99 protein-coding genes, 3 tRNA genes, 4 rRNA genes and 4 pseudogenes (2 of these 110 cut by a window edge) are annotated in these 114,092 nt (G+C 59.9%); 52 read left to right on the top strand and 58 right to left on the bottom strand.

Going from position 1 to position 114,092, the window contains the following annotated elements; genetic code table 11:
* Positions 1 to 773, top strand: the 3' portion of a protein-coding gene (locus J9870_RS00810; protein WP_210642273.1) for an AraC family transcriptional regulator. It extends 232 nt beyond the left edge of the window; the window shows 773 of its 1,005 coding nt (coding positions 233–1,005); its start codon lies beyond the left edge, outside the window; its stop codon occupies positions 771 to 773.
* Between the two features lie 65 nt (positions 774 to 838).
* Here J9870_RS00810 and J9870_RS00805 read toward each other — a convergent pair whose 3' ends face one another.
* Positions 839 to 1,525 carry a Crp/Fnr family transcriptional regulator gene (locus J9870_RS00805; RefSeq protein WP_210642272.1) on the bottom strand — a complete coding sequence of 229 codons (687 nt, stop codon included), beginning with the start codon at positions 1,523 to 1,525 and terminating at the stop codon, positions 839 to 841.
* Positions 1,526 to 1,611: 86 nt separating this feature from the next.
* Here J9870_RS00805 and J9870_RS00800 point away from each other — a divergent pair, with 86 nt between their 5' ends.
* Positions 1,612 to 2,136: an Mpo1-like protein gene (locus tag J9870_RS00800; protein WP_210642271.1), complete on the top strand. Its 525-nt coding sequence runs from the start codon at positions 1,612 to 1,614 to the stop codon at positions 2,134 to 2,136.
* 140 nt (positions 2,137 to 2,276) lie between these two features.
* Here the strand turns inward: J9870_RS00800 and J9870_RS00795 are convergent, their stop codons facing one another.
* The 8 genes from J9870_RS00795 to oscA form a co-directional block, all read right to left on the bottom strand.
* Positions 2,277 to 4,499, bottom strand: a complete 2,223-nt coding sequence (locus J9870_RS00795) for a GMC family oxidoreductase (protein ID WP_210642270.1) — start codon at positions 4,497 to 4,499, stop codon at positions 2,277 to 2,279.
* Positions 4,496 to 5,008, bottom strand: coding sequence for a sorbitol dehydrogenase (locus J9870_RS00790; RefSeq protein ID WP_210642269.1), 513 nt, complete (start codon positions 5,006 to 5,008; stop codon positions 4,496 to 4,498). The genes J9870_RS00795 and J9870_RS00790 overlap by 4 nt, the downstream gene beginning before the upstream one ends.
* Complete coding sequence (locus J9870_RS00785; protein ID WP_246883130.1) at positions 4,998 to 6,359, bottom strand: cytochrome C; 1,362 nt, start codon at positions 6,357 to 6,359, stop codon at positions 4,998 to 5,000. The genes J9870_RS00790 and J9870_RS00785 overlap by 11 nt, the downstream gene beginning before the upstream one ends.
* Positions 6,360 to 6,652: 293 nt before the next feature.
* Complete coding sequence (locus J9870_RS00780; RefSeq protein ID WP_135843096.1) at positions 6,653 to 7,642, bottom strand: sulfate ABC transporter ATP-binding protein; 990 nt, start codon at positions 7,640 to 7,642, stop codon at positions 6,653 to 6,655.
* Positions 7,643 to 7,645: 3 nt separating this feature from the next.
* On the bottom strand, positions 7,646 to 8,515 hold the full coding sequence (cysW, locus tag J9870_RS00775; RefSeq protein WP_210642267.1) for a sulfate ABC transporter permease subunit CysW: 870 nt from the start codon (positions 8,513 to 8,515) through the stop codon (positions 7,646 to 7,648).
* Between the two features lie 12 nt (positions 8,516 to 8,527).
* Positions 8,528 to 9,346, bottom strand: a complete 819-nt coding sequence (gene cysT / locus J9870_RS00770; protein WP_013692011.1) for a sulfate ABC transporter permease subunit CysT — start codon at positions 9,344 to 9,346, stop codon at positions 8,528 to 8,530.
* 148 nt (positions 9,347 to 9,494) lie between these two features.
* Positions 9,495 to 10,508 (bottom strand): sulfate ABC transporter substrate-binding protein, encoded by a 1,014-nt coding sequence (locus J9870_RS00765; RefSeq protein WP_210642266.1) that lies wholly within the window; start codon positions 10,506 to 10,508, stop codon positions 9,495 to 9,497.
* Between the two features lie 136 nt (positions 10,509 to 10,644).
* Positions 10,645 to 10,827, bottom strand: coding sequence for a sulfur starvation response protein OscA (gene oscA, locus J9870_RS00760; RefSeq protein WP_003186967.1), 183 nt, complete (start codon positions 10,825 to 10,827; stop codon positions 10,645 to 10,647).
* A 139-nt stretch (positions 10,828 to 10,966) separates the two neighbouring features.
* Between oscA and J9870_RS00755 the strand changes: the two are divergent.
* A pseudogene (locus tag J9870_RS00755) lies at positions 10,967 to 11,320 on the top strand (DUF6124 family protein); the annotation flags it as partial.
* Between the two features lie 239 nt (positions 11,321 to 11,559).
* Here the strand turns inward: J9870_RS00755 and dibA are convergent.
* Positions 11,560 to 13,466: pseudogene (gene dibA / locus J9870_RS00750) on the bottom strand (phosphodiesterase DibA).
* A gap of 146 nt (positions 13,467 to 13,612) precedes the next feature.
* Here dibA and desA point away from each other — a divergent pair.
* Together desA and J9870_RS00740 are read left to right on the top strand one after the other, a co-directional pair.
* Complete coding sequence (gene desA / locus J9870_RS00745; protein WP_210642265.1) at positions 13,613 to 14,797, top strand: delta-9 fatty acid desaturase DesA; 1,185 nt, start codon at positions 13,613 to 13,615, stop codon at positions 14,795 to 14,797.
* A 177-nt stretch (positions 14,798 to 14,974) separates the two neighbouring features.
* Positions 14,975 to 15,964: a sensor domain-containing diguanylate cyclase gene (locus J9870_RS00740; RefSeq protein ID WP_210642264.1), complete on the top strand. Its 990-nt coding sequence runs from the start codon at positions 14,975 to 14,977 to the stop codon at positions 15,962 to 15,964.
* A gap of 149 nt (positions 15,965 to 16,113) precedes the next feature.
* Here the strand turns inward: J9870_RS00740 and J9870_RS00735 are convergent, their stop codons facing one another.
* The 3 genes from J9870_RS00735 to gabD form a co-directional block, all read right to left on the bottom strand.
* Positions 16,114 to 17,331, bottom strand: coding sequence for an HDOD domain-containing protein (locus J9870_RS00735; protein ID WP_210642263.1), 1,218 nt, complete (start codon positions 17,329 to 17,331; stop codon positions 16,114 to 16,116).
* 147 nt (positions 17,332 to 17,478) lie between these two features.
* The gene (gene gabT, locus J9870_RS00730; protein WP_210642262.1) at positions 17,479 to 18,756 is read right to left on the bottom strand and encodes a 4-aminobutyrate--2-oxoglutarate transaminase; all 1,278 of its coding nucleotides are present in this window, start codon (positions 18,754 to 18,756) and stop codon (positions 17,479 to 17,481) included.
* Between the two features lie 171 nt (positions 18,757 to 18,927).
* On the bottom strand, positions 18,928 to 20,370 hold the full coding sequence (gene gabD / locus J9870_RS00725; RefSeq protein ID WP_210642261.1) for an NADP-dependent succinate-semialdehyde dehydrogenase: 1,443 nt from the start codon (positions 20,368 to 20,370) through the stop codon (positions 18,928 to 18,930).
* A 349-nt stretch (positions 20,371 to 20,719) separates the two neighbouring features.
* On the opposite strand from gabD, the gene J9870_RS00720 reads away from it, so the two are divergent.
* A tRNA-Arg gene (locus J9870_RS00720) sits at positions 20,720 to 20,796 on the top strand.
* A gap of 63 nt (positions 20,797 to 20,859) precedes the next feature.
* Here J9870_RS00720 and J9870_RS00715 read toward each other — a convergent pair.
* The 5 genes and pseudogenes from J9870_RS00715 to J9870_RS00695 all read right to left on the bottom strand — a co-directional run.
* Positions 20,860 to 21,480, bottom strand: a complete 621-nt coding sequence (locus tag J9870_RS00715; protein WP_210642260.1) for a hypothetical protein — start codon at positions 21,478 to 21,480, stop codon at positions 20,860 to 20,862.
* Complete coding sequence (locus tag J9870_RS00710; protein WP_210645063.1) at positions 21,477 to 22,049, bottom strand: RNA polymerase sigma factor; 573 nt, start codon at positions 22,047 to 22,049, stop codon at positions 21,477 to 21,479. The genes J9870_RS00715 and J9870_RS00710 overlap by 4 nt, the downstream gene beginning before the upstream one ends.
* A gap of 174 nt (positions 22,050 to 22,223) precedes the next feature.
* A complete protein-coding gene (locus tag J9870_RS00705) occupies positions 22,224 to 23,897 on the bottom strand; it encodes a VWA domain-containing protein (RefSeq protein WP_210642259.1) in 1,674 nt (557 codons plus the stop codon).
* A 156-nt stretch (positions 23,898 to 24,053) separates the two neighbouring features.
* Positions 24,054 to 24,635, bottom strand: a complete 582-nt coding sequence (locus J9870_RS00700; RefSeq protein WP_210642258.1) for a hypothetical protein — start codon at positions 24,633 to 24,635, stop codon at positions 24,054 to 24,056.
* Positions 24,636 to 24,737: 102 nt separating this feature from the next.
* Positions 24,738 to 25,481: pseudogene (locus tag J9870_RS00695) on the bottom strand (zinc-binding dehydrogenase); the annotation flags it as partial.
* Here J9870_RS00695 and J9870_RS29725 point away from each other — a divergent pair.
* Positions 25,471 to 26,048, top strand: a pseudogene (locus tag J9870_RS29725) (substrate binding domain-containing protein); the annotation flags it as partial. The pseudogenes J9870_RS00695 and J9870_RS29725 overlap by 11 nt on opposite strands.
* Positions 26,049 to 26,057: 9 nt before the next feature.
* Here the strand turns inward: J9870_RS29725 and J9870_RS00685 are convergent.
* From J9870_RS00685 to J9870_RS00605, 17 genes are all read right to left on the bottom strand, one after another.
* Complete coding sequence (locus J9870_RS00685) at positions 26,058 to 27,371, bottom strand: MFS transporter (protein ID WP_210642257.1); 1,314 nt, start codon at positions 27,369 to 27,371, stop codon at positions 26,058 to 26,060.
* A gap of 39 nt (positions 27,372 to 27,410) precedes the next feature.
* On the bottom strand, positions 27,411 to 27,584 hold the full coding sequence (locus J9870_RS00680; RefSeq protein WP_210642256.1) for a hypothetical protein: 174 nt from the start codon (positions 27,582 to 27,584) through the stop codon (positions 27,411 to 27,413).
* A gap of 167 nt (positions 27,585 to 27,751) precedes the next feature.
* A complete protein-coding gene (locus J9870_RS00675) occupies positions 27,752 to 28,312 on the bottom strand; it encodes a YbhB/YbcL family Raf kinase inhibitor-like protein (protein ID WP_210642255.1) in 561 nt (186 codons plus the stop codon).
* Positions 28,313 to 28,498: 186 nt separating this feature from the next.
* Positions 28,499 to 29,047: a poly-beta-1,6-N-acetyl-D-glucosamine biosynthesis protein PgaD gene (gene pgaD, locus J9870_RS00670; RefSeq protein ID WP_210642254.1), complete on the bottom strand. Its 549-nt coding sequence runs from the start codon at positions 29,045 to 29,047 to the stop codon at positions 28,499 to 28,501.
* The gene (gene pgaC / locus J9870_RS00665; protein WP_210642253.1) at positions 29,044 to 30,399 is read right to left on the bottom strand and encodes a poly-beta-1,6-N-acetyl-D-glucosamine synthase; all 1,356 of its coding nucleotides are present in this window, start codon (positions 30,397 to 30,399) and stop codon (positions 29,044 to 29,046) included. The genes pgaD and pgaC overlap by 4 nt, the downstream gene beginning before the upstream one ends.
* 1 nt (position 30,400) lies before the next feature.
* Positions 30,401 to 32,398 (bottom strand): poly-beta-1,6-N-acetyl-D-glucosamine N-deacetylase PgaB, encoded by a 1,998-nt coding sequence (gene pgaB, locus J9870_RS00660; protein ID WP_210642252.1) that lies wholly within the window; start codon positions 32,396 to 32,398, stop codon positions 30,401 to 30,403.
* Positions 32,399 to 32,410: 12 nt separating this feature from the next.
* Positions 32,411 to 34,891, bottom strand: a complete 2,481-nt coding sequence (pgaA, locus tag J9870_RS00655; protein ID WP_210642251.1) for a poly-beta-1,6 N-acetyl-D-glucosamine export porin PgaA — start codon at positions 34,889 to 34,891, stop codon at positions 32,411 to 32,413.
* A 244-nt stretch (positions 34,892 to 35,135) separates the two neighbouring features.
* Positions 35,136 to 36,641 (bottom strand): YdgA family protein, encoded by a 1,506-nt coding sequence (locus J9870_RS00650; protein WP_210642250.1) that lies wholly within the window; start codon positions 36,639 to 36,641, stop codon positions 35,136 to 35,138.
* A gap of 153 nt (positions 36,642 to 36,794) precedes the next feature.
* Positions 36,795 to 37,430, bottom strand: coding sequence for an NADH:ubiquinone oxidoreductase subunit N (locus J9870_RS00645; protein WP_210642249.1), 636 nt, complete (start codon positions 37,428 to 37,430; stop codon positions 36,795 to 36,797).
* A gap of 182 nt (positions 37,431 to 37,612) precedes the next feature.
* Positions 37,613 to 37,728 (bottom strand): 5S ribosomal RNA (gene rrf, locus J9870_RS00640).
* Positions 37,729 to 37,836: 108 nt separating this feature from the next.
* Positions 37,837 to 37,952, bottom strand: a 5S ribosomal RNA gene (rrf, locus tag J9870_RS00635).
* Between the two features lie 149 nt (positions 37,953 to 38,101).
* Positions 38,102 to 40,993 (bottom strand): 23S ribosomal RNA (locus J9870_RS00630).
* A 247-nt stretch (positions 40,994 to 41,240) separates the two neighbouring features.
* Positions 41,241 to 41,316 (bottom strand) — tRNA-Ala (locus J9870_RS00625).
* 30 nt (positions 41,317 to 41,346) lie between these two features.
* Positions 41,347 to 41,423, bottom strand: a tRNA-Ile gene (locus J9870_RS00620).
* A gap of 81 nt (positions 41,424 to 41,504) precedes the next feature.
* Positions 41,505 to 43,041: ribosomal RNA gene (locus J9870_RS00615) — 16S ribosomal RNA — on the bottom strand.
* Together the 16S, 23S and 5S rRNA genes with 2 tRNA genes alongside form the textbook arrangement of a ribosomal RNA operon.
* 642 nt (positions 43,042 to 43,683) lie before the next feature.
* Positions 43,684 to 44,904, bottom strand: a complete 1,221-nt coding sequence (locus J9870_RS00610; protein ID WP_210642248.1) for a CaiB/BaiF CoA-transferase family protein — start codon at positions 44,902 to 44,904, stop codon at positions 43,684 to 43,686.
* Positions 44,905 to 44,916: 12 nt separating this feature from the next.
* Positions 44,917 to 46,098, bottom strand: coding sequence for an acyl-CoA dehydrogenase (locus J9870_RS00605; RefSeq protein WP_014335919.1), 1,182 nt, complete (start codon positions 46,096 to 46,098; stop codon positions 44,917 to 44,919).
* 158 nt (positions 46,099 to 46,256) lie between these two features.
* On the opposite strand from J9870_RS00605, the gene J9870_RS00600 reads away from it, so the two are divergent.
* The 10 genes from J9870_RS00600 (at position 46,257) to J9870_RS00555 (ending at position 56,076) form a co-directional block, all read left to right on the top strand.
* A complete protein-coding gene (locus tag J9870_RS00600; RefSeq protein WP_210642247.1) occupies positions 46,257 to 47,153 on the top strand; it encodes a LysR family transcriptional regulator in 897 nt (298 codons plus the stop codon).
* A gap of 434 nt (positions 47,154 to 47,587) precedes the next feature.
* Entirely contained in the window at positions 47,588 to 48,709 is a 1,122-nt protein-coding gene (locus J9870_RS00595; protein WP_210642246.1) for a Re/Si-specific NAD(P)(+) transhydrogenase subunit alpha, read from the top strand.
* Positions 48,710 to 48,724: 15 nt separating this feature from the next.
* Positions 48,725 to 49,048 (top strand): NAD(P) transhydrogenase subunit alpha, encoded by a 324-nt coding sequence (locus J9870_RS00590; RefSeq protein WP_003187010.1) that lies wholly within the window; start codon positions 48,725 to 48,727, stop codon positions 49,046 to 49,048.
* Complete coding sequence (locus J9870_RS00585) at positions 49,048 to 50,484, top strand: NAD(P)(+) transhydrogenase (Re/Si-specific) subunit beta (RefSeq protein ID WP_186644832.1); 1,437 nt, start codon at positions 49,048 to 49,050, stop codon at positions 50,482 to 50,484. The genes J9870_RS00590 and J9870_RS00585 overlap by 1 nt, the downstream gene beginning before the upstream one ends.
* 198 nt (positions 50,485 to 50,682) lie before the next feature.
* A complete protein-coding gene (locus tag J9870_RS00580) occupies positions 50,683 to 52,176 on the top strand; it encodes an acetyl-CoA hydrolase/transferase family protein (protein WP_210642245.1) in 1,494 nt (497 codons plus the stop codon).
* 318 nt (positions 52,177 to 52,494) lie between these two features.
* Positions 52,495 to 52,710 (top strand): DUF1127 domain-containing protein, encoded by a 216-nt coding sequence (locus J9870_RS00575; RefSeq protein ID WP_003187014.1) that lies wholly within the window; start codon positions 52,495 to 52,497, stop codon positions 52,708 to 52,710.
* Positions 52,711 to 53,037: 327 nt separating this feature from the next.
* On the top strand, positions 53,038 to 53,355 hold the full coding sequence (locus J9870_RS00570) for a DUF2388 domain-containing protein (protein WP_210642244.1): 318 nt from the start codon (positions 53,038 to 53,040) through the stop codon (positions 53,353 to 53,355).
* 107 nt (positions 53,356 to 53,462) lie between these two features.
* Positions 53,463 to 53,771 (top strand): DUF2388 domain-containing protein, encoded by a 309-nt coding sequence (locus tag J9870_RS00565; protein ID WP_210642243.1) that lies wholly within the window; start codon positions 53,463 to 53,465, stop codon positions 53,769 to 53,771.
* A 26-nt stretch (positions 53,772 to 53,797) separates the two neighbouring features.
* Entirely contained in the window at positions 53,798 to 54,118 is a 321-nt protein-coding gene (locus tag J9870_RS00560; RefSeq protein WP_025216193.1) for a DUF2388 domain-containing protein, read from the top strand.
* Positions 54,115 to 56,076: a DUF4105 domain-containing protein gene (locus J9870_RS00555; protein ID WP_210642242.1), complete on the top strand. Its 1,962-nt coding sequence runs from the start codon at positions 54,115 to 54,117 to the stop codon at positions 56,074 to 56,076. Before J9870_RS00560 ends, J9870_RS00555 begins: the two co-directional genes overlap by 4 nt.
* Before the next feature lie 111 nt (positions 56,077 to 56,187).
* On the opposite strand, the gene trpA is transcribed toward J9870_RS00555, so the two are convergent.
* Both trpA and trpB read right to left on the bottom strand, forming a co-directional pair.
* The gene (gene trpA / locus J9870_RS00550) at positions 56,188 to 57,000 is read right to left on the bottom strand and encodes a tryptophan synthase subunit alpha (protein ID WP_210642241.1); all 813 of its coding nucleotides are present in this window, start codon (positions 56,998 to 57,000) and stop codon (positions 56,188 to 56,190) included.
* On the bottom strand, positions 57,000 to 58,232 hold the full coding sequence (trpB, locus tag J9870_RS00545; protein WP_210642240.1) for a tryptophan synthase subunit beta: 1,233 nt from the start codon (positions 58,230 to 58,232) through the stop codon (positions 57,000 to 57,002). The genes trpA and trpB overlap by 1 nt, the downstream gene beginning before the upstream one ends.
* Before the next feature lie 112 nt (positions 58,233 to 58,344).
* Between trpB and J9870_RS00540 the strand changes: the two genes are divergently transcribed.
* Entirely contained in the window at positions 58,345 to 59,262 is a 918-nt protein-coding gene (locus J9870_RS00540; RefSeq protein ID WP_210642239.1) for a LysR family transcriptional regulator, read from the top strand.
* On the opposite strand, the gene J9870_RS00535 is transcribed toward J9870_RS00540, so the two are convergent.
* Positions 59,235 to 59,561, bottom strand: a complete 327-nt coding sequence (locus J9870_RS00535; protein ID WP_003196426.1) for a DUF883 family protein — start codon at positions 59,559 to 59,561, stop codon at positions 59,235 to 59,237. The two genes, J9870_RS00540 and J9870_RS00535, sit on opposite strands and share 28 nt — an antisense overlap.
* A gap of 155 nt (positions 59,562 to 59,716) precedes the next feature.
* Here J9870_RS00535 and J9870_RS00530 point away from each other — a divergent pair, with 155 nt between their 5' ends.
* The gene (locus J9870_RS00530) at positions 59,717 to 59,932 is read left to right on the top strand and encodes a dodecin (RefSeq protein WP_003196424.1); all 216 of its coding nucleotides are present in this window, start codon (positions 59,717 to 59,719) and stop codon (positions 59,930 to 59,932) included.
* A 115-nt stretch (positions 59,933 to 60,047) separates the two neighbouring features.
* On the top strand, positions 60,048 to 60,272 hold the full coding sequence (locus tag J9870_RS00525; protein WP_210642238.1) for a DUF1161 domain-containing protein: 225 nt from the start codon (positions 60,048 to 60,050) through the stop codon (positions 60,270 to 60,272).
* A 53-nt stretch (positions 60,273 to 60,325) separates the two neighbouring features.
* Here J9870_RS00525 and J9870_RS00520 read toward each other — a convergent pair whose 3' ends face one another.
* Complete coding sequence (locus J9870_RS00520; RefSeq protein WP_210642237.1) at positions 60,326 to 61,327, bottom strand: LLM class flavin-dependent oxidoreductase; 1,002 nt, start codon at positions 61,325 to 61,327, stop codon at positions 60,326 to 60,328.
* A gap of 237 nt (positions 61,328 to 61,564) precedes the next feature.
* Here J9870_RS00520 and J9870_RS00515 point away from each other — a divergent pair, with 237 nt between their 5' ends.
* On the top strand, positions 61,565 to 61,996 hold the full coding sequence (locus tag J9870_RS00515) for an OsmC family protein (RefSeq protein ID WP_210642236.1): 432 nt from the start codon (positions 61,565 to 61,567) through the stop codon (positions 61,994 to 61,996).
* Positions 61,997 to 62,148: 152 nt separating this feature from the next.
* On the top strand, positions 62,149 to 62,382 hold the full coding sequence (locus tag J9870_RS00510; protein ID WP_210642235.1) for a DUF1161 domain-containing protein: 234 nt from the start codon (positions 62,149 to 62,151) through the stop codon (positions 62,380 to 62,382).
* A 6-nt stretch (positions 62,383 to 62,388) separates the two neighbouring features.
* Here J9870_RS00510 and J9870_RS00505 read toward each other — a convergent pair whose 3' ends face one another.
* Positions 62,389 to 62,814, bottom strand: a complete 426-nt coding sequence (locus J9870_RS00505; RefSeq protein ID WP_210642234.1) for a hypothetical protein — start codon at positions 62,812 to 62,814, stop codon at positions 62,389 to 62,391.
* Between the two features lie 40 nt (positions 62,815 to 62,854).
* Positions 62,855 to 63,268, bottom strand: a complete 414-nt coding sequence (locus tag J9870_RS00500) for a hypothetical protein (protein ID WP_210642233.1) — start codon at positions 63,266 to 63,268, stop codon at positions 62,855 to 62,857.
* A 59-nt stretch (positions 63,269 to 63,327) separates the two neighbouring features.
* Between J9870_RS00500 and J9870_RS00495 the strand changes: the two genes are divergently transcribed.
* A complete protein-coding gene (locus J9870_RS00495; protein WP_210642232.1) occupies positions 63,328 to 64,419 on the top strand; it encodes an aminopeptidase in 1,092 nt (363 codons plus the stop codon).
* A gap of 92 nt (positions 64,420 to 64,511) precedes the next feature.
* Here the strand turns inward: J9870_RS00495 and J9870_RS00490 are convergent, their stop codons facing one another.
* Together J9870_RS00490 and J9870_RS00485 are read right to left on the bottom strand one after the other, a co-directional pair.
* The gene (locus J9870_RS00490) at positions 64,512 to 65,162 is read right to left on the bottom strand and encodes an HAD family hydrolase (RefSeq protein ID WP_210642231.1); all 651 of its coding nucleotides are present in this window, start codon (positions 65,160 to 65,162) and stop codon (positions 64,512 to 64,514) included.
* A 123-nt stretch (positions 65,163 to 65,285) separates the two neighbouring features.
* Positions 65,286 to 65,831, bottom strand: coding sequence for a gamma carbonic anhydrase family protein (locus tag J9870_RS00485; RefSeq protein ID WP_210642230.1), 546 nt, complete (start codon positions 65,829 to 65,831; stop codon positions 65,286 to 65,288).
* Between the two features lie 99 nt (positions 65,832 to 65,930).
* On the opposite strand from J9870_RS00485, the gene prlC reads away from it, so the two are divergent.
* The 3 genes from prlC to J9870_RS00470 all read left to right on the top strand — a co-directional run bounded on the left by prlC (position 65,931) and on the right by J9870_RS00470 (position 70,424).
* The gene (gene prlC, locus J9870_RS00480; RefSeq protein WP_246883067.1) at positions 65,931 to 67,982 is read left to right on the top strand and encodes an oligopeptidase A; all 2,052 of its coding nucleotides are present in this window, start codon (positions 65,931 to 65,933) and stop codon (positions 67,980 to 67,982) included.
* A complete protein-coding gene (locus J9870_RS00475; RefSeq protein WP_210642228.1) occupies positions 67,979 to 68,257 on the top strand; it encodes a YheV family putative zinc ribbon protein in 279 nt (92 codons plus the stop codon). The genes prlC and J9870_RS00475 overlap by 4 nt, the downstream gene beginning before the upstream one ends.
* Before the next feature lie 115 nt (positions 68,258 to 68,372).
* Positions 68,373 to 70,424, top strand: a complete 2,052-nt coding sequence (locus J9870_RS00470; protein WP_210642227.1) for a M3 family metallopeptidase — start codon at positions 68,373 to 68,375, stop codon at positions 70,422 to 70,424.
* On the opposite strand, the gene J9870_RS00465 is transcribed toward J9870_RS00470, so the two are convergent.
* A complete protein-coding gene (locus J9870_RS00465) occupies positions 70,366 to 71,046 on the bottom strand; it encodes a tyrosine-protein phosphatase (RefSeq protein ID WP_210642226.1) in 681 nt (226 codons plus the stop codon). The genes J9870_RS00470 and J9870_RS00465 overlap by 59 nt on opposite strands.
* Positions 71,047 to 71,240: 194 nt before the next feature.
* Here J9870_RS00465 and J9870_RS00460 point away from each other — a divergent pair, with 194 nt between their 5' ends.
* The 3 genes from J9870_RS00460 (at position 71,241) to J9870_RS00450 (ending at position 74,861) form a co-directional block, all read left to right on the top strand.
* Positions 71,241 to 72,299, top strand: coding sequence for a PA0069 family radical SAM protein (locus tag J9870_RS00460; RefSeq protein WP_210642225.1), 1,059 nt, complete (start codon positions 71,241 to 71,243; stop codon positions 72,297 to 72,299).
* Positions 72,300 to 72,507: 208 nt separating this feature from the next.
* Positions 72,508 to 73,239, top strand: a complete 732-nt coding sequence (locus J9870_RS00455) for a carbonic anhydrase (RefSeq protein WP_063323564.1) — start codon at positions 72,508 to 72,510, stop codon at positions 73,237 to 73,239.
* A 92-nt stretch (positions 73,240 to 73,331) separates the two neighbouring features.
* Complete coding sequence (locus tag J9870_RS00450) at positions 73,332 to 74,861, top strand: SulP family inorganic anion transporter (protein ID WP_210642224.1); 1,530 nt, start codon at positions 73,332 to 73,334, stop codon at positions 74,859 to 74,861.
* Between the two features lie 162 nt (positions 74,862 to 75,023).
* Here the strand turns inward: J9870_RS00450 and J9870_RS00445 are convergent, their stop codons facing one another.
* Positions 75,024 to 75,674 (bottom strand): hypothetical protein, encoded by a 651-nt coding sequence (locus J9870_RS00445; protein ID WP_210642223.1) that lies wholly within the window; start codon positions 75,672 to 75,674, stop codon positions 75,024 to 75,026.
* Positions 75,675 to 76,048: 374 nt separating this feature from the next.
* Between J9870_RS00445 and coxB the strand changes: the two genes are divergently transcribed.
* From coxB to J9870_RS00425, 4 genes are all read left to right on the top strand, one after another.
* Positions 76,049 to 77,176, top strand: a complete 1,128-nt coding sequence (gene coxB / locus J9870_RS00440; RefSeq protein ID WP_134922248.1) for a cytochrome c oxidase subunit II — start codon at positions 76,049 to 76,051, stop codon at positions 77,174 to 77,176.
* 82 nt (positions 77,177 to 77,258) lie between these two features.
* On the top strand, positions 77,259 to 78,851 hold the full coding sequence (gene ctaD, locus J9870_RS00435; protein WP_210642222.1) for a cytochrome c oxidase subunit I: 1,593 nt from the start codon (positions 77,259 to 77,261) through the stop codon (positions 78,849 to 78,851).
* Between the two features lie 121 nt (positions 78,852 to 78,972).
* Positions 78,973 to 79,524 (top strand): cytochrome c oxidase assembly protein, encoded by a 552-nt coding sequence (locus J9870_RS00430; RefSeq protein ID WP_210642221.1) that lies wholly within the window; start codon positions 78,973 to 78,975, stop codon positions 79,522 to 79,524.
* A 24-nt stretch (positions 79,525 to 79,548) separates the two neighbouring features.
* Complete coding sequence (locus tag J9870_RS00425) at positions 79,549 to 80,436, top strand: cytochrome c oxidase subunit 3 (protein ID WP_210642220.1); 888 nt, start codon at positions 79,549 to 79,551, stop codon at positions 80,434 to 80,436.
* A gap of 8 nt (positions 80,437 to 80,444) precedes the next feature.
* Here the strand turns inward: J9870_RS00425 and J9870_RS00420 are convergent, their stop codons facing one another.
* Positions 80,445 to 80,648, bottom strand: coding sequence for a twin transmembrane helix small protein (locus tag J9870_RS00420; RefSeq protein ID WP_014335867.1), 204 nt, complete (start codon positions 80,646 to 80,648; stop codon positions 80,445 to 80,447).
* Positions 80,649 to 80,718: 70 nt separating this feature from the next.
* On the opposite strand from J9870_RS00420, the gene J9870_RS00415 reads away from it, so the two are divergent.
* The 6 genes from J9870_RS00415 to J9870_RS00390 all read left to right on the top strand — a co-directional run bounded on the left by J9870_RS00415 (position 80,719) and on the right by J9870_RS00390 (position 85,439).
* Complete coding sequence (locus J9870_RS00415; RefSeq protein WP_210642219.1) at positions 80,719 to 81,456, top strand: SURF1 family protein; 738 nt, start codon at positions 80,719 to 80,721, stop codon at positions 81,454 to 81,456.
* Positions 81,422 to 82,015, top strand: coding sequence for a hypothetical protein (locus J9870_RS00410; RefSeq protein WP_210642218.1), 594 nt, complete (start codon positions 81,422 to 81,424; stop codon positions 82,013 to 82,015). Before J9870_RS00415 ends, J9870_RS00410 begins: the two co-directional genes overlap by 35 nt.
* Positions 82,016 to 82,025: 10 nt before the next feature.
* Positions 82,026 to 83,105, top strand: a complete 1,080-nt coding sequence (locus tag J9870_RS00405) for a COX15/CtaA family protein (protein WP_210642217.1) — start codon at positions 82,026 to 82,028, stop codon at positions 83,103 to 83,105.
* A complete protein-coding gene (gene cyoE, locus J9870_RS00400) occupies positions 83,093 to 83,992 on the top strand; it encodes a heme o synthase (protein WP_210642216.1) in 900 nt (299 codons plus the stop codon). The genes J9870_RS00405 and cyoE overlap by 13 nt, the downstream gene beginning before the upstream one ends.
* Positions 83,989 to 84,624: an SCO family protein gene (locus J9870_RS00395; RefSeq protein WP_210642215.1), complete on the top strand. Its 636-nt coding sequence runs from the start codon at positions 83,989 to 83,991 to the stop codon at positions 84,622 to 84,624. The genes cyoE and J9870_RS00395 overlap by 4 nt, the downstream gene beginning before the upstream one ends.
* 449 nt (positions 84,625 to 85,073) lie before the next feature.
* A complete protein-coding gene (locus tag J9870_RS00390) occupies positions 85,074 to 85,439 on the top strand; it encodes a DUF6124 family protein (protein ID WP_210642214.1) in 366 nt (121 codons plus the stop codon).
* A gap of 59 nt (positions 85,440 to 85,498) precedes the next feature.
* Here the strand turns inward: J9870_RS00390 and J9870_RS00385 are convergent, their stop codons facing one another.
* Positions 85,499 to 86,350, bottom strand: coding sequence for a DUF5677 domain-containing protein (locus tag J9870_RS00385; protein ID WP_210642213.1), 852 nt, complete (start codon positions 86,348 to 86,350; stop codon positions 85,499 to 85,501).
* Positions 86,351 to 86,530: 180 nt separating this feature from the next.
* A complete protein-coding gene (locus J9870_RS00380) occupies positions 86,531 to 88,786 on the bottom strand; it encodes a KAP family NTPase (RefSeq protein WP_210642212.1) in 2,256 nt (751 codons plus the stop codon).
* Positions 88,787 to 89,343: 557 nt separating this feature from the next.
* Here J9870_RS00380 and J9870_RS00375 point away from each other — a divergent pair.
* Complete coding sequence (locus J9870_RS00375) at positions 89,344 to 90,039, top strand: DUF1963 domain-containing protein (protein ID WP_210642211.1); 696 nt, start codon at positions 89,344 to 89,346, stop codon at positions 90,037 to 90,039.
* A gap of 388 nt (positions 90,040 to 90,427) precedes the next feature.
* Here J9870_RS00375 and J9870_RS00370 read toward each other — a convergent pair whose 3' ends face one another.
* From J9870_RS00370 to def, 5 genes are all read right to left on the bottom strand, one after another.
* Positions 90,428 to 90,739 (bottom strand): tetratricopeptide repeat protein, encoded by a 312-nt coding sequence (locus J9870_RS00370; RefSeq protein WP_116833843.1) that lies wholly within the window; start codon positions 90,737 to 90,739, stop codon positions 90,428 to 90,430.
* 176 nt (positions 90,740 to 90,915) lie between these two features.
* Positions 90,916 to 92,289 (bottom strand): Trk system potassium transporter TrkA, encoded by a 1,374-nt coding sequence (trkA, locus tag J9870_RS00365; RefSeq protein WP_210642210.1) that lies wholly within the window; start codon positions 92,287 to 92,289, stop codon positions 90,916 to 90,918.
* Positions 92,290 to 92,314: 25 nt separating this feature from the next.
* Positions 92,315 to 93,625 (bottom strand): 16S rRNA (cytosine(967)-C(5))-methyltransferase RsmB, encoded by a 1,311-nt coding sequence (gene rsmB / locus J9870_RS00360; protein WP_210642209.1) that lies wholly within the window; start codon positions 93,623 to 93,625, stop codon positions 92,315 to 92,317.
* Positions 93,622 to 94,581 (bottom strand): methionyl-tRNA formyltransferase, encoded by a 960-nt coding sequence (fmt, locus tag J9870_RS00355; RefSeq protein ID WP_210642208.1) that lies wholly within the window; start codon positions 94,579 to 94,581, stop codon positions 93,622 to 93,624. The genes rsmB and fmt overlap by 4 nt, the downstream gene beginning before the upstream one ends.
* A gap of 71 nt (positions 94,582 to 94,652) precedes the next feature.
* Positions 94,653 to 95,159, bottom strand: coding sequence for a peptide deformylase (gene def, locus J9870_RS00350; RefSeq protein WP_003196300.1), 507 nt, complete (start codon positions 95,157 to 95,159; stop codon positions 94,653 to 94,655).
* A 157-nt stretch (positions 95,160 to 95,316) separates the two neighbouring features.
* Between def and J9870_RS00345 the strand changes: the two genes are divergently transcribed.
* The 3 genes from J9870_RS00345 to J9870_RS00335 all read left to right on the top strand — a co-directional run bounded on the left by J9870_RS00345 (position 95,317) and on the right by J9870_RS00335 (position 98,135).
* Positions 95,317 to 96,342 carry a LysM domain-containing protein gene (locus J9870_RS00345; protein ID WP_210642207.1) on the top strand — a complete coding sequence of 342 codons (1,026 nt, stop codon included), beginning with the start codon at positions 95,317 to 95,319 and terminating at the stop codon, positions 96,340 to 96,342.
* Positions 96,343 to 96,422: 80 nt separating this feature from the next.
* A complete protein-coding gene (gene dprA, locus J9870_RS00340) occupies positions 96,423 to 97,517 on the top strand; it encodes a DNA-processing protein DprA (protein ID WP_210642206.1) in 1,095 nt (364 codons plus the stop codon).
* A gap of 60 nt (positions 97,518 to 97,577) precedes the next feature.
* Positions 97,578 to 98,135 (top strand): L-threonylcarbamoyladenylate synthase, encoded by a 558-nt coding sequence (locus J9870_RS00335; protein WP_210642205.1) that lies wholly within the window; start codon positions 97,578 to 97,580, stop codon positions 98,133 to 98,135.
* Between the two features lie 146 nt (positions 98,136 to 98,281).
* Here the strand turns inward: J9870_RS00335 and J9870_RS00330 are convergent, their stop codons facing one another.
* Complete coding sequence (locus J9870_RS00330; protein WP_210642204.1) at positions 98,282 to 99,259, bottom strand: NADPH:quinone reductase; 978 nt, start codon at positions 99,257 to 99,259, stop codon at positions 98,282 to 98,284.
* Between the two features lie 164 nt (positions 99,260 to 99,423).
* Here J9870_RS00330 and hemF point away from each other — a divergent pair, with 164 nt between their 5' ends.
* Positions 99,424 to 100,338: an oxygen-dependent coproporphyrinogen oxidase gene (gene hemF, locus J9870_RS00325; protein ID WP_210642203.1), complete on the top strand. Its 915-nt coding sequence runs from the start codon at positions 99,424 to 99,426 to the stop codon at positions 100,336 to 100,338.
* A gap of 13 nt (positions 100,339 to 100,351) precedes the next feature.
* On the top strand, positions 100,352 to 101,173 hold the full coding sequence (aroE, locus tag J9870_RS00320; RefSeq protein ID WP_210642202.1) for a shikimate dehydrogenase: 822 nt from the start codon (positions 100,352 to 100,354) through the stop codon (positions 101,171 to 101,173).
* Between the two features lie 33 nt (positions 101,174 to 101,206).
* Here aroE and J9870_RS00315 read toward each other — a convergent pair whose 3' ends face one another.
* The 3 genes from J9870_RS00315 to betC form a co-directional block, all read right to left on the bottom strand.
* A complete protein-coding gene (locus J9870_RS00315; RefSeq protein WP_210642201.1) occupies positions 101,207 to 102,775 on the bottom strand; it encodes a SulP family inorganic anion transporter in 1,569 nt (522 codons plus the stop codon).
* A gap of 96 nt (positions 102,776 to 102,871) precedes the next feature.
* Positions 102,872 to 103,792, bottom strand: a complete 921-nt coding sequence (gene choX / locus J9870_RS00310; protein WP_210642200.1) for a choline ABC transporter substrate-binding protein — start codon at positions 103,790 to 103,792, stop codon at positions 102,872 to 102,874.
* Between the two features lie 15 nt (positions 103,793 to 103,807).
* Positions 103,808 to 105,322 carry a choline-sulfatase gene (gene betC, locus J9870_RS00305; RefSeq protein WP_210642199.1) on the bottom strand — a complete coding sequence of 505 codons (1,515 nt, stop codon included), beginning with the start codon at positions 105,320 to 105,322 and terminating at the stop codon, positions 103,808 to 103,810.
* Positions 105,323 to 105,436: 114 nt separating this feature from the next.
* Here betC and J9870_RS00300 point away from each other — a divergent pair, with 114 nt between their 5' ends.
* Positions 105,437 to 106,387: a LysR family transcriptional regulator gene (locus J9870_RS00300; RefSeq protein ID WP_210642198.1), complete on the top strand. Its 951-nt coding sequence runs from the start codon at positions 105,437 to 105,439 to the stop codon at positions 106,385 to 106,387.
* Between the two features lie 97 nt (positions 106,388 to 106,484).
* On the opposite strand, the gene J9870_RS00295 is transcribed toward J9870_RS00300, so the two are convergent.
* The gene (locus J9870_RS00295; protein WP_210642197.1) at positions 106,485 to 107,144 is read right to left on the bottom strand and encodes an NAD(P)H-binding protein; all 660 of its coding nucleotides are present in this window, start codon (positions 107,142 to 107,144) and stop codon (positions 106,485 to 106,487) included.
* A gap of 85 nt (positions 107,145 to 107,229) precedes the next feature.
* Between J9870_RS00295 and J9870_RS00290 the strand changes: the two genes are divergently transcribed.
* The 6 genes from J9870_RS00290 to J9870_RS00265 form a co-directional block, all read left to right on the top strand.
* Entirely contained in the window at positions 107,230 to 107,568 is a 339-nt protein-coding gene (locus J9870_RS00290) for a DOPA 4,5-dioxygenase family protein (protein WP_210642196.1), read from the top strand.
* Between the two features lie 311 nt (positions 107,569 to 107,879).
* Positions 107,880 to 109,187, top strand: coding sequence for a CitMHS family transporter (locus tag J9870_RS00285; RefSeq protein WP_210642195.1), 1,308 nt, complete (start codon positions 107,880 to 107,882; stop codon positions 109,185 to 109,187).
* 61 nt (positions 109,188 to 109,248) lie between these two features.
* Positions 109,249 to 110,016, top strand: a complete 768-nt coding sequence (locus J9870_RS00280; RefSeq protein ID WP_210642194.1) for a TerC family protein — start codon at positions 109,249 to 109,251, stop codon at positions 110,014 to 110,016.
* A gap of 338 nt (positions 110,017 to 110,354) precedes the next feature.
* The gene (locus J9870_RS00275; RefSeq protein WP_210642193.1) at positions 110,355 to 112,013 is read left to right on the top strand and encodes a Na/Pi cotransporter family protein; all 1,659 of its coding nucleotides are present in this window, start codon (positions 110,355 to 110,357) and stop codon (positions 112,011 to 112,013) included.
* A gap of 185 nt (positions 112,014 to 112,198) precedes the next feature.
* Positions 112,199 to 113,590, top strand: a complete 1,392-nt coding sequence (locus J9870_RS00270) for an insulinase family protein (protein ID WP_210642192.1) — start codon at positions 112,199 to 112,201, stop codon at positions 113,588 to 113,590.
* Between the two features lie 213 nt (positions 113,591 to 113,803).
* On the top strand, positions 113,804 to 114,092 hold the start of the coding sequence (locus tag J9870_RS00265) for a DUF5924 family protein (protein ID WP_210642191.1). 737 nt of this gene lie beyond the right edge of the window; the window shows 289 of its 1,026 coding nt (coding positions 1–289); the start codon lies at positions 113,804 to 113,806; the stop codon falls past the right edge of the window.

The following is a 114,092-nucleotide window of genomic DNA, read 5'->3' as shown; positions in this document are numbered from 1 at the left end:
CCACGTTTCACGCACTGGGCTATGCCCTGGTGGCCAGCGGCAGTCTGCGGGAAGTGTTCGAGCGGATCGTGCGCTATCACCCGGTGGTCAGCGATGCGCTGACGCTGCAACTGAGCCGCGGCGAAGACCGCTACCGCTTCAGTCTCGATGTGCCCCAGGGCCGTCCGGCGCCGGCCTTTGAAGCCATCGATGCGTTCGCCGCGATTTACGTGCGCACCTGTCGCAACCGCCTCGGCCGCGATTACGCGCCGCTGGCGGTGTACCTGCGGCGTCCGGAACCGGCGGACCCCGGCCCCTGGCACAAAGTGTTCCGCTCGCCGGTGTATTTCGGCGCGGCCCAGGATTGCCTGGAGTTCAACCTCACGGATTTCGACAGCCACTTGGACGACGCCAATCCGGAGCTGGCCGAACACAACGAAACGGTGCTCGAGCGCACCCTCGCCCAGCTCAAACCGTTGACCTGGGAGCGCAAGGTGCGTGCCGCCATCGAGGCCCAATTGCCCGAAGGCGAACCCAGTGCCGAGCGCATCGCCCAGGCCATGCACCTGAGCCTGCGCAGCCTGCAACGGCACCTGGCCGACGAAGGCTGCCGCTTCGACGCCCTGCTCAACGAGTGCCGGGAAAACCTCGCGCTGCTGCACCTGCGGGATCCACATTGCTCGCTGAGCGAGGTCAGTTATCTGTTGGGGTTTGCCGACACCAGCAGCTTCAGCCGCGCATTCAAGCGCTGGACCGGGATGACGCCGGGGCAGTTTCGGGATGGGTTGCGCTAGGGATTTGCGTTGGTTCGGCCGGCCTTATCGCGAGCAGGCTCGCTCCCACATAGTTCAGGTCGGCTTCAGATCGCAGTCAACGCCCGCAACCGCTCGATGTCGAGGATTTCGATCTCGCCATAACCCAGGTGGAGAATGCCTTGGGCCTGCAGGTCCTTGAGGATCTGGTTGGTGGTCTGGCGCGACAGCGAGAGCATCAACGCCAGTTGTTCCTGGGGCAGTTGCAAGAGCCGGCGCGCCGGTTCGATTTCGCCGTAGCCTTCGGCGATCAGCAACAGGCGGTGGGCCAGGCGCGCCGGGGCGGGCATCAGGCTCAGGTGTTCGAGGTTGATGAAGGTCAGGCGCAGTTTGTGGCTCATCAGCAACGCCAGATGCCGCCAGTAGATCGGTTGTTCTTGCAGGAATGCCAGCAATGGCGCCTGGGGCACGTGCAGCAGCGTACATTGGCCTGCCACGACCGCGTCATGGGTCCGCGGCTGGCCATCGAACAGGCAGATTTCGCCGAACCAGTGGGGGGCTTCCACCACGCTCAACAGCGCTTCCTTGCCCTGCTCGTTCACCGCGCCGATCCGCACCGCACCCTCCAGCACGGCGTACATCCCGCAAGGCGGATCACCGCGCTGAAACAGCCGATGCCCCGGCGGCAGGCGGCGCACCCGCGACAGCCCCAGCAGACTATTCTGTAACTCAACAGGCAAATGGCTGTACCAGTGCCCAGCCATCAGGTGCGCGTGCCAGGGATGCGAACTCATGAAAACTCCGGACAAGTGTCGGCTAACTGACAGAGCGCCTTATAGATCCTGGGCATCATGCAGGCATCACCTCAGGAGGAACAACAATGAAAAGCCTCGTCGATCATCTCAGTCAATACGCCGCCTATCACCGTGATCCACGCAACATCGCCAGCCACTTCATTGGCATTCCGTTGATTTTCGTCGCCGTCGCCGTGTTGTTGTCACGGCCAGGCTGGCAGGTGGGTGCGCTCCTGGTGTCGCCGGCGCTGCTGGTAGCGGTGGCCAGTGCCTGGTTCTATCTGCGCCTGGAGTTGCGCCTGGGGGTGTTGATGACGGTGCTACTGGGCCTGGCAGTATGGCTGGGCCAGATGCTCGCCGCGCAAAGCACCTCGGTGTGGCTGGGCTGTGGCCTGGGGATGTTCGTGGTGGGTTGGGTGATCCAGTTTGTCGGTCACTATTACGAAGGCCGCAAACCGGCGTTTGTCGATGACCTCACCGGGCTGATTGTCGGGCCGTTGTTCGTGGTGGTTGAAGCGGGTTTCCTGCTGGGGCTTCGCGGCGAACTGAAGCGAGCCATTGAAGAACGTGTCGGGCCAGTGGCGTTGCGCAACCAGCGTTCGGCCGCCTGAACACAACGCAATACCCCGCCGCCCCTGTGGGAGCGAGCGTGCTCGCGATGGCGGTGGCTCAGTCAACACACTGGTGACTGACAGAGCGCAATCGCGAGCAAGCTCGCTCCCACAGGAGTTGCATCGTTACCGCTCAAGCGTTACAGCGCACCAAACTCGACCCGTATCGTCAGCGCGCCGGTGTTATCTTTCAAGCCAGACCCGTATTGCCCGGTCAGGTCATCGTTGATGCACAGTTGCAACTCCCCTTGCTCGCTGGCAGGAACCTGCGCCAGATCGCCAACCAGGAACGGCGTCCCACTGTCGCCCACACGACCGATCAAAGCGCCTTCGGCCGCACCGGGCAACGCATAGCTGGCGTAGTCGATGTGCCGCGAACCGCCGTTTCCATCGACGTTGCCGCCTTGCGGACTGGCACACCATAACCCGCTGACGTAGCGCACCAGGCGCGGCACCAGCCCGTTGACCTGCACACCGGTGCCTTGCCAGGCTTTATTGGCCTGGACCTGCATTGTCACCGCCTTCAGGTCATTGGCCACAGTGTCGCCGGCCTGGAACGACAGCGCCGCAATCGTCAGGCTCGGGTTCGAGGTGCCGGTGCTGGGGAAGACGCCATCGCCCACCAGGAACAGGTTCTTGTGGTCCCAACTGCGCTGGTATTTGTCCACCACCGATTTGGTGGGGTCGTCGCCCATGCGATAGGTCCCCATCAGGTGCCCGGCGCCCTGGAAGCTGTAATCGTCGCCTTTGTAGTTGAACGTCCCTTTGCCAATGGGGGCCGTCAGCTCCACGGCACCGAGCAGGTCCTTGATGATGTGGCTCGCCAATATCTTCGCCTGTCTGAAACCTTCCTTGGTGTAATCGGAAAGGTTGTAGTGGATTTCCGGCCGAAGAATGCCGAGCCCGTCCGTGTAGTTATCCGTCGAGGGCACGATGTAGCTGTCGGACTGGTCGGGATGGTCCTCCACCTGTTCCACCAGGAAGCCGATCCGAAACTGGCGAATGAACAGCTCGTTGAGTTTTTTGATCAGTGCCGTGCCGTAAAGCGCTTGAGTGGGTGGCGGCGGAGTCTCTTTCGATGGCAATGGGTTGGTGCGGCTTGTGTTCGCCCCGTCGATAAAATCGGCTACGGTGACGTAAGGATCGCCAACCGGCCAGTTCCAGCCCTCGTTGCCGATTTCAATGCGCCATGCCGCTCGCTGGCTGCGAAAGGCACCGTCACGCAGGCTCTCGATACCGGCGGTGGACACCGGGCCACGGTACGGGAAAACTGTCTTGCCTTCCGGCATCAGCCCCCACGCCAGGTAGATCGGATGGTCGGACAGACTGCGGCCCACCTGCCCGCTACTGTTGGCCACACCTTTGGGCCAGGCCGGGCTCTTGGAGTTGAGTAATAATTTAGGGGTTTCGATGGCATGGGCGGCGATCACATAACGCTGCCCGATGGCCACGCCGTTTCCTGTCTTGGGCCCCTCGCCAAGCTGATATTGAATGAATTCGATGCCATTGATGTTCTTGTCCGGGCCCACAGTCACTTTGCTGGCCACGGTCCGGTACATGACCCGGACCTTACCGGTGGCCAAAGCCTTGTTCATGGTCACGGTCGCGTCGTACTTGGCCTGGATCGGGCAGATCGGCGTGCAGTTGGTATTGCCGGCACACACCCGCCGCCCGGCGTAGGGCTGGGAATTGCGCCCCGCCGGGGTCGGGCTGACCACCAGCGGCAAACCGTCGAACGTCTGCCCGGTCACAGCGCTGACAAAACTGCCGTCAACCAGCGACAGTGGAATGCTGTGCATCGGGAAGGAATAACCTTCGGGAAAGGTCATGCCCAGATAAGCCTGGTCGGCGACATTGGCCGACACACCGATTTCCGCCTCGGCCCGGCAATAGGCACTTTGCAGATCGTCGTAGCCGATCGGCCAGTCCACCCCAACGCCGTACTTGCTCTTCAGGCGAAAATCGTTCGGCACCATGCGCAGGCACGTCCCGACCCAATGCCAGGTCGTCCCGCCGCCCACCCGTTCATAGGTGCTGTTGAAGGGCAACGGGCCTTTCTGCACCAAGTAACTGACCTCTGGTTTGTTCCAACCCAGGATCAGATCGGCGATGGTTGCCCGCGGGGCGTTTTCCCTGGTCGGATCACGCGGCGTATCCAGGGTCGATACCGGAGGATAAGGCGATTCCGGGGTTTTCAGGGTGGCGGTGTAGAAGCGCTCCAGATATTGCGTACGATTGGCCGGGATCTCCGGGCCCGATTCGAGCACCAGTACATCCACGCCGGCCATGCCCAACTGATAAGCGATGATGCTGCCGGCCAGTCCTGCACCAACGATGACCACCTCTGCTTGTTCGGTACTCATGACGAAGCTCCTTGCTGCGCGTTGGCGGGTACCCCGGTGTAATCCTCAAGGCTGGGCGGCGTCGTGTTCCAGTAGCCAAAGAACATCTCGCTGTAGCCCATGGGATGAGCCTGGGCGGCTTTCCAGGCCCAGCCATTGATATAGGCCTGGTCGGACACCACGGTCTGCTCATCCTTTTTGAAACTCGCCGCGTCATAGGGTTGGTACCAAACGCCCAACAACCACAGCTTCATGATCGAACGCGCGGCCTTGGCGGTCTGTGTGCCGGCCGGCAGCGCTCCGTCCATCAACACCGCTTGGGCGATCTGATCCGGGGATTGATTATCCCCCGCCAGGTTGGCGTATTGGGTCAGCAATGCACTGAGCACATCAGGCGTGATTCTTGGCGTGATGAATTCAAGAAACAGCGGCGGCAAACCCACCTGGTCGATCTCCGGCGCCAGTCGCTCAGTGGAAATACCGGTCAGGACCGATGAAAGACCTACGAAATTTTCCAGATCACTGCTCATGCTTGACTCCTTGTCCAGCCGTGGACTGCGCGCGTTCGAGCAAATAGGTGAAATCCGCGAAGCTGGTGCGCGGGGATTCGGTGACATGGGTGGCCGCATTGCCATGACACGCCATGCAACTGGAAGACGCCTGGGGCACGGTGCCCTGGATGTAGGTTTCCAGCGTGGCGTTGGCCAGGAACAACGGGGCGGGACTGCCCAGCGGGTTGGCGGCTGATATCTGGCAGTTCGGCTGTGGTGCCGACGGCCACTGGGTACTGATCAATTGATAGTTCGCCCAGACGCTCTGCGGGTTGACCGTGCGCAACAGGGCTTGATAGGTCGCGTTCAGGGTTTTAGTGGCTTCGGTCAGCGGCACTTCGCGCACGATTTGCGAGGGGGTAGCCTTGACCGCCGGGTTCCATGGCCGTGGCGGAGGCTGGTTGATGTCGCTTTTGCTGGCCGCGTTGTAGAACAGATACGGGCCCGTACGCTGGGCAACGGGCGTGGTTTTTTCTGGCACGTTTTTCACATGCTCAAAGGTTGACCAGACCCACTGTGCCGCGCTGGTTGTCTTATGGACCATGTGCAACCCCACCAACCCGACCGGCTCGGACACGCACGACTCCTCGACGATCGGTCCATGGCTCGGATCGCTGTTTCCTGGGGTATAGACCAGCGCATCGACGGTGTGAAAATCCTGCCGATTGTCGTTGGGGCCCAGCACTTTCCACGACGCCTTCACCATCAGCGCACCGACCTGTTTTGTCTCGTTGGCGCCGCAGCTGAACGCCACGGTGTTGGTCGGGTTCGCCGCAAAAAACTTCTGCTGGCCTTCGATGCTGTACAGGCCGTTGTCGACGATCCCGTTGAACATCGATTGATTGACCACGATTTCGTTGCGCGTGTAGGTGCCGTTCTGATCCACCAACGGGCCGCTCTCGAAGGGCTGGATAAACTCATCCAGGACATCGGGAACCTTGCCCATCTGCTGCAAGAGGCGACCGGGCTTGAGCGACTTGCAAGCCTCGGGCAGGGTCGCCGGGGCATTCCAGGGCAGCGGTGCCTGGCCCTTGGCCCGGAAGATCTGGTAACTCTCTTTCCAGCTTTCCCACACCGTAGCGCCATCCTGCTTGCCGATGGAGGTGCCGGTATTGGGATCGCCGTTGTCCAGCGCCGGCCAGTTCAAGGCAATGAACGTCTGCCATGACAGGTCATCGAAATTGGCTTGCAGGCTGGGCAGGGAAACCGGTTTGGTAACCGTGACATCGAAGGGTATCTGCGGTGACAACGAGGGGGCGGCGCTGGCAGAGGAGCCCAGCAAGACACTTAACAATGCACAGCCAAACGGGCCATGCCGACTGACTTCCATTCTCATGCTCATCTCCTTGGCATCAGGGCGCCAGGAGATAACACCGGTCCGTCATTGGACTCTCACTTGCCTCCTGGCAAGTCAGAGTCTAGGTAGGGTTTGATTCAAGAACAGGTGCAAAAGTAGAACAGATCGAAGCAAAGCCAAGCGGGGTTATTCAGATTCGGGCCGGGGTGCTGGCGAGGACGCCGTCGCGAGCAAGCTCGCTCCCACAAGGATTTTGGGGTGCCCACAAACTTTCAGGTCAACCCCTATCCCCTGTGGGAGCGAGCTTGCTCGCGACGCTTCTGATCTTAGAGGTTGGCGACTTTCTGCCAGACCTTCGGCTTGAAGAACAGCGTCTCGCCCTTCGCCAGGCCCACCAGGCTGTCGTGATCCTTCACCACTTCAGCTTCGATCAGCTCGCTCTGGCCTTCCACCTTCAAGGTCACTCGGGTCGTCGCACCCAATGGGCGGATGTCGCGCACTTCGGCGGCGTGGTGATCTTCCAGCTCAGAACGCGACAGCGAGACTTCATGGGGGCGGAACAGCACATGCCGATCCTCGCCCAAGTGCAGGCGGTTCGAGTCGCCGAGGAAGTGATAGACAAAGTCGCTGGCCGGGTTTTCGTAGACGTCGCCCGGTGAGCCGATCTGCTCGATCACTCCCTTGTTCATCACCACGATCCGGTCGGCGACTTCCATGGCTTCTTCCTGGTCGTGGGTCACGAACACGGAAGTCAGGTTGATGTCCTCGTGCAACCGCGCCAACCAGCGGCGCAATTCCTTGCGGACCTTGGCGTCGAGGGCACCGAAGGGTTCGTCCAGCAACAATACCTTGGGCTCCACCGCCAATGCGCGGGCCAGGGCAATGCGCTGGCGCTGGCCGCCGGAAAGCTGCTCGGGGTAACGGTCGGCGAGCCAGTCCAGTTGCACCATGTTCAACAACTCGTGGACCTTGGTCGCGATCTGGCTTTCGTTCGGGCGCTGGTTCTTGGGCTTCATGCGCAAGCCGAAGGCGACGTTGTCGAACACCGTCATGTGGCGGAACAGGGCGTAGTGCTGGAACACAAAGCCGACGTTGCGATCACGCACGTCGTGGCCGGAAACGTCCTCGCCGTGGAACACGATGTTGCCCTGGTCCGGGGTTTCGAGGCCGGCGATGATCCGCAGCAGAGTGGTCTTGCCGCAGCCCGACGGGCCCAGCAACGCCACCAGCTCGCCGCTCTGGATGTCCAGGCTGATGTTGTCCAGGGCCTTGAAGGCGTGGAAATTCTTGCTGACGTTACGGACTTCGATCGACATGACTTATTCCTCCGCGGCGCTGGCGCGCAGGCGGTTGATTCGGTTTTCGCTCCACTGCTTGAGCAGCAGGATCAAGAGCGCCAGGATCAGCAACAGGCTCGCCACAGCGAACGCGGCCACGTGGTTGTATTCGTTGTAGAGGATCTCGACGTGCAGCGGCAAGGTGTTGGTCACCCCGCGAATGTGCCCGGACACCACCGACACCGCCCCGAATTCACCCATGGCCCGAGCGGTACACAGCACCACGCCATAGATCAGCCCCCACTTGATGTTCGGCACGGTGATATGCCAGAACATCTGCCAGCCATTGGCCCCCAACAGGCGCGCGGCCTCTTCTTCCTGAGTGCCCTGCTCCTGCATCAGCGGGATCAGCTCCCGGGCCACGAACGGCACGGTGACGAAAATCGTTGCCAGCACGATGCCCGGCAGCGCGAAGACGATCTGGATGTCGTGATCCGACAGCCACGGCCCGAACAGGCCCTGGGCGCCGAACATCAGCACATAGACCAGGCCGGCGATCACTGGCGACACCGAGAACGGCAGGTCGATCAGGGTCACCAGCATGCTCTTGCCACGGAATGAATATTTGCTCACGCACCACGCGGCGCTGACACCGAACACCAGATTCAACGGCACCGAGATCAGCACGGCTATCACCGTGAGCTTCAACGCCGACAGCGCGTCGGGCTCGAAGATTGCGGTAAAGAACGCCCCCAGGCCGAGTTTCAGGCCCTGGGACACCACGATGAACAGCGGTAGCAGCAGGAACAGCGCAAAAATCAGCCAGCCGAGGCCGATCAGGACGCCCCGCGAAGTTGCACTGCCACGGCGAGCGGCGTTGGTGGAGGCCGCGGAAATAGACGATTGGGACATGTTCGCGCCTCCTTATGGGGTTTCGATGCGCCGTTGCAACAGGTTGATCAGCAGCAACAGGACGAAGGACACCACCAGCATCAGCACGCCAATGGAGGTGGCGCCGGTGTAGTCGTATTGGTCGAGCTTGACCATGATCAGCAGCGGCAGGATCTCGGTTTTCATCGGCATGTTGCCGGCGATGAAAATCACCGAGCCGTACTCGCCCACACCACGGGCAAACGCCAGGGCGAAGCCGGTCAACCAGGCCGGCAACAGCGCCGGCACAAGGATGTGGCGGAACACCTGCCACGGCTTGGCGCCGAGGCAAGCGGCGGCCTCTTCGACTTCACGGGGAATATCGGCCAGCACCGGCTGCACCGTGCGCACCACGAAGGGTAGCGTCACGAAGGTCAACGCCAAGGTAATACCCAGCGGTGTATAGGCGATCTTGAATCCCAGGTCGGTGGCGAACTGGCCGACCAGGCCGGTCGGCGCATACAACGCCGTCAGCGCAATACCGGCCACGGCGGTGGGCAGGGCAAACGGCAGGTCGATCATCGCGTCGATGATCTTGCGACCGGGGAAGGTGTAGCGCACCAGCACCCAGGCCAACAGCGTACCGATCACGCCATTGATGATCGCGGCGTACAGCGCGGTGCCGAAACTGAGCTTCAAGGCAGCCAGCACCCGCGGCGCCGAGATGATCGCCCAGAACTGTTCCCAGGTGAGTTGAGCGGCATGCACGAACATCGCCGCCAGCGGTATGAGCACAATCAGACTGAGGTACACCAGGGTGTAGCCCAGCGTCAGCCCGAAGCCGGGTATGACGGGGGATATGCGACGCGACATAAAGGTCCTTGGTTGACTGTGGGAGCGAGCTTGCTCGCGATAGCGGTGCTTCAGTCAACATCAATGCAAACTGAACCGACGCCATCGCGAGCAAGCTCGCTCCCACAGGTTTGTGGCTTAACTGACTGGCCCGAAGACAAATCCCAGCTTACTGCGCCTGGTAGATCTGGTCGAACACGCCGCCATCATTGAAGAATTTCGGCTGGGCCGTTTTCCAGCCATCGAAGTCCTTGTCGATGGTTACCAGGTCCAGTTTCGGGAACTGCCGGGAGTACTTGGCGGCCACGTCTTTGTCACGTGGACGATAGAAGTTCTTCGCGGCGATTTCCTGGCCGGCCGGGCTGTACAGGTGCTTGAGGTAGGCTTGGGCGATCTCAAGGTTGCCCTTTTTCTCGGCATTCTTGTCCACCACCGCCACTGGCGGTTCGGCGAGGATCGACAGCGACGGCACGACAATGTCGAACTTGTCCGCGCCGCCGTCTTCTTTCAACGCCAGGAACGCTTCGTTTTCCCAGGCCAGCAACACATCACCCTGACCATTGTTGACGAAGGTAATGGTCGAACCACGGGCGCCGGTGTCGAGGACCGGCACATGCTTGAACAGCGCTTGCACATATTCCTTGGCCTTGGCTTCGTCACCACCGTTGGCCTTGAGGCCATAGGCCCACGCCGCGAGGAAGTTCCAGCGAGCACCGCCGGAGGTCTTCGGGTTCGGGGTGATGACCGACACGTCATTCTTGATCAGATCGCCCCAGTCCTTGATGCCCTTGGGATTGCCCTTACGCACCAGGAACACGATGGTCGAGGTGTACGGTGTGCTGGCGTCCGGCAGGCGTGTTTGCCAGTCCACCGGCAGGGACTTGCCCAGCTTGGCGATTTCGTCGATGTCACCGGCCAGGGCCAGGGTCACTACGTCGGCCCGCAGACCATCGATCACCGCCCGACCTTGTTTGCCCGAGCCGCCATGGGACTGTTGGATCTTCACGTTATCGTCCGGGTGCGCCTTCTTCCAGAAACTGGCGAATTCGGCGTTGTAATCCTGATACAGCTCGCGGGTCGGGTCGTAGGACACGTTGAGCAACTCGTAATCCTTGGCAACCGCGGAACCTGCAAAAACAGCACTGGCCAGGGCGGCCAAGGCATAACGGCGAATTGACGACATGGTGAAAGCTCCTGGAATTCTGGTTTTCTTATGGTTTCTGGAAATCGGGTGGCCGGTAAAAAGATCACAGCCTTCGGCAGCTCCTACGCCAAGCCCCCCTGTAGGAGCTGCCGAAGGCTGCGATCTTTCAGGTTTTTCAAGACGGCTTATGGCTCGGCTGCTGCAACCGGAATTTTTCCTTGCGTTCGATCTGGACCACTTGCGCGTTGTGCACAGTGATTTCCACCGCGCCAAAACGCAGATCGCGCAATGCGCTCTGGATCTCGCGCAAGATGGTTGCTTCGTCCTGGCCGTCAACGCTACGTAGGGATGCGCTCATGCTGCTGCTCCTTGAATGAATGCCTGGCAGTGGGCGGCACTGCTTGCGGCGTGGGAGCAATATTAGATAAGCGCAGATATTCTTAAAAAGACTATTTAAGAATTTTTATATAACCAAAACAACATAAAGTAGCAAACGCCCTCAAAGCGACCACAAATCCCGCGTTCAAGCGCAGGAAGAAAAAAGCTCGATGACGCCGCCACCCGCGCCCTCGACTACTACCTCAACCCCAAGCCCGCCTCACCACCCGAACCCGACAAAAACCAACTCTTCATCGTCTCACCCCACATCGACACCGAAACCCTGCTCGCCAACGCCTCCGAAGACCTCCATCAGCACCATCGCCGCCGACCTGGCTGACGACGTGGACGACTCACGCCGCTGCGTCGCTCTGGCGATCAGTCGCATGGCCGATGGGGTGCAGTTGTTGGTTGAGCGGGCGTTGGATCATTTGGAAACCAAGGAGATGGCGGCCCACAGCGCCAAGGGATAGCGGTTACATTGAGGCAAGCTGAGCCGACGCTATCGCGAGCAAGCTCGCTCCCACAGTTGGATTGAGGCACGGCCGGAGAGACAGGTCGGCTGTCAGGCCGCCTCGCGGTGGACGTTGGTCTCGGGGCCCCATTAACCACGATGGCCGAACGCAGGCATTGTGGAGTGGGCATCCCGGCATGAATGCCGGGATAGCCGCGCTGGGCCATGGAGGGCCCTTCGCGGCGGGCCCACGGACGATCAAGCAATGAGCGGCGCCCGATCCCAATCCAACTGCGCCGCCGCGACGGGCCGGCCAAACCAGTAGCCCTGCCCCAGCTCACACGCCTGTCCAAGCAGGAAGGCCGCTTGCTCGCGCTGCTCGATGCCCTCGGCCTGCACCTGCATACCCATGCTATGGGCCAGGGCGACGATCACCCGGACGATCGCCGCGTCATCCTCATCCCACGGCAGCCCCGCGACAAAACCCTGATCGATCTTGAGCTTCTGCACCGGCAAGCGCTTGAGCCGCAGCAAGGACGAATAACCCGTGCCGAAATCGTCGATCGCCAGCCGCACGCCCAACTCCCGCAGGCGATGCATCTGTTCCAGCGCCACCTCCGGGTCTTCCATCACCGCGCTTTCGGTCACTTCCAGCTCCAGGCAAGCCGGGTCCAGGCCTGTGTCGTGCAGCACTCGGGCGACTTGCTCATACAACTCGCGATGGGCGAACAGCCGGCTGGAGACGTTGACCGCGACAAACGACAGCATCACGCCGGCCTGCTGCCACTGGCACATCTGCCGACAGGCCTGGTCCATGACCCAGGCATCGATCTGGGCAATCAGCCCGGTGCGCTCGGCAATAGGAATGAACTCGGCTGGCGAAACCAACCCGCGCTTGGGATGCTCCCAACGCACCAACGCCTCCACACCAATCAGCCGGCTGGTCGCCAGGTCGTGCACCGGCTGGTAATGAACCCGCAGTTCCTGATGCTGAAGGGCCCGGCGCAGTTCGGAGGCAATCTCGACCCGTTGCTGAGCGTGGGCGGTGAGTTCTTCGGTGTACAAGGCATAGCCGTCGCGCCCGGCGCTCTTGGCCTTGAACAGCGCCGAATCAGCATTGCGCAGCAATTGTCCGGCGCTGAGGGCATCGCCGGGAAACAGACTGATGCCAATGCTGGCGTTGATGAACAGGGTCTGGTGGTCAAGCCGCAATGGCTCCTTGAGGGCGTCGAGGATGCGCCGCGCCAACACAGCTGCCTGCCCGGGCTGCGAACAGTTTTCCACCAGCACGGCAAATTCGTCCCCCCCAAACGGGCCAGGGTCACACCCGGCGCGAAGAGGCCACGAAACCGCTCGGCCACGCCTTTGAGCAGTTCATCGCCGACGTTGTGCCCCAGGCTGTCGTTGATGTTTTTAAAGTGATCCAGGTCCACCAGCAGCAGAGCGCAGCCACGCTTGTGAAGCTGCGCCGACGCCAGGGCCTGTTCCGTGCGATCGGAAAACAGCAAGCGGTTGGGCAGGCCGGTCAACGGATCGTGGTGGGCCAGGTGCGCCAGCTCGTGCTCGGAATCCTTGATTGCGCTGATATCCGAAAACACCGCGACGTAATGGCTGATCTGGTCGTTGTCGTCGCGAATGACACGAATCGTCTGCCACTGAGGGTAGATCTCGCCGCTTTTACGCCGGTTCCAGATCTCGCCGCTCCACTCGCCCAGGCTGTCCAGGGCGGCAAACATGTCACGATAGAAATCCGGCCCATGACGACCGGACTTGAACAGATTGGGTCGCTGGCCCAGCACTTCGTCCCGTCCGTAACCGGTAATTGCAATGAAGGCACGGTTAACGTGCACGATCAGGCCGTTGCGGTCCGTCACCAGCACTCCTTCGCGGGTGCAATCGAAGACGGCGGCGGCCTGGCGCAGGCGCTCACGATCGGCGCTGTGCTCGCCCGGCCCGAAAAACCGGGACATCCGTACTCGGACCAGGAAGATCAACGCGGCGCTGACCAGCACCCAGGCATAACCGTTGATCAGCAACCAGCGAAGTCGATCGGCGGATTGATCGAAGAAACTGCTCAATAAATAACCAACCAGTTGCAGCCAGACGACTGACAGCAAGAGATAAACCAGCGCTGTGCGCAGAGCGATGCGGCGGTAGACAGTCATTCGGCCATCCATGTCCCTATAAAGAGGCGGGAATTATAGAGGAAGAAACATCCTGCCACTCTTATCTGAAAGGCCGACTGGTTTTATCTGTCGGGCCGGTGATAATGCAACGGCAGTTTCTATCTTTATCGAGGGCCCTACAGCCTATGTGGTACGAAGGTTTTCTTGGCTTGTCGCCTTGGTCACTGGTGGCAGTCACCCTGCTGATGACCCATGTCACGATCATCGGCGTCACGGTGTACTTGCACCGTTATTCGGCCCATCGCTCCCTTGAGCTCAATGCCGGCCTCAAACACTTCTTCCGCTTCTGGCTGTGGCTGACCACGGCACAGAACACCCGTGAGTGGACTGCCATCCACCGCAAGCACCACGCCAAATGCGAAACCATTGACGACCCCCACAGCCCGGTCATCAAGGGCTTGTCCACTGTGCTGCGCAAAGGCGCCGAGTTGTATCGCGCCGAGGCGGAAAATCCGGAAACCTTGCGCATCTACGGCAAGAACTGCCCTGAGGATTGGATCGAGCGCAACCTCTACAGCCGCTTCCCACTGTTGGGCGTGGCGATCATGGGGGGCATCGACCTGCTGCTGTTCGGCACCATCGGCATCACCATCTGGGCCATCCAGATGATGTGGATTCCAGTCTGGGCCGCCGGCGTGGTCAATGGCCTGGGCCATGCCGTGGGCTACCGCAACTTCGAATGCCGCGACGCGGCGACCAACCTGGTGCCCTGGGGCATCCTGATCGGTGGCGAAGAACTGCACAATAACCACCACACCTACCCCAACTCGGCCAAGCTGTCGGTACGCAAATGGGAGTTTGACCTGGGCTGGGCCTGGATCAAGGTGTTCAGTTTCCTGCGCCTGGCCAAGGTCCAGCGGGTCGCGCCAATCGCACACCGAGTCGAAGGCAAGGGTCACCTGGACATGGACACCGCCATGGCGATCCTCAATAACCGTTTCCAGATCATGGCCCAGTACCGCCGGCTGGTCATCGCGCCGCTGGTCAAACAGGAACTGGAGAAGGTCGATCACTCGGTGCGCCATCAGTTCCACCGAGCCAAACGCCTGCTGTCGCGGGAGACCAGCCTGCTGGATGACCGTCACCACGTTCGCATCCAGAACATGCTGGAACACAGCCAGGCGCTGAAGGTGATCTACGAAAAACGCCTGGCGTTGCAGCAGATCTGGGTCAAGACCAGCAGCAACGGCCATGACATGCTCGCCGCCATCAAGGAATGGGTCCACGAAGCCGAGGCCAGTGGCATCCAGTCCCTGCGGGACTTCGCCGACCAGCTCAAGACCTACTCGCTGCGACCGGCTACAGCCTGATAATCAAAACCCCGCCTCCGGCGGGGTTTTTCTTTGCTGCGCGGCCCCGCCCTTCGTCGCCTGAAAAGGAACTTCGCCTCAAATCCCCTATCTCAATGAGCACTTCGCCATCCAGGCGGGCTTTGGAGTGAGCGCGTGCAAATCCACAGCAGTGCACGTTCTTTGAGATTTGTGCCGATGGTCGACAAGAACCTACAGGATTCATCCCAACCTCATTGGCCCGAAGCGGCCCAGACCCTCATGGCGCTGATGCACGCCCAGGGCGAAGTAGCGCGCCTGAGCGAGCGTGAGCAACTGTTCAGCTCATTGCTGGTCAGCGTCAATGCGGTGCTTTGGGCATTCAACTGGGAAACCCGGCAAGTGCTGTACGTCAGCCCCGCCTACGAACGGATCTTCGGCCGTCCTGCCGGCCTGGTCATGGCCGATTTCAACGAATGGCGCGACGCAATCTACCCCGATGACCAGGACTACGCCGAACGCAGTCTGGCTGAAGTGCTGGTCAAAGGTGCCGTCGAAGATCGCGAATACCGCATCATCGCCGCCGATGGCCAGATCCGCTGGCTGAGCGACAAATGCTTCATCAACCGCAAGGCTGAGCCAGGGCAACCGGTGATTGTGGTGGGCATTGCCGAAGACATCACCGAAAAGAAGCTGCTGGAAAGCGAACTGCAGCGGCTGGCAACCACCGATGTGCTGACCCAGAGCAGCAATCGTCGACACTTCTTCGAGTGCGCCCACCGTGAATTCGAGCAGGCACGGCTACAAGGGATGCCCATGGCGTTCCTGTTGCTGGACATCGATGACTTCAAGGTAATCAACGACACTTACGGCCATCAGGAAGGCGATACCGTGCTGCAGAAAATCGCCGAAAGCGGACGTTCCGTGCTCAGGCGCGGTGATCTGTTTGGGCGGATCGGCGGCGAAGAGTTCGCCGCCGTGTTCCCCGGTTGTGCCCCGGACATGGCGCTGCAAGTGGCCGAGCGCCTGCAACGGGAGATCCAGCGCTTGAATTTTCGCTGTGGCGAGCAGAACTTCGGCATTACCGTGAGCCAGGGCCTGACCAGCATCACCGCCGAAGACCAGTCCCTCGACAACCTGTTCGCCCGGGCCGACGCGGCCATGTACGAAGCCAAGCGCCAGGGGAAGAATCGCATCATTGCGGCTTGAGCAATCTCGTCGCCAAGGAGTCAGCAAAACTCCAGTCATACCCAAATTCCTGTGGGAGCGAGCCTGCTCGCGATAGCGGCCTGACAGTCACCACGCAATTGGATGTCAGGCCCTCATCGCGAGCAGGCTCGCTCCCACAAAGAGTCGCTTTATTTTCTGCGCAATCGCATCAACTCCGGCAATCCGATCTTCAGCAAACGCGCTGTACGCCCCCGGGCCAGCTCTTCAAGCCCTTCATGCTCGGTCAGGTGGGCCATCTGCGCCGCCATGTTCATCACCAGTGCCTCGCGGGAATAAACCCCACCACCCAGGCTATAGGCTGCCGCGATCAGCTCACGCAGCTCCAGCGGCAGGCGCCAACGGGTGCGCAGCGCCGAGCCGAAACTGGCGCCGTATTGATCGAGGGAATTCCCTACTTCCTCCCACTCATCCAGCTCGCCCCCCGCCTGCGTCCATTCCTCCAGGCAACGCAGCAGCGCCAGGTCGCCCAGGCGGTGTAACAGCCCGGCGCAATAACAGCGTTCCGGTTCCAGATCCAACAGCCGCGCCAGGATCCGAGCGTACTCGGCGGTGTGCAGCGACAATTCCCAATAGCGCTTGGCATAGTCGGCCAGGCACGGGACGCTGAGCCGGGCGCAGCGCTTGAGGGTCAGGCCGAGGATCAGGTTCATGCTCTGCCCCGTGCCGAGCTGGTGCAGCGCCTGGGCCACGGTCTGCACCGGCGCGCCGCCCTGATGCTGGGCAGCACTGTTGGCCGCCGCAATCAGCACCCCGGTGATTTGCGGGTCGGTTCGGATCTCTTCTTCCAGCAGCTTCAGATCCAGGCCCGTGGGGTTGAGGCAGCGCTTGACCGCCACCTGCACATCGGTCATCAGCGGCGCGCCTTCGGACAGCTCGCGCCGACGCTCCAGAAAAGCTATCAGGGTCAGCCCCGGCCCCGGGACCGGTACGTCGCTGGAGGTCTCTTCAGCGCCACTCAACAGCAACCCCTGCAAACGCTGGGTCAGGCTTTCGCGGTTCAAGGGTTTGGTCAAATACGCCATCGGCGCCAGTGGCACGACCTCCCGCACACTGGCGCTGTCGTTACGCCGACTCATCAGAATGAACGGCAACGGCACAGTTCGATGCTGTTGGCGAAGGCCGCGCAGGATAGTCAGGCCATCGACACCCGGCAGCTCCCAGTCGGCGATGACCAGGTCGTACGAGTTATGCGCCAGCAAATCCAGGGCCTGGTGTCCCTCGCCGCAGGTGTCCACTCGGGCATCGCAGCGCACGCCCGACAATACTTGCTCAAGCAGCTCCCGGGACGCCGGGTCGGCCTCGGCGATCAGCACACGGGGTACAGCGGGTAAAACCACAGCAGTCATGCAGCATCGCTCCCTTGCCATACATGCACCTTAGTCAATGAAGGCCGATGCAGACAGTTCAAAACCTGAGGGATGTGTTCCCGAATATGAAAAAACCCGCCGAAGCGGGTTTTTTTGTGAATCAGTGCACAGTCAGGGCTCGTAACATCAGAGCTCGGAGAAGCACTCTTCGAGAATTGCCAAGCCTTTGTCCAACTGCTCGTCTGGCGCAGTCAGCGGTACCAGCACACGCAGAACGTTACCGTAGGTGCCGCAGGACAGCAGGATCAAGCCCTTGTCACGCGCCTTGGCCACGATCTGAGCCACGGCTGCGGCGTTCGGCTTGTGGGAGTCGCCATTTTCGAACAGCTCCACCGCAATCATCGCACCCAGAGCGCGGACTTCGCCGATTACCGGGTACTTCTTCTGAATGGCCTTGAGGCCAGTGACCAAGCGCTCGCCCACGGCCTTGCAGCGGTCCAGCAGGTGCTCTTCCTCGAAGACTTCCATCACCGCCAGCGCAGCCGCGCAAGCGATCGGGCTACCGGCGTAGGTGCCGCCCAGGCCACCCGGAGCGATGGCATCCATGTACTCGGCCTTGCCGCAAACACCGGCCAACGGAAAACCGCCAGCGATGGATTTGGCGAAGGTGGTCAGGTCGGCGGCAACGCCCATCTGCTCCATGGCAAAGAAGGTGCCGGTACGGCCGGCGCCAGTCTGTACTTCGTCAGCGATCAGCAGGATACCGTGCTGGTCGCACAGGGCGCGCAGACGCTTCATGAACTCCTTCGGCGCCACATAGAAACCACCCTCGCCCTGCACTGGCTCGATGATGATTGCCGCGATGTCACGGGGCTCTGCGTCGTTCTTGAAAATGCGCTCGATGCTGGCGATGGAATCGTCGATGCTCACGCCGTGCAGTTCGTTCGGGTACAGCGCGCGGAAGATGCCACCGGGCATCAGCCCCATGCCGGCCGAGTACGGCACGACTTTACCGGTCAGGCCCAGGGTCATCATGGTGCGACCGTGGTAAGCGCCGGTGAAGGCGATTACACCGGCACGGCCCGTGGCGGCACGGGCGATTTTCACGGCGTTTTCCACCGCTTCGGAACCGGTGGTCACCAGCAGGGTTTTCTTGGCGAAGTCACCTGGGACCTTGGCGTTGATTTTTTCGCACAGCTCCACGTAGGGCTCGTAGGCCAGGACCTGGAAGCAGGTGTGGGTCAGTTTGTTCAACTGCTCGGTCACGGCGGCGATGATTTTCGGGTGCACATGGCCGGTGTTCAGCACGGCGATACCGCCGGCGAAGTCGATGAATTCACGGCCTTCGACGTCGGTTACCGTGGCGTTCTTCGCCGATTCAGCGAAGATCGGGTGAATCTGGCCGACACCACGTGGAACAGCAGCGGTACGGCGGGCCATCAAGTCAGCGTTAGTCTTGCTCATTACAGTCCTCATTCGCCGCTCATCGGTCGGCGTGGTTCAAGGAATACATGGCCGGGAGGCAACTGCGACAGCATGCGATGATCGACTGCCACAGCGTTCCGGCCACAAGAAACAGAACAGGTGAAACACGCAAAGGGACAGCGCTCTCGTGCCCTTTGCGCTTGAAGCGGATCAGATACCCAGGCAGAGGTATTTGATTTCCAGGTAGTCCTCGATGCCGTACTTGGAGCCTTCACGGCCCAGGCCCGAGGCCTTGATGCCGCCAAACGGCGCGACTTCGTTGGAGATCAAACCGGTGTTGACGCCGACCATGCCGTATTCCAGGGCTTCGGCCACACGGAACACACGGCCCAGGTCGCGGGCATAGAAGTACGAGGCCAGGCCGAACTCGGTGTCGTTGGACATCGCGATCACTTCGGCTTCGTCTTTGAAGCGGAACAGCGGCGCCAGCGGACCGAAGGTTTCTTCCTTCGCCACGGCGGCATTCTTCGGTACGTTGGTCAGGATGGTGGGTTCGAAGAAGTTGCCTTCCATCGCCTTGCCACCCGCCAGTACGGTCGCGCCTTTGCTGACTGCATCGGCAATGTGCTCTTGCACCTTGGCAACCGCTTTGCCGTCGATCAACGGACCGGTGGTGGTGCCGTCTTCCAGACCGTTGCCAATCTTGAGCTTGGCTACCGCCACTTTCAGTTTCTCAGCGAAAGCGTCGTACACCGAGTCCTGAATGTACAGGCGGTTGGCGCAGACGCAGGTCTGGCCGTTGTTGCGGTACTTGGAAATGATCGCGCCTTCGACAGCTTTATCCAGGTCGGCGTCGTCGAACACGATGAACGGCGCGTTGCCGCCCAGTTCCAGGGAGACTTTCTTGATGTCCTTGGCACATTCGGCCATCAACTGACGACCGATCTCGGTCGAGCCGGTGAACGACAGCTTGCGCACGATTGGGTTGCTGGTCAGCTCGCCGCCGATGTCGCCGGCACTGCCAGTGACCACGCTCAGCACGCCTTGCGGGATGCCGGCACGGTGAGCCAGCTCAACCAGGGCCAGGGCCGAGAACGGCGTCTGCGAAGCCGGTTTGATGACCATGGTGCAACCAGCGGCCAGGGCAGGGCCGGCCTTGCGGGTGATCATCGCGGCCGGGAAGTTCCACGGGGTAATGGCAGCGGTCACGCCGATTGGCTGCTTGATCACGATCAGGCGTTTGTCCGGTTGGTGGCCGGGAATCACATCACCGTAGATACGCTTGGCTTCTTCGGCGAACCATTCGATGAAGGAGGCTGCGTAGACGATTTCGCCCTTGGCCTCAGCCAGCGGCTTGCCTTGTTCCAGGGTCATCAGGCGACCGAGGTCGTCCTGGTTTTCGATCAGTAATTCGTACCAGCGGCGCAGCTTGTTGGCGCGCTCCTTGGCCGTCAGCGCACGCCAGGCCGGCAGCGCCTTGTCGGCGGCTTCAATCGCCCGACGGGTTTCGGCGGCACCCATTTTCGGCACAGTGCCCAGCACTTCGCCCGTTGCCGGGTTGGTGACCTTGATTGTCTGACCATTGTCCGCATCGACCCAAGCGCCATCGATAAAGGCTTGTTGGCGGAACAACTGGGTGTCTTTAAGCTGCATGTCGGCTTTCCTTAACAGCACCGCGCGCACGCGGAGCGAATTAGATTTGTAGAAAGGCGCCTCAGGGGCTGCCGTCAGGGAAATCATCCACCGGGCTGAAGCACAGAAATAACGCACATAAGCACAGACGTGCGGTTCAGCACCCAGACAAGAGCGTTTGAAATCTCAAACGAATCCTAGGGCCGATGGGGGTGAAGGACAATAGGCTGTTCGAAAAAAAGAACGAAAAATCCGGATTTGCCCGCTTTTTCTGATCAGCGTAGCCGATGCCCGCCCAGGCTTATGAAAACACCGGCAAATCAGCAGCATGGACGCCCGCGATGCATATGAGTATCATGGCGCCCGCGTCGCACCAGTAGCTCAGCTGGATAGAGTACTGCCCTCCGAAGGCAGGGGTCGTGGGTTCGAATCCCGCCTGGTGCACCATTTACAGAATCAAAAGCCCCTGGTCGCAAGACCTGGGGCTTTTTTTGTGGGCGCGGAGCTCAGTCAACGCTTTTGCAGCGCCTCCAACCGCGCCGGCAAGTCTTCCTTGGGAAAGCGCTTGTGCAGCGCCAGCAGCTTCTCATCGGCAGCCTTGGCATCACCGGCCTGGCGCAAACGCAGGATTTCCAGCAGTTCCTGCTCCAACGATGGCAGGGCAACGGGCGCGCTTTTGCTCATTTTCGCCGCAGGCTTTTCCGCGAAGGCCTGATCAGCGCTTGCCGGGGCCTGGGCGAGTTCGCCCTGGGGGGCTGCCATCCGGGCTATAGGGGCGGGAGCGGGCATGGCCGGCGGCGGTGCAGCGGCAACGGCGGGTTCTTGCCGATCGGCGGAAAACTCCATCGAGGCGGGCGAGGCCCGTTCGTCGTGGGGCACGGGCGAACGCACTACCAGACCAATCATCAGCGCCACACCGGCGACCGTGGCGAATGCCATTTGCCAACGCGGCCGTTGGCAGGCTTGCAGCCAGCGCGTCCACAAGCTTGGGGCGGGCGTTGGCGCTTCGCGATGGGCGGCAGCCAGGATGAAAGCGTCCAGGGACGCGGGCGGTTCGCCGCTGGCGTGTTGGCGGAAATGCTTGATGAGCATTTCGTCGTCGGGATCCGGGGTGTGTTTGCTATCAATCATGCGGGTACCTCCTCGGCCAGCAGGCGATGCAACTTCTGCTGGGCGTAACGCAAGCGGCTTTTGACCGTTTCCAACGGGACGCCGGTCAAGGCAGCGATCTGCGGCAGCTCCAGGTCGCCGTGCAGGCGCAGCAGGAAGACCTCCCGCTGATCCTCGGGCAAGGCCTGCAACGCGGCGTCGAGACGAGCCTGGTCGCGGCTAAGGCTCAACTGTTGCTCAGGGCTGCCGGTGTCGTCGGGCTGGACGTGAAGCTGCTCGTCGTAACTGTCGTGCAACGGGTTGTGGACCCCGTGTTTGCGCCAGTGATCGATCAAGCGGTTGCGGGCGATCTGGAACAGCCAGGTACGAAAACTCGCCCGGCCTTGTGGCTGGGTAGCGCTGCGAATCAGGCTGAGCCAGGTCTCCTGGAAGACTTCCTCGGCCAGTTCGGCTTTGTTGCTCAAGGACACGAGGAAACGGTAAAGCCCTAGCCGATGGCGGGCGTAGAGGACTTCAAAAGAAGCCTTGTCGCCGTTGCGGTAGCGGGCCAGCAGCGATTCGTCGCTGGGAGGATCAAGCGCAGCGGGCATGTGGGTGGCGAACTCCTTTCCGGTCATTGCAACACAGTCCTGGCAGATAACAAGGGAACACTGTGGGAGCGAGCTTGCTCGCGATGGCGTCGGATCAGTCAATGATGAGAATGATCGGTCCACCGCTATCGCGAGCAAGCTCGCTCCCACAGTTGATCCTCGTTGTGGTCAGGATCAATGCTTGGCCGCAGGCTCGAGGCTCTGCGCCAGCTCGACCAATTGCACAAATTCGGCGCGCAAACCAAACGGGTCATCACCTCGAGCGGAGCGTGCCAGTTGCGCGGTGTCCTTCAAGCTCATGTTCCCAGTGTAACGTCCATCGCCCTTGAGCTGTTGGGCGAAGGCCGCCACGGCGGCCGAGAAACGCAAGTCATCGCTGGCCTTGGCATCGTTTGGCGCGCTGTCGATAGGATGCTCGATCAATCGGCTACTGCCACCCTCGGCGGGTTTGTAGCGTACGCGCAACATCGCCAGCTCTCCTGACTTGCCGTCCAGCTTGGGCGTGTTGGCATAACGCAGCGGCTCCAACCAGCCTTGCTCGCCTTTCGGGACAATTTCATACAACGCCGTCACCGTATGCCCGGCACCAATCTCACCCGCATCGACCTTATCGTTGTTGAAATCCTCACGCTTGAGCGCGCGGTTCTCATAACCCAGCAGGCGATATTCGCTGACCTGGGCAGGGTTGAACTCCACCTGCAGCTTCACATCCCGCGCCACCACCGCCAGGGTTGAGCTGAGCTGGTCCACCAGCACCTTGCGCGCTTCGAGCAGGTTGTCGATGTAGGCGTAGTTGCCGTCGCCGGCGTCAGCCAGTTGCTCCATCAGGTGTTCATTGTAGTTATCCACACCGAAGCCCAGCGTCGTCAGGGAGACGCCGCTTTTGCGTTGGTCCACCGCCATTTGCTTGAGGCTGTCGAAATCACTGACACCGACGTTGAAGTCGCCATCGGTGGCCAGCAGGATGCGATTGATGCCCTTGTCGATAAAGCTCTCCCGAGCCATTTGATAAGCCAGCTCGATACCCGACGCCCCTGCGGTAGAACCTCCGGCATCGAGTTGATCAATGGCGTTGCGGATCTTCACCTTGTCGCGGCCCGAAGTGGGCTTGAGCACCACCCGGGATTCGCCGGCATACACCACCAGGGATACCCGGTCCTGGTCACGCAATTGATCCACCAGCAGTTTCAGGGTGCTCTTGACCAGCGGCAGGCCTTCGCGGCGGTCCATGGAGCCGGACACGTCCACCAGGAATACCAGGTTGGCCGGCGCCAGGTCCGCCACGGCGCGGTCGCTGGCCTTGATGCCGACGCGCAGCAAGCGAGTGTGGGGGTTCCACGGCGTTGGGGCCACCTCGGTGGTCACGCCAAAGGGCGAACCATCGGTAGGCAGCGCGTAGTGGTAAGGGAAGTAGTTGACCATTTCCTCCAGTCGCACGGCACCTTCGGGCGGCAGGCTGCCTTGGTTGAGGAAACGTCGCACATTGGCATAGCTGCCGGTATCGACATCCACGCTGAAGGTCGAGACCGGCGTTTCGGCCACGCTATGGATGGGGTTGTCCGGCAGTTTTTCGTACTGTTCGCGCGGTTCGGAGCGGTAGTCCCCGGCAATGGCATCGTTCGCCACACTTGGGGCGGGCATCGATGCCGGGGCGGCCATGCGCTTGCTCATGGGCTCGCGCACGTAGGCGATCTCGCCTAGCGGTACAACGCTGGGCGCCACGGCTACCGGTTCGGTCGGCTTGGCAGCCTCGCGGGACGAAGACAACCCACAACCGGCCAACGCCACCAGCAAAGTCACGGCGAAGCCCTGGGCAGCAGGACGTATAAAGGGGAGTGGACGGGACATGGGCTGAACCTCGTGAATGAATGATCCGTTCACAGGGTCAGACGCAAGGCACATGCGGTTCGGGTTAACGACCAAGAAGTTTTTTTGCTGCGCTGAAAAGACAGACCTGGCCACCCCAAAGTGGCCAGGCTATTACCGCCGTTGCAGCAGGCATTGCTAACGAGACGGAATGCCCTGCAGGTCATCGGCGATGAAGCGGCTCAACTGGCCGGTGTAATAGTCTTCGACATCGGAGTTGCCTCTGTTCGTCAGGGCGCCCGCCATGCCTCTCATGACCTCGAGTTGCCCGATCGCCCCACCCGGCATCAGCCCCTGGCGGGCCTGGGCGAAGTGCAATACCTCGTCACCGGCCTTCTTCACCTTGACCTGATAACTGAAATCGACACTGGCCAGGTACGTACCGTCGGCGACAATCTTGTTCATGAAGCCACCTTGGGTGTCTTGAATCCGGCGCGCATAAACGGCGTTGACGTCCAGCAGATAGTCAGCGGTTTCCTTGCTGGAGGCATAGCGATTGCCGTCGAGCAGGCGGACGATCAGGTCGGTGTGCAGCCGGTCACGGACTTTTTCGTCGGGCAGAAAGCGTTCGTTTTTGCCTACGACTTCGACGTTGAACGTGTCGATCCAATAGGTGGCGGTCTCGGGGATCGCCACCGGTGCAGGGGAAATGTAGTAATCGGGCTTGGAAGCGCAACCGGCCATGAGGCAGAGGGTAAGCAAGAGGGTAAAAACTCGCATGTTTGAATTCGTCCTTGAGATGCAGCGGCATAATGGCGGCTGCATTCTACGGGGTTTGAACGCGCGCTCAAGTTGTTTGGCCTTACACAGAGCGGTCCCGTCTTACTCAACCCCAATGTCCACCACCGTTTTCCCCGCCCCGCGTCCCTCGGCTACCTGGGCAAACGCCTCATTGACTTTCCCAAGGCCGTACCGGCGCTGATCCACGTTGATCCGCAGTTGCCCTGACTCAACCAGAGCGGCGCCCTCCCGCAAGATCTGGCCATGATGCTCGCGCCCCTTGCCGGTCAGCAGCGGCATCAAGGTGAATACCCCGGAATAACTCGCTCCGCGAAACGACAATGGCGCCAAACTGTGTTGCCCCCAGCCGAGGCAACTGAGGACATGGCCGGTGTAGGTTTTCACCGCATTGAACGACGCATCCAGCGTGGGGCCGCCTACGGTGTCGTAGACGATATCGAAGCCCTCGCCGTCGGTGTGCAGGCGCACGTAGCTGTCGGCATCCTGCCTCTGGTAGTCGATCGGTGTCGCGCCCAGGCTGCGGATGAAATCCAGGCGAGTGGCCGAGCCGGTGGCATAGACCTCGGCACCTCGGGCCTTGGCAATTTGCACGGCCATTTGGCCGACACCGCCTGCACCACCGTGGATCAGCACCTGCTGGCCGGCCCGGACGTTAGCGCGGTCAACCAACCCTTCCCACGCGGTAATGAACACCAGCGGCAACGCGGCGGCTTCACGCATGCTCAATGAGCGAGGCTTGAGCGCAACCAAGCGGGCATCGACGGCGATGTATTCGGCCAGGGCACCCTGGGCACCGCCGATCCCGCCGGCCATGCCTGTGAGTTTCGGTCGGTTGTGCATTGCGCCGTTGGTGGGCGAGTTTTTGGCACGCCATCCACAGGTTCGGATCGACCTGCGGCTGAGCGATCAAAACGAAGATGTGCTGAAGGAAAACATCGACGTCGCCATTCGCATTGGCGTGGTGAAAAACGAGGGGCTGGTAGCGGTCTCCCTCGGCGCCAGCCCCCGCCGGGTGTACGCCTCCCCGGCGTACAGCACGGCACGCCGCTCGAGCCCGCGGACTTAGCCGGCCATAACTGCCTGGGTTTCACACTGCTGGAACACTACGACGTCTGGCGATTCGACCAGGAGGGCAAGCAACACTGCGTGACGATAAAGGGCAACGTCACCAGCAACAGCAGCGAAGCGATCCGGGAGATGGTGCTGTCCGGGCTGGGCGTTTCGCTTTCCCCGCAATGGTTGTTTGCGGAGGATGTTCGCCAGGGAACCGTGTCGGCCCTGCTCGACGATTACCAACCGACGGCGCTGCCCATCAGCGCCGTGTTCAGCCAAGACCGGCGCCGCTCGGCAAGGACTCGTGCCTTTGTGGAGTTTTTTCGTGAACGTCTTTGAAGGGCCGGATCAGGATTCACACGCCAACGAAGGCTGCGAGGCCTTCGTATGCCGTCCTGGAAAATAAACCGCCGCCCCCACACCCACCGCCCCCATCACCACGCAATACCCCACGCACACCCACGGGCTCCACGGCACCAGCGCAATCAGCATCAACGGCGTCATGCTCGCCCACAACGCATAGGCGATGTTGTAGGTGAACGAGATGCCGGACACGCGGATTTTCGGCGGGAACAGGCTGACCATTACCGAAGGCACGGCGCCGACCACCCCGCACCCCAGGCCGGCCACCACGTAGGCCAGCCCCAGCCAGGCGCCGCCACTGATCAGGCTGGCGTAGAGCACGGCGATGCCCACGGGCAACAGCAGGCTGTAGAGCATGACGGTGCGCCAGGCACCGATGCGGTCGACGATGAGGCCGGCCAGGACGCAGCCGATATTCAGGAAGACGATACCCAGGCTGCTCAGGGCGAAGGTGTGGCTGGGGGTCATGCCGAAGCTTTTTTGCATCACGGTCGGGGTGATGACGACGAACACCACCACCGCGGAGGTCAGCACGCAGGTGAGGATGGCGGCGGGCAGCAAGGCGTGCCGATGCTCGCGTAGGACCGTGCGCAGCGGCAGTTCCGTGGCCTCTTCGCGGTTGGCTTGCAGGGCCATGAAGATCGGCGTTTCGCTCAGCCAACGGCGCAGCCAGACACCAATCACACCGAAGACTCCGCCCAGCAGGAATGGCAAGCGCCAGGCGTAATCGAGAATCTCCGTCGGCGTGTAGATCCGCGCCAACGCCGTGGCGGTCAAGGCGCCCAGCAAGTAGCCGAAGGTCAGGCCGGCCTGCAGGAAGCCGAGGGCGTAGCCGCGATGATGCAGCGGCGCATGCTCGGCCACGAACACCCAGGCGCTGGGCACCTCCCCGCCCACCGCCGCGCCCTGCAGGATGCGCAATGCCAGCAACAGCAACGGTGCGAAATAGCCGATTTGCGCGTAGGTCGGCATCACACCAATGAGCAGGCAAGGCAAGGCCATCATCAGGATGCTCAGGCTGAACACCCGCTTGCGTCCCAGGCGATCGGCAAAATGCGCCATGAGAATGCCGCCCAAGGGCCGAGCCAGGTAGCCGGTGGCGAAGATCCCGAAGCTTTGCAGCAAGCGCAGCCAATCGGGCATTTCCGGCGGGAAGAACAACTGGCTGAGGGTCAGGGCGAAGAAGACGAAGATGATGAAATCGTAAATCTCCAGCGCGCCTCCCAAGGCCGCGAGGCCCAGGGTTTTGTAATCGGAGCGACTGAATCGGTCGCCTGGCAGATGGGTTGTGGCAGTCATAGGCAGATTTGAAAAGTGGGATTGAGAGAGGGCGACAGCTCAGTCGTCGCGACCGTTGTCCACGGGCTCAGCCGGTGGTTGGCCTGGCTCGGCGTCTTCGGCCTCGTCAGCAGGCAGGAAATCCTTGCGGCTCTGGGCGATAGCCCGGCGCATCTCATCGCCCTTGGTGGGGCAGTTCAGCAAGCGGGCGATGCCGTCGGGTTTCTGCGTCATCGCCATCCTCCGGCATGAGTGAACAGGGGCTCGATAGTGCTCGCTTTTGGCGCGTGATGCCAATTTTGTGGTTGGAGGGTTGCTGCGCAACCCAACGGGAGCAAGCTCCCTCGCCACAGGGTGTAGACCATATCCCCAAGTCCAAACAGGTGTTTTTGGTGCCTGGGCTAGCGGTGGTAGCGCCGCACGACGCTGCTGTTGCGCAGCACGTGGCCGTTGATTTTTTCCATCAATTGGGCGCGCGTAAGGCCAGCGGGCAGGGCTTCCGGGGGCAGGTCCAGGGCGAAGAGCTGAATCAGGTAATGATGCGCGCTGTCGCCAATGGGCGGGCAAGGGCCGATATAGCCACGCGTGTTCTTGCTGTTGATACCGCTCATGCCTTCCAGCGCCGGCTTGGTACCCGCGCCCGCCGGAATCTGCCGTGTGGTGGCCTTGATACCGTAGTGGACCCAGTGGTCGACACCCTGCCCTCTTTGGCCGTCCGGGTCCAACATGACTATGGCATAGCTCAGGGTGCCGGGTGGGCCGGCGTTCCAGCTCAGCGCCGGGGAAATGTTCTTGCCACCACACGTGTTGGCGTCACTGGCCGCCGCAGCGGTGAAGAGGCGGTCGTCCGACACGCCGGGAATGCTGAGGGTGAAACGCTCCTCGGCCTGGACAGCCCCTTGCGCGCACAGCACCAGGGCGACGGCCGCCAGCCAAGGGGAGAGAGAGTTCAATCGGGTCATACCGGGCACCTTATGCGTATCAGGCCATGGACGGCCTGCGAACTATAGCCGCAGCGCCCATCCGGTTGCAGTGACAATTATGATGAACTTCGCCGCACTTTCCCCGACAGCCCCACATGTGCCCCCCCAATTTGTCCAACAACCCCAATCCACTGTAGGAGCGAGCTTACTCGCGATGGCGTCGGTTCAACCGGCATCTATGCTGGCTGACACTCCGCCATCGCGAGCAAGCTCGCTCCCACGATCGGCCGGCAGGTGAATCACCCGGGGGCGCTCCAGTGGAGCGAGAGGCAGCGGTTGCAACTCCGGGCTCAGCAGATGGAAATGCGCCACGACGTGGCTGATGTCGCCATCCTGGTTGTTGTGGATGATCTTCGAGCCAGGCTGGCGCAACGTGTCCAGGCGTTCGTCGGTCAATTTGAAACTGTCGCTCAAACCTTGATCGTCCACCACCGGCGCCGGCAGCCGCCGCTGGGCGAAACTGCGGCTTTTACGCTGCTGATAACGCGCCCAAGTAATCAAGAGCACCGCGTTGACCAATGCGATCCAACCGTAGACCTGCAAGGTCCCCAGGGTGTCGAACAGCGATCCACCCAGGCGCGGGCCTGCCTGGCTGTCGAACAGCGGCCAGAGCCCATTGACCAGCAGATACACCAACCCGACCCACGCCAGCACAGTGAAGAGAACGTCAATGACCATCAGAAAAGGTCTTTGCCGGGTCCTGATAATTTTCATCGGATCACTTCCTCTTCTTCATCATCGAACGGTTTGATACCGCGATCCGGGCTGACCCAGCGCGCACGCTGCTGATGCTGTCCGAACAACACTTTTGGAAAGCTCACCAGGGTGGTGAACAGGCTGATCAACCAGAACACCAACGGGTACCAGACCACCCAGAACATGATGTGCCACAGGCCTTTTTCGTAGCGGCGATCGATCAGGATGCTCACCGCGAACTGCAACAGGCACACCACTGCCAGCAACAACCCGGTGAAGGCCGGCGGCATGAGGTGGTCGACGGCGATGGCCGGCGGCATTTCCACGAATTTGCCGGCGCCCCAGAAAATCACCGACAGCAGGAACGTGAATGCCCAACCGGTGGACAGGCAATATTCGAACAGCAGCGGCCACAGGTAACGATGGCGGTATTGCCAGATGCCACGGATGTTCTTGAACAACACCTCGGCGCCGCCTTGGGCCCAGCGCAGACGTTGCCGCCACAGGCCGCGCAGGGTTTCGGGCATGAGGATCCAGCACAGTGCGCGGGGTTCGTAAAAGATGCTCCAGTGGTCCAGTTGCAGCTTCCAACTGATGTCGATGTCTTCGGTGATCATGTCCGGGCTCCAGTAGCCGACCCGGTGCAGGGCGGTACGACGGAACGCGACGATCACCCCGGAAACGGTGAAGATCCGTCCGAAGACCCGCTGGGTACGCTTGATCAGGCCGATGATCGAGGAGAACTCGCCGACCTGGACTCGGCCCACCAGGGTAGAACGGGTACGAATACGCGGGTTGCCGGTTACCGCGCCGAGGCGGGCGTTATCGAGCATCGGCGCTACCAGGTAGGCGCAGGTGTTGGGCGCCAGCAGCGCGTCACCGTCGATACACACCAGGTATTCACTGCGCGCCGCGATGGCGCCCATGCGCAAGGCCACGGCCTTGCCCTGGTTTTCCGCCAGGTGCAGCACGCGCAGGCGTGGGTCTTCAGCCGCCAATTGGTCGAGCATCTGGGCGGTGTTGTCTTTGGAGCCGTCGTTGATGGCGATGACTTCGATGTTCGGATAATGCTGGCCCAGCGCCGCGTGAATGGTGTCGGCGACGTTGTCGCCCTCGTTGAAGCACGGAATCAGGATGCTGATCAGCGGCTCGCCAGCCAAGGGCGGCGGCAACGTATCGTCCTTCCACGGCCAGTGGCGCTCCCAATGCAGCCAGAAATACAGGCCGCCGGCGATCCACAGCCCAGACATGAACAACGGGTAAAAGAACACGAAGTCCATCAGGAATTGCCCAGTGACCAGGAAGATCAGGCCCAGGGGCACGCCAAGGACAATCGCCAGCACCAGCAGGGCGAGCAGTCTGTCGAACATGTCAAGGATTCCACTTGTTGGAGAGCGCCGGCCGCACGGTTTTCACGGAGGGCTGGTCTTCGATGAAGTTGTCCGGGTAGTAGCCGAAACTGGTCACGCCCTGGCGCTTGAGACGCCCCATCCAGTCAGCCAATTGTTTGCCGTCGATGTCACGGGCCGGTTGGCTGTGCCAATCACGGGCCTGCAATTCGAACACCGTGCGCTTGAGGGCACCGGGGCGAGCCTTGACCGTGGCGACCAGGCGCTCAAGCCAGGGACCGGATTGCTCGAGGGTCTGGTTTTCCATCAACGGCATGGCCATCGGTGCCGTCCAATCGTAGGCGCCGAGGAAGTCATCGAGATTCTGGGCGAACCAGGCTTCGCTTTCAGGATTGAGCATCGGCTCGGCAAAGATATTGCGCGCCGTTTGCACTTGCGGACCGCGAATCGCCCGGACCTTGGCGGTGAGCTCACGAGTGAAGTCGATCAGGTAGCGGCTCTTGAAGCGAGTCCAGCGTTGCATTACTGCCGGATCGTCGCGCAAGGCGGCGGTGGACGTCGGCAAGCCGTTGGCGGCATAGACTTTCAACGCGGCGGGGCCGGCATCTTCGAAGTCGGAGAACACCGCATCGTCATGGTACAGGACGCCGTCAATCGAACTCATCCGCGCCAGGTCTTCATAAACTTCACCGACAATCCGCCGCACGTTCGGGTCGAAGGGCGACAGGCGCACATATTGATCAGGGGCGACACCAGTCTTGCCGGTTTCCGGATCCCAGCGCTGTACGCGTGGCAGCTTCGAATCGAGGGCAAAACTGAGCACGGGCATCCAGGCGAAAACCTTGGCGTTGGCCCGGGTTTTCAACTGCCACGCGACCCGGTCGAACAGATCGGCCCGTACCGGCAGGTGACGGTTGGGGAAGTACAGCGAGCGTACCAGGCCGTCGCCTTTCGGGTCGGCGAACGCCTGCAGGAACACGGTGTTGGCGCCCAGGTCGTAGATGCGCTGGACCAGCTTGCCGACGTTGGCTTCTTGTTGCACTGGGTCCGGGTCGTAGACGTAATCCAGGTCGACATGCACCACGCGCATCGGCTCAAGCGCCTGCACGGAGACCACGCTTTCGGCGAAGTGAGCACCGTCCGGATCGGAGGCCACCAGAAAGCGTGGGCCGCTCATCAAGTTATCGAGGCTGTCGAGGCCGTCCTCCAGGGTCAGGGCCATTTGATAGCCTTCACTGCCGATCACCTGCAGCGCTGTGCCATCGGCTTCCCCGTAAGGCCAGACCCACACGCGCGGGCTGTAACCGGCGACCTTGCGGATTTTCTCGGAAATAGCCGCCACGTCCTTGCGCAGGCGCGCCTGGAAATCCGCCTCGGTTTCATAGCGCCCGGTAGCGGGATCGTAGCGTCGGGTGGTCGCCGCCGGTTGCTGGTTGCCTTGCGGGTTGGCGAGGATGCCTTTGTGATTGGCGTCGGTGTGGGCGGCAATTTCCACCAGACCCGATTTGGCAACCTCGCGAATCTGCTCCCAGGTCAAGAACTCGGAACGCTTGCGTGGCACCCCGGCGAAATCCACCGTTTGGTTCAACGGCGTATCGACCCAGCTGCCCACCGGAGCCAATATCGCCGGCCAGTTATAGGCGCGCAGAATCGGCATGACGCGGGTGTAGAAGCTTGAGTAACCGTCGTCGAAACTCAGCAATACCGCACGCGGCGGCAGTTCCGGGCCGCCGTTGCGAGCGCTGATGATCTGGTCCACGGTGACCGGCTGGTAATTGTTTTCCCGCAGCCACGCCAGTTGCTCGATCAAACGCTCGGTACGCACGGCCACCAGCGCCTGGTCCGGGTCACGGTCCTCGACGTCGTGGTAGGCAATGCCAAGCACATGGTTCTTCGGCCAAGGGGCGTCGTTGGCCGCCAGCGGTCTTTGCGAAGGCGGTGTGAACGCCGGGGCTTGCTGGGCACAAGCGCTGATCAGCAAGACCCCCAGCAGGAGGATGAATCGCGAAATGACAGGCATCTTCAAACTCTTCTAGAAGCGGTAGGTGAGGTCGACAAGCAGGCGCAGATCGCTTTCGCGGTCGCCGTCGTAAGGGCGGTTGAGCCAGCTCAGTGCGGCGCCTGCCTCCAGCACGTCGTTCCAGATGAAACGCTGGCCGTAGCCGAGCAACCCCATGGCGCCGGTACTGTGATCGCGCTGGCTGTAAGTACCGGCGCCCACTTGGAACTGCTGGCTCCAGGTGGTTTCGTAGCGGCGGTACAGCACGTGGTTGGCGCTCACGGTCGGCATGAAGGTGAAGTCGGCTTTGGGGTTGAAGTACGGCACTTCATTCGAACCACTGTTGCGACTGGCCGCGACCTCCAGGCCCATTTCCACTTGCAGCCGCGGTGCGCTGTAGAGGCCTTCACGACCGGTAAGCACAGTCTCGAGGCGGTTATTGCCATCGCTGAAATGGGACGGGCTGACAGCCAGTCGCCACTCTCGACTTTCATTGGCGCGCCAGCGAACAAAGCCGCTGCCGCCATTGGCACGGATGCCGCTGTTGAGCGCCCGCAACGGGGTTTCGGCTGAGAGGTAATCCAGGCTACCGCCGTATTGCCAGTGGTCATTGATGTCTCGGGCCACGGCCAGGCGCGCGCCCTGTTTGTCACCGGAACCATACGAGTGGTTGGAGACCTCGGCTTCCAGAGTCATGTCTCGGGTACGGCGCTCTACGCCAAGGCGCTGCCAGCGGTGATGGCCAGTGCCTTCCTCGAAATCACCGGTGGCGTAACCGGCACCGCCGAACAGCCGCCAGTCTTCGTCGATGGGTGGGCTGTAGAGCAGCGTTTCGATACCAAAATCCCGACTGCCGGTGACCGCACCAGCGTCGCCGCTGCCGCCGCCATAGCTCTTGCCGGTGTAGGCCTCGATGCGCAACTCCGCCATGTCATGCACTTCACGCTGGCGTTGCAGGCGTTTGACATGGGCGTTTTCCGGGTAGCGGGCGACCACGTCATCGACCAGCGCATCCATCTGCCGCCACTCCTGCAAATCCATGGCGGCACGGGCCTGGGCGACTTCCAGTCCACGGTCGCGCGGCGTCGTCGTCTCGACCTCCTTGAGCAGGCTTTCCGAACGACGCGGCCAGTCACGGGCCTGGTACAGATCGGCCTGGGCCAAGCGCAGGCCGATGTTACCGGGGCCTTGATTGACCAGGGTTTCCAGACGCGCTTCGGCAGAGGGCAGGTCGGCGCCGTATGTGCCGGCCTGGGCGGCCAGTTGCTGAGCGTCCATCCAGTCGTCATTGGGGTTGCCGATCGGCAAGCCCTTGAGCTCGACACGCGAAGGCTCGGATTTCGCCAAGTCCTCGGCCAGCATACGGGCGTCTTCGGACTTTTCACTTTCCAGCAGCGCGTAATAGAGCGCGGTACTGTCCTCGAAACGGTCCGCAGGGTCGGCATCAGGCGCGCTCAATACCCGGCGGTACAGATCGACGGCGATCTCCGGCTCGCGCTGCTCCAGATAGGAAGAAGCCACCCAGCGCAGGGCATAAGTCGGAATGCTCACGCCCTCGGCGATCAGCTTTTGGTATTCGGCTATCACTTCAGCCCGACGGGCGCGAGCGTTGAGGGCACCCAAGCGATCGATGCGCCAACGGAGCACGTCGTCATGGGCCTCGGCCACCGGGCTCCAGGTCGCCAGTAGTTTGTCGTAATCGGCCAAGGCGCGGTCTGCAATGATGAAGCGTTCCGTTTCGCTGCGACTCGCCATATCCGTCAGGCGTACCCGTTCGGCCGCCACATCACCTTCGAGCCGCCGTTGCATGCCACGGTCGATCAGACCTGGCTGTAGACGGGCCAGGCGCAGGGCCGGCTCCGGCAGTTGAGCGCGTTGCAGGGCGTTGATGTATTCCCGGGCGACCTCCGGCTTGTTGCCGGCGCGGGTAAAGGCTTGGTCGTACTCGAACAGTGCTTCATGGGGATTGTTCGCACGGGTCAGGGCATAGCCCAGGGCCAGTCGGCGCATTGGATCTTCAGGTTTGGCAGCGACCAAGGCCCTGGCACGGCTGACCGCTTCGTCGGGCTTGCCGGCATCGGCTTGGGTCAAGGCCAGGCCGAGTTGCAGGTCGGGGTTGCGCGGGTCGATTGCCAACGCCTGGCGATACAGCTCGGCAGCCGCATCCCAGCGCTTGAGGTTGCGATAAGCGCGAGCCGTTGCGGTCAGCGCCTGAACCGGCAAGTCACGATAGCGGCCCTGGCTTTCATAGACCTGCACCACCTCGGCGTCGAAACCGGCCCAACTGGCGATCTGCAGATGGTCGCTGATCTGCGCGGCACTGGCCTGACTGGCCGGCACTTGGCGCAAGGCGGTCAAAGCGGGCGTGTAATGGCCGGCACGAGCGTCGAGCACCATTTGGTCATAGGCAGTGTCGGCAAACGCCAACATCGGCCAGCACAATTGGCTGCACAGTGCGACGCGAAACAACGGGCGCAAACCACGTTGAATAAAAGGACCCACAGTACGCGGCATTCGTCAGCATCCTTACATGGCCAGCCGGGTCGCAGTGCCCCCTTGCCCATCAAACAGGAAGCCGGATCAAAGGAATCCAGCCAAGCTCTAATGGGCCTAGTTTTGCACTCCCGAACGGGTCATTTTTCAGAACGCCACAATTCTTCAGAATCGATGAATATTTCGGTGGTGGATTGTCGATAGGCAAAAAAAAGCCCGGCCCGTGCGCAATGCACGGGTCGGGCTTCAGCTGGTACTTGAGCGGTTACTGGATGGCGACGCCGCCGCCCAGCTTACTCATGACGAAGGCGGTGAATTGCTCAACGGTCATTTTCTTGCCGTTGAAATCGACCTGATTGTTGGCGTAGTGCAGCTTAGTGACCACATCACTGCCTTCAAGCGTCGCCAGTTCTGTACCGACGGCCATGGCGCTGAACATATCGCTGGTGGCGGTGGCTTGGTCGGCGATCAGTTTGGCGTCAGTTTGACCTTCCATCTGCGCCTGCACGGTCATCAGATCCACCAGCATCGGCTTGGATACTTTCAGGTTGAATTCCAACAGCGCGAGCAACTGACGGCCCAACTCATCGGGTGGCAGGTCCATCGATTGCGGCTTGGCCAGATCGACGACCAGGCTCGCACGGCTTTCCCCGTTGGCGGTATTGAACGACAGGTTTTCCAGCGCCACTTGTGGGCCGCCAGCCAGGAGTTTTTCCAGATCGGCTTTGACCTGCGCTTCTTCAGCCTCGGTCAGGTTCAACTCTGGAGCCGGTTCGCCAGCTGCAGCGGCCTCGGCAGCAGCTTTTTCGTAGGGCTGCAATTTGGTCTGATAGACCTGCATCAGCGACATCGTGGCGGGAATGTCCAGGTTCTTCAGGCTGACCGCCATTTGTGCCGAGCCGATGGTCTTATCGTTGAACGACAATTCTCCGATCTTGTAATCCGCACGCCCCGATGCACTGGTCCCGCTCTCGGTGCTGTTGTTCTTCATCTCGAAGTTCTTCAGGCCAAACACCGATTTCGGCTCACCAAAAGTGCTCCTGACGCTGCTCAGCAGCAGGGTGTTATCACCCATGTAGTAGCCGTAGGAGCTTTTGCTCAGGTTACTGGCCAACGTAAGACCGTTCACCTCGACCTGCACTGGAGTCTGGTCCTCTGCGACGGTGGTCAGCTTGAAGCTATCCATGTAACCGTCGGCCTTGATCTTCTGTGCCTGGGCGCTGGCGGCCAAATCGATCTTCAGACCGGAGAAGGTGAGCTGCGATTGCTCATCCAGCTTGGTATCCAATGGCAGCAACTCGTAGCTGCCATTGATGGACTTGTCATAGCCCAGGTTGAGCACACCTTTGAGCGGTGACTGGTCCTTGGCGGCGGCGAACCACTTTTCAGTCAATGGATTACGCTCAAGCTCGCTGTGGCTGGTCGCCATGACCGGCAGCCACTTGAGCGTCACCAGACGCGAGAATGGCAGGGGGCCGTGTTCGATCTTGTCGACGAAGAGCAGCTCGATCGGCTCTGCGCCAAATATCTCGCCTTCGCCCTTGAGACGATAGTGGGCGGTGCTGCTGAACGTCCCACGGTCGAGGGAAACCAACTCGATCGAAGAGGTGCTATTGGACCCGGCCAAAGCCGTTTGCATTTGTTTATTACTATCGGCAATAGCGGTTTGCAGCACTCCTTCAAGCTTCGTACCGGTGTACCAGGCGCCACCTGCACTGACAGCCCCGATAACCACAACGATTCCAAGAAGTACGCTTGCTGATTTATTCATGTGTGACCTGATCGATATCCATAGTTGAAGAAAGTCGTCTTCCCTGACCCGTAAGGGGTGTGGCTCGACGCCGTAAAGTGGAGGGAGATTACCATCAGGCACCCCAGCGGGCCCAATGTTTAAAGGGGGAAAAGAATATTCTTGCGAGGTGGTCTACGAATATTGGACTTCAATCTCATCGAGTTGATGGTCGAAAGTCTTCAACCGTGCCGTCCAGGTGTACACCAGCACTTCAAAATCGCGGTTGATCACCGCCGCGCCTGATGACTCTGCCCGCGAATCGCAGAAGTCCAGTTGGTAGCGTTCTCGAGCCATGGCGTTAGCGACGTCGCACAGCTCACGGGCGTTATTGAGCCAATGCCAACCGTCCTGGGTAACTTGCTTGTCCAAGGCAGCGCATTGGGCCTTGAGGGCTTCTAGGCTTTTTTCCAACGGCGTACCGGTGAGCTCCCCCATGACTTCCTGGAACGTGCGACCAGGCTGCCAGTAACTGCCCCAGAAATAACGATCAAACACCGTTTCGACACGCCGCAGCGCCACCTTGGTGTCCCAGATCAGCACCAGTGTCTTGCCTTGCTCAAGGTGTTTTTTCTTGATGCGTTGGCCCTGAAGCGAAGCCCAAGCCACGATTGCGATAGAGATCACGCCGATCAACGCAGCCGCGCTATCCAGGAACAGCAGCGCCTTGTCGATCTGGTGAGTGAGCATGACGCCGTAGAAATAAGTGGCCGACAGCAGCGTCAACGCCGCAATAGCGCACCAGAAGCCGGGAGCATAAGGGTTTTTCATTATTGGAATCCCCATGACCAGTGACGTCGCGGGCCCTTTTCGCCAGTGCCCGACTATCACAGCATAGCAACGGCCTCGGGGTTTGCCGGGCGTCGACAGCAATCAGAGGCGCCGATCCGATTACCGGCCCAAAACGACAAAACCCCTGTCTGCAGCAGCAGACAGGGGTTTTGGGAATTCAATCTTGACGATGACCTACTCTCACATGGGGAAACCCCACACTACCATCGGCGATGCATCGTTTCACTGCTGAGTTCGGGATGGGATCAGGTGGTTCCAATGCTCTATGGTCGTCAAGAAATTCTGTGACCAGCCCGTTCAACGACAACGAGCCAGTGAAAATCTATAACTTCTACTTAAAACAAAACCCCTACCCGCATCAGCAGATAGGGGTTTCGGAATTTAATCTTGACGATGACCTACTCTCACATGGGGAAACCCCACACTACCATCGGCGATGCATCGTTTCACTGCTGAGTTCGGGATGGGATCAGGTGGTTCCAATGCTCTATGGTCGTCAAGAAATTCGGTAGCCAGCGCGTGCCTTGCGGTCACGTTCCAGCGAATGGGCATGCGATAGTTTGTGTGTTTGCTGCGAACCTTCGGTTCATGTCGTCTTCACACACCGCAATCTGGTGCCCTTTCGGGTCAGCAAATTGCTTGGGTGTTATATGGTCAAGCCTCACGGGCAATTAGTACAGGTTAGCTCAACGCCTCACAGCGCTTACACACCCTGCCTATCAACGTCGTAGTCTTCGACGGCCCTTCAGGGGACTCAAGGTCCCAGTGAGATCTCATCTTGAGGCAAGTTTCCCGCTTAGATGCTTTCAGCGGTTATCTTTCCCGAACATAGCTACCCGGCAATGCCACTGGCGTGACAACCGGAACACCAGAGGTTCGTCCACTCCGGTCCTCTCGTACTAGGAGCAGCCCCTCTCAAATCTCAAACGTCCACGGCAGATAGGGACCGAACTGTCTCACGACGTTCTAAACCCAGCTCGCGTACCACTTTAAATGGCGAACAGCCATACCCTTGGGACCGGCTTCAGCCCCAGGATGTGATGAGCCGACATCGAGGTGCCAAACACCGCCGTCGATATGAACTCTTGGGCGGTATCAGCCTGTTATCCCCGGAGTACCTTTTATCCGTTGAGCGATGGCCCTTCCATACAGAACCACCGGATCACTAAGACCTACTTTCGTACCTGCTCGACGTGTCTGTCTCGCAGTCAAGCGCGCTTTTGCCTTTATACTCTACGACCGATTTCCGACCGGTCTGAGCGCACCTTCGTACTCCTCCGTTACTCTTTAGGAGGAGACCGCCCCAGTCAAACTACCCACCATACACTGTCCTCGATCCGGATAACGGACCTGAGTTAGAACCTCAAAGTTGCCAGGGTGGTATTTCAAGGATGGCTCCACGCGAACTGGCGTCCACGCTTCAAAGCCTCCCACCTATCCTACACAAGCAAATTCAAAGTCCAGTGCAAAGCTATAGTAAAGGTTCACGGGGTCTTTCCGTCTAGCCGCGGATACACTGCATCTTCACAGCGATTTCAATTTCACTGAGTCTCGGGTGGAGACAGCGCCGCCATCGTTACGCCATTCGTGCAGGTCGGAACTTACCCGACAAGGAATTTCGCTACCTTAGGACCGTTATAGTTACGGCCGCCGTTTACCGGGGCTTCGATCAAGAGCTTCGCGTTAGCTAACCCCATCAATTAACCTTCCGGCACCGGGCAGGCGTCACACCCTATACGTCCACTTTCGTGTTTGCAGAGTGCTGTGTTTTTAATAAACAGTCGCAGCGGCCTGGTATCTTCGACCGGCGTGGGCTTACGCAGTAAATGCTTCACCCTCACCGGCGCACCTTCTCCCGAAGTTACGGTGCCATTTTGCCTAGTTCCTTCACCCGAGTTCTCTCAAGCGCCTTGGTATTCTCTACCCAACCACCTGTGTCGGTTTGGGGTACGGTTCCTGGTTACCTGAAGCTTAGAAGCTTTTCTTGGAAGCATGGCATCAACCACTTCGTCACCCAAAGGGTAACTCGTCATCAGCTCTCGGCCTTAAGATCCCGGATTTACCTAAGATCTCAGCCTACCACCTTAAACTTGGACAACCAACGCCAAGCTGGCCTAGCCTTCTCCGTCCCTCCATCGCAATAACCAGAAGTACAGGAATATTAACCTGTTTTCCATCGACTACGCTTTTCAGCCTCGCCTTAGGGACCGACTAACCCTGCGTCGATTAACGTTGCGCAGGAAACCTTGGTCTTTCGGCGTGGGTGTTTTTCACACCCATTGTCGTTACTCATGTCAGCATTCGCACTTCTGATACCTCCAGCAAGCTTCTCAACTCACCTTCACAGGCTTACAGAACGCTCCTCTACCGCATCACTTGCGTGATACCCGTAGCTTCGGTGTATGGTTTGAGCCCCGTTACATCTTCCGCGCAGGCCGACTCGACTAGTGAGCTATTACGCTTTCTTTAAAGGGTGGCTGCTTCTAAGCCAACCTCCTAGCTGTCTAAGCCTTCCCACATCGTTTCCCACTTAACCATAACTTTGGGACCTTAGCTGACGGTCTGGGTTGTTTCCCTTTTCACGACGGACGTTAGCACCCGCCGTGTGTCTCCCATGCTCGGCACTTGTAGGTATTCGGAGTTTGCATCGGTTTGGTAAGTCGGGATGACCCCCTAGCCGAAACAGTGCTCTACCCCCTACAGTGATACATGAGGCGCTACCTAAATAGCTTTCGAGGAGAACCAGCTATCTCCGAGCTTGATTAGCCTTTCACTCCGATCCACAGGTCATCCGCTAACTTTTCAACGGTAGTCGGTTCGGTCCTCCAGTTAGTGTTACCCAACCTTCAACCTGCCCATGGATAGATCGCCCGGTTTCGGGTCTATTCCCAGCGACTAGACGCCCTATTAAGACTCGCTTTCGCTACGCCTCCCCTATTCGGTTAAGCTCGCCACTGAAAATAAGTCGCTGACCCATTATACAAAAGGTACGCAGTCACCCAACAAAGTGGGCTCCCACTGCTTGTACGCATACGGTTTCAGGATCTATTTCACTCCCCTCTCCGGGGTTCTTTTCGCCTTTCCCTCACGGTACTAGTTCACTATCGGTCAGTCAGTAGTATTTAGCCTTGGAGGATGGTCCCCCCATATTCAGACAAAGTTTCTCGTGCTCCGTCCTACTCGATTTCACTTCTAAGATCCTTTCGCGTACAGGGCTATCACCCACTATGGCCGCACTTTCCAGAGCGTTCCGCTAAAATCAAAGAAGCTTAAGGGCTAGTCCCCGTTCGCTCGCCACTACTAAGGGAATCTCGGTTGATTTCTTTTCCTCAGGGTACTTAGATGTTTCAGTTCCCCTGGTTCGCCTCTTGCACCTATGTATTCAGTACAAGATAACCATCTTATGATGGCTGGGTTCCCCCATTCAGACATCTCCGGATCAAAGTCTGTTTGCCGACTCCCCGAAGCTTTTCGCAGGCTACCACGTCTTTCATCGCCTCTGACTGCCAAGGCATCCACCGTATGCGCTTCTTCACTTGACCATATAACCCCAAGCAATCTGGTTATACTGTGAAGACGACATTCGCCGAAAATTCGCATGCATGCTCAAAGAGCAACTCACAAATTTTACCTTAGCCTGATCCGTTACCAGTGAAAGTAACGTTCAGTCTATCTTTCTATCACATACCCAAATTTTTAAAGAACGAACTAGTCAAAGACTAGAAATCAACATTCACCATCACCTTGATGGAATGCTCATTTCTAAGCTTTACACAATCGAAGCAGTAGTGGTGGAGCCAAGCGGGATCGAACCGCTGACCTCCTGCGTGCAAGGCAGGCGCTCTCCCAGCTGAGCTATGGCCCCGTATTTCTACAGGCGTTTCCCACACAAAATTGGTGGGTCTGGGCAGATTCGAACTGCCGACCTCACCCTTATCAGGGGTGCGCTCTAACCAACTGAGCTACAGACCCAATTTCGGGCTGCTTCTTTCGTCTTCTTCAATGAATCAAGCAATTCGTGTGGGAGCTCATGAAGCAGCTGCGGTCGTCGATTAAGGAGGTGATCCAGCCGCAGGTTCCCCTACGGCTACCTTGTTACGACTTCACCCCAGTCATGAATCACACCGTGGTAACCGTCCCCCCGAAGGTTAGACTAGCTACTTCTGGTGCAACCCACTCCCATGGTGTGACGGGCGGTGTGTACAAGGCCCGGGAACGTATTCACCGCGACATTCTGATTCGCGATTACTAGCGATTCCGACTTCACGCAGTCGAGTTGCAGACTGCGATCCGGACTACGATCGGTTTTGTGGGATTAGCTCCACCTCGCGGCTTGGCAACCCTCTGTACCGACCATTGTAGCACGTGTGTAGCCCAGGCCGTAAGGGCCATGATGACTTGACGTCATCCCCACCTTCCTCCGGTTTGTCACCGGCAGTCTCCTTAGAGTGCCCACCATAACGTGCTGGTAACTAAGGACAAGGGTTGCGCTCGTTACGGGACTTAACCCAACATCTCACGACACGAGCTGACGACAGCCATGCAGCACCTGTCTCAATGTTCCCGAAGGCACCAATCCATCTCTGGAAAGTTCATTGGATGTCAAGGCCTGGTAAGGTTCTTCGCGTTGCTTCGAATTAAACCACATGCTCCACCGCTTGTGCGGGCCCCCGTCAATTCATTTGAGTTTTAACCTTGCGGCCGTACTCCCCAGGCGGTCAACTTAATGCGTTAGCTGCGCCACTAAGAGCTCAAGGCTCCCAACGGCTAGTTGACATCGTTTACGGCGTGGACTACCAGGGTATCTAATCCTGTTTGCTCCCCACGCTTTCGCACCTCAGTGTCAGTATCAGTCCAGGTGGTCGCCTTCGCCACTGGTGTTCCTTCCTATATCTACGCATTTCACCGCTACACAGGAAATTCCACCACCCTCTACCATACTCTAGCTCGACAGTTTTGAATGCAGTTCCCAGGTTGAGCCCGGGGATTTCACATCCAACTTAACGAACCACCTACGCGCGCTTTACGCCCAGTAATTCCGATTAACGCTTGCACCCTCTGTATTACCGCGGCTGCTGGCACAGAGTTAGCCGGTGCTTATTCTGTCGGTAACGTCAAGACAATCACGTATTAAGTAACTGCCCTTCCTCCCAACTTAAAGTGCTTTACAATCCGAAGACCTTCTTCACACACGCGGCATGGCTGGATCAGGCTTTCGCCCATTGTCCAATATTCCCCACTGCTGCCTCCCGTAGGAGTCTGGACCGTGTCTCAGTTCCAGTGTGACTGATCATCCTCTCAGACCAGTTACGGATCGTCGCCTTGGTGAGCCATTACCCCACCAACTAGCTAATCCGACCTAGGCTCATCTGATAGCGCAAGGCCCGAAGGTCCCCTGCTTTCTCCCGTAGGACGTATGCGGTATTAGCGTCCGTTTCCGAGCGTTATCCCCCACTACCAGGCAGATTCCTAGGCATTACTCACCCGTCCGCCGCTCTCAAGAGGTGCAAGCACCTCTCTACCGCTCGACTTGCATGTGTTAGGCCTGCCGCCAGCGTTCAATCTGAGCCATGATCAAACTCTTCAGTTCAAACATCTTTGGGTTTTGAGAAAACCCTAAACTTGGCTCAGCAATCGTTGGTTACATCTTTGATTTCTCGCGGAGTAACTTGTGATGCTGATAATCTGTTGACTAGCAGTCTGACTCCACAAGCACCCACACGAATTGCTTGATTCAGTTGTTAAAGAGCGGTTGGTTAAGAGCTTTCGTCTCAACCGAGGCGCGCATTCTACAGCGCCCGATGTATCTGTCAAGCGGTTATTTTAAGAAGTTTTCAAAGTTTCGCTTGGGAAACATCAACAACTTCAACCACTTGCGCCTCCGATCTCTCGTTAGCGGGAGGCGAATTCTACAGCGTTACTCGCTGCTGTCAACACCTCTTTTTCTCCGCTTTCGACCGAGAAGATCGAATCGCTGACAAGGCCAAACAAACACTGCCTTATCAACTGCTTCCTGGCTTCGATGAACTGAAGCCCGGCACCTTCAAAACATGGTTAACTCATTGAAACTCAAGGAGTTTTCCGTTTCGACTGCGCCGGAAGTGGGGCGAATTATAGACGTCCAGAATTTGCCGTCAACCCTTAATTACGCTTTTCTATCAATAAGTTGCGAGAACACCAGAAAACCGCCCCCCCCACCTTCTAAACGACTTCATCTATATAGAAGGAAGACTCAAAGGACCCCGGCCTCCCTCAAAGCCTTCACCGTGGCCTCATCCACCCCTAATACCCGCTGCAGCACCTCCAGCGTGTGCTCTCCTAATAAAGGAGGCGCGCTACGATACTCCACCGGCGTCTCGGACAAACGAATCGGGCTGGCCACCTGCGGTACTTTACCCGCCAGCGCGTGAGGCAATTCCATCGCCAACCCGCGAGCCTGCACCTGGGGGTCAGCAAACACCTGCGCCAGATCATTGATTGGTCCACAAGGCACACCGGCCTGCTCTAACTGAGCCACCCATTCAGCAGTAGTCTTGAAGACCGTCGCCTGACGAATCAACGGAATCAGGATCGCCCGATTCGCCACCCGCAGTTTGTTTGTCGCGAAACGAGGATCATCAGCCCACTGCGGCTGACCGGCCACCTCGGCAAACTTTCGGAACTGACCGTCATTCCCCACAGTAAGGATGAAGTCACCGTCAGCCGTAGGAAAGTCCTGGTAGGGCACGATGTTCGGATGAGCGTTACCGAGTCGTTTCGGCGCAGCACCTGTGGCCAGGTAGTTCATTGCCTGGTTGGCCAGGCAAGCCACCTGAACATCCAGCAAGGCCATATCGATATGCTGCCCACCGCCTGCGTGCTCGCGGTGAGCCAGCGCCGCCAGAATGGCAACAGTCGAATAAACACCTGTCAGAATATCCGTGAGCGCGACCCCGACTTTCACCGGCCCCGCCCCCTCATCTCCTTCAGGGCGCCCCGTAAGGCTCATCAGGCCTCCCAACCCCTGAATCATAAAGTCATACCCGGCGCGCTTGGCATAAGGACCAGTCTGGCCGAACCCGGTAATCGAGCAATAGATCAATTGCGGGTTGGCCGCCTTCAGCGAGTCGTAGTCCAGACCATAAGCCGCCAACCCGCCCACCTTGAAGTTCTCGATCAGGATGTCGGACTTGGCCGCCAGTTCCCGCACCAGCTTCTGCCCCTCGGGACGAGTGAAATCGATAGTCACCGATTGCTTGTTGCGATTGGCCGACAAGTAATACGCCGCCTCGGTCGTATTCTCGCCATAGGCATCCTTCAGGAAAGGCGGCCCCCAGGCGCGCGTATCGTCACCGCTGCCAGGACGCTCGACCTTGATAACCTCGGCCCCCAGGTCAGCCAGGATCTGTCCGGCCCAAGGCCCAGCCAGCACCCTCGATAAATCCAATACCCGCAGATGCGAAAGCGCGCCCATGCCGTCCTCCTATTAATAGAACGCCTGGATGCCGGTTTGCGCACGCCCAAGAATCAGCGCATGAACGTCGTGCGTGCCTTCGTAGGTATTCACTACTTCAAGGTTCACTAGATGGCGGGCGATGCCGAACTCATCGGATATACCGTTGCCGCCCAACATGTCCCGCGCCATGCGAGCAATATCCAGAGACTTGCCGCAGGAGTTGCGCTTCATGATCGAAGTGATTTCAACCGCAGCCGTACCCTCATCTTTCATGCGCCCCAGACGCAGACATCCTTGCAGGGCGAGGGTGATTTCGGTCTGCATGTCAGCCAGCTTCTTCTGGATCAACTGATTGGCGGCCAGAGGACGACCAAACTGCTGCCGGTCCAGCGTGTATTGGCGAGCGGTATGCCAGCAGAATTCAGCAGCACCCAAGGCCCCCCAGGAGATGCCGTAGCGCGCCGAATTCAGACAGGTGAACGGCCCCTTCAGGCCACGGACATCCGGGAAGATGTTTTCTTCCGGAACGAACACGTTATCCATGACGATCTCACCAGTGATCGAAGCTCGCAGGCCGACCTTGCCATGAATGGCCGGCGCACTCAGGCCTTTCCAACCCTTCTCGAGCACGAAGCCACGGATATCCCCCGCATCGTCCTTGCCCCAGACAACAAATACGTCGGCAATAGGACTGTTGGTGATCCACATCTTGCTACCCGTCAGGCTGTAACCGCCTTCGACCTTGCGCGCACGAGTAATCATCGCGCCCGGGTCGGACCCATGGTTTGGCTCGGTCAGGCCGAAGCAACCGATCCATTCACCGGAGGCCAGCTTCGGCAGATACTTTTGCTTTTGGGCCTCAGTGCCGAATTCATTGATCGGCACCATGACCAGCGAGGACTGCACGCTCATCATCGAGCGATAGCCTGAATCGACGCGCTCCACTTCTCGGGCGATCAGGCCATAGCTGACGTAGTTCAGCCCACTGCCACCGTATTGCTCGGGAATGGTAGCGCCCAGCAGCCCCACTTCACCCATTTCACGGAAGATGGCCGGGTCGGTTTTTTCATGACGGAACGCTTCCAGCACTCGCGGGGCCAGCTTCTGTTGGGCGAACTGCTCAGCAGTGTCGCGAATCATGCGCTCCTCTTCAGTGAGCTGCTGGTCCAGCAACAATGGATCGATCCAGTTGAAGCTCGCTTTACCGGCCATGAAAAGAGTCCTCGCCAATTAAATGAAAAAACGTGGATTGATCCTAGGCGTGCTTTCCTACAAGGGCAAACGAGGATTCCGCATAGTGTTGTGCTAATTTCTCACTCCGTAAACGTCGTAAACCCCGTTTATGCCAATATTGAGTGAGGCTTTCGTACATGCGTCGTAAAATCCCTAGCACCACCGCCCTGATCAGTTTTGAGGCTGCCGCACGTCACGAGAGCTTCACCAAGGCCGCGCAAGAGCTTTCTCTTACACAAGGAGCCATTTGCCGACAGATTGCCAGCCTGGAAGAGTTCCTCAGCGTGGAACTGTTCCGACGTTCACGACGCGGGGTCAAACTGACCGAAGCAGGTCTTTCCTACAGCCGCCGGGTTGCCACCCAACTGGACGCCGTGGAGCGCGATACCCTTTCGGTAATGGGACACACCGGCGCGAACGTCATCGAGCTGGCGGTGGTACCAACGTTCGGCACCCAATGGCTACTACCGCGCCTCAAGGATTTCCAGCAACAGCACCCAGAAGTCACCGTCAATCTGACCAACCGTACGCGCCCCTTCCTCTTTGCGGACACAGAGTTTGACGCCGCCATCTATTTTGGCGATGCGGACTGGTCCGGCACCCAATCCCACAAGCTGATGGGCGAAAATCCGATGCCGGTATGCAGTCCCACCTTACTAGGCGACCGGAAGAGTCTGACACCAGAGGCTATCGCCGAATTACCCTTGCTCCAGCAGACCACTCGCCCGTATGCATGGCGCCAGTGGTTCAACTCACAGAACTTGAACATTGCGCGAGACCTGACAGGCCCGCGTTATGAACTATTCTCCATGCTTGCTCAGGCGGCCATGCACGACATGGGGATCGCGTTGATCCCTCCCTTTTTGATTCAGCGCGAGCTGGCAGAGAAACGATTGGTCGTTGCCAACCGTAACGCGCTGTCGAGTATCAAGGCCTACTACTTGATGATTCCTGAGCGAAAGGTCGAATCTGCGTCTCTTCAGGCCTTTCGCGATTGGCTTGTACGACAGGCTATTAGCTATCAGCTTGATTAATAAGGAAAAATATATACCCGACTTAGGTAGTCAACTAACAAAAAACGCTACAGATATAAGTTTATGTCGCATTCAGTCAATCTGTTATGAAGTTAGTACCGTAGTCTCTAAAGCGTTTAAATGCATGGCTTTGAGCCATATCGCGCAGCGCATCAGGGCTTATTCATCTGGCCGATGGGAAGATGGGTCAATTCAGGCCTTAATCCTTGAAAAGCACGGCCTACAAGGGGTTCTAACCAACAATTGCGACATTCGGTCACAGGGTGACTTGTAGTTAATTTTCCGTCACCAGTCATAATCCCTTGAAGGGCTGAATTTTCGCCTGCAAAATGCCGCGCCCCGCCTGATTCGGCGGGATCGTGCTGATCGGCCGCCCCAGCCGCACCATCCGAAGTGCCTGGGTTTACTCAATAAGATCACGCAGGAGATTTGACGTGCACATTGGTGTTCCCCTCGAAACCCAAACGGGCGAAACACGGGTTGCTGCAACCCCGGAAACCATCAAGAAGCTGATCGGCCAAGGCCATAAAGTCACTGTTCAAAGCGGTGCCGGCATCAAGGCAAGCGTTGTTGACAGTGCCTATGAAGCTGCAGGTGCGACCATTGGCAGCGCCAATGACGCGTTTGGGGCCGAGCTGATCCTCAAGGTGGTCGCCCCCAGCGACAGCGAACTGGCGTTGATCAAGAGCGGCACCGTTCTGGTGGGCATGCTCAACCCGTTCAACAACGAAACCATCGCCAAGCTGGCCGAACGTGGCATAACCGCTTTCGCCCTTGAGGCCGCGCCCCGCACCTCCCGCGCCCAGAGCCTGGATGTGCTGTCTTCTCAAGCGAACATTGCCGGCTACAAAGCCGTGCTACTCGCCGCTCACTACTATCCACGCTTCATGCCGATGCTGATGACCGCTGCGGGCACCGTAAAAGCGGCGCGCGTGCTGATTCTCGGTGCCGGTGTGGCCGGGCTGCAGGCGATTGCTACGGCCAAGCGCCTGGGTGCAGTGATCGAGGCTTCGGACGTACGCCCGGCGGTGAAGGAACAAATCGAATCCCTCGGCGCCAAGTTCGTCGACGTGCCTTACGAAACCGACGAAGAGCGTGAATGCGCCGTCGGTGTCGGGGGTTACGCCCGGCCCATGCCTGCCAGCTGGATGCAGCGCCAGGCCCAAGCTGTGCACGAGCGCGCCAAGCAGGCTGACATCGTCATCACCACCGCGTTGATTCCGGGCCGCAAGGCCCCGACCTTGCTGAGTGCCGAAACCGTCGCGCAGATGAAACCCGGCTCGGTGGTCATCGACCTCGCGGCGGCCCAGGGCGGTAACTGCCCACTGACGGTAGCCGATCAGGTCGTGGTCGCGAATGGTGTGACCATTTGCGGTCCGACCAACCTGGCCGGCGAAGTCGCGGCCGATGCTTCGGCGCTGTACGCCCGCAACCTGCTGGACTTCCTGAAGCTGGTCTTCACCAAGGAAGGTCAGTTCGACGTGAACCTGGAAGACGACATCGTCGCCGCGTGCCTGATGTGCCGCGACGGCCAAGTCATCCGCAAAAACGCCTAAGCAGGGATTCAGACAATGGAAGAGCTTATCTCCCCCGGTATCTACAACCTGATCATCTTCGTGCTGGCGATTTATGTCGGTTACCACGTGGTCTGGAACGTCACACCCGCACTGCACACACCGTTGATGGCGGTGACCAACGCTATTTCGGCAATCGTGATCGTCGGCGCCATGCTCGCCGCCGCGCTGACCGTGACGCCGCTGGGCAAGACCATGGGCACCCTCGCCGTGGCCCTGGCCGCGGTGAACGTGTTCGGTGGCTTCCTCGTGACGCGCCGCATGCTTGAGATGTTCAAGAAAAAAGCCCCGAAAGCCGTAAAAGAAGAGGCGCCCAAGTAATGAGCATGAACCTGGTAACGACGCTCTACCTGATCGCGTCGATCTGCTTCATCCAGGCCCTCAAAGGCCTGTCGCATCCCACTACGTCCCGCCGAGGCAACCTGTTCGGCATGCTCGGCATGGCGCTGGCGGTGCTTACCACCGTGGGCCTCATTTATAAGCTAGGGGCTGAGCTGGCCACTGCCGGCATTGGCTATGTCATCGTCGGTCTGTTGGTCGGCGGCACCGCCGGTTCGATCATGGCCAAGCGTGTCGAGATGACCAAGATGCCGGAATTGGTTGCGTTCATGCACAGCATGATCGGCCTGGCCGCGGTGTTTATCGCGATTGCCGCCGTGGTCGAGCCGCAGTCCCTGGGCATCGTCAAGCAGTTGGGCGATTCGATTCCGGCCGGTAACCGTCTGGAGCTGTTCCTCGGCGCAGCTATCGGTGCTATCACCTTCTCCGGCTCAGTGATCGCCTTCGGCAAGCTGTCGGGCAAGTACAAGTTCCGCCTGTTCCAAGGCGCACCGGTACAGTTTGGCGGTCAGCACAAGCTCAACCTGATCCTTGGCCTTGCAACACTGGGCCTGGGCCTTACCTTCATGTTCACCGGTAATCTCGGCGCGTTCGCCTTGATGCTGGCCCTGGCGTTCGTACTGGGCGTGTTGATCATCATCCCGATCGGCGGCGCGGACATGCCGGTGGTGGTGTCGATGCTCAACAGTTATTCCGGTTGGGCCGCAGCGGGTATCGGCTTCTCACTGAACAACTCGATGCTGATCATTGCCGGTTCGCTGGTGGGTTCGAGCGGTGCGATCCTGTCGTACATCATGTGCAAGGCGATGAATCGTTCGTTCTTCAACGTGTTGCTCGGCGGCTTCGGCAACACCGCGGACGCCGCAGGCCCGGCAGGCTCCAAAGAAGCCCGTCCGGTGAAATCCGGTTCGGCTGATGACGCGACCTTCCTGCTGACCAACGCCGACACAGTGATCATCGTGCCGGGCTACGGCTTGGCGGTGGCGCGGGCGCAGCACGCGCTCAAGGAGTTGACCGAGAAGCTGACCCACCGCGGCGTCACCGTGAAGTACGCGATCCACCCGGTAGCGGGCCGCATGCCCGGCCATATGAACGTGCTGCTCGCCGAGGCCGAAGTACCTTACGACCAAGTGTTCGAAATGGAAGACATCAACTCCGAGTTCGGCCAGGCCGACGTGGTGCTGGTGCTCGGCGCCAACGACGTGGTCAACCCGGCGGCGAAGAACGATCCGAAATCGCCGATTGCCGGCATGCCGATCCTCGAAGCGTTCAAGGCCAAGACCATCATCGTCAACAAGCGCTCGATGGCCAGCGGTTATGCCGGCCTGGACAACGAGCTGTTCTATCTCGACAAGACCATGATGGTGTTCGGTGACGCCAAGAAGGTCATCGAAGACATGGTCAAAGCGGTGGAATAACGTTCACCGCTTCACCACTAGCGCCCCGACTTGTCGGGGCGTTTTGATTTGTATCAAGGCCGAACGTTACCGATCCGGTAATAATGTTTTGCCTGAAACGCCCGTAATAGACGCCCAAAATGCGACTTTTGTAGCGGGTCGGGCACGGCGCGAATTCAATAGACTGCGCATCTTGCTTCCAGCCCGAGATAATCCCCCATGTACCGTGATCGCATCCGCTTGCCCTCTTTGTTGAATAAAGTGATGAGTGCTGCCGAAGCAGCCTTGTTGATTCAGGACGGCATGACCGTCGGCATGAGTGGTTTTACCCGCGCCGGTGAAGCAAAAGCGGTACCCCACGCCTTGGCCGAGCGTGCCAAGATCACCCCGCTGAAAATCAGCCTGATGACCGGCGCGAGCCTGGGTAACGACCTGGACAAAGAGCTCACCGAAGCCGGTGTGCTGGCGCGACGCATGCCCTTCCAGGTCGACAGCACGCTGCGCAAGGCGATCAATGCAGGCGAGGTGATGTTCATTGACCAGCACCTCTCGGAAACCGTCGAACAAATGCGCAACGCCCAGCTCAAGCTGCCGGACATTGCAGTAATCGAAGCGGTGGCCATCACCGAACAGGGTCATATCGTGCCGACCACTTCTGTGGGTAATTCGGCCAGCTTTGCTATCTTCGCCAGGCAGGTGATCGTAGAAATCAACATGGCGCATAACCCTAACCTGGAAGGGTTGCACGACATCTATATCCCGACCTATCGCCCGACTCGTACGCCGATTCCCCTGGTAAAGGTCGATGACCGTATTGGCAGTTCCGCGATCCCGATCCCACCGGAAAAAATTGCCGCTATCGTCATCACCAACCAAGCCGATTCGCCTTCGACAGTTTTGCCACCGGATAGCGATACCCAGGCTATTGCTGATCATTTAATCGATTTCTTCAAGCAGGAAGTCGCGGCCGGGCGCATGACCAACAAACTCGGACCGTTGCAGGCCGGTATCGGCAATATCGCCAACGCCGTGATGTGCGGGCTGATCGAATCTCCGTTCGAAGACCTGACCATGTACTCCGAGGTACTGCAGGATTCCACGTTCGATCTGATCGACGCTGGCAAACTGAGCTTTGCCTCGGGCAGTTCCATCACGTTATCAGCTCGACGCAATGCCGATGTCTTCGGCAATCTGGAACGGTATAAGGATAAATTGGTCCTGCGTCCGCAGGAGATTTCCAACCATCCGGAGGTGGTACGCCGCCTGGGCATCATTGCCATCAATACAGCGTTGGAGTTCGACCTGTACGGCAACGTCAACTCCACCCATGTCTGCGGCACGCGGATGATGAACGGCATCGGCGGCTCGGGGGATTTCGCCCGTAATGCGCACCTGGCGATTTTTGTCACCAAGTCGATCGCCAAGGGCGGCGCAATTTCCAGTGTGGTGCCGATGGTCAGCCATGTGGACCATACCGAGCACGATGTCGACATCCTGGTGACCGAAATCGGTTTGGCCGACCTGCGAGGCCTAGCGCCACGGGAGCGGGCCCGAGTGGTCATCGATAACTGCGTGCATCCGTCTTACCGCCAGGCCTTGAGTGAGTATTTTGAAGCAGCGTGTGCCCTGGGCGGGCATACCCCGCACATCTTGCGCGATGCACTGAGTTGGCACCTTAACCTGGAGGAAACCGGGCGCATGTTGGCCGTCTGATACAGCTGGTTCACCGCTATGGCAAATACAGTTTTAGTTACCCTCTGCAATCTGACTCGGATGTGACAAAAACTGTACTGCTGTACCGGTGTTTTCTTACAGTCTTTTCTCACAAAATATGAATTATTACTCAAAAATGCACCATTATAGTGCCAATAGGTACAGTTGCCTCAATATCGACCAGTACACTGCTCTTTAACAGTTAACTGGTCTCTCACAATACAAGTGAACTGTATCTAGAGAGACTGGCCAAACGAGAGGAACATGGGCACCAGTAAACCACTACCTAATCCCGCCATAAGCGGAAGGATGTCAACCATGGAACGTACACTCAGTTCCGAGCTGTTTTTCGAAGACAAAGCTGAAAAAAACCAGGCTTCCCTGCCTCTTCGCGTTATTGCTAACCTGATGTTGTGGCAGCGCCGCATTGCCAGCCGCCATCAACTGGCTCGTCTGGATTCGCGTCTGCTGGCTGACGCCGGTATCAGCGAAGCACAACGCTACGAAGAGCTGAGCAAGCCGTTCTGGCGCTAACTCAGCGTCGCTGGCCCTGACCCACCGGGTCCACCGCCAGCACCGAATTGAACAAACAAGACCCGTCGTGGGAAACCACGACGGGTCTTGTCGTTTCCGGGTTTGATTCTCATATCAACAGCAAGAAAAAACAGTTTTACAAAAAATAAAAACCAACAGGTACAGTTGGCCTGCGCCGCGATAAAATCGCCTGCGGGGTATTGCAAGTGCTGCCAGCCGATTGCGTTCTGACCTAATATCGAACCCAACGTGGCGAAGCCAGTCGAGCATACGTCTTCTCTTCCAGTTACACGCCCCAGCCTCCCTCTCTATTCAAGGAGCTTCATCATGATCCGTCTTCGTTTGCTCAGCGCTGTCGCCCTACTGGCCGTAGCCGCCCATTCCAATGCCAGCAGCTTTATCGTCACCACCGACTCCATCGTGGGTGCGCTCAAGGCAACGTCCGACGCCACCTCGGACGCAACCTCGTCGTTGCGCGATAACAAAATCGTTCAGGCCGCCCGTGATGACGCTGCGAGCTTCGTCGCCAGCGAAGGCACCATCCGTGGTGTGAAGCTGGAAAGCGCCCTGGAGTACATCCGCCAACAAGCGCCGCAGCTCAACGCCACCGATGCGCAGCTGGCCCAAGCCATCCTGGTGATCTGATCCGAACATGAAACATCGGGTCGCCAATCGTGTTCCGATGTTTCAACACTGGCTCTGGGCCGGGAGTTTGCGCTAGCCTTCGGACTCGCCATCAACCGTCGAGTCTTATGCGTTTTTACTCAGATCTGTTCATCGCATTTTTCTTTAGCGCTGTTTGCTGGTCCATTCCGGCCCACGCCTTCGATGTGTCCACTCAACAAGTGGTGGTTAGCGGCTATGCCTCAAGCATGGTGACCTCCGCGCCCTTCGACCATAAACTGATCGTCGCCGCTCACGATGACGCTGCGGCATTCATCGCCAGTGACGGACAATTACGGGGGGCACAACTGGAGTCGGCCCTGGACTACCTGCGCCGGACCCAGCCAAAACTTCACGTCAACGACCTTGAACTGGCACAAGCAATTCTCGTCCAATAGTTATCTTTATTCTCCGGAGTCGTTCCATGCGTAGCCCGCTGATTGCTGCCACCTTAGGCCTGCTGTTGTTGGCCGATGTGGCCCAGGCACATACCCTGGTAGCCACCAGTAACATCATCGTTCGCGCTTCCCAGCGCACAATCGATTTCACGTCCGACACCACCACGTCCATCCGTGACTCGAAAATCGTCCGTGAAGCCCATGACGATGCGGCCAGTTTTGTCGCCAGCAACGGTGAGATTCGTGGCGCTCATCTTGAGGCCGCCTTCGACACCTTGCGCACCCGCGTGCCCGAAGCGCGCGATGCCAGTGACCAGGTTCTCGCCGAAGCCATCCTCGCACTGTGAGGCGGCTCGCCGCCTGGCTGGCGGCCGGGTTGGTGCTGCTCATGGGCGGCACCGCCCAGGCCGGCCTGCAACTGCACCTCAACGGCGACGGCTTGAGCCCGGCGCAGCAGCAGGCCAGCCAGGCACTGCTCGATGAAGCCATGCAGGCCCTGCCGCCACGCTTCATCGAGCGACTGGACCGGCGCATCGATGTCGGCTGGACTGACCAGATGCCTGCCAACGCCTACGGCCAGGCTTCATTGGTGTCGCAGCTGGACCTCAATAGCAACCTGCTCGACAGCCTCACCGATGGCAGCGCCGCCACGCAAAAGACCCACCGCCCCCATGGCACTGTGCGACGGGAAATGCTCGCCACGGTCCTGCATGAACTGACCCACATCTATGACCGTTCGCGCCTATGGCCAGACGCCGAGCGCGCGCTGATCCAGCGTTGCACCCGGCGCAACAGCAGCGCTGGGCTCATCGGTCTGCCGGATGAGTGCCGAGGCCAGAACGACCGCCGGTTCACCCTTAGCGATGACCCACGTTTGCTGGACCTCGCCGGTTGGCCGCAATACGTCGGCCGTCGCGGAGAGCGGGAACAGCATAACCGCCAGGTCGCCCGCAGCCCGGATCTCTACGAGACGAGCAGCCCCAAGGAGTTCGTCGCGGTCAACATGGAGTACTTTCTCCTCGACCCGAGCTACGCCTGCCGACGCCCCGCCCTGTATCGCTATTACCAGGAACACTTCGGCTGGGCACCTGCCGCCAAGGACACGTGTGCCAAGTCGTTCGCCTTCCTCAACGCCGGTAACGATTTCGCCAAGACGCCACTGGGCAAGGTTGACCCAGAACGGGTGTATGCCATCGATTACCTGCTAGCCGAAGCCAATCAGAACTGGGTCAGCCGCTGGGGCCACAGCATGCTCCGGCTGGTGATCTGCGCACCAGGTCGCCCGCGAGGACCAGACTGTCGGCTGGATCTGGATCAACACCTGGTGCTGTCGTATCGCGCCTTCGTGGGCGATGTGCAGTTGTCGAGCTGGGACGGACTGGTGGGCAAATACCCGTCACGCCTGTTCGTACTGCCGCTGGCCCAAGTGATCGACGAATACACCAAGACCGAGCTGCGCAGCCTGGCGTCGGTGCCACTGAATTTGTCGCGTACCGAGATCGAGGAAACCGTCGAGCACGCCGCCGAAATGCACTGGAGCTACGACGGCAACTATTACTTCCTATCCAACAACTGCGCGGTGGAAAGCTTGAAACTGCTGCGCAGCGGCAGCAATAACCAGCAACTCAAGGGCCTGGACAGCATCATGCCCAACGGCTTGCTGGAGGTACTCAAGGGTCGGGGCATGGCCGACACCAGCGTTCTGGATGATCCCAAGGAAGCCTTGCGGCTGGGCTACCGCTTCGACTCCTTCCGCGAGCGGTATCAGGCCATGTTCAATGTGCTGAAGAAGTACCTGCCCATCAAGCAACAAACAGTAGAAGACTGGCTGGCCCTGGACGCTGCCGAACGCCGCGTCTGGTTCGAACAAGCCGACCTGCGCACCAGCGCGGCATTGTTGCTGTTGGAACAAGCCAGCTATCGCCGGCAACTGCTGCTGGCTCAGGACGAGGTCAAACAGCGCTACCTCGGTGCCCGTGAATTGCAGAACGGCGGCATGGAAAGAGCCAACGCAACGCTGCAGCAGATCCTCGCCAACAGTGGTTTCCTCAGCCGCCCCGCCGAGTTGCTGGGCAGCAGCGGCTACGGGTTGCCACAACCTAGCGAGTGGCAACGACTGGAATCGGAAAGCAGCTCACGTCAGAAACAGCTGCAAACGCTGACTGGCGATCTGGATAAGGAAGTCCGGGCTTTGCTTGAGCCGAGCCGCGCCGCTGAGATTGCCGCCAGTGAGGCCAATGTCAAAGAGATCGGCGAGCATTTGCGCAAGCTGCACAAGGCCAGTGGAGGATTGGAGTTGCCTTGATGGCTCCTCTGACCTGTGTGTGGCGAGGGAGCCGCTCTTCGAGCACTTTGCACGCAACAAAAAGGGGTTCAGAACCAAGTTCTGAACCCCTTTTTGCAAGCCAGATGCAGATCAGCTGACACGTGCCTTGCGCACACCATCAGCCAGGGCGGCACACAAGCTCAACACGCCATCAATCGCCTGTTCCGACGTATCGGCATTGGCGATATGGTCGATCAGCGCCGAGCCCACCACCACGCCGTCGGCCAACCGGGCTATGGCAGCGGCCTGCTCCGGCGTACGAATGCCGAAACCGATACTGATCGGCAAATCGGTGTGACGACGCAGACGCGCCACGGCTTCTTCCACATGTTCCAGCGTCGCGGCGCCAGCGCCGGTGACACCCGCCACCGACACGTAATACACAAAGCCCGAACTGCCGTTGAGCACAGTCGGCAAACGCACGTCATCGGTGGTTGGCGTGGTCAGGCGGATGAAGTCCAGGCCGGCGGCCTGGGCCGGTTCACACAGTTCGCTGTTGTGCTCGGGCGGCATGTCCACAACGATCAGGCCATCCACACCAGAGTCCAGTGCCTCGCCAATGAATCGCTGCACGCCGTAGCGGTGGATTGGGTTGAAGTAGCCCATCAACACCAGCGGCGTCTCGGTATTGCCTTCACGGAACTGGCGAACCATCTGCAAGGTTTTCGCCAGGTTCTGCTGGGCACCCAGGGCGCGAATGTTCGCTAACTGGATTGCTGGGCCATCGGCCATCGGATCGGTGAACGGCATGCCCAACTCGATCACGTCGGCACCAGCCGCCGGCAGCCCCTTGAGGATTGCCAGCGAAGTGTCGTAGTCCGGGTCGCCAGCCGTGACGAAAGTCACCAGGGCGGCGCGGTTCTGTTCCTTGAGTTCGGCAAAACGGGTTTGCAGGCGGCTCATCAGTGTTTCTCCTGCTGGGACTGTTCCATGTGGTGCATCACGGTTTGCATGTCTTTGTCGCCGCGACCGGACAGGTTGACCACCATCAGGTGATCTTTGGGCAGGTTCGGTGCGCGCTTGAATACTTCAGCCAAGGCATGGGCGCTTTCCAGTGCAGGAATAATCCCTTCCAGGCGACAGCATTTGTGAAAGGCTTCCAGGGCTTCGGCGTCGGTGACCGAGGTGTATTGGACGCGGCCAATGTCGTGCAACCAGGCGTGTTCCGGGCCGATACCCGGGTAATCGAGGCCCGCGGAGATCGAATGGGCATCGATGATCTGACCATCTTCGTCCTGCAACAGGAAAGTGCGGTTGCCGTGCAGTACACCCGGGACCCCGCCGTTCAGGCTCGCCGCGTGTTTACCGGTCTCGATGCCATAACCTGCGGCTTCGACGCCGATGATTTCAACGCTCTTGTCGTCCAGGAATGGATGGAACAGGCCCATGGCGTTGGAGCCGCCACCGATGCATGCCACCAGGCTATCGGGCAGGCGACCTTCCTGGGCTTGCAGTTGAGTGCGGGTTTCCTTGCCGATCACGGCCTGGAAGTCGCGAACCATCGCCGGGTAAGGGTGCGGGCCAGCCACGGTGCCGATCAGGTAGAACGTGCTGTCGACGTTGGTGACCCAGTCACGCAAGGCCTCGTTCATTGCATCCTTCAGCGTGCCGGTGCCGGCGACCACCGGGATTACTTCGGCACCCAGCAGTTTCATGCGGAACACGTTGGCCTGCTGGCGCTCGATGTCGGTGGTGCCCATATAGATCACGCAATCCAGACCGAAACGTGCGGCCACGGTGGCGGTCGCCACGCCGTGCATGCCGGCCCCGGTCTCGGCGATGATGCGTTTTTTGCCCATGCGCCGCGCCAACAGGATCTGGCCGATGCAGTTGTTGATCTTGTGCGCGCCGGTGTGGTTGAGCTCTTCACGCTTGAGATAGATCTTGGCGCCGCCGCAGTATTCGGTCAGGCGCTCGGCGAAGTAGAGTGGGCTCGGACGTCCGACGTAGTCACGCTGGAAGTAGGCCAATTCTTCGAGGAACGCCGGATCTTCCTTCGCCACTTCGTATTCGCGGGCCAGGTCGAGGATCAGCGGCATGAGGGTTTCGGCCACATAGCGGCCACCGAACGCACCGAACAGGCCGTTCGCGTCGGGACCACTGCGCAGGTTGAAGGGGGTCGTAGACTGGGTCATCGGGCGCTCCAAGCGAATGCGTAGAAAGACAATGAGGGTCACTCTACCCCTGACATCCCGCGCTGAAAACCGATAAGATCGCCACAACCTGTCAGGAAAACTCACAGATCTCATGAGTCACGACCTTCCCCCGCTCAACGCCTTGCGCGCCTTCGAGGCCACCGCCCGCCTGAACAGCGTAAGTCAGGCGGCTGAACAGCTACACGTTACCCATGGTGCCGTCAGTCGACAATTGAAGGTGCTGGAAGAGCATCTGGGCGTTAGCCTGTTCATCAAGGAAGGTCGCGGCCTGAAACTCACAGATGCGGGCATGCGTTTGCGCGACGCCAGCGCCGACGCATTCGAACGCTTACGCTCCGTTTGCGCAGAACTGACGCAAAGCACGGCGGATGCTCCGTTCGTCCTGGGCTGCTCGGGCAGCCTGCTGGCGCGATGGTTCATTCCCCGCCTGGGCAGGCTCAATGCCGACCTGCCGGATTTGCGCTTGCACCTGTCTGCCGGCGAAGGCGACCTGGACCCTAGGCGACCTGGCCTGGATGCCTTGCTGCTGTTCGCCGAACCGCCCTGGCCGGCAGACATGCAAGTGTATGAACTGGTCAGCGAGCGGATCGGCCCGGTGATGAGCCCGCGCTACGCTGGGTTCGAGCGTCTGCAAAGCGCACCGGCCAGCGCAATCTTGGGCGAGGTGTTGCTACATACCGCGTCTCGCCCCCAGGCCTGGCCGACCTGGGCACGACAAAACGCCCTTGATCCCCAGGCACTGAAGTTCGGGCAGGGGTTCGAGCATTTGTATTATTTGCTGGAGGCGGCGGTTGCCGGGCTGGGCGTGGCCATCGCCCCCGAGCCGCTGGTGGCAGAAGATCTGCGGGCCGGTCGCCTGGTCGCGCCATGGGGTTTCGACGAAACCCCGGCGCGACTGGCGTTGTGGCTACCCAAGCGCGCCGCAGACGGTCGCGCCCGGCAATTGGCGCAATGGCTCAAGCATGAGCTGAGCCGATCAGCTCAGTCGCCGCGTTTGCACAACAAATAAGCGGCCAACAGACCCAGCGCCCCGACCGCGACACCGGCCGTGGTCCAAGGGTGTTCCTGAGCGTAGTCGCGCGTGGCGATCCCGGTTTCACGGGTTTTCACCTTGACCTCTTCATAGGCATCGCTCAGCAGATGACGAGAATGTTTCAGCGCGTTTTCAGCATTTGCCTTGAGCGACTTGAGGGTCTTACGCGACTCGTCCGACGCATCGTCCTTCAGGCTTTCCAACGACTTGAGCAGACTCTCGATCTCCGCTTCCATGCTTTGCAACGAGGCTTTACGTAACGAATTGCTGGCCATGGTGGCTCTCTCCTGCAGTGGTTGAGTGGCGTGTGTGAATTGGGACTGCGGTCGTTTCCGAAAGTGCAGTAAATCTGAACTTCAAAGCGCAAACGGCGCCACACGTAAGGCGAAAAATCGCTGCTAGGCTGTTAAAGACAACCAAGGAGAACCTCATGAGTGATCATCACACGTACAAAAAAGTAGAGCTGGTCGGCTCGTCTCCCACCAGCATCGAAGACGCCATCAACAACGCCCTGGCCGAAGCCAGCAAAAGCCTCAAGCACCTGGAATGGTTCGAAGTCACGGAAACCCGCGGACACATCGAAAACGGCCGGGCCGCGCACTTCCAGGTCACCCTCAAGGTCGGGTTCCGGATTGTGAATAGCTGAGGGACAGTGAACTTGCACGCTGGCGGAGTGCCATAGGGAATGGCTATGCGCTATGGTATGCGCATCATGCCTTTGCTATACCTGCCCTATTTGATCCGACCAAGGAGTGCGAGCGATGAAAAAGTTGATGGTGGCCCTGGGTTTGCTGAGCCTTGCGGGTGGTGCATTTGCGGCCGGTAAGCCCTGTGAGGAGCTGAAAAGCGAAATCGCAGCGAAGCTCGATGCCAAGGGCGTGTCAGGTTATTCGCTGGAAATTGTCGATAAAGGCGCAGCGACTGACGGAAAAGTCGTCGGTACCTGTGAGAGCGGTACGAAGGAAATCGTCTACAAGCGCGGCTGATCTGCGCGTACGTCAAAGCCGACGCAACGCGTCGGCTTTTTTATGCACGTCGTTCAGCCTTTCATGACCTGCGCCAAAAACTCATAAGAGTGCAAGCGATCGGCATGCTCATACAGGTCGCTGGTGAAAATGAGCTCGTCCGCCTGGGTTTGCTCGATCAGCACCTCCAGCTTGGCGCGGATCTTCTGCGGACCACCGACCATGGCCAAGCCAAGGAAATCGCCAACCGCTTCTTTCTCATGGGGCAGCCAGAGACCGTTCATGGATTCGACCGGCGGACGTTGCACCAGGCTCTGGCCGCGCATCAGTGCCAGGATCCGCTGATACACCGACGTCGCCAGGTAATCGGCCTGTTCATCGGTGTCCGCCGCTACCAGCGGCACGCCGAGCATCACATAAGGCTTGTCGAGCACCGCCGACGGCTTGAAGTGGTTGCGGTAAATGCGGATCGCCTCGTGCATATAGCGCGGTGCGAAATGCGAGGCGAAGGCGTAGGGCAAGCCACGTTCACCGGCCAATTGCGCACTGAACAGGCTAGAACCCAGTAGCCATACCGGCACGTTGGTGCCGGTGCCAGGCATGGCGATGATGCGTTGATCCGGGGTGCGCGGACCGAGATAGCGCATCAGCTCAGCCACGTCCTCGGGGAAATCGTCAGCACTGCCGGAGCGTTCGCGACGCAACGCCCGGGCCGTCATCTGGTCGGAGCCGGGTGCACGGCCCAGCCCCAGGTCGATTCGGCCGGGGTAAAGGCTTTCCAGAGTGCCGAACTGTTCGGCGATGATCAACGGCGCATGGTTGGGCAGCATCACCCCGCCGGAGCCGACGCGAATCGTCGAAGTGCCTCCCGCCAGATAGCCCAGCAGCACGGCGGTCGCGGAGCTGGCGATGCCATCCATGTTGTGGTGCTCGGCCACCCAGAAGCGGGTGTAGCCGTACTTTTCCACGTGCTGTGCCAGGTCCAGAGAATTACGCAAGGACTGGGCGGCGTTGCCGTCGGCGCGCACAGGCACCAGATCGAGGGTTGAGAATTTCACTTCGGACAGCTGTTTCATGGGCCGGGATCTCCAACGGCGTTCCGGGCTTTTCCTACGGGCAAAAGCCTGCCGTTTCTATAGGTGTGTTCCATGCAATGTGGGCATATACCCGAGTTTCAATAGCAGCAGCGAATTTTCCTACTAAATCGGTCGGCTAATCGACAGGATGAACTTTATTGGGCGGTCTATCCTCACAACCCTGACAACGAAAAACACCCAGGCGCGAACCTCGCGCCGGATATTGAGGAGGCAGACATGGCTATCATCAAGAAAGCATCGGCTCACTGGGAAGGCGACCTGAAAACCGGCATCGGTTCCATCTCCACGGAAACCGGCGTGTTGCGCGAAGCACCCTATGGTTTCAAGGCCCGCTTCGAGGGTGGCAAGGGGACCAACCCTGAAGAACTGATCGGCGCGGCCCATGCCGGCTGCTTTTCCATGGCATTTTCAATGATCCTCGGCGATGCCGGGCTCAAGGCCGACAGTATCGACACCAACGCCGAAGTGACTCTGGATCAGGTCGATGGCGGTTTTGCGATTACGGCGGTGAAGCTGGTACTGAAGGCGAAAATCCCTGGCGCCACCCAGGCACAATTCGACGCGCTGAGCACAAAGGCCAAGGAAGGTTGCCCGGTTTCCAAGGTGCTGAATGCAAGGATCACATTGGATGCGACACTGGTGAGCTGAGGCGTTGAAGGGATCGCAGCCTTTGCAGGCATTGCTGAAGGCTGCGATTTTTCCGAGGATGGGCGATCTGTTTCCACTGACGCAATTGTGGTCGAATGCACACCTGCAGTTTCAGCGCATAGGCAGTGCGCGCTGCAATGAGGAATTCGTACATGAAACGATTTGCCCTGGTAGTCATCGGTTGTGCATTCGCTACATCAGCCCTTGCGGCGCCCAAATCCTGTGAGGAACTGAAAGCGGAAATCGAAGCGAAGATTCAGGCAAATAACGTGTCGTCCTACACGCTGGAAATCGTCACCAACGACGAGGTCCACGACCAGAACATGGTGGTGGGCAGTTGCGAGAACGGTACGAAGAAAATCATTTACCAGAAGAACGATGGTTAAGAAACGCTACGGAATGCAGTGGTCTTGACGATCTTCGGCAACAATTTCTCGCTTGGCATTATAGAGCCGGGCACTGGGGGTGAACGCCAGGTTGCGCGCCTCCAGGCGATAGCGCTGGCCGGCCTCGAAATGATCGTATCGCACGGTCAGGTAGCACAGTCGTTCTTGAGGCTCGCTTAGCATTCCCAGCCCCCCACCGCCAAAAACCTCGAAGTCAAAACGCACTTCCAATTCATGACTGCCCGGCGAAACCTGGAAGAAGCGTCCGTCCCGCAATCGTTGGCCATCCAGTTTTTCAGCCATTAACACCTTGCCGCCCGGCGCAGGTGTCGCGAAATCGACCCAGGCCATGTTCGGATCGACCGAGGGTAGCGGGCTCGATGCGCAACCGCCCATAGAGACGAGAGCCAGTAACAGCATGTGTAGGCGCATGGTGTGCTTCCTGAAATTCAGGCCATGAGCATAACGCCGATCAGCTTTGCTGGCAGCCCGCCGGTGTACCTTGCCCGACCACTTTGCGCTGTTGATCGTATAGCTTGGCCCATGGCCGGAACCCGATGCTGCCGGCCTGCAACTGGTAGCGCTGGCCGGCGTTAAAGTCCTTGAACTTCACGTTCAACCGGCAATCGCGCCAAAGCGGCTCGGCATCCGGGCCAATGTTGCCGGGGTCGACGGCAAACTGATAGCGCACCGTGAGCTCATGGCTGCCGGGCTGCACTTCAAAATAACGTCGGTCCACGGATGTTTTGTCATCGACTTCCAGCGCTTGCAGGGCGGTGTCCTGATGGTTTCCCAGGTCGATCCAAGCTTGGGATGGATCAGGGTCAGGCAAACCGGCACAACCGGTCAGCAGCAACAGGCCACTCGTCAGCATCAACACGCGCATAGCGAAGCTCCAGGCAGGCGAGATAGTCTTGTGGGCAGACTTTCCCAGGGTGATTCCAATTGATCAGGCCACGTTCAAGCCATCGGTTACTCGACCGTGTTTTCCGGATTTTGTTTCCAGGCCTCCTGCTTTTGTCACTCAACGGTTGTGCAAGCGTCGGTTACTACAGTCAGCTCGCTAGCGGGCAACTGCGACTGTTGCAGGCCCGCGAGCCGATTGACCAAGTGATTGCCGACCCCGCCCGCGATCCCAAATTGCGCGCTCATCTGGCCCAGGCCCGCAAAGCCCGAACATTCGCCAGTGCGCACCTGCACCTGCCGGACAATAGAAGCTACCGCCTGTATGCGGACATTGGCCGCCCCTTCGTCGTCTGGAATGTCTTCGCCACGCCAGAGTTTTCCCTGGCACCGCAAAACCACTGCTTCCCGATTGCCGGTTGCGTGGCGTATCGCGGCTACTACAGCCAGGGCGCCGCCCGTGGCGAGGCCGCGTTGCAGCGCTTGCAGGGCATGGATGTGTCGATAGGCGGCGTAGAGGCTTATTCGACGCTGGGCTGGTTCAACGACCCGATCCTGAGTTCGATGATGCATTGGGGCGACGAACGCCTGGCGACGCTGATCTTTCATGAACTGGCGCACCAGCGGTTCTATGTAAAGGACGACACTGAATTCAACGAATCCTTCGCCACCTTCGTCGAACAGGAGGGCACCCGGCAATGGCGCGCCAGCCGCGGGCTAGCGCCGGATAACGGCAAACAGCTGCGCCAGCGTGACCAGTTCATCCAACTGATCCTCGACACCCGCCAGCGCCTGGAAAAGCTCTACACCCTGCCCCTGCCGGCCGAACAGATGCGCCAACGCAAAGCAGAGGAATTCGACCGCCTGCGCGCCGACTATCAGCAACTGCGCGACAGCCAGTGGGCAGGCGACAAGCGCTATGACGCCTGGGTCTATGCGCCACTGAACAATGCACGGTTATTACCGTTTGGTTTGTATGACCAGTGGGTGCCGGCGTTTGCGGCGCTGTTCCAGCAAGAGCGCAAGGACTGGACTGCGTTTTATGCCGCTGTGGAAAAGCTAGGCAAGTTGCCTGCTGATGAGCGCAAAGCGGCATTGAAGGCGCTGGCAGAATCGAAGACGTCCGTTGACTGAACCGGCCTCATCGCGAGCAGGCTCGCTCCCACAATAGACCTCAGTGACATACCCCCTTGTGGGAGCAAGGCTTGCCTGCGATAGCAATGTGACTAACCCCGCAAAAACGCCTGATGCAACTCATCCAACGTCTGGAAGTGATACGCCGGGCGCTCGGCACTCAGCTCCTCATGACTGCCAAACCCATACCCCACCGCTGCCGCATCCAAGCCATTGCTGCGAGCTCCAATCAAGTCGTGTTTGCGGTCGCCGATCATCAACGTGCTGGTCGGTTCGAGCTCCTCTTCAGCCATCAGGTGGGCGATCAGCTCGACCTTGTTGGTGCGGGTGCCGTCCAGTTCACTGCCATAGATCACCTTGAAGTGCCGGGCGAAGTCGAAGTGCCGGGCGATTTCCCGGGCGAAAACCCAGGGCTTGGAGGTGGCGATGTACAGTTGCCGCCCTTGGTCGCCCAAGGTTTCCAGCAGAGGCATCACGCCATCGAAGACCCGGTTTTCGTACAGCCCGGTGACCTTGAACCGCTCGCGATAGAAATTCACCGCCTCCCAGGCTTTCGCTTCGTCGAAATCGTAGAACTGCATGAAGGCCTGCAACAGCGGCGGCCCGATGAAGTGTTCGAGGCGGGTCAGGTCGGGTTCGTCGATGCCCAGTTTGCTCAAGGCGAATTGGATCGAACGGGTGATGCCCTCGCGAGGGTCGGTGAGGGTGCCGTCGAGGTCGAACAGTACGGTCTGGTAATGCATGGCAGTTCCTGGGACGGTATCGCGACGTTGTGGGTGCCTCGCACTGGAGCGCCAGCCCGGTCAAGCGGGAGCAAGCTCCCTCGCCACGATGAATCAGACAAGTAGGGGGCGGTGACCAACGATTCAGGGCTGGTCGTAGCCTTCGGCCAGGTGCAGGTCCTTGAGCTTCACGTAGTTCGCCGCGCTGTAGGTGAAGAAGGCGCGTTCCTTGTCGGTCAGTGGCCGGGCCTGTTTCACCGGGCTGCCCACGTACAGGAAGCCGCTTTCCAGGCGTTTGCCCGGCGGTACGAGGCTGCCGGCGCCGATGATCACATCATCTTCGACCACCGCGCCGTCCATGACGATGCTGCCCATGCCGATCAGGATGCGGCTGCCCACGGTGCAGCCATGGAGCATGACTTTGTGGGCGATGGTCACGTCGTCGCCGATCAACAGCGGGAAGCCATCGGGATTGAAGGGGCCGGCGTGGGTGATGTGCAGCACGCAACCATCCTGGACGCTGGTGCGGGCACCGATGCGGATGCGGTGCATGTCGCCGCGAATGACCGTCAGCGGCCAGACGGAGCTGTCTTCGCCGATTTCGACGTCGCCGATCACCACCGCGGTGCTGTCGACAAAAGCGCCGCGGGCAAGCCGTGGGCGGTGATTCTGGTACGTGCGAAGGGTCACGATAGGCTCTCTCTCTTCTGGCAATAGCGGCTGCTAGCTGCGGTGAACGTCGATTGTAATTAAGATGGGCCCATGTTTCTTCCAGCCAAGGTGTCAACCGTGAGCGTGAACAACCCTCTTTTGCAGTCCTACGACCTGCCGCCATTCTCGACGATCCGTGCCGAGCACGTGCAGCCGGCCATCGAGCAGATCCTGGCTGACAACCGTGCCGCCATCGCCGAGATCCTCAAGAACCAGGGCACGCAGCCGACCTGGGCCGGCCTGGTGCTGGCGATGGACGAGCTCAATGATCGCCTGGGCGCCGCCTGGAGTCCGGTGAGCCATTTGAATGCCGTGCGCAACAGCCCCGAACTGCGTGAAGCCTACGAGGCCTGCTTACCAGCACTGAGTGCCTATTCCACCGAACTGGGCCAGAACCGCGAGTTGTTCCAGGCGTTCGAAGCCCTGGCGAGCAGCCCTGAAGCCGCCGGTTTCGACGTCGCGCAAAAAACCATCCTCGAGCATTCCCTGCGAGACTTCCGCCTGTCGGGCATCGACCTGCCACCCGAGCAGCAGAAGCGCTACGCCGAGGTGCAGAGCAAACTGTCCGAACTGGGCAGCCGTTTCTCCAACCAACTGCTGGACGCAACCCAGGCCTGGACCAAGCACGTCACCGACGAAGCCACCCTCGCCGGCCTGACCGATTCGGCCAAGGCGCAAATGGCCGCGGCCGCCCAGGCCAAAGAGCTGGACGGCTGGCTGATCAACCTGGAATTCCCCAGCTACTACGCAGTGATGACCTACGCCGAAGACCGCGCCCTGCGTGAAGAAGTCTACGCAGCGTACTGCACCCGCGCCTCCGACCAAGGCCCGAATGCCGGCCAGAACGACAACGGCCCGATGATGGAGCAGATCCTCGACCTGCGCCAGGAACTGGCCCAACTGCTGGGTTTCGCCAACTTCGCCGAATTGAGCCTGGCGACCAAAATGGCTGAATCCAGCGACCAGGTGCTCAGTTTCCTGCGGGACCTGGCCAAGCGCAGCAAACCGTTTGCCGCCCTGGACCTGGAACAACTGAAGGCCTTCGCCGCCGAACAGGGCTGCCCCGACCTGCAAAGCTGGGACAGCGGTTTCTACGGTGAAAAACTGCGCCAGCAGCGTTACAGCGTGGCCCAGGAAGCCCTGCGTGCGTATTTCCCGATCGATAAGGTGCTGGGCGGTCTGTTCGCCATCGTGCAACGCCTTTACGGCATCGAGATCACTGAACTCAAAGGCTTCGACACCTGGCATCCAGACGTGCGGCTGTTCGAAATCAAGGAAAACGGCCAGCACGTCGGGCGTTTCTTCTTCGACCTCTACGCCCGCGCCAACAAGCGTGGCGGCGCCTGGATGGACGGCGCCCGCGACCGTCGCCGAACGATCGATGGCGTGTTGCAAAGCCCTGTGGCGAACCTGGTGTGCAACTTCACCCCGGCCGACAGCGGCAAACCGGCGCTGCTGACCCACGACGAAGTCACCACCCTGTTCCACGAGTTCGGCCATGGCCTGCACCACTTGCTGACCCGCGTCGAGCACGCTGGCGTGTCCGGCATCAACGGCGTGGCCTGGGATGCCGTGGAGCTGCCGAGCCAGTTCATGGAGAACTGGTGCTGGGAGCCTGAAGGCCTGGCGCTGATTTCCGGCCACTACGAAACCGGTGAGCCGCTGCCCCAGGACCTGCTGGAAAAAATGCTCGCGGCGAAAAACTTCCAGTCCGGCCTGATGATGGTCCGCCAGTTGGAGTTCTCTCTGTTCGACTTCGAACTGCACGCTACCCACGGCGACGGTCGCAGCGTGGCGCAAGTGCTTGAAGGGGTGCGCGATGAGGTGTCGGTCATGCGTCCGCCGGCCTACAACCGCTTTCCCAACAGCTTCGCGCACATTTTCGCGGGCGGGTACGCGGCGGGTTATTACAGCTACAAATGGGCAGAAGTGTTGTCGGCCGATGCGTTCTCCAAGTTCGAAGAGGACGGCGTGCTCAACGCCGACACCGGTCGTGCCTTCCGTGAGGCAATCCTGGCCCGTGGTGGCTCCCAGGAGCCGATGGTGCTGTTCGTCGACTTCCGTGGCCGTGAGCCGTCGATTGACGCACTCTTGCGCCACAGCGGCCTGACCGAGGACGCGGCAGCATGAGCGAGGGGCCTGTGATTACCAAGAGACGCTTTATCGCCGGGGCGGTCTGCCCGGCGTGCAGTGAGCCGGACAAGTTGATGATGTGGAGTGAAGACGGCGTGCCGCACCGCGAATGTGTGGCCTGCGGTTATTCCGACACGCTCAACGAACAAGGTCTGTCGGTGCCCAAGGAATTGGGCACCCGGGTCAATACGTCGGCGCTTAAGGTGCCGGATGCCAAGGTTCAGGCGGTACAGTTTTTCCCCAACCCCAAGTTGAAGAAAAAACCCGACTGAAATCTTCGGCATCACCTTCCGGGCCGCCTGGCCCGGAAGCGATACATATATACCGCCGCGCTTGCGGCCTTCCTGCCCAGACTTGTTCATCAAGTCCACAGACAGGAAGGCTTCCATGCCCCACGCTGACAACCCGCTGTTGCAGGCCTATGACCTGCCGCCTTTTGCCCGGATCCAAGCCAGGCATTTCTCACCGGCCCTCGACCGGATCCTTGCCGAAAGCCGCGTCCAGGCGGCCCATATCATCAAGACCCAGGCAGCGTTTCCCACCTGGGACGACCTGGTGCTGGCCATGGATGAAATCCACACGCGGCTGGAAGGTTTCGACGCGCTGCTGGATCTTCTGGCCTCGACCAGGACGGGAGACGAATGGGCACAGGCCTCACTGGACTGCACAGAGCGGCTGCATGATTTCCAGCGCTGGCTGAGACAGCATCCGCAACTGTTCCAGCTTTATCAGCGCCTGGCAGACAGCCAGATTGCCCGGCATTTCGAACCGGCACGTAAACGCGTCCTGGAAAAAATCCTGCGACAGTTTCGCCAGAATTTTCTGGCCCCCACTGCTCAGGCCGACCTGGTCGCCTTGAAGCGTCGCATCCAAGGGGCTCAACAGCTGTTTCTGGAAAACCTGCACAAAGCCAATAACGCCTGGAGTAAAACCTTCGACGATGAGGCCCAATTGAGTGGCCTGCCCAGCGCTTTCAAGCAGCAAATGGCCCGCCAGGCGCGCGAAGCCGGACGCACGGGATGGTTGCTGACGCTCAACGACGAGTCATTTGGCATCGTCACGGCCTATGCCGACAATCGCCTTTTGCGCCAAGAGCTGTATGTGGCCTACAGCACCCGCGCATCGGACCAGGGCCCCCAGGCCGGCCAGTTCGACAACGGCAAGGTACTCAAGCAATTGCTGGAGGACCGTCACCGCTACGCGACCTCACTCGGCTACGGGAATTTCGCTCAGATGGCTGTCGAACCAGAGCAAGCCGAGTCCGCCGAACAGGTCACGACATTCCTGCGAGGGCAGCTGGCCCTGCACCAAGGCGCTTTTGCCAACGACGCAGAACAGCTCAAGGCATTTGCCCGCCAGCAGGGTTTCAGTGAGCTCCAGCCCTGGGATTGTCCGTACCTGGCGGAAAAGCTTCGCCAGCAGGTGACGGGAACCTCCCGGCATGCCCTCAGCGCCTGGTTTCCCCTGGAGTCGACGTTTGCCCAGCTACTGCTGATCGCCAAGGAGCTGTTCGGGGTGGATTTCATCGAGCGTCAGGATGTAACAACCTGGCATCCCGAGGTGCGTCTTTTCGAAGTCCGCGAGTGGGAGCTGGTCATTGGCTACCTGTATTTCGATCCGTTCGGCGATGCGACCCGCAACGGTTATCCCAATACCACCACCCTGCGAAACCGCTACGTCACCGCCGAGGGACGCCCTCGGCACCCTATCGCCATCCTGCATGGCTGGCTGCCACGCGGCTCAGGCGACCAGCCGGCCGTGCTCGACCACCTGCAGTTGCGCATTCTGTTCCATGAGTTCGGCCATTGCCTGCAGCATGTACTGACCCGGGCAGAGTACCGCGACGTTTCCGGCATCACCGACCTGTCCCGCGATACGTCCGAGTTTGCCGGCATGTTGTTCGAACAGTGGTGCTTCTCCAAGCAATGCCTGGTCCGCGTGTCGAAGCACTACCAGACGGGTGCGGCGATGCCTGACAAGATCGCTGATCAATTGTTGACCTTCGCCAACACCCAGGCCAGTTGGGAAACCGCCCTGCTGCTGCGCAACGCACTGTTCGATATGGAACTGCACCAGAGCCATGGCGATGGGCGCACCGTCCAGCAGGTGTTCGATCAGATCAACGCGCACTTCGGGCATTTGCCCGTGTCCGCGAACGAACGCTGGCCCAATGGCCTGGATTACATGGTGACCGGCTATGCGGCCAGGATTTACGCCTATGCCTGGTCGAAGGAATTAGCGCTCACCGTGTTCCAGCGATTCAAGCGCGACGGGGTGTTCAACGCGGCAACCGGTCAGGCTTTGCGCGAAACAATCTTCGGGCCGGGCGATTCACGACCGCTGTCCGAATCCATCGCGGCCTTTTCAGGCACGCCGCCAATCATTGCTCGGGAAGGCTCATCTGGGGGTCAAGGTGACGGGCCGTCGTGGTCGAATTGACCCAGCTTTTCAGCGAGCAAAGTGCAAAGACGCTGGTGCTGCAATCGCCGTTGGCCAATGCAGCACGAAGTTTTTCGACGTCGGCCTGCACCACGTAGCGAACCCCATCCTTGAAGTGATGGCTGTCACCGAAGCCGCCTTCCGTCATTTCGTTCAAGGCGTCCTCTTTGCTCCAACCCTGCACGACCACCCGGTACATGGCTGCCACCAGCCCGGTGCGGTCTGACCCGTGCTTGCAGTGCATCAGCACCGGCCCCTTGGCTTCGGCCGCCTGAACGGCGCGCAGGGCCTTGAGTATGTCGCTGTCGTCGACATGATTGGTGCGATAAGGCAACTGCACTTGCTGGATACCGGGGACGGATAACCAGCTTGCATCCGAATCCGGCAAAAACGTGATGACCGTACCGATCTTGAGTTTCGTCAGCAGGGGCAAGGCACCACCGTCCGGCAAGGAGCTGCGATAAAGCGTCGGCGACATCTGGTAAAGGTTGTAATGCTTTTCCACCGGCTGGGCCCAGTCAGCAGGTCTGGACTCTGCGAAGTCAGCCGCCTGGACCACAGAGTCAGCAAACAGGATGAGTAACGTCAGGCAGAGCAGTGAACGGAAAGGACGCTTGGGCATGTGTGGACCGGAAACGAAAAAATCGAAGCGTTCAGTTTCGTCTCGCCCCGGTTAAAAGCCTGTGAGGAGAACGTCAAAGCGTTGTGAACGCTCAGCCAGGGCTTATTGCAGCGCAGGCCAGGCCGCTGAATGGCACTGGCCTTAATCGAATACAACGAATACTGTATGCACATACAGCAATTCGGAGTATGCCCATGACAGCCTCCCTTCCACCCCGCGGCCGCGGCACCGCGACCAACCCGCATAACCGCTTTGCCCCGAATCGCTCGGTGGCCGAAGATGACGGCTGGTATCAGGAAGTCCCGCCTACCCAAGGCACCGAAGTGCGCATTGAGCTGGCCAAGACCATCATCACCCGCAACACCTCGCCGGATATTCCTTTCGATCGCTCCATCAATCCCTACCGTGGCTGTGAACACGGCTGCATCTACTGCTATGCGCGGCCCAGCCATGCTTACTGGGACATGTCGCCCGGGCTGGATTTCGAAACGAAGCTGATCGCCAAGACCAACGCCGCCGATGTGCTGGAGCAACAGCTGTCCAAGCGCGGCTATCAATGTGCGCCGATCAACCTGGGCTCCAATACCGACCCTTACCAGCCCATCGAACGCGAACAGCGAATCACCCGCAGAATCCTGGAGGTGCTGCTGCGCTACCGTCATCCGGTGACTATCGTGACCAAGGGCTCGCTGATCCTGCGCGACCTGGACCTGCTGACCGAACTGGCGCAGCAGCGCCTGGTGGCGGTGATGATCAGCCTTACCACCCTGGACGATGAACTCAAGCGCATTCTCGAACCCCGTGCGGCGACACCCAAGGCGCGGCTGCGGGCGATCAAGGTCATGCGCGAGGCGGGTATTGCTGTGGGCGTGCTGTGTTCGCCGATGATCCCGATGATCAATGACAGCGAGATCGAAAGCCTGCTGGCCGAGGCCCATGCCGCTGGCGCACAGAGTGCCGCCTACATCATGTTGCGCCTGCCGTTGGAAGTGGCGCCGCTGTTCGAACAATGGTTGCAAGCGCACTACCCGCAGCGCGCCGCCCATGTGCTGAGCCTGGTCCGCCAGAGCCGTGGCGGCGAGCTCTACGACAGCCAGTTCGGTACTCGAATGCGCGGTGAAGGCCCTTTCGCCGACCTCCTGGCCCAGCGCTTCAGCAAAGCGATCAAGCGCCTGGGGCTCGATCGTCGCGAAGGCTACAATCTCGATTGCCAGGCCTTTTGTCCGCCGGGCCGACAGATGTCCTTGATTTAAATACAGTTGACCGTAAATTGGGTTTCGAACACCGAGCGTTCAGGCGCTTCACGTGCATTGTTCATACCTCGGAAGATACGTCCTAGAGCCTTCGATTCAGTTTGAGTTAAGTTTCGGCCGCTACCTTGTTCATCGAGTGACTGACAGGTCGGGGATTTCGACCTGGACGTTTTTTAACCAGCCACTGGCGTCTCAAAGAGGATGAATCATGAGTGACAAGGATAAACAGCCGTTGGCTGCGTCGGCTTCAGCCCAACCGGAGGCGGAAACCGCCGATGCAGCGCTGCAGCATATTGTTGACGGCTTTTTGCATTTCCATCACGAGATCTTTCCGCAACAGGAAGAACTCTTCAAGAAACTCGCCACCGCCCAAAAACCCCGGGCGATGTTCATCACCTGCGCCGATTCGCGCATCGTGCCCGAATTGATCACCCATAGCTCCCCAGGCGACCTGTTCGTGACCCGCAACGTCGGCAACGTCGTTCCGCCTTACGGGCAGATGAACGGTGGTGTTTCCACCGCCATCGAATACGCCGTGCTGGCCCTCGGTGTGCAGCACATCATTGTATGTGGCCATTCCGATTGCGGCGCCATGCGTGCAGTGCTCAACCCCGACACCCTGGAAAAAATGCCCACGGTAAAAGCCTGGCTGCGCCACGCCGAAGTGGCCAAGACCATGGTCCACGACAACTGCCCGTGCGGTGATGAAAAGCAGACTATGCCCATCCTCACCGAAGAGAACGTGATCGCGCAGTTGCAACACTTGCGAACCCACCCTTCGGTGGCCTCGCGCATGGCTAACGGTCAGTTGTTCATCCACGGCTGGGTGTACAACATCGAAACCAGCGAGATCAAAGCCTACGACGCGGACCAGGGACGTTTCCTGCCGCTCGATGGCAGCCATCCGATACCGGTGGCGACGCCCAAAGCGCGCTTCTAACCACTCCTAAACATCCTTGTGTGGTTCAAGCCTTGCCGCTGTTTGAGCGGTAGGGCCTTGCCATGCCTGAAGAAAACTGCAGGAGAGTCGCCATGCGTGCTGCTCAATTAAAAGCTGTTCTGCCACGGGAGCTGTTGGCTTCGGTGGTGGTGTTTCTGGTGGCGCTGCCCTTGTGCATGGGCATCGCCATTGCGTCCGGCCTGCCGCCGGCCAAAGGCCTGATCACCGGCATCATCGGTGGCCTGGTAGTGGGTTTTCTGGCCGGCTCAAAGCTGCAAGTCAGTGGCCCGGCCGCCGGCTTGGCGGTGCTGGTCTTCGAGCTGGTGCGCCAGCATGGCGTGGCGATGCTCGGGCCGATCCTGCTGTTGGCGGGGCTTCTGCAACTGCTGGCCGGGCGCTTTCGCCTGGGCTGCTGGTTCCGGGTGACCGCGCCTGCGGTGGTGTACGGGATGCTGGCGGGTATCGGCGTGCTGATCGTATTGTCCCAGGTCCATGTGATGCTCGACGCGGCGCCCAAACCTTCAGGGCTGGATAACCTGACGGCGTTCCCGGCGGCAGTGGCTCAGGCGTTGCCGTCCTTCGGCTGGCAGGCCGGGCTGCTCGGTCTGTCGACGATTGCGGTGATGTGGTTGTGGGAAAAGTTTCGCCCCCACAGCCTGCGCTTCATCCCCGGCGCGCTGCTCGGTGTAGGCTTGGCGACCATCGCCAGCCTGATGCTGGCCTTGCAGGTCAAGCGTGTGGAAGTCCCGGAAAATCTCGCCGAAGCCATTGATTGGCTGCGCCCGGCGGACCTGCTGAACCTGGCCGATCCCACGTTGCTGATCGCCGCGTTCGCCGTGGCCTTCATTGCCAGCGCCGAAACCCTGTTGTCGGCCGCTGCCGTGGACCGCATGCACAGCGGTGAACGTGCGGACTTTGACCGCGAACTGTCGGCCCAGGGTATCGGTAATATGCTTTGCGGCCTGCTCGGCGCCTTGCCGATGACCGGGGTGATCGTGCGCAGCTCGGCCAACGTCCAGGCCGGGGCCACCACTCGGATGTCGACGATTTTCCACGGCCTTTGGTTGTTGCTCTTCGTGCTATTGCTGTCCAGCGTGCTGCAGAGCATTCCAGTGGCAAGCCTGGCGGGTGTTTTGGTGTACACCGGTTTCAAACTGGTGGACCTCAAGGCATTTCGCAGCCTGGGCCGCTATGGCCGAATGCCGATGTTCACTTATGCCGCGACGGCCCTGGCAATCATCTTTACCGACCTGCTGACTGGCGTGCTGATCGGTTTCGGCCTGACCCTGGCAAAACTGGCCTGGAAAGCCTCGCGCCTGAAAATCAGCCTGATCGACCTCCCCAAGGACGGTGAGATGGAGCTGCGGCTGGTAGGCGCGGCGACCTTCCTCAAGGTCCCGGCACTGACCCAGGTGCTGGGCACCATACCGACAGGCGCGACCGTGCATGTGCCGCTCAATAACCTGAGCTACATCGACCATTCATGCCTGGAATTGTTGGAAGAGTGGGGCCGGGCGAATGCCAGCAAGGGCTCGAAGCTGCTGATCGAATCCCGTGGGCTCAAGCGCAGGTTGGAAGGGCGGTTGCGTACCACGGTAGGGGTTGGCGCAGCCTCTGCCTGACACTCAAGTCCAAATGTGGGAGCGAGCTTGCTCGCGATAGCGGTGTATCAGCCAACTTCGATGTTGCTGGTCCAATGCAATCGCGAGCAAGCTCGCTCCCACAGGGTTTTTCGGTGAACACAATTATTGTGAACACCCACAGGGGTCTGTGTTTCTGCGGAATCAAGCCGCTGGCTGATCCAGCTCCAGCCCAACGCCCAACTGGCGCGACAGGCAAGGCCAGCGCTTCCAGGCAGCGCCGGTGTCCGGGCTGCCCAGCTTGTCACGGTAAGTCTCCACCGACTCCAGCGCAAAGCTGTCTTCGTCGAGCATTTCATCCACCGCGTGGTGCACGGCTTCATCCAACTGGTTGGCGAACGGTTCGCCGATCAAATGGTGAGCGATCAGGTTGGCGACCGTCATGTCCAGCGGGATCAGCGGTTGGCTGAAATGCTTGATGTACAAATCGTTGACCTCCTCCACCAGCCGGTGAGCCAGGTAGGCCTCATCCAACAGGCCGTCCAGGCCGACGTGGCCTTCCATCAACTTGGGCGGCTGGAGGAAAAACTGCTCGGCGATTTTCAGCACCGGCTTGATCTGCGATTCGATGCCGGCCTCGCGAGCCACCTCGTTGGCGGCATCCAGCAGGTCCGGCACCTGCTCGATATAAGCGGTGACAAAGCGAGTCATGACGCCCTTGGCATCAATGTCCGGCAGTTGAATGGCGGCGTGCAGGTTCGGCAACTGGGCTTCCAGCTGACGGGTCAATTGGCCGGTCTCGGCTTCGTGTTGTTGGGCTTTTTCGATCTGCTCGCGCAATGCGGCGGTGTTCATGAAAACTCCAGGAAACAAGGCAATGAAATAGGGAAGACATAACTTAGCTGGCGCAAAAACACTCCTAAGACCTATTTTTCATAACCGTCTCATCCTTGATACATCATAAGTTATATCGGTTTGCCATCACTCAGGTTCGCATCCTTCTCCATTCGCGGGCTCTAGCGCAAGCCCTGTCTGTTTCAAACGATTTACGCCATCGCGTTGCGAGGTTGCAGTCGCTGTCTATACTCGGGTTGGAATGGAGTTAGCTGATGACACCCGATGCATATGCAGCAAGGCACGGCGGTCGAGTTCGCAGTCTGATGTAGCCGCTCTCCCTTGCCGCAGGCGTTAAGCCTACGGGATAACAAGAACGATAAGGGGAACCCGCAATGACGCGACATCCACACGTATGGATGGGCCTCCTGTTGTGGTCGATTTTCAGCCAGGCGCAAGCGGCCTGGACTGTGAATATGGCGCCTGGAGCGACACAGATCAGCAATGCAGTGTTCGACTTGCACATGACCATCTTCTGGATCTGTGTGGTCATCGGCATCATCGTCTTCGGCGCCATGTTCTGGTCGATGATGATGCACCGCCGCTCAACCGGCCAGAATGCCGCGCATTTCCACGAAAACACCCGCGTCGAAATCCTCTGGACCATCGTGCCCTTCCTGATCCTGGTAGCCATGGCGATTCCTGCCACGGCCACCCTGATCAAGATGTACGACTCCAGCGAGTCGGACATCGATATCCAGATCACCGGCTATCAATGGAAATGGCACTACAAATACCTGGGCCAGGACGTCGAGTTCTTCAGCAACCTGGCCACCCCCGCCGAACAAATCCATAACCAGAGCGCCAAGGGCGAGCATTACCTGCTGGAAGTCGACAAGCCGCTGGTGCTGCCGGTCGATGCCAAGGTGCGCTTTCTGGTGACCTCCGCCGACGTGATCCACTCTTGGTGGGTGCCGGCCTTCGCGGTCAAGCGCGATGCGATTCCCGGGTTCGTCAACGAAGCCTGGACCCGCGTCGACAAGCCCGGCCTGTATCGCGGCCAATGCGCCGAGCTGTGCGGCAAGGACCACGGTTTCATGCCGATCGTGGTGGAGGTCAAGAGCAAGCCCGACTACGAAAAGTGGCTGGGCGAACGCAAGGCCGAAGCTGCGCAGCTCAAAGAGCTGACCAGCAAGGAATGGACCCTGGACGAGCTCAAGGAACGCGGCGACAAGATCTACCACACCACCTGCGTGGCCTGTCACCAGGCTGAAGGCCAGGGCCTGCCGCCGATGTTCCCGGCGCTCAAGGGCTCGAAGATTGCCACCGGGCCCAAGGCTGATCACCTGAGCATCGTCTTCCACGGCAAACCCGGCACCGCCATGGCCGCATTCGGCAAGCAGTTGTCGGAAGTCGATATCGCTGCGGTCGTGACCTATGAACGTAACGCCTGGGGCAACAACAAGGGCGACATGGTTACGCCTAAAGAAGTGCTGGAACTCAAACAGGCGGAAAGCAAATGAGCCGGCCTGACGCTTGTTCCCGCAACCGGTCGGGGCTCAACGCCCCGCGCCGTCCAGCCCACTCGTTCGAAGGAGACAGGACATGAGTGCTGTGATCGATGACCACGGTCATGCCGGCGCCGACCACGCCCATGGCCCCGCCAAGGGCCTGATGCGCTGGGTGCTGACCACCAACCACAAGGATATCGGCACGCTGTACCTGTGGTTCGCGTTCTCCATGTTCCTGCTGGGCGGCTCGTTCGCCATGGTGATCCGCGCCGAACTGTTCCAGCCGGGCCTGCAGATCGTGGAGCCGGCGTTCTTCAACCAGATGACCACCATGCATGGCCTGGTGATGGTCTTCGGCGCGGTGATGCCGGCGTTCGTCGGCCTCGCCAACTGGATGATCCCGCTGATGATCGGCGCGCCGGACATGGCCTTGCCACGCATGAACAACTTCAGCTTCTGGCTGTTGCCGGCGGCGTTCCTGCTGCTGGTGTCGACGTTGTTCACACCCGGCGGCGGGCCGAACTTCGGCTGGACCTTCTACGCGCCGCTGTCCACCACCTATGCGCCGGAAAGCGTGACGTTCTTCATCTTCGCCATCCACCTGATGGGTATCAGTTCGATCATGGGCGCGATCAACGTGATCGCCACCATCCTCAACCTGCGCGCCCCCGGCATGACCCTGATGAAAATGCCGCTGTTCGTCTGGACCTGGCTGATCACCGCGTTCCTGCTGATCGCAGTGATGCCGGTGCTGGCCGGCTGCGTGACGATGATGCTGATGGACATCCACTTCGGTACCAGCTTCTTCAGTGCCGCCGGCGGCGGCGACCCGGTGCTGTTCCAGCACGTGTTCTGGTTCTTTGGCCACCCCGAGGTGTACATCATGATCCTGCCGGCCTTCGGCGCCGTCAGCTCGATCATCCCGGCCTTCTCGCGCAAGCCGTTGTTCGGTTACACCTCGATGGTCTATGCCACGGCAGCCATTGCGTTCCTGTCGTTCATCGTCTGGGCGCACCACATGTTCGTGGTGGGCATTCCGCTGGTGGGCGAGCTGTTCTTCATGTACGCCACCCTGCTGATCGCGGTGCCCACCGGGGTGAAGGTGTTCAACTGGGCCAGCACCATGTGGCAAGGCTCGCTGACCTTCGAGACGCCGATGCTGTTTGCCGTGGCGTTCGTGATCCTGTTTTCCATCGGCGGTTTCTCCGGGCTGATGCTGGCCATCGCCCCGGCGGACTTCCAGTACCAGGACACCTACTTCGTGGTCGCGCACTTCCACTATGTACTGGTGCCCGGCGCGATCTTCGGGATCTTCGCCTCGGCCTACTACTGGCTGCCGAAATGGACCGGCCACATGTATGACGAAACCCTTGGCAAGCTGCACTTCTGGCTGTCGTTCGTGGGGATGAACATGGCGTTCTTCCCGATGCACTTCGTCGGCCTGGCGGGCATGCCCCGGCGGATTCCCGACTACAACCTGCAGTTCGCCGACTTCAACATGGTTTCGTCCATCGGCGCATTCATGTTCGGCGCTACGCAGATCTTCTTCCTATTCATCGTGATCAAGACCATCCGCGGCGGCCCACCCGCACCGGCCAAACCGTGGGACGGGGCCGAAGGGTTGGAGTGGAGCGTACCGTCGCCGGCGCCGTATCACACCTTTACTACGCCGCCGGAAGTTAAATAGATGACACCGGGGCCTTGTGTGGGAGCGAGCTTGCTCGCGATGGCGGCGACTCGGTGTGTCAGACCCACCGCTATCGCGAGCAAGCTCGCTCCCACAGGGTTCTCGGTAAGGATTGGAAATCATGGCTGAGTCGATTTCGCTGAAGAAACTGGTCACCCGCCTGCTGCTGGTGGTGGTGGCCATGTTCGTCTTCGGCTTTGCCCTGGTGCCGATCTACGACGTGATGTGCAAGGCGTTTGGCATCAACGGCAAGACCGCCGGGCAGTATGAAGGCGAGCAAACCGTCGATGAGTCTCGGCAGGTTCGCGTGCAGTTCCTGTCGACCAATTCGGTGGACATGGTCTGGGACTTCTATCCCAAGGGCAATGAACTGGTGGTCCGGCCAGGGGCGGTGAACGAGATGGTCTTCGTCGCCCACAACCCCACCAACCGGCCGATGAGTGCCCAGGCGGTTCCGAGCATCGCGCCGAGCAACGCAGCGGCGTATTTCCACAAGACCGAGTGTTTTTGTTTTACCCAGCAAGTGCTGCAACCCGGCGAACGCATCGAAATGCCCATGCGCTTCATCGTTGACCGGGACATGCCCAAGGAAGTGAAGCACCTGACGCTGTCCTACACGCTGTTCGATATCACCGCTCGTCATCCACCGGTGGCTGTAAACACTGACCGATAGCGTGCCCGATAAGGAGAACAATAAATGGCAACTCACGAACACTATTACGTTCCGGCCCAGAGCAAATGGCCGATCATCGCCACGGTCGGGATGTTCGTCACGGTGTACGGCCTGGCGACCTGGTTCAACGACCTGAAAGCGGCACGGCCGGAGTCCCATGGCCCGCTGATCTTTTTCGTCGGCGGCCTGTTGGTGGCCTACATGCTGTTCGGCTGGTTCGGCGCGGTGGTCAAGGAAAGCCGCGCCGGGTTGTACAGCGCACAACTCGACCGCTCGTTCCGCTGGGGCATGAGCTGGTTCATCTTTTCCGAAGTGATGTTCTTCATCGCCTTCTTCGGTGCGCTGTTCTATGTGCGCAACATCTCGGCGCCCGGCCTGGCGGGCGAAGGCACCAAGGGCCTGTCACACATGCTCTGGCCGAGCTTCGAGTTCGCCTGGCCGCTGCTGAACAACCCCGACCCGAAACTCTTCCCGGCGCCCAAGGAGGTCATCAGCCCCTGGGGCTTGCCGCTGCTCAACACCGTGCTGCTGGTCAGTTCCAGTGTCACCGTCACCATCGCCCACCACGCCCTGAAAAAAGGCCATCGCGGCGCGCTGAAGCTCTGGCTGGCGATCACCGTGTTGCTGGGTTGCGCGTTCCTGGGCTTCCAGGCCGAGGAATACATTCACGCTTATAAGGAACTGGGCCTGACCCTGGGCTCCGGTGTCTACGGCGCAACGTTCTTCATGCTCACCGGGTTCCACGGCGCCCACGTCACCATCGGCACGATCATCCTGTTCGTCATGCTGATGCGGATCATGCGCGGGCATTTCGACAACGAGCACCAGTTCGGCTTCGAAGCGGCGAGTTGGTACTGGCACTTCGTCGACGTGGTGTGGATCGGCTTGTTCATCTTCGTCTACGTGCTCTGAAACCAGCCTTACCAGGGCGCGTGGGAGACCAACTGGCCGCTGAAAAAACCCCAGGCAATCAAGCCGACGGTGGCGGCGGCCAGGCTGACCCGAATCGCCAGGGCGATGACCAGGCGATTGGAACTGCTGTCGTCCTTGACCAGAAAAAACAGACCGCTGAACAGGCTGGCGATCGTGGCAATCAGCATCAGGACGATGGCTGCTTTTAGCATCAGGAACACTCCGGGGGGACGCGATGCACGTGAGTATAGCTATCCCGTTCGACGGCTTTCGGACGGTGCCATGAAACACTTCCGGCCGGGCATCGTGCCGTCGCTGGTGGTCGCCATTCTGGTGCCGGTCATGGTGTGCCTGGGGTTCTGGCAATTGAGCCGGGGCGAACAGAAGCGCGTGCTCATGGAAAATTATGCCGAGCGCCGCGTGGCGCCGCCGATGGACAGCACCGAGCTTGCGCACACCAGCGATCCGGCCTTTCGCCCGGTCACGCTGCAGGGCCAGTTCGACGCCGAGCACAGCATCCTGCTGGATAACCGCCAGCACGACGGCAAGGTCGGTGTCGAGTTGCTGCAACCGTTCCTCGACCACCGGACCGGGCTGTGGTTGCTGGTCAATCGCGGCTGGCTGCCCTGGCCGGACCGACGCACCCCGCCGGTCTTCAACACACCAGAAGCACCTATGAGCCTTCAAGCCTGGGTCTACGTTGCACCGGGCACCACGTTCCAACTGCACGCCGACCCGGCTGGCGCCGCATGGCCACGACTGGTCACCACCATCGAGCCGGACAAGCTCTGGGCCGAACTGGGCCGCAGCGGTTTCACCTATGAATTACGCCAACAAAGCGGCCCCGGCGCCTACCGGACCGATTGGCCCGTAGTGGCCATGGGGCCGGAAAAACACCTCGGTTATGCCGTGCAGTGGTTCGCCATGGCGGCGGCACTGTTCGGCCTTTTCCTTTATCTCGGATGGCACAACGCAGGGAGACACCATGGGAACCGCCATGAATCCAACCAACACGTCTGAGGCAACCACGGCGCAGAACCGTCGCAAGGGCCGGCTGCAACTGCTGCTGATTGTGCTCGGGGTGATCGGCCCGATGATCCTGGCCACCGGCATGTACAAATTCCAGTTCTGGGTGCCGCAAAGCCGCAGCTACCACGGCGAGATGATCGGCACCGGCCAGACCCGCGCAGAAATTGGCGTACAGGCCGATGAACAGCGCTGGCAGATCCTGGTCACGGCACCGCAGGAATGCTCGGTGGATTGCCGGCAACTGGTGTATCTGGCCCGCCAGGTACAGATCGGCCTCGGCCGCGACGCGTCCCGCGCCAGCCACGCCTTGGCCATCGCACAACCGCTGGACGCGGACTATGACGCGCAACTGCAGCGTGAATACCCGCAATTGCAACGCTATCCACTGGACCTGCCGACCTATCAGAAAGGTGCCCAGGGCTCTGGCGGCGCCCAGTTGTGGATCATCGATCCCCACAGCAACCTGGTGCTGCGCTACGACGCCCGGGTCAAGGGCAAGGACTTGCTCAACGATCTGCGCCACCTGTTGAAACTGTCGAACATCGGATGAGGGCATCGACATGGCCAAACCTGGATTTCGCCTCGCGCTGTTCGCCACGCTGCTGGCACTGATTGTCGTCCTGCTGGGCGCCTACACTCGGCTCACCCACGCCGGTCTCGGCTGCCCGGACTGGCCCGGTTGCTACGGTTTCATCAGCGTGCCCAAGAGCGAAGCCCAACTGGCCCATGCCGAGCTGCATTTTCCCGACGCCCCGGTGGAAGCCCATAAAGGCTGGAACGAGATGGTCCATCGCTACTTTGCCGGGACCCTGGGCTTGCTGATTACCGTGCTGGCCGCCCGGGCCTGGATGAACCGCCACCGCCCCGGCCAGCCGTTGAAGTTGCCACTGTTCCTGCTGGCCGTGGTCTTCGCGCAAGCGGCATTCGGCATGTGGACCGTGACCCTCAAGCTGTGGCCGCAGGTGGTGACCGGGCATTTGCTGGGCGGGTTCGCGACGTTGAGCCTGCTGTTTCTGCTCACATTGAGGTTGTCCGGCGTATTGCCGGCGCTGACCGTGCCCAAGCGCCTGCAACACTGGGCGACGGCCGGGCTGCTGCTGGTGATCGGCCAGATCGCCCTCGGCGGCTGGGTCAGCTCCAACTACGCGGCGGTGGCCTGCATCGATTTCCCCACCTGCCACGGCCAATGGCTGCCACCGGCCGATTTCGCCAACGGCTTCCACCTGACCCAGCACATCGGCCCCAACTACCTGGGCGGGCAACTGGACAGCGATGCCCGCACCGCCATCCACCTGACCCACCGCATTGGCGCATTGCTGGTGACCGTGGTGCTGCTGGGGCTGGCCTGGCAACTGAAAGCGGTCGGCATGACCCGCCTCGCCGGCCTGGTGCTGGCCGCACTGGCGGCGCAAATCACCCTGGGCATCAGCAACGTGCTGTTCCATCTGCCGTTGCCGGTGGCCGTTGCCCACAACGCTGGGGGCGCCGCACTGCTGCTGACCCTGGTGCTGGTCAATTATCACGCCCGCACCAGCCTGGTTCGGGTCAAGCATCAAGTCCCGCTGCGCTGGCGGTTCAACCCGCATAAACACAGCCCCAGCCCCATAACAATAAAAGGAGAGATGCCATGGCAACCTTGACCGGTGAACGCCACAGCCAAGCGATCTGGCGCGATTACCTGGAGCTGACCAAACCCAAAGTAGTGGTGTTGATGCTGATCACCTCGCTGGTCGGCATGTTCCTCGCCACCCGCGCCGGCGTGCCGTGGACGGTGCTGGTATTCGGTAACCTGGGCATCGCCCTGTGTGCTGGCGGCGCGGCGGCGGTCAACCATGTGGTGGACCGGCGCATCGACGCGGTGATGGCCCGCACCCACAAACGGCCATTGGCCGAAGGGCGCATCTCGCCGGCCGCGGCACTGACCTTCGCCCTGGCGCTGGCCGTGGCCGGCCAGGCCATGCTGCTGGCGTTCACCAACCCGCTGACGGCCTGGCTGACCCTGGCCTCGTTGCTCGGTTACGCGGTGGTCTACACCGGCTTCCTGAAACGGGCGACACCGCAGAACATCGTCATCGGCGGCCTGGCCGGCGCGGCGCCACCGCTGCTGGGCTGGGTAGCGGCGACCGGGCATGTCAGCGCCGAACCGCTGTTGCTGGTGCTGATCATCTTCGCCTGGACCCCACCGCATTTCTGGGCCCTGGCAATTCACCGCAAGGAGGAATACGCCAAGGCGGACATCCCGATGTTGCCGGTGACCCATGGCGAGCACTACACCAAGGTGCATATCCTGCTGTACACCCTGGTGCTGCTGGCGGTGAGCCTGATGCCGTTCGTGATCCAGATGAGCGGGATGCTGTACCTGATTTGCGCGCTGGTACTGGGTGCCAGGTTCCTGCAATGGGCCGTGGTGTTGTACCGTGGCAGTCGGCCGCACGCGGCGATCAACACCTTCAAGTACTCTATTTACTACTTGTTCCTGCTGTTCATCGCCCTGCTTGTAGATCATTACTTACTGTTGAGCCTATGACTCGAACCCAGAAAACCGTCTTCATTCTCGTGGCCGTGATCGCGCTGATCCTCGGCCTGACCATCAACAAGGTGCTGTCCGGCAAAGGCCAGGGCGACCCGACCGCGCTGATCGATGCCGGCATCATCCTGCTGCCCCAGAGCCGCAACCTGCCGGACGTGAAAATGACCGACCAGGACGGCCAGCCCGTGGCGATGGACGGCTTGAAAGACAAATGGAGCCTGCTGTTCTTCGGCTACACCTTCTGCCCGGACATCTGCCCTACCACCCTCGCCCAACTGCGCCAGATCAAAAGCGAACTGCCGCCCGAGGCTGTGGATAAGTTGCAGATCGTGCTGGTCAGCGTCGACCCGAACCGCGACACACCCAAGCAACTCAAGCAGTACCTGGGTTACTTCGATCCGCAGTTCAAAGGGCTGACCGCTTCATCGATTGAAGACCTGCAGAAACTGGCGAATGCGGTGAGCATTCCGTTCATTCCGGCGGACACCAGCAAACCCAACTACACCGTCGACCATAGCGGCAACCTCGCCGTGATTGGCCCGGACGGTACCCAGCGTGGGTTTATTCGGGCGCCGTTGAATAATCAGAAGTTGGTGGCGCAGTTGCCGGAGATGCTCAGGCGTAAATAACGCCACGACAAGAACGCTTGCTCCCACCGCCATTCTCCTGTGGGAGCGAGCCTGCTCGCGATGAAATCGTCCAGTTCCAAAGCCGAATACCCACCCGAATCCCCAAAAATCCTCCCTCCTACAGCCCCCACCTACACCCCTCTATCAAGCCACGCATCCTTGCGCCTTTGCCTACAACTACGCCAGAATCCGCCCGCTTGTGCGCCTTGTCCCCGGGTTCTATTGTCTTCCTGCCACTGCCCATCAGTGGTCGGGTTTAGTAGCCCGGTTCACACCTCGGTTGTACAAGTCTCATCAGTCAGGTACTTGCCTGTTCTTGATGGTGGCTGTGCGCATGGCGCCCTCGGGCGCGCCGGTTTTGGTGTGATTCGCCGGTCTACTAACTTGCGCACAGCCGCCACCCTTCCGTTTAGTAGCGAGATGGAGCGGCCCTCACGAGGATCACACCAATGTTCAAAGCTACTCCGAATCCCCCAGATACAGACCCCACTGCACAATCCGCAAAATCCAAAGCCAAGCAGCAAGACGAAACCACCAAACGCGTGCTCGATCACTACTTGCTACCGAAATCGGATAAATCCCAAGACAACCCCAAACCGGGGCAGCTATACACCGTCGTGAAAGGCCTCGATAACGAATGTTTGCTTGCCAACCTCAGTGAGACGTTGGCTTCGGCTGATGCCATGGTGAGTGATTTGGCGTTTGATCTTGAGGGATCGAGGCGTCATGTGGCGCAGGGGATTCAGCAGTTGATTGAGCTGAGTTCGTTGCTGGCGAATCGGGTGTTGGATAATGTGGAGCCGAGACAGCAGTAATTATTTTTAAGGAAAAAGCCCGGCGCCTGCGTCGGGCTTTGGGTCTCAAGTCTCTAGACTTAGATATCCCTATGATGATCACAAAAAATGTGATCCATATCATCCGCTTTAAAATGCCAAAGATTAACAATGGATTTTACTTCAGATTTATCAAGAATATTCGCGGCGGGAGAAAAGGTAGCGGCGTATAGATGAATGAAATGCGCCATTACATGAACGCTAATTTGGAGTCCCGCTTCGCTCATTTGTGCCTGTATAGAAAGCTCTTGCGCTTGGCCAATTTGCATTGCGCTAATGTAATTGCTATGCGAATAACCGCAGAGATAGCCATATACATTATCGAAATACCTCCGGTGAAAGCCCGCTCGCACAGCTTCTTCACCCCAAGACCAGCTTACGCGCCAGTTGCCTTTAAGAAGTTGAGCTTGCTCCTTGAGCGAGTACTTTTTGAAATGCTCGGACGACTGTATAAGTGGCAACAGTTCCGCTTGTTGTTCACGTGCAGAAGCCTGCTTCGCACGCCCCTCGGCAGTCGTTGCGGTGTGTTGCACCCTGTCATGTAGGCCTGCATATTGCCATATGCGATGCCGAAATCTTGATAGCTCCAGATTGCCACTAAATAACCAATGTAACGTGAGGAATGTTTCGATGGATGCTCGTGCAAGAATTGAAACTGACCCCTGATCAATAAACTCATAAGCCGAGCCGGTATTGCTTTGAAACAAGCAACCCGTCGAAATGACCTTGGTTGAACACAGCTGCCTAAAGAGCTTTATGGAAAGCGTCTGAATGTCGTTCAGAAACCCCATCTCTGGCTCGACCGGCATGTTTAACCGCGAATTGATGACAAGGATCATCAATTCCATCAACGAATCGAAATCCTTGCCGATATCTCTGGGAAACGCAGTCATCTCATCTCCTCTTCCTTGAGCAAAAGGAAATAGTTGGTACCAATCGTATGGCGTGGCCTATAAACATAAATTTCAAAACAGGGTAGGTTTATATTAAGTAATAAATCCATTCCCTTTGTCCCACAAGTGGGGATGCCACTCGCAGCAGAAACGTCTGCGCCAGTGAAAACGACAACATGGTCAGCGGCCCGTAGACAGTTCAAAACCGTCTCGAGCATCACTGACTATGTCCTTGAGAGGTGTCCTTTTTTCGTCTTCGTCTTCGTCTTCGTCGAAATCATCTCTCAGCGCTCCTGCTGAATGGATGTCACGACCTGCGAGCACTGCGCGGAGTCGGCGAACAGCGGCGGCCAACCATTCTGATTCTGGCATACGACTCTCTCGCAAAAGCGCATTGGCCTTTTTCAAAACAGTGTCTGCCTCAACCATCAGATCGAGTGTGCTATGTTCACAAATAATACCAGGTGGCATCATCAGCGCTGCGAATGAGGTTATTGCCTCCATGCTGTCCATCTGCGACGTAAAATTTTCCCTGAGCTTCGAATCCCAGTGACTGCCGTTCACCAGGCAGAAGATCACTTCCGTGTCAGGAAGCTTTTTCAGCGCTGTACCATTCGCAACAGCATTGCGGTAACGCGGCAACTCCAAATCGCGTAATGCTTTAGTCTCTGATTCTTCAAGAATGTAATCGCCTTTACGTTGACTACCAGTAAGTCCGTGAGCGAAGAGATGCTTTCTAAGTAACCAAGGGACGATCAGGAGGTCCCCCCCTTCGATCAATGCATTAACGATGTGCCTGAAACGCCTGGATCCCTCAGCACCGTCTCGTGCAATCCGCCAAAGAATGGCGCCAGCATCGTCCACCAGATTTCGCTCTACCTCTTCTTTCGTAATCCAATCATTTTCCCGGACGAGAACTCGACCAAGCGCTACCCAGAAGATGCAATCACTCGACTCAGGAAAGCTCGCTGAAAAATCTCCGATTCGATCCAACAAAGGCCCAATCTGTCCGGTTTTTTTCAGTGGCCTCAGTTGTGCGTCCAATTCACCCAAGGTCGTGAAAGCCCACAATTTTTCTATATCGACTCTCGAGAAATGCCCCGGAGGATTCCCGAGGTAAAGCAGCCGGATGAGATTTCGACGCTTGGCAAGCCGGTAGCCGTCAAACAATTCCGCAGAGCGTTGGCGCCCCGGGTTGAACCGGGTAAATAGCAACTGCAAGATTTCAAGATGGCTTGACGCAGAAGCCCCCAGAACATCAAGCAACGAGATGTCTTCGCCGTTTGTCACGGCTAGGCGACGCTGGCGCTGCCGGGCGAGCATTTCTTCAACGCTTGGATCATCCACAAGCTGGCTTACATTGTCAGCAATAAGCCCACGGAGACTTGGTGCCTTGGCAACCAACCAACTGTACGCCAGCACGTCGAACGGACAGATCTCTCCATGTACGATTTCCTCCAGCACAGCAAACGCCCCAATCAATCGTTTGATCTCTCGAGGTGTACGGATGACCCTAAGGAGCTGATTAAGGATCTCAGTTTGGTAAGCCATGGTATCGACAGGCATAACCACGCCGTTACTTCGCATAGCATGAAGCAGCAGGTCGCGGGCGTCGTCTATAAACAAGGGGCGCAACGGGATGGGGAGTTGGATGATCTTCTCAAGATAGCTTTCGCCAGTTTTTTGCCTCTCCTCGGGAGTGTTGCCTTTTCCCAGAGCCTGAGTCACGCGGCTGGGATCGTAAGCTACAAGGTAGGAAATGCCCTTGATGTCTCCTACTGCTTTTACGAGCTGAGCAACCGCGCGGACTTCCTCATCCTCGACGCGATCCAATTCGTCTATCAGTACCACAACAGCGATGTTGGCCTCTGCTAGCTTAGCCTCAAGGTTTTTCCGCTCTTGGCTCGCTAATAGCTCCTTAGGCTTGTTCAAGAGCCGGACAAGTTTTAGTAGCCATTTAGTAATTGTCGATGCCGCGCCGACACCAACCACTGCGTCAATAACGCCTCCGGTTGTGGCGCCCACCAACTCGATGGAGGCCTTGTACCGCGCCAACTGACCTAACAGCTTTCGTGCCCTCTCACCGGCGGTGTAGCCAAGTGCCTCGCGCAAAGTATTGAAATACGCCTCCACTACTTCATCTCGGCCTTTGAACAGCCAAGGGTTCAGCGTCGCTACAGCAACGTGTTTCATCTGCTTGAGCTCGTGCTCGAGCAGATTCAAAACGCTGGACTTACCCAATCCCCACTCGCCTGTGAGACCTACCACGAATCCAGTCGCACGTCGTGAATCCACGTCACCAGTGCTCGGATTGTAGTCGGTGTGAACGAGTGTCTTGACCAAGCTGGATATAAACGGGCCCCGTCCCAAGGCGTCTGATTCGGGGTCTGAGATAGCGCGGTCTTGCCGCTCAATGTGATTGATACGTTCCAACATCGGATCAATTCTTCCTCTGGGGGCCATGTGTACGGGAGGGGTGCTTATGTCCCATTTTGCAATCCGAGGAACTGGCACAATTTCGAGCACACAGATAAATGCTGATGGCTCCGTTTTCGCCCGATCTCCTAGTATCTTGCCGATCCGACGAATAAGGGGACAGATTTATTTTCCGTAGATTTTCCCCTTCAATAGCATTCGCATCGGTGCTTGCTCCTGCTTCTCCACCTTCTGTGGGCCAAGCCAGGACCTGACCACCGCACCTCCAAGCCACGTATCATCGCGCCTTTGCCTACAACTGCATCAGAATCCGTCGGCTTTTCAGCCTTGCCCTCGGGCTCTATCGTTTCCTTACCACTGGCCGGCCGGTATCGATGACTCTCAGGTACGCTAGGAGCCTTCGGGAAAGTCATTGGCCGTGGGGTGGAAGGAGGCCCACCCTCTTATCCGTGAAGGACGCTACTTTGGCCTAGCTCGGGCAGAGAAGCGCTGCTATCCACTCGTACACTGCCAATCTGCGGCCTTAATCCTGTAGTAAAAAGGAGGTTTACATCGCCATGGATATCCAGGAAATCAAGCAACGCCTGGCCCGCCCCGCCGTGAAGCTCATTGCCGGCGGCTTTCGTCCTGCCGGCACCGATGAAGAAAGCTGGCTGGGCAATGTATTCCTGTTCCGACCGGATGAAGAGGTGCCCACTAATCAGGCGGGGCAACAGTTGCTCCCCTATGCGCAGTTTTACCTGCCCGCTCTGCCCATCAATAGCCCTCTGCTAGCAGGGGTTCGTGTGCTGACGGTGTTCATTTCAAACCCGTTCCCCGAGCACTTTGAGCCGATGGGGAATAATTGGGTCATCCGCGAGTATGGGTTGGATGATGTGTTGGTGCGCAAGTCTCTGTCGGTGGCAGGTACATTCCTCAAACCCTTCCCACTGACAGCGCAAGCGGTGCCGGAGGACTTTCCGCTGTGGGATGGCGGTGGTGTTCCGGAGGACCTTGAGCAAGCAATCCTCACGCTGGAACGCGCGGGCAAGATCCAAAGCTATTACGACTTGGTCACCCACACCTACGAACACAAGATCGGCGGTTACCCCTCGTTCTGCCAGTCGGGTGTTGATCCGGGTGAAGGCTTCGAGTTTGTGTTCCAGATCTCATCGGACTCGAAGATTAATCTGAACGTGGTCGACAGTGGGAGCCTGATGTTCTGGAAGCACAATGAAACTGGAGAGTGGGCGCTTTATTACGACTTTTACTAGGAGTCGGGGGACGGATTTATTTTGCCCTCTTGTCCGTTCAGCTAATCTGCTCAAACCGCCGCCGTTTCAGGAACAACCCCAAGGGCAATGATCATTTGGGTAATTCGGACGTGTGCGTCTCCAGTCAAGTCTTGATGACCAGGGTCGAGAGGGGGCGTCGGGGACCAATATTGGAGCGGTGAATGTTTGTCAGTTAAGCGGCTAGACAAACCGCGTGGCTGTTTGGGGCTGCTGCGCAGTCCAGCGGGGATGAATCCCCTCGCCACAGGGGGTTTGTGTGTTGGCTGGTTGGCGGGCTGGGATTCGGGGCGCGATGGGCTTTTTTGTGAGCACTGCGCACTCAAGCGGGAGCAAGCTCCCTCGCCACAAAAAGCTGTTTTGTGTGAATTCAGGGGTGGCGATCCAGCTTCTTCAGAAACACGGTCATTTCTTTTTCGGCTTGTTTGTCGCCGTGGGCTCGGGCGGCTTCGAGGCCTTGTTCCCAGGCTTGGCGGGCTGCTGCGGCATCGCCTTGGCCTTGGTGGGCCTTGCCCAATAGTTTCCATGCGGCTGAATATTTGGGGTCGAATTCGACGCAGCGTTGGAAGTGCTCGGCGGCGCGGGCGAATTCGCCGAGGTCCAGGTAGCCCTTGCCCAGGCCGAAGCGCAGCAGGGAGTTATCCACACCCTTGGCGAGCATTTTTTCCAGGGAATCGAGCATGGCGGCGTCCTTATCTGGTGTGTCAGGGGTTGATCAGTCGGCTGCTAGATAGCTATCGCGAGCAAGCTCGCTCCCACAGGGGTTGGGGTTGCTCGCGATATTTGTGAGCACTGGAGTTCCTCTGTGGGAGCGAGCTTGCTCGCGATGGGGCCATTGCTGCCACCGCAAAGCCTGGATCAGAAGAAGCTCAACCCCACATGGAACAGCTTCTCGACATCACGAATGTGCTTTTTGTCCACCAGGAACAGGATCACATGGTCGCCGGTCTGGATGGTGGTGTCGTCGTGGGCGATCAGTACTTCTTCGTCGCGGATGATCGCGCCGATGGTGGTGCCGGGGGGCAGGCCGATGTCGCGGATGGCCTTGCCGATCACTTTGCTGGACTTGGCATCGCCGTGGGCAATCGCCTCGATGGCTTCGGCGGCGCCGCGGCGCAGGGAGTGCACGCTGACGATGTCGCCGCGGCGTACGTGGGCGAGCAAGGTGCCGATGGTCGCCAGTTGCGGGCTGATGGCGATGTCGATGTCGCCGCCCTGGATCAGGTCGACGTAGGCCGGGTTGTTGATGATGGTCATGACCTTCTTCGCCCCCAGGCGCTTGGCCAATAGCGACGACATGATGTTGGCTTCGTCGTCGTTGGTCAGGGCCAGGAAGATGTCGGCGTCGGCGATGTTTTCTTCCAGCAGCAGGTCGCGGTCCGAGGCACTGCCTTGCAGCACCACGGTGCTGTCGAGGGTGTCCGAGAGGTAGCGGCAGCGGGCCGGATTCATCTCGATGATCTTGACCTGGTAGCGGCTTTCGATGGCTTCGGCCAGGCGTTCGCCGATCTGCCCGCCACCGGCGATGACGATGCGCTTGTAGTTCTCGTCCAGGCGGCGCATTTCGCTCATGACCGCGCGAATATTCGCCTTGGCGGCGATGAAGAACACCTCGTCGTCCGCTTCGATCACCGTGTCGCCCTGGGGCAGGATCGGTCGGTCACGGCGGAAGATCGCCGCGACCCGCGTCTCCACATTCGGCATGTGCTCACGCAGCTGGCGCAATTGCTGCCCCACCAGCGGGCCGCCGTAGTAGGCCTTGACCGCCACCAGTTGCGCCTTGCCTTCGGCAAAGTCGATCACCTGCAAGGCGCCCGGGTGTTGGATCAGGCGCTTGATGTAGTTGGTCACCACCTGCTCGGGGCTGATCAGCACGTCCACCGGGATCGCTTCGTTGTCGAACAGGTCGGCGCGGGTCAGGTAGGACGCTTCGCGCACCCGGGCGATCTTGGTCGGGGTGTGAAACAACGTATGGGCGACCTGACAGGCGACCATGTTGGTTTCATCGCTGTTGGTCACCGCCACCAGCATGTCGGCATCGTCGGCGCCGGCCTGGCGTAGCACGGTAGGTAACGAGCCGCGGCCTTGTACGGTACGGATGTCGAGGCGGTCGCCGAGGTCGCGCAGGCGTTCGCCGTCGGTGTCGACCACAGTGATGTCGTTGGCCTCGCTGGCCAGGTGTTCCGCCAGCGAACCACCGACCTGTCCTGCGCCGAGGATGATGATTTTCATCCAGTCACTCCCTATCGAATCGGTTTTAACCGCGTGCGGCGGCGATCTTGATCAGTTTGGCGTAGTAGAACCCGTCATGCCCGCCCTCCTGGGCCAGCAACTGGCGGCCATGGGGCTGCTTGAGGCCGGCCTGGCTGGCGATGTCCAGCTCCCGGGCGCCCGGGGTGCGGGCCAGGAAGGCTTCGATCACTTCGGTGTTCTCGGTCGGCAAGGTCGAACAGGTGGCGTAGAGCAATATGCCGCCGACTTCCAGGGTTATCCACAGGGCGTCGAGCAATTCACCCTGCAACACCGCCAGTGCGGCGATGTCGTCCGGCTGGCGGGTCAGCTTGATATCCGGATGGCGGCGGATCACGCCGGTGGCCGAGCACGGCGCGTCCAGCAGGATGCGCTGGAACGGCTTGCCGTCCCACCAGGTCGCAGTGTCGCGGCCGTCGGCGGCGATCAGTTCGGCGTCCAGGCCCAGGCGCTCAAGGTTTTCCTTCACCCGCACTAAACGCTTGGCTTCCAGGTCCACCGCCACCACGCCGGCCAGCTTCGGCTCGGCCTCGAGGATGTGACAGGTCTTGCCACCCGGTGCGCAGCAGGCGTCCAGCACCCGTTGACCGGGCGCCAGCTCCAGCAGGTCGGCGGCCAGTTGGGCAGCTTCGTCCTGGACGCTGATCCAGCCCTCGGCGAAGCCCGGCAGCGCGCGCACATCGCCGGGGGTTTCCAGCACGATACCGTCGCGGCTGTACTGGCACGGGATGGCCGGGATGCCCGCCTCGCCCAGCAAGGCCAGGTAGGCATCGCGGGTATGGTGACGACGGTTGACCCGCAGGATCATCGGCGGATGGGCGTTGTTGGCCGCGCAGATGGCTTCCCATTGCTCGGGCCAGAAAGCTTTCAGGGATTTCTGCAACCAGCGCGGGTGGGCGGTGCGCACCACTGGATCATGTTCCAGCTCAGCCAGCAGGGTTTCGCTTTCCCGTTGGGCACGGCGCAACACGGCATTGAGCAGGGCCTTGGCCCAGGGTTTTTTCAGCTTGTCGGCGCAACCCACGGTTTCGCCGATGGCGGCATGAGCGGGAACGCGGGTGTAGAGCAACTGATAAAGCCCCACCAGCAACAAGGCTTCGACGTCGGCATCCGCCGCTTTGAACGGCTTCTGCAACAGCTTGGCCGCCAGGGCCGACAAGCGTGGCTGCCAGCGGGCGGTGCCGAACGCCAGGTCCTGGGTGAAGCCGCGATCACGGTCTTCGACCTTGTCCAGCTGGGTCGGCAAGGAACTGTTGAGCGAGGCTTTTCCGTTGAGGACGGCAGCCAGTGCCTTGGCGGCGGCCAGACGCGGGTTCATGAGGCCTCCACCGCTTGGCCCAGCACGGTGCCGACGGCAAATTTCTCACGGCGGCTGTTGAACAAGTCGCTGAAGTTCAGCGCCTTGCCGCCAGGCAGTTGCAGACGTGTCAGGCACAACGCCTGCTCACCGCAGGCCACCACCAGGCCGTCCTTGCTGGCACTGAGGATTTCACCCGGTGTGCCCTTGCCTTCGGCGCGGCTGGCGGCCAGCACTTTCAGGGCTTCGCCGTTCAAGGTGCTGTGGCAGATCGGCCATGGGTTGAAAGCCCGTACCAAGCGCTCCAGCTCGATGGCCGGGCGGCTCCAGTCGATGCGGGCTTCGTCCTTGTTCAGTTTGTGCGCATAGGTGGCGAGGCTGTCATCCTGCACTTCGCCTTCCAGCGTGCCGGCGGCCAGGCCGGCGATGGCCTGGACTACCGCCGGCGGGCCGATCAGTGCGAGGCGGTCGTGCAGGCTGCCGCCGGTGTCTTCGGCGCTGATGGGGGTGCTGACCTTGAGCAGCATCGGCCCGGTATCCAGGCCGGCCTCCATGCGCATCATCGTGACGCCGCTCATCGCGTCGCCGGCTTCCACGGCGCGCTGGATCGGCGCCGCACCGCGCCAGCGTGGCAGCAGCGAGGCGTGGCTGTTGATGCAACCCAGGCGCGGGATATCCAACACCACTTGGGGCAGGATCAGGCCGTAGGCGACCACCACCATCAGATCCGGCTTCAGCGCCGCCAGTTCGGCCTGGGCCTGGGCGTCACGCAGGGTCGGCGGCTGCAACACCTGGAGACCGTTTTCCAAGGCCAACTGCTTGACCGGGCTGGGCATCAGTTTTTGCCCGCGACCGGCCGGCCGATCCGGCTGGGTGTAGACCGCGACGATTTCATGAGGGCTGGCCAGCAGGGCCTTGAGGTGTTCGGCAGCGAACTCGGGGGTGCCGGCAAAGACGATGCGCAGTGGCTCAGTCATGGGAAGCTCTCAATTTCAAAGCAGTCGCAAAAAGAAAAAGGCTTGCCGCGGCAAGCCTTTGAAAGGGGGCATCAAGCATTCTGGCGATGAAGTTTTTCCAGTTTTTTCTTGATCCGGTCACGCTTGAGGGTAGACAGGTAATCGACGAACAACTTGCCGTTGAGGTGGTCACACTCGTGCTGGATGCACACCGCCAGCAAGCCTTCGGCGATCAGTTCGTAAGGTTGGCCGTCGCGATCCAGGGCCTTGATCTTGACCTTCTGCGGGCGGTCGACGTTTTCGTAGAAGCCCGGCACCGAAAGGCAGCCTTCCTGGTATTGGTCCATCTCGTCGGTCAGGGTTTCGAACTCTGGGTTGATGAACACCCGCGGCTCGCTGCGGTCTTCGGAGAGGTCCATCACGACGATACGCTTGTGCACGTTGACCTGGGTCGCGGCGAGGCCGATACCTGGCGCCTCATACATTGTTTCAAACATGTCATCGACCAACTGACGCACTTCGTCGTCCACTACGGCCACCGGTTTGGCGATAGTGCGCAGGCGCGGGTCCGGGAATTCGAGAATGTTCAAAATGGCCATAAGCTTGATAAATGCACGTGTGAGGTAAAGTCGGGTGGCTGGCCTGGCGTGTCTTGGGATGCAGGCTACCGTTGTAAAACGTTGCTCTGTATGAACGGAGCGAGCCACGGGGGCTCTGGCGTTTTACGCGAACGCACATAATAAAGGGATTCACCGCATGAGGAAATCACTACTCGCCCTGCTGCTCCTGGCCTCGGCCGGTATCGCGCACGGGCAAGTGCAACTTCGGGAAGGTTTTCCCCAGCAATACACGGTGGTGACGGGGGACACGCTGTGGGACATTTCCGGCAAGTACCTGCGCGAACCCTGGAAATGGCCGGAGCTCTGGCAGGCCAACCCGCAAATAGAAAACCCCAACCTGATTTATCCCGGCGATACCCTGTCGCTGGTCTACGTCAATGGTCAGCCGCGCCTGACCCTCAGTCGCGGCGCCTCGCGGGGCACCATCAAGCTGTCGCCACGCATCCGCAGCTCGCCCGTGGCCGATGCCATTCCGAGCATCCCGCTGCAAGCCATCAACAGCTTTCTGCTGAGCAACCGCATCGTCGACAAGGCCGAGGACTTCAACACGGCGCCGTACATTGTCGCCGGCAATGCCGAACGGGTACTCAGCGGCATGGGGGATCGGGTCTTTGCCCGTGGCTCGTTCGACGCGAACCAGTCGGCCTACGGCATCTTCCGTCAGGGCAAGGTCTATACCGACCCACAGACCAAGGAATTTCTGGGCATCAACGCCGACGACATCGGCGGCGGTGAGGTGATTGCCACCGAAGGCGATGTCACCACCCTGGTCCTGCAACGCACCACCCAGGAAGTGCGCCTCGGTGACCGCCTGTTCAGTGGCGAAGAACGCTCGATCAATTCGACGTTCATGCCCAGCGCGCCTAAATCGCAGATCAACGGGCTGATCCTCGATGTGCCTCGAGGCGTGACCCAGATCGGCGCGCTGGATGTGGTTACCCTGAACAAGGGCCGTCGCGACGGGCTGGTCGAAGGCAACGTATTGGCGGTGATGAAGACCGGTGAAACCGTACGCGATCGCATCAGCGGCCAATCGGTGAAGATCCCCGATGAGCGTGCCGGCCTGCTGATGGTTTTCCGTACCTACGACAAGCTCAGCTACGGCTTGGTGCTGTATGCCTCGCGCTCGTTGGCGGTGCTCGACAAGGTGCGCAATCCATAACGGGTCTCACAAGTTACCAACAGAGTTATCCACAGCTTGTTCCCGTTTGCACGGGGCTTATAACGATCAAGGATGATCACATGCCACTGCCTGAATCTGCTTCAGTTTCCCCTGCGGAACTGGAGGCCCGACTTCGCCTGCACCGCTTGCCGGAACTGGGACCCAAACGTTTCATGACCCTGATGCAAGCCTTTGGCTCAGCCTCCAAAGCCATCAGCGCACCGGCCAGCGCATGGCGCGCGCTGGGGTTGCCCACGGCGTGCGCCGAGGCTCGCCGCAACCCGGATGTGCGTGATGGCGCCGCCCACGCACTGGCCTGGCTAAAGGGTTCGGCCCAGCATTTACTGATGTGGGACCAGCCTGACTATCCGGCACTACTGGCGCAGATCAGCGATGCGCCACCGCTGCTGTTCGTTGCCGGCAACGCCGGTTTCCTGGAAAAACCACAGTTGGCGATGGTCGGTAGCCGCCGGGCATCGCGTCCGGGCATGGACACCGCCGCCGCTTTTTCCCGAAGCCTGGCTGGGGCCGGTTTTGTCATCACCAGCGGCTTGGCCTTGGGCATCGATGCAGCGGCTCATCAAGCAGCGCTGGACGTCGGCGGACAAACCGTCGGCGTGTTGGGCACCGGGCTGGAAAATTTTTATCCACAGCGAAATCGCCGGCTGGCGGACGCGATGATCGCCCAAGGCAGCGCGGTGGTGTCGGAGTTCCCGCTGGACGCACCACCCCACGCCAACAACTTTCCGCGCCGCAACCGAATCATCAGCGGTTTGTCCCTGGGTGTGCTGGTGGTCGAGGCCAGTGTCGCCAGCGGTTCGTTGATCACCGCACGCTTGGCGGCGGATCAGGGCCGCGAGGTGTACGCCATTCCGGGATCGATCCACCACCCCGGCGCGCGGGGCTGCCACCAATTGATCCGCGACGGCGCGGTGCTGGTGGAAACTGTCGAGCATATCCTCGAAGCACTGCGGGGTTGGCAGCAGTTACCGCTAACCCCGGAACCCGCGCCTTCGACACATCCGCTACTGCGCCTGCTCCATGCCGCACCGCTCACCAGTGAAGCCTTGGCCGAGGCCAGTGGCTGGGGCTTGCCCAAAGTGCTGGCGGCGCTGACCGAGCTGGAAATGGAAGGACGCGCCACCTGTGACAACGGGCGTTGGTTTGCACGCTAGGTTTTATGGGGAAGATCGGTAAACTGCGCACAGCCTTATTTGTGTTGCGGAGAATCTTTCATGGTCAACAGTTGGCGTGTGCAACAAGCCGCGCGAGAAATTCGCGCCGGGGCGGTGATTGCCTATCCAACCGAGGCGGTCTGGGGCCTGGGCTGCGACCCGTGGAACGAGGAAGCGGTGGAGCGCCTGCTGGCGATCAAGTCGCGGCTGCCCGACAAGGGGCTGATTCTGGTGGCTGACAATATTCACCAGTTCGACTTTCTGTTCGAAGACTTCCCCGAAACCTGGATGGACCGCATGGCCAGCACCTGGCCGGGGCCCAATACCTGGCTGGTACCGCACCAGAACCTGTTGCCGGAATGGATCATCGGGGTGCACGACACTGTCGCGCTGCGGGTCAGCGATCATCCCACCGTGCGCGACTTGTGTTCGTTGGTGGGGCCGCTGGTGTCCACCTCGGCCAACCCGCAAGGGCGCCCGGCGGCACGCACGCGGATTCGCGTCGAGCAGTATTTCCGTGGGCAAATCGATCTGGTGCTGGGCGGTAACCTGGGCGGGCGCAAGAACCCCAGCGTGATTCGCGACCTGGCGACCGGGAAAGTGGTGCGGCCGGACTAGCCCGAACACACCTTCTGCATCCTGCACAAAACCACTGTGGGAGCGAGCTTGCTCGCGATGGCGTCAGGTCAGCCAGCATTGATGTTGGCTGACTATCCGCTATCGCGAGCAGGCTCGCTCCCACAGGTTCTTCAGCAACCTCTAGATCAGGGCAGGAGAATGGTCGAGCCGGTCGTGCGCCGCGCCGACAGCTCGGCCTGGGCCTTGGCCGCTTCCGCCAGTGGATAGCGCTGGTTGATGTCCACCGTGATCTTGCCGCTATTGATCATCCCGAACAGCTCATCGGCCATGCGTTGCAGGTTTTCGGCGTTATTGGCGTATGTGGCCAGGGTCGGGCGGGTGACGTACAGCGAGCCCTTGGCCGAGAGTATCCCCAGGTTCACGCCGTCCACCGCACCGGAGGCATTGCCGAAGCTCACCACCAGACCCCGGGGGGACACGCAGTCCAGGGAGGTCAGCCAGGTGTCCTTGCCGACCCCGTCGTACACCACAGGCACCTTCTTGCCGTCAGTCAGTTCCAGCACCCGTTGTGCGACGTTTTCCTTGCTGTAGTCGATGGTTTCCCAGGCGCCATGGGCTTTGGCAATGGCGGCTTTTTCCGGCGAGCTGACGGTGCCGATCAGCTTCACGCCCAGGGCCTTGGCCCACTGGCAGGCCAAGGAACCCACGCCACCGGCGGCGGCGTGGAACAGGATGGTTTCGCCGCCCTTGAGTTCATAGGTCTGGCGCAACAGGTATTGCACGGTCAGCCCCTTGAGCATCACCCCGGCAGCCTGTTCGAAACTGATGGATTCGGGAAGGTGCACCAGGTTGGCCTCGGGCAACACATGCATATCGCTGTAGGCCCCCAACGGGCCGCTGCCGTACGCCACACGGTCGCCGACCTTGAACCGCGTGACATCTGAACCGACCGCCTCGACCACACCCGCGCCCTCGGCACCCAGGCCCGACGGCAACGTCGGCGGCGGATAAAGACCGCTGCGGTAGTAGGTGTCGATGAAGTTCAGGCCGATCGCCTTGTTGCTGACGCGCACTTGCTGCGGGCCCGGCTCGGCGGGCTGGTAGTCCACGTACTCAAGCACTTCGGGGCCGCCGTGGGAACTGAACTGGATACGTTTGGCCATCTTCACTCTCTCCTTGTCGCGTGACTTTTTACCAAGCCTGCTATCGGACTCCTAAGCTTGACCTTCGTCAACTGTGGCGTGGGCAAGCGCGGTGGTATCCTGTGCGCCCATTTGCCACCGGCCCGTAGCCCGCCGCGTAGCGTAGCCCTGATCAAGGTGATGTCATGACCACTCGCACCGAGGCCGTGAAAGCCTACCTGCTCGACCTGCAAGACCGCATCTGCGCAGCCCTGGAAACCGAGGACGGTGGTACTCGCTTTGTCGAAGATGCCTGGACCCGGCCGGCCGGTGGTGGCGGTCGCACGCGGGTGATCGAAAACGGCACAGTGATCGAAAAGGGCGGCGTCAACTTTTCCCACGTCTTCGGCAGTGGCCTGCCACCCTCGGCCAGCGCCCATCGGCCGGAGTTGGCCGGGCGTGGTTTCGAAGCCCTGGGCGTGTCGCTGGTGATTCACCCGCACAACCCCCATGTGCCGACTTCCCACGCCAACGTGCGTTTCTTCATCGCCGAAAAGGAAGGTGAGGAGCCGGTCTGGTGGTTCGGTGGTGGCTTCGACCTGACGCCGTACTACGGCGTGGAGGAAGACTGCGTGCATTGGCATCGTATTGCCGAGCAGGCCTGTGCCCCCTTCGGCCCGCAGGTGTACCCGCGCTACAAGGCCTGGTGCGACAGCTATTTCCATATCAAGCATCGCAACGAGCCTCGGGGCATTGGCGGCCTGTTTTTCGATGACCTGAACGAATGGGATTTCGACACCTGCTTCGCCTTCATTCGCGCCATCGGCGACGCCTACATCGATGCGTACCTGCCGATCGTGCGCCGGCGCAAGCAAGACCCGTTCACCGCCAAGCAACGGGAATTCCAGGAGTTTCGCCGTGGACGCTACGTGGAATTCAACCTGGTCTACGACCGCGGCACCCTGTTCGGGCTGCAATCGGGCGGGCGCACCGAGTCGATCCTGATGTCCTTGCCACCGCAAGTGCGCTGGGGCTACGACTGGAAAGCCGAACCGGGCAGCGAAGAAGCACGGCTGACCGAATTTTTCCTGCAGGATCGCGATTGGCTGGCGACAGCCTGAACGGGGATTATCCATGGATCGCTACGTTGTAATGGGTAACCCTATCGGCCACAGCAAGTCGCCGTTGATCCATCGCCTGTTTGCCGAGCAGACCGGGCAAGCGCTGGACTACAGCACGCTGCTGGTGCCCCTGGATGACTTCGTCGGTTATGCACGGGAATTTTTCCGCGAGGGTCGTGGGGCAAACGTCACTGTGCCGTTCAAGGAAGATGCCTTCCGCCTGGCCGACAGCCTGACTGAGCGAGCCCAGCGGGCTGGGGCAGTCAACACGTTGAGCAAGCTGGCCGACGGTCGCCTGTTGGGCGACAACACTGATGGCGCCGGGCTGGTACGGGACCTGACCGTCAACGCGGGTTTTAGCCTCAAGGGCAAGCGCATCCTGTTACTCGGGGCCGGCGGTGCGGTGCGTGGCGCCTTGGAACCGTTGCTGGCCGAAGCGCCAGCCTCGGTGATCATCGCCAATCGTACGGTGGAAAAGGCCGAATTACTGGCTGAGTTGTTCGCCGACCTGGGCCCGGTCTCGGCCAGTGGTTTCGACTGGCTGCAAGAGCCGGTGGACCTGATCATCAACGCTACGTCGGCGAGCCTATCAGGGGATGTGCCGCCAATTGCCGGAAGTTTGATCGAGCCGGGCAAGACGGTTTGCTACGACATGATGTACGGCAAGGAGCCGACCTCGTTCTGCCGCTGGGCCAGCGAACAAGGCGCGGCGGTGGCGATGGACGGCCTGGGCATGCTGGCCGAACAGGCGGGCGAAGCGTTCCACCTGTGGCGCGGCGTACGCCCGGATACTGCGCCGGTGCTGGCCGAGCTGCGCCGTCAACTGGCGCTCTGAACCGTGGCGAGGGAGCTTGCTCCCTCGCCACGGTCAATCCTCGAAAAGTATCGGGCAGTTCTGCGGCCCCTCCAGCTTCTTCAACTCCTCCACCACATGCGGCCTGGCCTTGCGCAACGTCAGGCTACGCCCCTGACTGCGCAGGCGCCGGGCTTCCTGGTGGAGCATTTCCACCCCGGAATAATCGATGAAGTTGATCTGCTGGGCATCAATCACCACCCGCTGCGCTTGCAGTCGTTGCAAGCGCACTTGCAAGTAATGACTGGCACCAAAAAAGATCGAGCCGCCAACCCGTAGGATGTCTGCTTCCCCTTCATGGGAATGTTGTACTCGTGGCTGTGAAGTGCGCTTGAGGTAAAAGAACAGCGAGGCCAACACACCGGCATAGATGGCGGTTTGCAGCTCCAGCAGCAACGTGGCCAGGCAGGTCAGGCTCATCACCACGAATTCGGCGCGGCTCACGCGGTACAACGCGCGGATGCCGCGATGATCCACCAGCCCCCAGGCGATCAACAGAATGCTGCCGGCCATGGCCGGAATCGGGATATGCGCGATCAATTTCGCGCCAGCGACCGCAAACAGCGCCACCCATAGGGCCGAGAATACCCCGGCCAAGGGTGAGCAGGCCCCGGCGTCATAGCTGAGGCCGGAGCGGGTAAAGGAACCGGCCGACAGAGATCCGGAGAAAAATCCGCCAATTATGTTGGAAAGCCCCTGCGCCCTCACCTCCTGATTCGCATCGAGCAATTGCCCGGAGCGTACCGACAGCGAGCGAGCAATGGACAGGCTGGTGACCAGTCCGAGCATGCCCACCGCGACGGCGCCGGGCAACAATCGCAGGATCAGTTCCAGGTCCAGCGGCAGCGGCGTGAAAGGTGGCAAGCGCCCGGCAAAGGCACTGACCAGCGCCACATGCCCGAACATCGCCGGCCACAGCCAGACCACCAGGCTGCTGATCACCAAGGTTATCAACAGGCTCGGCCAACGTGGCAGCAAGCGCTTGAGCACCACACCCAGCACCAACGTGCCGATTCCCAGCAGCAACGAAGGTTTATCCACAGCCTGGATGTGGCCGAGCAACATCAGCAAACCTTTCAACGCCGTCGCTTCGTTCGGCAGATCGAGGCCCAGCAGGTTCGGCAACTGCCCCAGCGCAATCACCACTGCCGCCCCCAGGGTGAACCCCAGCACCACCGAGTGCGAAACGAAATTCACCAGCGCACCGAAACGCAACAAGCCCAGCAGCCACTGGAAGAGACCGGCCAACACCGTCAACAACAGGATCAAGGTCACGTAGTCGTCAGTGGCGGGCACGGCCAGAGGACTGACGCTGGCATACAGGACGATGGAAATCGCCGCCGTAGGTCCGCAGATCAGGTGCCAGGACGAGCCCCACAGGCAAGCGATCAACACCGGGACAATCGCCGCGTACAAGCCGTATTCAGGTGGTAAACCGGCAATCAGCGCGTAAGCAATGGATTGCGGCAAGGCCAGAATCGCACCGCTCAGGCCGACAATCAGATCGCGACCGACACTGGCGCGGGTCTGGCGCGGCAGCCAGCTCAGGAAAGGGAAGAGTGAATGGCGGGTGGGGATAGCCATGGGGCCTCAAGGATGGGGTTTGGCGCAAGAGTATCAGGCCGGCGAACACCCGTGGCGAGGGAGCACGCTCCGTCGCCACAAGAGCCCGTCACAGCGTTATAACTTGGCCTTCACCGCCGCCAACGCATCCTTGCCATCCAGGGTCTTCACGCCGTCCAGCCATTTATCCAACACCGCCGGGTTGGCCTTGATCCAGGCCTTGGCCGCATCGGCGTTGCTGACTTTGTTGTTCACCACCTCGGCCATGATGCTGTTTTCCATTTCCTGGGTGAAGCTCAGGTTGGTCAACAGCTTGCCAACGTTCGGGCACGCCTGTGCATAACCCTTGCGCGTCAGCGTATACACACTGCCGGTGTCGCCGAAGTACTTCTCGCCGCCCTTGAGGTAGTGCATTTTCAGCTGCACGTTCATCGGGTGTGGTGTCCAGCCGAGGAAGGTCACGAACTTCTGTTTCTTCACCGCCCGGGAGACCTCCGCCAGCATCGCCTGTTCGCTGGACTCCACCAGTTTCCATTCGCCCATGCCGAAGTCATTGGTCTTGATGATTTCTTTCAAGGAGAGGTTGGCCGGGGCGCCGGAACCGATGCCGTAGATCTTTTTGTCGAACTTGTCGGCAAATTTGTTCAGGTCGGCAAAGTTATGCACACCCGCGTCCCAGACATAGTCCGGTACCGCCAGGGTGAATTCCGTACCGTCCAGGTTTTTGGCCAGTTGCGTGACATCACCGGTGGCCACGAATTTATCGTAGAAGCCCTGCTGTGCTGGCATCCAGTTACCCAGGAACACATCCACCTGGCCATCCTTGAGGCCGCCGAAAGTGATCGGCACCGCGAGGGTGTCGACCTTGGCCTTGTAGCCCATCCCGTCCAGCAGGAAACCGGTGATGGCATTGGTGGCGGCGATGTCACTCCAGCCCGGGTCGGCCATCTTCACGGTTTCGCAGCTCTGCTCGGCCCACGCCGAAGCACTGCTCAACGCCAGCAGCCCAGCGGTCAGTACTGTGGATAACTTTTGCATGCGCTTCCCCTTACGTTATTGGTTTTGGCAGGGTTGTGGATAACGGGCCTTGCGCTCCAGATCGTCGAGGTCGATGTGGTTACGCATGTACTGCTGGCTGGCGTCCACCAGCGGCTGGTGGTCCCAGCTCTTGAGTTTGCCCAAGGCCAGGGCCTGGGCGACGAAACGGCGGCGTCGCTGACTGGCGAGCACCTGTTGGTGAATCGTCGGAATGTCCCACTTGGCGCGCGCCTCAGCGAGAAAATCGGCGAACAGCGATTGATGCTCGGAGGATAGGCTGAGATTTTCCAGCTCCTTGGGATCGTTGCGCACATCGAACAGCAGGCACGGGTCATCTTCGCTGTAGATGAACTTCCACGGGCCACGGCGAATCATCATCAACGGGCTGATAGTGCCTTCGGCCATGTATTCACCGAAGACTTCGTCATGCCCACCCTGCCCTTGCAGATGCGGCACCAGTGAACGGCCATCCAGCGGCAAGCCCGGCTCCAGCGTGCCGCCGGCCAGCTCCACCAGGGTCGGCAGCAAGTCGGCGGTGGACACGGCTGCGCTCACCCGGCCGCTGGCGAACTGCCCCGGCGCACTGATCAGCAATGGCACACGGGCAGCCATTTCGAACCAGTGCATTTTGTACCAGAGGCCCTTTTCGCCGAGCATGTCCCCATGGTCGCCGGAAAACACGATGATCGTGTCGTCCAGCAAACCAGTGTCTTCCAGGGTTCGCAGCAGCTTGCCGACATTGCTGTCGATGTAGCTACAGGCGCCGAAGTACGCGCGACGGGCATCGCGAATCTTATCCACAGGCAGCGGCTTGCCCCACAGGTCGTACACTTTCAGCAAGCGCTGGGAATGCGGGTCGAGCTCGGTTTGCGCCGGGGTCTGCGGCAACGGGATGTCGTTGTCGTCATACAAATCCCAGAACGCCTTGGGAATCGTGTACGGGTCGTGTGGGTGGGTCATGGAGACCGTCAGGCAGAACGGCTGGTCCCCGTCCTCCCGGATGTGATCGAACAGGTATTGCTGGGCCTTGAACACCACTTCTTCATCGAAATCCAACTGATTGGTGCGCACACAGGGCCCGGCCTGCAACACCGAAGACATGTTGTGGTACCAGCTCGGCCGCACATGTGGCTCATCCCAATTCACCGCCCAACCGTAATCGGCCGGATAAATGTCACTGGTCAGGCGTTCTTCGTAGCCGTGCAACTGGTCCGGCCCGCAAAAGTGCATCTTGCCGGACAGCGCCGTGCGGTAGCCAAGGCGCCGCAGGTAGTGGGCATACGTCGGGACGTCCGCAGGGAAATCCGCAGCGTTGTCATAGGCGCCGATCTTGCTGGGCAACTGGCCGCTCACCAGGGTGAAGCGTGACGGCGCGCAGAGCGGGCTATTGCAATAAGCAGCGTCGAACACCACGCCTTGGTCGGCCAGGCGCGACAGGTTGGGCAGCTTGATCGGCGAAGGACCGTAGATCGGCAACATTGGCGCGGCCATTTGATCGGCCATGATGAAAAGAATGTTCTTGCGCTTCATGTATTCGCGGCATTCCATAGTAGACAGTTATGCGATATTGCTGCGATTGAGCATGGAGCCCCCACCTTTTGGGGTAAAGCCCATGCAAAGTAATGACTAGGATAAGCACAGCTTATGTATGAAGCCTTGGGTGACCTGTCCTTGGACCTGTTCCGTGCCTTTGAAGCGGCGGCCCGCCATCGCAGCTTTACGGCGGCAGCGGTTGAGCTGGGCACCACGCAACCGGCCATCAGCCAGCAGATCAAACGCCTGGAAGAACAACTGGGCACGCGGTTGTTCGACCGCATCTACCGTGGCATCGAACTGACCGAGGCCGGGACTATCCTGTTCGAGCAAGTACAGGCCGGTTTGCAGAGTATCGATGCCGGGCTGAGCGCAATCACCGCACAGCATCAGCACGAGGTGCTGCAAGTCGCCACGGACTTCGCGTTCGCCGCCTATTGGCTGATGCCGCGACTGCATAGGTTTCACGCGGCCAACCCGCAAGTGGACGTCAGCCTGGTGACCAGCGAGCGCAACCACAACATGTTGCGCACGGATATCGACGTTGCCGTACTGTTCGGCGACGGTCGCTTCAAACAGGGCGAAAGTCGCTGGCTGTTCAGCGAAGAAGTCTTTCCGGTGTGCAGCCCGCTCTTGCTCAAGGAGCGCCCCCTGCCCTTGCCGGCCCATGCCTTGTCGGAGTTCGCGCTGCTGCATCTGCGTGGGGAAAACAGCAGCAACTGGTTCGACTGGAGCGGCGTATTCCGTGAGCTGGGCATCACCTCGCCACCGGCGCCCGGCCAGCTGCGGTTCGACAACTACACCTTGCTTATCCAGGCGGCGATTGGCGGCCAAGGCGTGGCCATCGGCTGGCGCCACCTTGTGGATAACTTATTGGCTCAAGGGCTGCTATGCCGCCCAATCGCTGAAACGGTGCTGTCGCGGTTGGGGTATTACGTGGTCTTGCCCCAGCGTAAACGGCGCGGCGGGCTTATCCGGCTGTTTGTGGACTGGTTGATGGAGGAACAGGCCAACAGCGCCGAATCGCTCACCGGGTTGCCGTTGCCATCGATTGCTGTTTGAGTCCGTGGCGGGGACTTGAGTGCGTCACCGTCCTTGTGGGGCCGCTTCGCAGCCCAGCGGGAGCAAGCTCCCTCGCCACGGGGGGCGAAGTCCACGGCTAGTTGGCGGCCACGAAGCTGACATGCTGGCCCACGTGCAGGTTCAAGCGCAGCTCATCGGCAATGCCGACCGCCACTCGGTTGAGCCGCTCCAGGGATTCGGCCATGCCGGGTTCCAGGCTCGTGCTGACTTGGCTGAAATGCTCGATACCCAAGCCTGGCGCGGCGTAAGGCGCGTTGATCAAGGTCCATTGCAAGGTGCTGTTCTTCAGGGCATCGAGCACTTCTTCGGCGGCATGGCGCTGCAAATCGTCGTCCGCCAGCTCCTCGTCGAGACTGGCGAAGTCGCCCACCAGAAACAGCCGGGAAATACTCGCCGCCTGCATTCCGGCGATCAGTGCGTCGGCGGCCAATACTTGCTCCACGGGCCCCGGAATCAATGTGCGCTCCACTTGTTCGCTGTTCATCGGCAACCCCGGTGCATTGAGCAGGCACACCACGGCGCTGGCACCGGCCACGCTTTGCTTGACCCGCTCGGGATCGTAGAGGTCGCCGGTCTTGGTCCGCAGGCCTGGGCGTGGAGCCAGGGCAGTGAGATCGTCGAGAATGGCAATGACTTCATGCTGGCGGCGCAGCATTTCAGCCATCAACGCACTGCCGAGGCTGCTCATGGCACCATAGAGCACCACTTTGACGGCCGGGGTTTCGGCATTTTTCATGGCTGTTTTTCCTTTTTTTCCGCGTATAAGGCCTCTGACCCGCGGAAAACGGCAAGGGTTCGGCCTCTTTATCAAGGAGTGACAGATGCAGCGGATCAAGGGTTACCACGCCCACGTGTATTTCGACGCCAATACCATCGACCAGGCCAGAGCACTGTGCGAAGAAGCATCGCGGCTGTTCCCTTTGAAAATGGGCCGCGTCCACCAGCGCCCAGTCGGCCCACACCCGGACTGGAGCTGTCAGCTGGCGTTCGATCCGCAGTACATCGGCGTGGTCCTGCCGTGGCTGGCGCTCAATCGCAAAGGCCTGGTGATTTTCATGCACCCGGATACCGGCGATGACTTGATGGATCACACCGAACACGCGATCTGGATGGGGGCGGTGCGGCCGTTGGATCTTTCAGCGTTTAAAGCAACCCCCTGATTTGCTATCCCCTCGCCCCAAGGCAATAGCGCCCGTGGAAACATCATCGACAACTCATCAGCCATCACCAGCCGCGAAAGCTGGCTGAAAGCTTGCGCGATTAGGATCGCCCCACTACCGGCAAAAGACCGGTGGCCAGAAGCGAGTGCTGAAAAGCTCGCTCGGCCCTTTTAACAACAACAATGGTGATTCTGATGTCCGCTGCTATCCGTCCCGCTACACCCACTCCATCCGTCCGCCTTGAGCCTTGCATCCTGCGCTGACCTGTCCGGTTCGCCTTTGCCCGCCGCGCCACGCCTGGAGTATTTCCTATGCTGACTTTCCTTGGCTTCGCCATGGTCATCACGTTCATGTTCCTGATCATGACCAAGCGCCTGTCCGCGCTGATCGCCTTGATCATCATCCCGATCCTGTTTGCGCTGTTCGGTGGCTTCGCGCCGAAGATCGGCCCGATGATGCTCGAGGGCATCACCAAGCTCGCCCCGACCGGGGTGATGCTGATGTTCGCGATTCTGTATTTTGCCCTGATGATCGACTCCGGCCTGTTCGACCCGGCCGTGCGCAAGATCCTCAAGCTGGTCAAGGGCGACCCGTTGAAAGTTTCGGTCGGTACCGCCGTTCTGGCGCTCGTCGTTTCCCTCGATGGTGACGGCGCGACCACTTATATGATCTGCGTGGCCGCGATGCTGCCGCTCTACAGCCGCATCGGCATGAGCCCACGGATCATGGCTGGCCTGATCATCCTCGCCGGTGGCGTGATGAACATGACCCCCTGGGGCGGCCCGACGGCCCGCGCAGCCAGTGCGCTGCATGTCGATCCGTCGGATATTTTCGTGCCGATGATTCCTGCGATGGCCGCCGGTGTGGTGGCGATCCTGGTGATTGCCTACATGTACGGCAAACGTGAGCGTGCACGCCTGGGTGAACTGCACCTGGCCGGTGATGAAATCGACCACAGCGAAATCAGCGTTTCCCAGTTCCCGGACGCCCGTCGTCCGAAGCTGATCTGGTTCAACGGCGCGTTGACCCTGGGCCTGATGTGCACCCTGATCGCAGGCCTGTTGCCGCTGCCGGTGCTGTTCATGGTGGCCTTCAGTATCGCGATGATCGTCAACTACCCTTGCCTGCAGCAGCAGAAAGACCGCGTCGCGGCCCACGCCGGTAGCGTGTTGGCGGTGGTCGGTCTGATTTTCGCGGCGGGTATCTTCACCGGCATCCTGTCCGGCACCGGCATGGTCGATGCCATGTCCAAAAGCCTGCTGGCGGTGATCCCTGATTTCCTCGGCCCGTACCTGGCGGTGATCACGGCGCTGGTAAGCATGCCATTCACGTTCTTCATGTCGAACGACGCGTTTTACTATGGTGTGTTGCCGGTGCTCTCCGAAGCGGCCAGTCACTACGGCATCACGGCAGTGGAAATGGCCCGTGCCTCCATCGTCGGCCAGCCCGTCCACCTGTTGAGCCCGCTGGTGCCGTCCACTTACCTGCTGGTGGCCCTGGCCGGGATCGAGTTCGGCGATCACCAGCGCTTCACCTTGAAGTGGGCAGTGCTGGTTTGCCTGTGCATAATGTTCGCCGCGTTGCTGATGGGGATTTTTCCGCTGTTCAGCACTCTATAAAAGCAATGCCCGCTGCGCTGCCTTCGGTGGCGTGGCCTAACACTCGCTCAAAGGAACTCACATGGAATGGCTGACCAACCCGGAAATCTGGGTTGCCTTCTTTACCTTGACCGCCCTGGAAATCGTCCTGGGCATCGACAACATCATCATGATCTCGATCCTGGTCAGCCGCATGCCCAAGCATATGCAGGCGCGCACCCGGATCTTCGGCCTGGCGCTGGCCATGGTCACGCGGATCCTGTTGCTGCTGTCCATCACCTGGGTCATGCGCCTGACTGCTGATTTGTTCGAAGTGTTCGGCCAGGGCATCTCCGGTCGTGACCTGATCCTGTTCTTCGGTGGCCTGTTCCTGCTGTGGAAAAGCTCCCAGGAGATGTACCACGCGCTGGAAGGCGAAGATGAAACCAACGAAGAGCCTTCGGGCAAGGGTGGTAACTTCATCTACACCATCATCCAGATCGCGATCATCGACATCGTGTTCTCCTTGGACTCGGTCATTACCGCAGTCGGCATGGTCTCCCATGTACCGGTGATGGTGGCGGCAATCATCGTGGCCGTGCTGGTGATGATGGCGGCCTCGGGCACCATCAGTGAGTTCATCGACAAGCACCCGTCGCTGAAAATGCTCGCGCTGTCGTTCCTGCTGGTGGTGGGTACCGTGCTGATCGCCGAATCGTTCGACGTGCATGTACCAAAAGGCTACGTCTACTTCGCGATGGCGTTCTCCCTGGCGGTGGAAGCCATCAACATCAAGATGCGCACGGCGATTGCCCGCAAGCGCAAGCAGCAGGATCCGGTGAAACTGCGTAAGGATGTACCGGGCCAGTAAGGCTGCCGGGGCAATGAATGAAGGGGCTTTCGAAGCCCCTTTTTCATGCCTGCCGGAAGGTAACCGGATGCAAAACCTGTGGGAGCGAGCCTGCTCGCGATGAGGCCGCAACATTCAATATCTTCATTGGCTAACAGACCGCTATCGCGAGCAGGCTCGCTCCCACAGGGTTTCGTGATGTCTTTGGTGAATGGTTTTTTATGACAGTTTTGTTTCAATCGATTCTTTAGCTGTGCAATGCTGGCGCTCGAACCGTTCGCCAACTACAGCTTAAGTACAACAAAGAACTATGTGGCACTGTCAATTTGTCCCTTTGGGACGCTAACAGGGGGCTCCTCATGCTGACCCTGCTCAATTTGCTCTCCGCCGTGGCCCTGCTGATCTGGGGCACGCACATCGTCCGTACCGGCATCCTGCGGGTCTATGGCTCGAACCTGCGCCACGTCATCGGCCAGAACATGTCCAGACGCTGGTTGGCCTTCGTCGCCGGCATCATGGTCACGGCCATGGTCCAGAGCAGCAACGCCACGGCCATGCTCGTCACCTCGTTCGTCGGCCAAGGCCTGATGGCGCTGACCCCCGCCCTGGCAACCATGCTCGGTGCCGATGTCGGTACCGCGCTGATGGCACGGGTGCTGACCCTGGACCTGTCGTGGCTGTCACCACTGCTGATTTTCCTCGGGGTGATTTTTTTCCTGTCGCGCAAACAGACCCGCGTCGGACAAATGGGCCGAGTGGGCATCGGCCTTGGCCTGATCATCCTGGCGTTGCAATTGATCGTCGAAGCCGCCGCGCCCATCACCCACGCCCAAGGGGTGAAAGTGATCTTCGCCTCGCTGACCGGCGACCTCCTGCTCGATGCGCTGGTCGGCGCGCTGTTTGCGATGATCTCCTATTCCAGCCTGGCTGCCGTGCTGCTGACCGCGACACTGGCCGGCGCCGCGGTGATCAGCCTGCCGGTGGCCATCGGCCTGGTGATCGGCGCCAACATCGGCAGCGGCGTCCTGGCCTTCCTCAGCACCAGCATGCAGAACGCCGCCGGGCGCCAGGTGGCGCTGGGCAGCCTGCTGTACAAGCTGATCGGCCTGTTGCTGATCATTCCGGTACTCGATCCACTGGTGGGTTGGCTCGACAGCCTGGATTTCAGCCCCCAGGAAACGGTCATCGGCTTTCACCTGCTCTACAACACCGTGCGCTGCCTGGTGCTGCTACCCAGCGTCGCGCCGATGGCCAGGCTCTGCACCTGGCTGCTGCCGGAACGTCCAGACACCAACGGCACCGCCAAGCCCCGGCACCTGGACCTCGCGGCCCTTGCTACCCCGAGCCTGGCGCTGGCGAACGCCGCCCGGGAAACCCTGCGCATCGGCGACCTGATCGAAAACATGCTCGAAGCCATGCTCGACGTGCTGCGCGGTGAGCAGACGGCGGTCACCCAGGAAGTACGGCGCATGAGCGACGACGTCGAGGCGTTGTGCAGCGCCATCAAGTTGTACATGGCGCAAATGCCCCGGGAGGACCTCAGCGAACAGGACAGCCGCCGCTGGGCGGAGATCATCGAGCTGGCAATCAACCTGAAGCTGGCCAGCGATCTGATCGAGCGCATGTTGCGCAAGGTCCAGCAACAGAAGACCTCTCAACGCCGCTCCTTTTCCGACGTCGGCCTGGAGGAATTGGCCGGGCTGCATAGCCATTTGATCGCCAACCTTCGGCTGGGACTGTCGGTGTTTCTCAGTGCCGATCGGGAAAGTGCCCGCCAGTTGCTGCGTGAGAAACGGCGCTTTCGCGCGCAGGAACGGCGGATGGCCCATGCCCATGTCAGTCGTCTGCAGCGCAAAGTCGTGCAAAGTATCGAGACCAGTTCGTTGCACCTGGAGTTGATCGCTGACATGCGACGCCTCAATTCGCTGTTCTGCGGCAGCGCCTACGTCGTCCTGGAGACGTCCGAAATCGGCGCGCTGGCCGCCGATGAAATTTCTGACATCACCCATTCACCTTGAACGACTGGCGCATTGGTCAGTCAGTAACAAAGGCTTGGGCTTGAAGTCATTCGCGAGCCGCCCTGCTCCCACTGTCATGAAAACTGCATAGATTCGAGGTGGGAGCGCGTTTGCTCCGGGCGGCGATCCAACGGTGACGGCCTGCCCGGCACCATGGACCTCCCCTCAGCCGCCAGGAAGCCCTTATGCGTTGTCTGTTGTTCGCCTTTCTTTTGCTCGGCTCGCTGCCAGTGGTCGCTCTGGATCGATTCCAGGTCGAAGGCTATACGCTGCCCAACGGTATGCAGCTATTGCTCAAACCCGGCAGTGAACGCGGGCATGTGGCGATCCGCTTGGTGGTTGGCGTGGGCCTGGACGATTTCAACTGCGCCGACAAAGAGCTGCCGCATTTGCTCGAGCACTTGCTGTTCAGTGGTGTCGATGACAGCGGCGAAGGCGGCCTGGAAGAACGCATGCAGGCGCTAGGCGGCGAGTGGAACGCCTTTACCAGCAATGCCGACACCACGTTCGTCATCGAGGCACCGGCCAGCAATCAACGCAAGGTCCTAGACCTGCTGCTGGCGCTGTTGACCCGCACCCGCATCGACGACAAAGCCCTGGAGGCGGCCAAACGGGTGGTCGAACGCGAAGACGGCGGCCACTACACGCACCTGCAACGCTGGCTCGACCGCCAGGACCTGAGCCACAAGGCCAGCAATCAACTGGCGGTGGAGTTGGGCTTGCGTTGTGCGGAACGGGCCGAGGTCGAACGCCTCACCCTCGCCAAGATCGAACATGTGCGCGAGGCCTGGTACGCGCCGAACAACATGACGCTGATCGTGGTCGGCGATCTTGACCGGTTGCTGCCGGCCTACCTGGAACGCACCTTTGGCGAACTCGAAGCGGTGGAACCCAGTACGCACGAACCGCTGCCGCAGATCCGCTACAGCGCGGTCACCAAGCGCAACCTCATCCGAGGCCTGGTCGGCAATGGCGCCAAGCTTCATTGGTTGTTTCCGGAGCCGGTGCTGGAACAGCAACACGATGAAACCTTCGACCTGCTCAAGGATTACCTGGACTGGGCGCTGTATCGCCAGTTGCGCCTGGCCCGCGGCCTGTCCTATGGGCCGTGGACAGAGCGGGAAGTGTTCGGCGGCGTCGGCTTCTTCAGCCTGAACGCGGACCTGGCCCGCGAGGATCTACCCCAAGCGGAACAGGCGCTCGAAGAACTGCGTAATACGCTGCTCAAGGATGGCCTCGACCCCGACAGTTTCATGCGCATCAAACGCGCGGCCATCGCGCATCAGACCTGGGCGGTTCAAGGTAACAGTGCCCTGGCCGATTACTATTGGGGTGCCCTGGGCGATTATGAAGACGGCCGCTTCGCCAACCCGGCTCTGCGCTTGCAGGGGGTGAGCCTGGAACAGGCAAACCAGGCCCTGCGCGAGCTGCTCAAGGACCCGGGTTACCTGCGCATCGAGAAACCGTTGCTCAGCGATGATGAGCTCGTGTGGGGATTGGGCGGTGCGCTGGGGTTGTTGTTGCTCGGGTTGGTAGTGTGGCAGGTGCGCCGCAGGGCCCGACCGAACGAAGAATGATCTTGTGGTGGCACTTTGTGGCAAGGGGATTTATCCCCGTTCGACTGCGAAGCAGTCGCGATCAAAGGCGGTTCGATTTCACTCAAGGGGTCTGTGGGGCTGCTTCGCAGCCCAGCGGGGATAAATCCCCTCGCCACAAGAGCACTCGTCACATCGTTGTCCTGGCGATACTCTGTCAGGGATATTTCCTACGACTTACTGTGAAACCACCGAATGCAGAAGCTGACTCTCTACATCCAGCGCCTCCTTGAATTGATGAAGCGCTATCCAGGGGTCATTGCGCTTGGAGGCTTCATTTCCGGGCTCGGCAGCTTCATGCTGGTGGACCGCCAGCAGGGCCTGGCGACCTGGATCGCTATCATGATGTTGGTGAGCTGGCTCTGGCTGATGGTCGAGAACAGCATGACCCGGCTGTTCACGCGGATTTTCAAACGGGAAATCCCCCAGCCGCTGTTGCGTTACGCCACGCAGATGATTCACCAGGAAAGCCTGTTTTTCGTCC

The sequence above is a fragment of the Pseudomonas sp. Tri1 genome, from assembly GCF_017968885.1.
Lineage (GTDB): Bacteria > Pseudomonadota > Gammaproteobacteria > Pseudomonadales > Pseudomonadaceae > Aquipseudomonas.
The sequence above is the reverse complement of the archived record's forward strand: the minus strand, read 5'-3'. Positions and strand labels throughout refer to the sequence as shown.

Bases quoted from the DNA above. Each gene is read 5' to 3' on its own strand.
- J9870_RS00805 (WP_210642272.1), bottom strand. From the start codon at position 1,525: ATGAGTTCGCATCCCTGGCACGCGCACCTGATGGCTGGGCACTGGTAC.
- J9870_RS00800 (WP_210642271.1), top strand. From the start codon at position 1,612: ATGAAAAGCCTCGTCGATCATCTCAGTCAATACGCCGCCTATCACCGT.
- J9870_RS00795 (WP_210642270.1), bottom strand. From the start codon at position 4,499: ATGAGTACCGAACAAGCAGAGGTGGTCATCGTTGGTGCAGGACTGGCC.
- J9870_RS00790 (WP_210642269.1), bottom strand. From the start codon at position 5,008: ATGAGCAGTGATCTGGAAAATTTCGTAGGTCTTTCATCGGTCCTGACC.
- J9870_RS00785 (WP_246883130.1), bottom strand. From the start codon at position 6,359: ATGGAAGTCAGTCGGCATGGCCCGTTTGGCTGTGCATTGTTAAGTGTC.
- J9870_RS00780 (WP_135843096.1), bottom strand. From the start codon at position 7,642: ATGTCGATCGAAGTCCGTAACGTCAGCAAGAATTTCCACGCCTTCAAG.
- cysW (WP_210642267.1), bottom strand. From the start codon at position 8,515: ATGTCCCAATCGTCTATTTCCGCGGCCTCCACCAACGCCGCTCGCCGT.
- cysT (WP_013692011.1), bottom strand. From the start codon at position 9,346: ATGTCGCGTCGCATATCCCCCGTCATACCCGGCTTCGGGCTGACGCTG.
- J9870_RS00765 (WP_210642266.1), bottom strand. From the start codon at position 10,508: ATGTCGTCAATTCGCCGTTATGCCTTGGCCGCCCTGGCCAGTGCTGTT.
- oscA (WP_003186967.1), bottom strand. From the start codon at position 10,827: ATGAGCGCATCCCTACGTAGCGTTGACGGCCAGGACGAAGCAACCATC.
- desA (WP_210642265.1), top strand. From the start codon at position 13,613: ATGTGGTACGAAGGTTTTCTTGGCTTGTCGCCTTGGTCACTGGTGGCA.
- J9870_RS00740 (WP_210642264.1), top strand. From the start codon at position 14,975: ATGGTCGACAAGAACCTACAGGATTCATCCCAACCTCATTGGCCCGAA.
- J9870_RS00735 (WP_210642263.1), bottom strand. From the start codon at position 17,331: ATGACTGCTGTGGTTTTACCCGCTGTACCCCGTGTGCTGATCGCCGAG.
- gabT (WP_210642262.1), bottom strand. From the start codon at position 18,756: ATGAGCAAGACTAACGCTGACTTGATGGCCCGCCGTACCGCTGCTGTT.
- gabD (WP_210642261.1), bottom strand. From the start codon at position 20,370: ATGCAGCTTAAAGACACCCAGTTGTTCCGCCAACAAGCCTTTATCGAT.
- J9870_RS00715 (WP_210642260.1), bottom strand. From the start codon at position 21,480: ATGATTGATAGCAAACACACCCCGGATCCCGACGACGAAATGCTCATC.
- J9870_RS00710 (WP_210645063.1), bottom strand. From the start codon at position 22,049: ATGCCCGCTGCGCTTGATCCTCCCAGCGACGAATCGCTGCTGGCCCGC.
- J9870_RS00705 (WP_210642259.1), bottom strand. From the start codon at position 23,897: ATGTCCCGTCCACTCCCCTTTATACGTCCTGCTGCCCAGGGCTTCGCC.
- J9870_RS00700 (WP_210642258.1), bottom strand. From the start codon at position 24,635: ATGCGAGTTTTTACCCTCTTGCTTACCCTCTGCCTCATGGCCGGTTGC.
- J9870_RS00685 (WP_210642257.1), bottom strand. From the start codon at position 27,371: ATGACTGCCACAACCCATCTGCCAGGCGACCGATTCAGTCGCTCCGAT.
- J9870_RS00680 (WP_210642256.1), bottom strand. From the start codon at position 27,584: ATGACGCAGAAACCCGACGGCATCGCCCGCTTGCTGAACTGCCCCACC.
- J9870_RS00675 (WP_210642255.1), bottom strand. From the start codon at position 28,312: ATGACCCGATTGAACTCTCTCTCCCCTTGGCTGGCGGCCGTCGCCCTG.
- pgaD (WP_210642254.1), bottom strand. From the start codon at position 29,047: ATGAAAATTATCAGGACCCGGCAAAGACCTTTTCTGATGGTCATTGAC.
- pgaC (WP_210642253.1), bottom strand. From the start codon at position 30,399: ATGTTCGACAGACTGCTCGCCCTGCTGGTGCTGGCGATTGTCCTTGGC.
- pgaB (WP_210642252.1), bottom strand. From the start codon at position 32,398: ATGCCTGTCATTTCGCGATTCATCCTCCTGCTGGGGGTCTTGCTGATC.
- pgaA (WP_210642251.1), bottom strand. From the start codon at position 34,891: ATGCCGCGTACTGTGGGTCCTTTTATTCAACGTGGTTTGCGCCCGTTG.
- J9870_RS00650 (WP_210642250.1), bottom strand. From the start codon at position 36,641: ATGAATAAATCAGCAAGCGTACTTCTTGGAATCGTTGTGGTTATCGGG.
- J9870_RS00645 (WP_210642249.1), bottom strand. From the start codon at position 37,430: ATGAAAAACCCTTATGCTCCCGGCTTCTGGTGCGCTATTGCGGCGTTG.
- J9870_RS00610 (WP_210642248.1), bottom strand. From the start codon at position 44,904: ATGGGCGCGCTTTCGCATCTGCGGGTATTGGATTTATCGAGGGTGCTG.
- J9870_RS00605 (WP_014335919.1), bottom strand. From the start codon at position 46,098: ATGGCCGGTAAAGCGAGCTTCAACTGGATCGATCCATTGTTGCTGGAC.
- J9870_RS00600 (WP_210642247.1), top strand. From the start codon at position 46,257: ATGCGTCGTAAAATCCCTAGCACCACCGCCCTGATCAGTTTTGAGGCT.
- J9870_RS00590 (WP_003187010.1), top strand. From the start codon at position 48,725: ATGGAAGAGCTTATCTCCCCCGGTATCTACAACCTGATCATCTTCGTG.
- J9870_RS00585 (WP_186644832.1), top strand. From the start codon at position 49,048: ATGAGCATGAACCTGGTAACGACGCTCTACCTGATCGCGTCGATCTGC.
- J9870_RS00580 (WP_210642245.1), top strand. From the start codon at position 50,683: ATGTACCGTGATCGCATCCGCTTGCCCTCTTTGTTGAATAAAGTGATG.
- J9870_RS00575 (WP_003187014.1), top strand. From the start codon at position 52,495: ATGGAACGTACACTCAGTTCCGAGCTGTTTTTCGAAGACAAAGCTGAA.
- J9870_RS00570 (WP_210642244.1), top strand. From the start codon at position 53,038: ATGATCCGTCTTCGTTTGCTCAGCGCTGTCGCCCTACTGGCCGTAGCC.
- J9870_RS00565 (WP_210642243.1), top strand. From the start codon at position 53,463: ATGCGTTTTTACTCAGATCTGTTCATCGCATTTTTCTTTAGCGCTGTT.
- J9870_RS00560 (WP_025216193.1), top strand. From the start codon at position 53,798: ATGCGTAGCCCGCTGATTGCTGCCACCTTAGGCCTGCTGTTGTTGGCC.
- trpA (WP_210642241.1), bottom strand. From the start codon at position 57,000: ATGAGCCGCCTGCAAACCCGTTTTGCCGAACTCAAGGAACAGAACCGC.
- trpB (WP_210642240.1), bottom strand. From the start codon at position 58,232: ATGACCCAGTCTACGACCCCCTTCAACCTGCGCAGTGGTCCCGACGCG.
- J9870_RS00540 (WP_210642239.1), top strand. From the start codon at position 58,345: ATGAGTCACGACCTTCCCCCGCTCAACGCCTTGCGCGCCTTCGAGGCC.
- J9870_RS00535 (WP_003196426.1), bottom strand. From the start codon at position 59,561: ATGGCCAGCAATTCGTTACGTAAAGCCTCGTTGCAAAGCATGGAAGCG.
- J9870_RS00530 (WP_003196424.1), top strand. From the start codon at position 59,717: ATGAGTGATCATCACACGTACAAAAAAGTAGAGCTGGTCGGCTCGTCT.
- J9870_RS00525 (WP_210642238.1), top strand. From the start codon at position 60,048: ATGAAAAAGTTGATGGTGGCCCTGGGTTTGCTGAGCCTTGCGGGTGGT.
- J9870_RS00520 (WP_210642237.1), bottom strand. From the start codon at position 61,327: ATGAAACAGCTGTCCGAAGTGAAATTCTCAACCCTCGATCTGGTGCCT.
- J9870_RS00515 (WP_210642236.1), top strand. From the start codon at position 61,565: ATGGCTATCATCAAGAAAGCATCGGCTCACTGGGAAGGCGACCTGAAA.
- J9870_RS00510 (WP_210642235.1), top strand. From the start codon at position 62,149: ATGAAACGATTTGCCCTGGTAGTCATCGGTTGTGCATTCGCTACATCA.
- J9870_RS00505 (WP_210642234.1), bottom strand. From the start codon at position 62,814: ATGCGCCTACACATGCTGTTACTGGCTCTCGTCTCTATGGGCGGTTGC.
- J9870_RS00500 (WP_210642233.1), bottom strand. From the start codon at position 63,268: ATGCGCGTGTTGATGCTGACGAGTGGCCTGTTGCTGCTGACCGGTTGT.
- J9870_RS00490 (WP_210642231.1), bottom strand. From the start codon at position 65,162: ATGCATTACCAGACCGTACTGTTCGACCTCGACGGCACCCTCACCGAC.
- J9870_RS00475 (WP_210642228.1), top strand. From the start codon at position 67,979: ATGAGCGAGGGGCCTGTGATTACCAAGAGACGCTTTATCGCCGGGGCG.
- J9870_RS00470 (WP_210642227.1), top strand. From the start codon at position 68,373: ATGCCCCACGCTGACAACCCGCTGTTGCAGGCCTATGACCTGCCGCCT.
- J9870_RS00465 (WP_210642226.1), bottom strand. From the start codon at position 71,046: ATGCCCAAGCGTCCTTTCCGTTCACTGCTCTGCCTGACGTTACTCATC.
- J9870_RS00460 (WP_210642225.1), top strand. From the start codon at position 71,241: ATGACAGCCTCCCTTCCACCCCGCGGCCGCGGCACCGCGACCAACCCG.
- J9870_RS00455 (WP_063323564.1), top strand. From the start codon at position 72,508: ATGAGTGACAAGGATAAACAGCCGTTGGCTGCGTCGGCTTCAGCCCAA.
- J9870_RS00450 (WP_210642224.1), top strand. From the start codon at position 73,332: ATGCGTGCTGCTCAATTAAAAGCTGTTCTGCCACGGGAGCTGTTGGCT.
- J9870_RS00445 (WP_210642223.1), bottom strand. From the start codon at position 75,674: ATGAACACCGCCGCATTGCGCGAGCAGATCGAAAAAGCCCAACAACAC.
- coxB (WP_134922248.1), top strand. From the start codon at position 76,049: ATGACGCGACATCCACACGTATGGATGGGCCTCCTGTTGTGGTCGATT.
- ctaD (WP_210642222.1), top strand. From the start codon at position 77,259: ATGAGTGCTGTGATCGATGACCACGGTCATGCCGGCGCCGACCACGCC.
- J9870_RS00430 (WP_210642221.1), top strand. From the start codon at position 78,973: ATGGCTGAGTCGATTTCGCTGAAGAAACTGGTCACCCGCCTGCTGCTG.
- J9870_RS00425 (WP_210642220.1), top strand. From the start codon at position 79,549: ATGGCAACTCACGAACACTATTACGTTCCGGCCCAGAGCAAATGGCCG.
- J9870_RS00420 (WP_014335867.1), bottom strand. From the start codon at position 80,648: ATGCTAAAAGCAGCCATCGTCCTGATGCTGATTGCCACGATCGCCAGC.
- J9870_RS00415 (WP_210642219.1), top strand. From the start codon at position 80,719: ATGAAACACTTCCGGCCGGGCATCGTGCCGTCGCTGGTGGTCGCCATT.
- J9870_RS00410 (WP_210642218.1), top strand. From the start codon at position 81,422: ATGGGAACCGCCATGAATCCAACCAACACGTCTGAGGCAACCACGGCG.
- J9870_RS00405 (WP_210642217.1), top strand. From the start codon at position 82,026: ATGGCCAAACCTGGATTTCGCCTCGCGCTGTTCGCCACGCTGCTGGCA.
- cyoE (WP_210642216.1), top strand. From the start codon at position 83,093: ATGGCAACCTTGACCGGTGAACGCCACAGCCAAGCGATCTGGCGCGAT.
- J9870_RS00395 (WP_210642215.1), top strand. From the start codon at position 83,989: ATGACTCGAACCCAGAAAACCGTCTTCATTCTCGTGGCCGTGATCGCG.
- J9870_RS00390 (WP_210642214.1), top strand. From the start codon at position 85,074: ATGTTCAAAGCTACTCCGAATCCCCCAGATACAGACCCCACTGCACAA.
- J9870_RS00385 (WP_210642213.1), bottom strand. From the start codon at position 86,350: ATGACTGCGTTTCCCAGAGATATCGGCAAGGATTTCGATTCGTTGATG.
- J9870_RS00380 (WP_210642212.1), bottom strand. From the start codon at position 88,786: ATGTTGGAACGTATCAATCACATTGAGCGGCAAGACCGCGCTATCTCA.
- J9870_RS00375 (WP_210642211.1), top strand. From the start codon at position 89,344: ATGGATATCCAGGAAATCAAGCAACGCCTGGCCCGCCCCGCCGTGAAG.
- J9870_RS00370 (WP_116833843.1), bottom strand. From the start codon at position 90,739: ATGCTCGATTCCCTGGAAAAAATGCTCGCCAAGGGTGTGGATAACTCC.
- trkA (WP_210642210.1), bottom strand. From the start codon at position 92,289: ATGAAAATCATCATCCTCGGCGCAGGACAGGTCGGTGGTTCGCTGGCG.
- rsmB (WP_210642209.1), bottom strand. From the start codon at position 93,625: ATGAACCCGCGTCTGGCCGCCGCCAAGGCACTGGCTGCCGTCCTCAAC.
- fmt (WP_210642208.1), bottom strand. From the start codon at position 94,581: ATGACTGAGCCACTGCGCATCGTCTTTGCCGGCACCCCCGAGTTCGCT.
- def (WP_003196300.1), bottom strand. From the start codon at position 95,159: ATGGCCATTTTGAACATTCTCGAATTCCCGGACCCGCGCCTGCGCACT.
- J9870_RS00345 (WP_210642207.1), top strand. From the start codon at position 95,317: ATGAGGAAATCACTACTCGCCCTGCTGCTCCTGGCCTCGGCCGGTATC.
- dprA (WP_210642206.1), top strand. From the start codon at position 96,423: ATGCCACTGCCTGAATCTGCTTCAGTTTCCCCTGCGGAACTGGAGGCC.
- J9870_RS00335 (WP_210642205.1), top strand. From the start codon at position 97,578: ATGGTCAACAGTTGGCGTGTGCAACAAGCCGCGCGAGAAATTCGCGCC.
- J9870_RS00330 (WP_210642204.1), bottom strand. From the start codon at position 99,259: ATGGCCAAACGTATCCAGTTCAGTTCCCACGGCGGCCCCGAAGTGCTT.
- hemF (WP_210642203.1), top strand. From the start codon at position 99,424: ATGACCACTCGCACCGAGGCCGTGAAAGCCTACCTGCTCGACCTGCAA.
- aroE (WP_210642202.1), top strand. From the start codon at position 100,352: ATGGATCGCTACGTTGTAATGGGTAACCCTATCGGCCACAGCAAGTCG.
- J9870_RS00315 (WP_210642201.1), bottom strand. From the start codon at position 102,775: ATGGCTATCCCCACCCGCCATTCACTCTTCCCTTTCCTGAGCTGGCTG.
- choX (WP_210642200.1), bottom strand. From the start codon at position 103,792: ATGCAAAAGTTATCCACAGTACTGACCGCTGGGCTGCTGGCGTTGAGC.
- betC (WP_210642199.1), bottom strand. From the start codon at position 105,322: ATGAAGCGCAAGAACATTCTTTTCATCATGGCCGATCAAATGGCCGCG.
- J9870_RS00300 (WP_210642198.1), top strand. From the start codon at position 105,437: ATGTATGAAGCCTTGGGTGACCTGTCCTTGGACCTGTTCCGTGCCTTT.
- J9870_RS00295 (WP_210642197.1), bottom strand. From the start codon at position 107,144: ATGAAAAATGCCGAAACCCCGGCCGTCAAAGTGGTGCTCTATGGTGCC.
- J9870_RS00290 (WP_210642196.1), top strand. From the start codon at position 107,230: ATGCAGCGGATCAAGGGTTACCACGCCCACGTGTATTTCGACGCCAAT.
- J9870_RS00285 (WP_210642195.1), top strand. From the start codon at position 107,880: ATGCTGACTTTCCTTGGCTTCGCCATGGTCATCACGTTCATGTTCCTG.
- J9870_RS00280 (WP_210642194.1), top strand. From the start codon at position 109,249: ATGGAATGGCTGACCAACCCGGAAATCTGGGTTGCCTTCTTTACCTTG.
- J9870_RS00275 (WP_210642193.1), top strand. From the start codon at position 110,355: ATGCTGACCCTGCTCAATTTGCTCTCCGCCGTGGCCCTGCTGATCTGG.
- J9870_RS00270 (WP_210642192.1), top strand. From the start codon at position 112,199: ATGCGTTGTCTGTTGTTCGCCTTTCTTTTGCTCGGCTCGCTGCCAGTG.